This is a genomic window from Ruegeria sp. HKCCA5929, from assembly GCF_013034525.1.
Taxonomy (GTDB): Bacteria; Pseudomonadota; Alphaproteobacteria; order Rhodobacterales; family Rhodobacteraceae; genus Ruegeria.
Genome location: NZ_WQGE01000003.1, coordinates 114624 through 229966, shown reverse-complemented (window position 1 = coordinate 229966; position 115343 = coordinate 114624). Strand labels below are relative to the sequence as shown.

Sequence of the window (115343 nt, the reverse complement as noted above, 5' to 3'; positions counted from 1 at the left end):
CAACACCACGAATTTCTGCGATTTCCTCGTCGACTTTGACCGCAGGTAGAACCCCGCCATGGGCAGGTTTCGCACCTTGGCTCAGCTTGATCTCAATGGCTTTGACCACGTCCTTTTGGGCTTTCTCTGCAAACTTGTCCTTGTCAAACCCACCTTCGGGGGTGCGGCAGCCGAAATAGCCCGTGCCAATCTGCCAAATGAGATCACCGCCTTCCGCCAAATGATGCGGGCTAATACCACCCTCTCCTGTGTTATGGGCAAACCCACCGTCTTTGGCGCCACCATTCAACGCCCGGATCGCGGTATGGCTCAGCGCTCCGAAGCTCATCGCTGAAACGTTCAGGCGCGACGCATCGTAAGGCTTGGAACATTGCGGGCCGCCCAGCGTCGCCCGCTCTTCGCTTTTTTCCACTTCTTTCGGCGACAGAGAATGGTTGGTGCGGTGATAGCCTACCTGCGTGATGTCGTACTGGGTGCCAAACGCCTGTGTATCCTGTTGGCCTTTGGCACGAGCATAGACCAGACTGCGCGTGATCCGGTTGAAGGGCCGTCCGCTTTCGTTGGTTTCAACAAAGTACTGGCGTATTTCTGGGCTGACGAATTCCAGCATGTAACGAAAATGGCCCAGAACCGGATAGTTATTAAGCACATTGTGCTTGGTCGTCATCAGGTCATAAGCCCCGATTGCGATATAGGGCAGCACGATCACCAACAGCCACAGCGCTGGGGTCCAAAACCAGCCAAGCAGCAAAGTCAGGGGCAGGCCGAAAAAGGCCACCGCGTAGTATATGTTGCGTACAATCATGCGTCCGATCTCCGGTTTCTAAATTGGATTGGCACCCGCGTTACAGCTGCGCCTTGAGCTCTTTGACCCAATTGTCCCACTGGGCGTGGTCGCCCTTCGCCAGCAGGATTCCTTCTTTCAGTTTGGACATACCAAAGCCCCAGGCCATCTTGGTGTCCACATGTGGGGGCATCACCAGCTCACCCGGCGTGACCATGGCGTCGATGATGAACGGCTTGGTGCTGGCTTTGGCCTGCGCTATGGCATCTTTGATGTCAGCGGCGTGTTCCACACGCACGCCATCCCCACCGCAGACCTTTGCGTATTCGGCAAAATCCGGGTTTACCAGATCCGTGGCCATCGGGTTCACGGCATAGCCCGCAACCTCCATCTCCATCTTCACGAAACCCAGTGTCTGGTTGTTGAACACAATCACCTTGATCGGCCAGTCGTAGCGCACCGCGGTCACGAAATCCTGCATGGACATACCAAAGCCGCCGTCGCCGCAGAACGTCCAGACCTCACGCGAGGGATCGAGCGCCGCTGCTCCAAGCGCCGAAGGCAAGCCAGAACCCAGAGAGGAATGGTTGAATGAACCCACCATACGCCGCCCACCCTTCATTCGGGTCTGCCGCGCCACCCAGACAGTGCATTCACCAATATCCATGGCAAAAACCGCATCCTCTGCGGCCTGATTGGATATCTCGCGGGCGAATAACTGCGGGTGCAGCGGTTCGCTGGCACGTTCGAGGCTGGCCTCTTTGTCCTGTTGCGCCAGCCACTTGTTGCAGAGTTTAACCTGGTGATCGGCGAAGTTTCGGTCTTCTTTCTCCGCTATTTGAGGCAGCAGCCGGTCCAGCGTCGCTCCGACATCCCCCAACAGGCCCGATGCGACAGGCGCACGGCGACCCAGATTTTCGACGCTGCGGTCGATCTGCACGATCTTGGCCGTCTCTGGCAGGAACCATTCATAGGGAAAGTCGGTGCCCAGCATCACAAGCACATCGCAATCGCGTACCGCGTGATAGCCGCCGGGGTTGCCGATGAGACCAGTCATGCCAACCACATTCGGGTCGTCGTAGTCGAAGATATCCTTGCCCTTCAACGTATGCGCAAGCGGAGCGTTGAGCTTTTGCGACAGGGCCAAAACCTGATCTTTGGCCTCGCGGCAACCTACACCGGCAAAAAGCGCCACCTTCTTGCCTGCGTTTATGATCTGCGCAGCACGGGCAATCTCATCTTCGGGTGGGATCAGGGTAGAAGGCTGTTTCAAAAGCGGGTGGAACTGGTGCAGGCTGGGCACCTTTTGTTCGGATACATCGATGGGCAGTTCAATCCGCACCACCTCGCGGTTGATGAGCGCACGTTGCACGGCGATCTGGGCAAGACGCGGCATCTGATCCGGCGTGTGGATCACTGCCTGATAGTCGCACACATCATCAAACGCCTTTTCCAGGTTCACTTCCTGATGATAACCTGTGCCGCGTTCCCGGTGGGCGACCTGGCCAGTGATTGCCACCACGCCCGCGCCTTCGCGTTTGGCGTTGTAGAGCCCATTGATAAGATGCAGAGCACCGGGTCCAACCGTGCCGGCACAAATCCCGATACCGCCTGTCAGATGTGACTGGGCATAAGCCGCATAAGCTGCGTTTTCTTCGTGCCGCAGCCCTTTCCACTCAAACCTGTCATCCCCGCGCATGGCTTCGAGGAAAGGGTTCAGCGCGTCGCCAACCACGCCAAAGATCTGACGACCACCTGCATCTGCCAATATGTCCAGCAGGACTTCACACACGTTTTTCGCCATGTCTCTCTTCTCTCGTTTCGAGCAAATTCAACAAGATGTAGCCAACATCGTGTCTGCCTTTAATTCAATAGCCATCCTAAAAATCAAAGTCGCTTCACCGACTTTTCAAATCACACAAGGGTCAATTGGAAGTGACGTACACAAACACAGCATGGTCCTGTAGGCCCATAAAGTGCCACAAGTTCAAAGTGTTTTTGACAGTTAGCTAGGCGATGCAGGCGAAAGCTGGCACAAAGCCGCACATATATTCAAAAAAGAACGCGTTGCGGTTCTGGAATCGACACCGCAACGCGTGCTTGAAAAACTATTGGCAGTGTATCGGACTATTCCCGACCCACAGCTTGACCATCTCCATCGAAAAAATGCAACTTGCTGGTCGGGAAGTGCAAACCAATTTGTGCGCCCGGTTTGAGGTCCGTGTCTCCATTCAAACGCACAGTGACGTTTTCTTCAGCACCGACATCGACAATTAGGAACGTATCAGCACCCAGGTATTCGATCACCTCGATCACGCCGTCGGTCTGGCCTTCGCCCGCCGTAACCACTTCGATGTGTTCAGGGCGCACACCCAATCGGTTGGCTTCGCCGGAAAACGCAAATTGGCCCCCTCTGCCGTGTGCCAGCGTATAGCTGCCGCCTTGAGCGGAACAGGGCAACACGTTCATTTTAGGGCTTCCAATGAACTGCGCCACAAACAGATTGGCCGGACGTTCATAGAGCTCGCGGGGCGTACCGACCTGCGCGATCTTGCCGTATTCCAGAACCACGATCCGGTCGGCCAGCGTCATGGCTTCGACCTGATCATGGGTCACATAGATCATCGTCCGCTTGAGGCTTTGGTGCAGCTTGGCGATCTCGTACCGCATCTCGACCCGCAAGGCCGCATCGAGGTTCGAAAGCGGCTCGTCGAACAAAAAGGCGGTGGGATCACGCACAATGGATCGGCCGATGGCAACGCGCTGGCGCTGTCCACCTGACAAGTCTTTTGGTCGGCGTTCCAAAAACGGTCCTAGCTTCAAAACCTCTGCCGCTGTGTTGACCTGCTCTGCGATCTCAGCTTTTGGTACTCCGGCTACTTTCAGCGAGAACCCCATGTTTTCGGCAACCGTCAGATGCGGGTAAAGCGCATAAGATTGGAACACCATTGTCAGCCCGCGTTTCGAGGGCGGATGATCGGTGACGTCATTGTCATTGATCAGAAGTGACCCGCGCGAAATATCCTCGAGCCCACCAATCATGCGCAACAATGTGGATTTGCCACAGCCTGAGGGGCCGACAAAAACAATGAATTCACCCTCTTTTATCTTGAGGTCCACGCCCTTGATGACCTGGGCCGACCCAAACCATTTTTCGACGGATTTTAGTTCAATGCTGCCCATTAGCTTCTCCCTGCCCAGTGAAGCCAGACGGCGGCTGTCCATGTGAACGCAGTGCCACCGGCTGGGCTTCCGGTCTTTGGATCAAAATATTCAGCAAATCCGTAGTTCGAGATCAGCTTTGCAGTTTTCTGACGCAGGTCTTCTGCCTGCTGCATGTGGCCCATGTCTCCCAGCCCAAATCCGATCATCATATTCATGATGGCCCAGGTCGGACCGCGCCAATAACGGCGCGCATCAAAGTTCGGCATCGATGTATCGTAGCTTGGAACTGGATAAGGAACGGTCTCCAAAACCGAATTCAAACGCCCCAACATCTTTTCTGAATCGATACCTGCATACCAGCACATGTAAGACGCGTTCGAGATGCTGCCCGCCCACTCGCCTGTATGCGCGTCACGGGAATCAAAGCTGCCCAGGTCTTCATTCCATAAAGACCGCGCACCGTTTTCGAGCCGATCGACATCCGCACGCAATCCTTCGGCTTCAAGACCAAGTTCTTCGCTTATGGCCAACAGATCTCTTGCCGCGCGCAACGCCGTGAATGTCATCGTTGGGTCGGCAACCCGAAATGGGTTCTTTTCCAGCAGGATCTGCTGATCCCATTCGGCCTCACGACCAATCTGAACCAGCTTGATGTACCGATCATAGTCGAACTTTGTGGGCCGGTCGTCGCTGTTTACATGAGTAGTGTCTCGGCGCTGATACTCACCGACATCTGAAGCGTCCATACGCGCCATCGATTTGTCCCAGTCGGGAGCGTTGTCGCGCCCGGCTTCCCATGGATGCGTCGTGCAGACCGCATCCCTATCGTCCAAACGCCACTTCATGATCCATCGATGCCAGGCCAGTAACTTTGGAAACAGATCGCGCAAGCGTTGCTCGCCAGCGACGCGGTCCTGCTCCCAAATCTTGCGGACCATTGTCGCCGCAATGGGGGGTTGAATTATCCCCGACGACAAAATCGGGCCGTTGCACCCCCAAACGTCCGGGCCAGGGAAATATCCGTCATCCTGCTGGTGGAACAGGATGTGCGGCACCATGCCGTCCGTCCATTGGCCTGAGAACAGCGTTTCGACCTCGGTCCAGGCGCGGTCAATGTCGAATTCCGCAAATCCCAGGGCAGCAATCGCGCTGTCCCAGTTCCATTGATAAGGGTACAGCCCCTCGGTCGGGATCGTGTAACCACCGCGATCATTGGCAATCAGAATATTGCGCGCTTCGCGGTCCGGGTTTGTATGTTGGTTCATCTCAGTCATCCTTTGACGGACCCCGCAGTCAGGCCCTTGGTCATGAAACGTTCAAGTCCCAGAAACAACGCCATGATCGGCAAGGTGGCGATCACCGCACCAGCCATCAGATGTTGTCGGGGAATTTCCGAGGAATTCAGCATTGTAACGCCTCGGGTCAGAGTGAATTTCGACGGATCGTCCAGCAGCATGAAAGCAAGCAGGAACTCGTTCCAGGCAATCATGAAAACATAGAGCGATACCGAGGCCAGCGCAGGCAGGCTGAGCGGCAGGGTGATCTTCCAAATCACAGCCAAACGCGACAGACCATCCATCAGACCAGCCTCTTCCACTTCGGTGGGCAAGCCACGGAAATAGCCTTGCAGCATATAGAGTGCGACGGGGATCGTCGTGACCGGGTAGATCATGACAATGCCAAGGATCGAGTTTCGCAGGCCCGTCAGCGAAAACGCGATATAAATCGGCAGCGCCAGAACGATCATCGGAACCATGTAGATCAGCAGGATCGACCGCGAAAACGCTTTTTGTCCTTTGAACCGGAACCGCGCCACCGCATAGGCACCGGGGACGCTGAACAGCAACGTGATGAACACAGTCAGGACCGAGACATAAAAGGACGTCCAGAGATAAGTGCCGAAATTGAAGTCGCGGAACAGTTCGGTATAGCTGCGGAACAACGCGGTGCCCTGGCTCAGGTCAACTGAGAAATCCAGGGGGTTTTGCAACAGCGCCTGCTGCGATTTCAGGCTGGTCATCACCATCACATAAAATGGGATGACGACGATGGCCGTGAAAAAGATGTACCCGAAACCGGTGCAAAAGCGGATCACCGCCTCTTCGAATTCATGGCGTGTCAGTTCGGCGAAGGGCAGTTCTTTGAGGATCTCGGCCAATGACAGGTGCATGACAACCGCAACCGCGATGACAGTGATTAGGCTTGCCTGCAGCGTCGTATCTGGACCAATCAGAACGGGGCCCAAACCGCTTAGACAAGACAAACCCAATAGCACAGAGATCGCCAAACGCGCCGGAGCATGGCGCGCCGGAAACGCAACATAGGTAAGACCTGCCACCGCGCCCCAGATCAGGCTCAAACCCACCTGCGGGCGAAACGCTGCGCCCGTGGCGAAGGACATGGTGACGGCGACAGTGCTGGCAATGATGACCAACCAGAGTGCGCCCAGAACCGGGCCAGTGATGAAACCTTTGCGCATCACAGACCCTCCTCACGGCTGATGAAGCGGAAGAAGACAAAGCTGAAGGCGATCAGGCACAGCAGGATGACCACGGCCACCGCCGCTCCTGCCCCGATATTCGAGATTGCAAACGCCTGCTCATAGACATTCACAGTCAGTGTGCGGGTACCCGCGTTACCGCCGGTCAGCAGGAAAATGTCGTCGAACTTGTTGAACGTCCAGATAAAGCGCAGAAGGAACAGCACCGACAGGATGCCCAGCAATTGCGGGATGCTCAGCAACCAGAACTTCTGGAAGGGCGACGCGCCATCCATATCCGCCGCCTCATACATGCTGCTATCAATGGATTGCATCCGCGCCAGGATGAACAGGAAGGACAGCGGGAAATAGCGCCAGATTTCGAACACCGTGACCATGATCAGCGCCAGAGGGCGTTCGCCGAAGAAATTGATCGGTGCACTGGTCAGACCCATCTGGATCAAAAGCGCATTGGCAGAACCCGAAAACGGATCAAACAGCGTGACCCAGGTAAACGCCACCGCAATGACAGGAGCGACATAGGGAAACAGGTAAAGGCCCCGGATGACCCCCTGCCCTTTGAAGCTTTTATTCAGCAAAAGCGCTGCAAACAGGCCCATGACCAAGGCACCAATGGTTCCGAACACCGTATAAAACAGCGTGACCCAAAGCACGCCCCAGAACTCAGACCCGTCAAAGACGCGAGCATAGTTTTCGAGGCTGAATTCAAAGTTGGTCAGAACGTTCGGCCCACTTCCAGTTACACGCGGTTCTGACGCTTCGATTACGTCTTCAAAGGCATCGGGGTCGCCGTCCACGTCAACGGGAATGCGGATACGCTCACGCTGGCCCCCTTCCAGAGTGCCGAAGTCGCAAAACAGGTCTTGCCCGTCCAAAACGCAGGGGGCGGCAACGCCCCCCGCAACGACACCGTCGGGCAGAACGTCGCTAAGGGTGACGCCGTCGATTGCGATCTCCTGACTGGAGTTGCGCAGACGGTATTCAATCCGCAGATCGTCGCCCGATCCGCGCAGGCTTTCACGCACAACCGGTGCAGGCGGGCGTAGATCGGACAGGGTAAACGGCTTGAAGCTGATCCAGAAGATTGCCAGCAAAGGCAAGATCACCACAAGCGATACACTGATCACGGTCGGAGCCAGCAGCGTCCAGGCCAGACGCGCCTCGCGTTTGGCTAACGCCCCGGTTCCGGTCGGTGGGGTGGCCGAAGTCATGGGGTACCTCGAAGGGTTAGGTGCAGCGGCGCGCACGCCGCTGCAGATGCCACTTGATTACTGAACCTTCGCCAGTTCTTCGTTCATGGCTGCAACCGCTGCGGCTGCGTCGATCTCGTCATCAATGTACTGACGTACAACACGATTGATGGCCTGAGAGTTGATCATTTTCGACGCCAGCGCCAATTGACCTTCGGCTACGCCCCAGCGCTGCGCCACGTCCAGACCACCAACAATCTCGTCGATCATGGCCTGTTCATACAGCTCGCCCAGAGGGGCCTTGCGATCGACCCCGACGGGCAGTTCCGCCCAGGCTTCAGAGAACGCGGTCGGATTGTCTGCATTACCACGGCGCACGGGGAACTTACCCTCAGGCGCAATAGCCAGCGTCTGGGTATAGCCGTCATCCATGGCAAACTTTACGAATTCCATCGCCGCGTCGGTGTCCGCATCGTTGGTGATACCGAAATACCGCACATCACCCCAGGCGGCGCCATCGGGGTTCGACGGGCCGGACAGTTTGGTAACGATACCAGTCTTGCTGGCCAGATCGCGCGATGTCGGGTCGTCGTTGATGGTCGGCGGGGCGCTGTCACGCAGACCAGCCAATTCGTCCAGAATGAAGGGCGACCAGATGATCATCGCGGCTTTACCGTCAAAATACAGCTCGCGCGATTGCTTCCAGAAAAGTTCACCCGGAGGTGAGGCTTTGGAAATGGCTTTGTAGAAATCCAGAACTTCGGTGGTCTTGGCCTCATCAAGCGGCTGGAACCCATCGGGGCCAACAGGGCTGACACCGTTTGCCAGGAAAACATGCTCCAGCACCTGGCTCATGAAGTTCTCATCAACTTTGGTGGCCGAAACAAAACCATACATTTCTGGCGGGTTATGCAACGCCTCAAGTGCGGCCTGAATATCTGCAAAACTGTCAGGCGCCTCCAAGCCGGCCTCTTCGAACAGGTCCTTGCGATAGACAACCATTTGCGTCCAGCCATCCACCGGAACCGAGGCGGTTTCACCATTGAACGCTGCCATGCCCAAGGCACCCGGAGCGAAAGTATCAGCGCCCAGTTCTTCGATCACTTCGGTCGCAGCTTCGGTGTCCAGAATGCCCGCTTCGGCCCACGGCAGGGCGTACTGCAACGGGTGGTAGACCACATCTGGCAAGTCACCTGCGGCAAAGGCTGCGGTTGCGCGGGTGCCCAAATCCGTTTCTGTGACAGGTATCACCTCAACGGTTGTACCGGTCTCAGCTTTGAACTGGTCAGCCATTTCCTGCTGTTTCGCCAGACGCTCCGGCTGTTCCTCGGTCGTCCAGAAACGGATCGTGTCCGCCTGTACCGACATGGCCATCAGCGCCAGTGCCAACGAAGAGCCGAGCATCAGCTTGGCTGCTTTTGGTGTAAGTTTCATGGTCGGTTTCCTCCCCGATTGTCTTCCATGGATTGTTTGATTTTTTTCGCCAACTCGTTCGACGTCAGCAGTGGCGGCCCGTCAGAGTCGCGTTCGATCAGCACCGCCTGGCTGAGCTCGCGCAAAGTTGCGGGCTCTTCCCCTCGGGTCTGAAGTATCAACATCGTAGCAAGGCGTTCACCCGCCCGTTTGGAGTCGACGCTGAACGTCGTCAGCCCGGGGCTGGCGTATTGGCATTCCGGGACCCCGTCATATCCAAGAACCGAGACATCGCGTCCGATCTCAAGGCCAAATTCTGCACAGACAGAGTAGCTTCCCAATGCGGCCTGATCCGTCGCAAATACAATCGCGGTCGGCGGGACAGGAAGACGCAATAAAGCGCGCGCTTCAGCGGCCCCTTCTTCGCGGGTGCGCGCGCCTTCTCGGATCAATTCGGGATCGACTGGCAATCCTGCAGCCCTAAGCCCATCGACATAACCATCGCGACGCAGGTGGCTGTAGTTGAACTTTGGATCACTGCCGACAAACCCGATACGGCTGTGACCAAAACGGACCAGACGTTCGACCGCGCCGCTCATGGCTTTTTCACCGGAAATATCAAACCACGATGTGTCGTCCTGATAGCCGGTTCGACCATATCCTGTCCGACCATAAAGGATGAAAGGCACCTGCAGGTCGCTGAGGTACCCAACTCGCGCGTCATCTACTTCGGTGCGTGGCAGGATAAATCCATCGGCCTTTCGTTCTTCGACCAAACGGCCCAAAACATTTAACATGTCCTGCTTCGACTTCGCGGTCGAAATTGTCATCGTCCAGTCAGACGCACTTGCAGCTTCACAAGCCCCTGCCAGAAAGTCCTGAAAAAACGGATTGTGCCGGTCCGGTTCTTCACTGTTGATGACCATGGCAATGGCACGCACGCGCCCCGTTCGAATAGCCTGAGCATGGCTGAGCGGGCGATACCCCATCTTGCGCGCCGTCACCTCAACACGCTTTCGCGTTGATTCTGAGATGTCGGAATACCCGTTCAATGCACGCGACACGGTGCTTTTCGAAAGACCAAGGTGATGTGCCAATTCGTCAAGCTTCACCCGCCCACCGGACGCGGCGCGCTGGGACCGGATTTGTCGCTGTTGCAATTCGGGATTCGCCATCATTCTTTCATTTAACTGTTCCGAAACCGGTTTCGGCAATCAAAAAATTAATTCCAGCACCCCGCGACGGACAATCACTCCCAATCAACGAACAGGTCACAACACCAACACTTAGACATCACCGCAGCCGATGAGATTAAAGCGGAACACCTCCGGAATTCGCAGATGACCCTTCCAATGCCGCAATCGGGAGTTGACCGTGCTCAAGTTTTTCTGTCATCAACGCGCCATGTTCGGTTCCGGGGAGTCACCCGGAGGCAATAGGGAATGCAGTGCGGCACGTTCTTGGCCAAATCTGCAACTGCCCCCGCAACTGTAAGCGGCGAGCGAGACTGATTACGCCACTGGGTTACACCCGGGAAGGCCAGTTGAGCGTTAAGACCCGCAAGTCAGGAGACCTGCCGAACATGCGCCCTCGGAAAGGGTGCTCATCATCGGCGACGGGGTGTGCGCCGGATCTGTTTGCCCGATGGGGCAAATAGTTTCGCATTCCCCAATGTCAAAAACCTATGCGTGCCGGGGAAGGCGCGACGTGAGAAGGACGTATTTGTGAAACACTTTTTGTTGGCCGCGGCCGCTAGTGCGGCGCTGCCCGCGCTGGCGCAGGCTCATTTCCTGCTGGAATACACCGAGGATACCATGATCGAGCGTCCCGGGGAGGTTCCTGTCAAGTTGGTCTTCTGGCATCCGTTTGAAGCCGGGCACGTGATGACCCTGGAAAAGCCAGAAGAATTCTATGTGATCCACAACGGCGAAAAGACCGATCTGTTGGGTACATTGGAAGAAACCACATTCGAAGGCCCCGAGAACAGCGCCAAAGCCTTTCTCGGTTCGGTCCCGGTGAAACGTTCCGGCGACTATGTGCTGGTGACGGTACCTGCGCCTTACTACGAAGAATCCGAGGATATCTATATCCAGCAGATCACTAAGGCTTACCTGAACCGCAATGAACTGCCCACCGACTGGGATCAACCGCAAGGTCTGGCGACCGAAATTCTGCCGTTGAACAAGCCCTATAACGTCATTGCAGGTTCCACCTTCACCGGCCGTGTACTGAGCGAAGGCGAACCGGTTGCCGGTGCTGAGATCGAAATCGAATACATGGCAGCCGAGCCCGATCTGGCGGGAAACGGTGCCAAAGACGCCACAGCATCCCCACTGCCGGGCGGCGCATTGGTCGCGATTTCAGATGAGAACGGCTATTTCACCTTTGGTGTACCGAAAGCGGGTTACTGGGGTTTTGCTGCTTTGGGTTCGGGCCCAAAAACCGAATATGAAGGCAAAGAACTGAGCCAGGATGCTGTGATCTGGATCCGCGCCTGGGATCTGGAGTAACCCCTATGCACATCGTGGACGGAGCCCTCTCGAACCCAGTTGTGATCGGCGGCGCAATCGCAGCGGCTGGCGGCATTGCCATAGGGCTGAAATCGCTGGACCTCGACCGCATTCCCACCGCGGGCGTCCTGTCGGCCAGCTTTTTTGTAGCCTCGCTGATCCATGTGCCGATCGGCCCGTCCTCTGTGCATTTGATACTGAACGGTCTGGCCGGGCTTTTGCTCGGCTGGGCCGCTTTTCCTGCGCTGTTTGTTGGCTTGCTGCTTCAAGCCGTGTTTTTTGGTTTTGGCGGTTTGACTGTGCTTGGGATTAACACGGTCAACATCGCACTTCCGGCAGTGCTGACATGGATGATCTTTGGCCGTCTGATCGCACGCGGCTCTCCTGTACAGGGCGCTATTTGGGGCGGGATCGGAGGCGCGTTTTCGATTGCAGCCACGACGGCCCTTGTCGCTGTCTCTCTGGCTCTGTCTGGTGACGCGTTTCTACCAGCCGCGAAACTGGTCTTTTTTGCACATATTCCCGTCATGGCAATCGAAGCGGTACTTACCGGTTTCGCTATTCTATTGACCCGCAAGGTCAAGCCTGAACTCTTTTTTAGGGGGGCCCCCGTATGAGGCATCTGATTTTTGCAGTTGCGATATGGCTTACCCCGCTTCCTGCGCTGGCCCATAAAGTTATCGCAGGGGTCTTTCCTGCAGGCGACGCGATTGAAGGGGAATTGGGCTTTTCCAACGGCGACATGGCTGAAAACCAAGAAGTTGTTGTTTACGGCCCCGATGGCGCTGAACTGGGGCGAACAGTCACAGATACCGATGGTTTCTTCCTCTACACCCCCACCGAACTTGTCGCGCACACTTTCAAAGCAGATCTGGGCGCCGGTCATCTTGCCGAGGTCACCATGCCCGCCGAGGAAGTGGCTGAGATTTTGGGCGTGGATGCCGAGCTTGTAAAACCTGTTACGCAGGTTGAAAACGCAAACGACACCGCGACGACTGTCGCGTCATTAACCGACGAGGAGCGCGCGGCCATTGCCCAAGCGGTGCGAGACGAAACCCGCCCTCTGCGTCGTGAGATTGCAGCCTATCGCGAACACAACGACTTGCAGACCGTTCTTGGTGGGATCGGCTACATCATCGGTCTGTTCGGCATCGGCTTTTATGTCGCTGCACGCCGGAAAATGGCCGCCTGATGGCTCACGCTCTAGAACCCCAGGCAAAGACGCTGGCCGAGGCTGATGCCAGCGCACCCTTCGGGGTGATCGGAGAGTTGGACCCTCGGATGCGGATCGTGATGACGTGCTTTTTTGCTGTTGTTACGGTTTCGCTATCCAGCATCCCCGCGTTGATTGTGGCTCTGGCGGTCTCTATCGGCTTGCTATTGATGTCTCGCCTACCCGTGCGCCGCACACTTAAACGCATGGCCATGATGGACAGCTTTATCATCTTCATGTTGATACTTTTGCCCTTTTCCATGCCCGGTGACGCGATGTTCACCCTGTTTGGGTATCCGGCCAGTTGGCAGGGACTGTGGAAAGCTATTGAGATTGCTCTGACAGCCAATGCCGTGGTCCTGACCCTGATGGTTCTGGTCGGCACGTTGGAACCCGTCACTCTGGGTCATGCTTTGCACAAACTACGCTGCCCAGATGCTCTTGTGCATTTGTTGATGTTCACCATCAGATATATCGAAGTCTTGCGCGAAGAATATCTGCGCCTTCGCGGGGCCATGAAAGTTCGTGGTTTCCGCCCCGGCACCAACTGGCACACTTATCGCAGCTTTGGCTATCTGGTTGGCATGATGCTGGTGCGTGCCATCGAACGGTCAGAACGCATACTGGGCGCCATGAAATGCCGGGGGTTTTCTGGGCGGCTACTTTTGCTGCAGGATTTTCACCTGACCCGACGGGATTGCATGTTTGCTGTGACCTTGTGTTCGATCTGCCTCGGTCTTCTTTGTCTGGATTTCCTATGACGATCCTTAAACTCGAAGATATCCATTTCGCCTATCCCGGGCAGGCATCCGTGCTGGACGGTGCATCGCTTTCGCTTGATCCGGGGCAACGCCTGTCAATAGCAGGGCCCAATGGCGCGGGAAAATCCACGTTGTTTCGCATTGCCCTTGGGTTGCAGAAACCGACCGCAGGACGCGTGATTGCCCTTGGCAAGGACCGACGGGCCGAAGCAGACTTCCACGAGGTACGCCGCGAGATCGGGCTGGTGTTTCAAGACCCCGACGACCAACTGTTCTGCCCCACCGTCGCAGAAGATATCGCGTTTGGACCGCTCAATCTGGGCCGCAGCAAGGCCGAAGCGCTTGCCATCGTTGACAAGGTTCTGTCCGATCTGGACTTGATGCACCTGCGGGACCGCATCACGCATAAATTGTCCGGGGGTGAAAAACGGCTTGTGACCCTTGCCACCGTGCTGGCGATGGAGCCGCAAGCGCTGTTATTGGACGAACCAACCAATGCGCTCGACACCAAGAACGAGGCCCGTCTGCTGGATATCCTAAAGGACCTGCCACAGGCCATTTTGCTGGTAAGCCATGCCCCATCCTTCCGCAGCGCTTTGGCTCCGGACACGCTTGAGCTGAGAAATGGAAAGCTGGTTTCGGCTGGATTTTGACCTGCAAGACACCAGTTTCAGCTGGCTAATACATTGCACCAAGATTCTGCCGATCTGCCCTATTTCCGGCCACGTTTCCTATCATTTGAAGTGGTTCGTTAGACCAGAGCTCAGGCCTGAACTGTAATATCGGCGGATGCCGTTTCAGCTTCAATGGCAGTGTCCAGCGCTTTACGGAACAGTTTGGCCCCCTTGTCCAAGCCAAGATCGATATGAGGTGTCTTGGCGTGCTTCATGCCAAGATGCACCTCCTCCAACACCTCTTTGTCCTCAAGAAAGGCCATACGCGCGCCGTCATTCATGAACTTTGAAACTTCAGCATTGTCTGGATCTGTATTGCGATGCTGGAACCAGAAATAGCGGGTGCGGTCTTCGTCAATCGGCGTCATGAAATTGTACGAGATATTGACATAGGTCTTGTCGACCGGGGGTTTGCCATAGCCGCCGGTGCCAACGGGCGTGTAAACGGATTTGTTCAGCGCGATGGCAGGCAGGCACATCTCGTAGTGCTGCAGCCGATCACAGTCGCCCTCGAACGCGACCAGATTTGCGTAATACGGTGAAGGCGGTTTGTTTTCGATCCAGCGTGACACGATCACACCACGATCGGTTTTCTCAACGTCCAGCGGTTCTTCATCCGTGCCCGCGCCCGCAAAAGACGTGACATGGACCCAAGCCACATGGCTGGGATCCAGTAGATTGTCGCAGACCCACAAGTAATGGCAGTCGATATCCATCACACCACCATCGGTTTTGCCCCAGCTGGGGTCATCAAAGTTCTCAATTGGAAAAATCTTGTCCAGATCCGCAAGGGCAGGATCACCCATCCAAATCCAAAGATACCTGTACCGATCCACCACCGGATAGGATTTCACGACCGCCCGGCGCGGGGTCATTCCGCGCTGAGTTGGGCTGTCGGTACATTTGCCTGAGCAATCGAATTTTAAGCCGTGATACCCGCATTCGACGACATCGCCGATCAGATTACCCTTTGAAAGCGGAAGTTTCCGATGGGGGCAGGCATCTTCTAGCGCGACCGGAGTACCGTCCTGTTGTCGATAGAGCACGATGTTTTCACCCAGAAACGTCTCGGCCTTCAGTTCGCGCCCGACGTCCTTGCTCCAGGCGGCGACATACCAACAGTTTCTCAGAAACATTCAGCTCTCCAATGTTCTAGGTGCCTTTTGCCAGTATGAGTGGCTGAACACTCACATACCATGCCAGAGTTTTAATGGCTTATATAAGCTAGGCTAATTTCAAAAGGATGCAGACTGCGGGATTTCGGGTTGTGTGGCAACTTCGGAGTGAATCCATGTCAGGAACTCGGACACTTTGGCGCTGTCTTTGGTTTCATGCGGTTGGACCAGCCAATAAGACAGAGGTGATTGGGTCATTTCTTTGAAGGGCCGAACCAAGCGGCCGTCGCTCATCATATCAATGACCAACGGTTCCCGCCCTAATGCCACGCCTAAACCTTCGATTGCCGCCTGAACAACCATATTGGACTGTCCCAATCGGCGTGTTCGAAGCGCGGTTGGCAGAGTCAGACCACAGCGCCGCGCCCAGAATTCCCATGTGGGGCTGGCTGCCCCGTGATGCAGGTTCTCATCCACCAGCATTGTGTGTCTGGCGAGGTCTTCAACGTTTCGCAGATCGGGCAACAGCGACGGCGCGCAAACAGGGAACAATTGCTCATTCATGAGCAAATCGACCTGATAGCCCGGGTAATCGCCCAACCCGTACCGAATTCCGATATCGGCATCCGCACCAGAAAATGGAAATTGCCCGGTGTCAGTTGCAATAGAAATCGACAGGTCCGGATGTGCCATATCAAAGCGTAAAAGGCGTGGAAACAACCAGTTGAAGGCAAAACCCGGCAGGCATGAAATCACAATTGTCCTGTCCGAACGGGTTTTGTCCCTGAGTTGCGCGCACACATCCGAAATGCGACCTAACCCTTCTGAGATCGCAAGCGCGAGTAACTCGCCCTCGCGGGTCGGGCGTGACTGGCGCGCGCCCCGAACCAGCAACTCGCGCCCCAACCATTCCTCAAGGCTGCGCACATGCTGGCTGACTGCACTTTGGCTGACGCCCAATTCCGTCGCCGCAGGCGAAAACCCCGAGTGGCGGACAACGGCCTCGAACGCTCTTAGTGCGGAATAGGGCAAGTTCAAGATCATATTAGTAACTCTAATGTCACTCATAATCACTTTCAAATAGATTGGTGACCTCGCCGGTTGGTAATCTCCACAAACCCAAACCCTCAGGAGACGCGAATGTCGGACATTACGCCCGAACGCGGCGCGCGAAACCTTTTGACCAACTGTGCGCAAGCAACCGCAGGTGACCGGCTGCTGATCGCGTACGAGCCGCCAGAATTTGGGTATTTCGACGCGGATAGCGTGAAAATTGTTTCCGGGGTGGCCCAGTCCATGGGCTTGTTCGTTGATACGGTTGATGTGGGGTTCAACCCTGACAAACCGCATTTGCCCCCAGAGTTGCTGGCCCGGTTCGAGACTGCTGACATCATCCTGTTTTTGGCGCGCCTTGGGGATCAGTTGCGCTTTTCGCAGATGCCAAAAGGCAAAAAGATCATTGTCAGTTTTGCCCTAAGCCGGGAACAATTCGGATCCGGTTTTTCAAATGGCCATCATGACGCCTTCATGGAGCTCAAGGCCGGGATCAATGAGGTTTTGAACACCGCGCAGGAGGTTCGGTTCACCTGTCCTCTGGGCACCGATGTGCGTGGAAAACCTGAAATGAACCTCGACCCGTCGGGCGATACTTCGGTCCTGCGGTTCCCTATGTCAGTTTTCACACCGGTACCGGCGCACAGCTTTTCTGGCCGTGTTGCACTGACGTTTCTGACGGGGACGGGCTCGAAATATTATGATGACTACACAATCGAATTCACTCACCCGGTTCTCGCCCGCCTCGATCAGGGTCGCCTGATGGGGTTCGAAGGGCATCCGACGGATGTGGCACGGGCCGAAGCGCATTATGATCGGGTGTCCGAACAGTTCGGCATTGAGCGAAACTTCGTTCATTCCTGGCACGCAGGCATCCATCCCGGATGCGGCTATCCTTGGGACATGCGCCAAAACTACGAACGTTGGGGCGGGGCTGCCTTCGGCAATCCACGTATCCTGCATTTTCACACATGCGGCACCTACGCGCCGGGTGAAATCAGCTGGAACGTTATCGATCCCAGCATCGTCATCGATGGCACTACCTATTGGGAAGACGGGCGTTTCTATGCCGATCGTCTTCCGGGTGGCACCGAAATTCTAAGCCGGTATCCATGCGCTGCGGGGCTGTTTGCCCATCCGGACATGGAGATCGGGCTTCGAAAAGCTAGCTAACCTGCCTGACTTAGTAGCACCATCTGAGATACGGGCACGGTGCAGCACTACACCAGGCTCAATCTGGTTGCTTAGCAGGCAGTGCTTGTTCATAGATCGGCGGAATAATGTTCTGTCCCGCCGCAAACACAGCTCTCATGACTAAGGAAAGGGAACCGTTTCATGTCTGCCTGGATACGGATGATTTCTGATGAAGATGCCGATGCACCTCTGCAGGCGGTGCTGGACCTTGCCCGGACCCCGCACGGTACCGTGGACAATGTCATGCGGGTGCATTCCCTGCGCCCCAACACCATGAAAGGGCACGTGGTGCTGTATCGCGCGTGCTTGCACGACGACAGCAACACGATCCCTATGTGGTTTCAGGAAGTTATCAGCTCTTATGTTTCGACATTGAACACGTGTCCTTACTCTTACGCCAATCATTGGGCCAATGCCCGACACCTGATCGGCGATGAGGCGCGTGCGGACAAGATCGAGGCCGCGCTGAAAGCCCACAAACCGCAGGACGCCTTCGACGGCGCGCATCTGGAGGCTTTGATCTACGCCGAGAAGTTGACAGTGGCCCCGGCCAAAATGGTCGAGTCCGACGTCGCTGCTCTTAGACAAGCAGGTTGGGACGACGGCGAGATCCTCGAAATCAACCAGATCGTCGGCTATTTCAACTACGCCAACCGATTGCTGAACGGTTTGGGCGTAACAACAGATGGCGATGTGGTTGGCTACTACGCCAGTGAGTGAACCCAAGAGCTTTCCTGCCAGACCAACCTTGCGTTCTTTTGAATCCAGCCCGTGCGGTGGCAGCACTAGATGCAACTGATGCGTGTCGCCTTTTTTTAATCCTGAAACGTTTTGCTGAAGTCTCGGTGTAATTCTCACTTTTACCCGTTCTGAGGCAACGGGTGTTTTGCTGCCGCAGCGGCACAACCTTTGGCGCGCATGTTGGTCTGGTCGACTGACGCTAACGTTCTAGCTCAGCGTTTATGAATGAAACGCGCCCAAAACTGATTGTTATCCTTGGCGATCAGCTTTCCACCCAGATGGCTGCGCTGCGACAAGGTATAGCCGCGCGCGACGTCGTCCTTATGGCAGAAGTCCGGGATGAGACACGCTACGCTCCGCACCACCCGAAGAAAATTGCCTTTGTTCTGTCAGCAATGCGTCACTTTGCACAAGAGCTTGAACAGGCCGGATGGCGCGTCCGGTATGTAAAGCTGGATGATCCAGAGAATACCGGCAGCCTTGTGGGTGAAATCGACCGCGCCCGAAAAGACTTAGGATTGAAAACGGCCGTTGTCACCGAACCCGGCGAATACCGCCTGTGCCACGCCTTTTCCGAATGCGTCGACCTGGAAATTCTGCCCGACGATCGTTTCATCGCGGATCATGCCGAGTTTCGCCAATGGGCCGAGGGCCGCAAACAACTGCGGATGGAGTATTTCTATCGTGAAATGCGCCGCAAAACCGGGCTTTTGATGAACGGCGATGCGCCCGAGGGCGGCAAATGGAACTTTGATACAGAGAACCGCAAACCCGCAAAGTCAGATTTCTTCATGCCGCAGCCTGTGCAGGTCGAACCGGATGAAATCACCACCGAAGTTCTGGACTTGGTCGACGCTCGATTCAGCACCTACTTCGGGACGCTGCGCCCGTTCTGGTTTGCTGTAACACGGGACAAAGCCCTGCAAGCGCTGGAACACTTTGTGGAAACCGCCTTACCGCATTTCGGTGACTATCAGGACGCGATGTTGACGGATGAGCCTTTCCTGTATCACTCGGTTCTCGCACAGTATTTGAACGCCGGCCTGCTATTGCCTCTGGAAATCTGCCACCGGGTCGAGCGCGCCTATTATGAAGGCCAAGCCCCCATAAACGCAGTCGAGGGCTATATTCGCCAGATCATCGGCTGGCGCGAGTTTGTGCGCGGCATCTATTGGATGCAAATGCCGGGCTATACGCAGCAGAATTTCCTGAATGCCACACGCCCCCTGCCCGCGTTTTACTGGACTGCGGATACGGACATGGCCTGTATGAGACAGGCAATCTTGCAGACACGGGATGAAGCTTATGCCCACCACATTCAACGTCTGATGGTCACGGGCAATTTCGCCATGTTGGCCGGAATTGACCCGGCACAAGTGCATGAGTGGTATCTGGCTGTTTATGCCGACGCATATGAATGGGTTGAAGCCCCTAATGTCATCGGCATGAGCCAATTTGCCGACGGGGGGTTACTAGGGTCGAAACCTTATGCAGCCAGCGGCAACTACATCAACAAGATGTCGGATCATTGCGGCACATGCCGCTATGATGTGAAGCAAAAAACCGGCCCGAACGCTTGCCCGTTCAACCCTCTCTATTGGGATTTTCTGGTGCGCAACGCGGAAAAACTACGCGACAATCCCCGGTTAGGCCATGCCTACAGAACGTGGGGCCGAATGACCCCTGACAAACAGCAAGACTATCTTGAAAGCGCGAAGATGGTGTTGGACCAGCTTTAGCTTACCCGCACCACCTTCTATTTTTGCATTGCGCCTCGACATGCGGGCTCAGTCATAACGCAGCTCAGTCGCCTTACCCCGGAAGATCGTGTAGGACAGCACCGTGTAACCCGCGATAACAGGAAGCACAAAGATCGATCCGAACAGGATTATGAACAGACTTTCCGGCGCACTCGCGGCCTCGTAAATCGTCATTTGCTCAGGGACGACATAGGGATAGAAACTGTAGGCCATCCCCAAAAGACAAGTGTGAACAAACGATAGATGCCGCAAAGGGAAACCAGGCCCAGTTGTCATTCCGCGTTGGAAGATGGCGTAAAGCATACCATAGCAAAGCGATCAGAATGCCTGACATGAGCGGTAGGGGTAAAAGCAGAAAAATTCTGGGAATGTGAACCATTTGTCAAAGACGCGCGGGCAGACCCAGGGGGCGGCCAGCGAAACGGCAATCAGACCCAAAACCAGCCCCAAAATACCACCTTTTGCCCAAGGCGCAGCCTTTTTCTGCAAAGCGCCGTCGGTCTTCAGGATGATCCAGCAAGCGCCAATAAAGGAATACCCCACAGCCAGAAAACGGCTGTGATCATGGCAAAGACCCAGGTTCCGAAACTGCGGTCCAACCCCATGATGTATTTACCCAGCATGAAGCCCCGCGATAACCCGTCCTGCGGCAGATTGACCTAGATCTGAATGGCCAGGAACGCGACTTTTAGTTGCCTGACTTTGGCTCTCAAGCCATCGCGCAAGAATCGTTTCTCAGATCTCAGCGCATTCTGGGCTTGCCGCTTAGAAACTGCGTGTTTGCCGCTTTGCCTCAATCAAGTGCGTGCCCAAGAAAGCGCCCGTTCCGTACCTGCTCTGGGCGCGACTTATAGCGCTTGAAAAAGGCCCGCGACATCGCCGTTCTCGAGGAAAAGCCCGTCGCAGACGCAATCTCGACAAGCGGCATATCAGTATATTTCAACAGGCTATTTGACCTCTCCAGTCTGAGCTCCTTGTACGTGTCCAAAAGGGTCGCACCGGTTTTGCACAGAAAGCGCCTTTGAAGCTGTCGGATGGATGTCCCAAGTAAATCTGACAGATCGGAAATTCTCAGCGGATCTTCAATGTTCTCAAGCATTGTCTCAACCGCCAGAGTTACAATGCGATCTCCATTGGATTTTCGAATAAGTCGGTTTGAAAGCTGGCTTTCAGTTGTTCGCCGGGGTTCGGTCAAACCGACATAGCGCCGTAGCGTATCCGCCAAATGCTCGCCATGATCCAAGGACACAAACTCGGTCAGAAGGCGAAGGGCACTGAAGCGCGTATTGGCGCTGTGTATACGCCCGTCAACGGAAAAGTGGGTCGACGTACCGCTGTTTCTGATCCCCAATTCCATCGCTGCCGCTTCAAAACCTGAATGTATTGCAGCTGTGCTGCGTTCCGCGCCGCAGAGTTGGGCCAGCAGCATGACCGCGCCTCCGACAAGGATGGATCTGGGAGAAAGGTTCAAGACCTGACTGACCCAGGATTTCTCTGCTGCGGTTGGACACCACGCGGTTTCGAAATCGCCCCAAAAAATGGCTGTCCGTCCCGCCCAATACAGCGGTCCTCCAGCAGGATCTTCAACGGGCACACGCAAGTTCACCACATAAGAATGTTTGTCCACCAATCTGTTCAATGCCCGGTAAAATTCCAAAACCATTTCTGCCGAGGCTTTGTCAGAGCTCCGGTACAAAATGACATCGATGCACTGCAACCGCTCAAAATCCGGGGCCGTGCCATTTACCGCATTCTCGTGATCATTCGAGACAACATAGTGTTTCATTTGATGTACCAACCTTGTTTCGGTCAGCGCCACATCGGAACGCTTGTTTCCGATTGGCGAAAACCCCGCCATTGATTTGGCGGGGTTTTGTTTTGGGTTTACTCGGCTGCGTCGAGATATTCTTCCATTGGGGGGCATGTGCAGACGAGGTTTCTGTCGCCATATGCGTTGTCGACGCGGTTGACGGGGGACCAGTATTTGTCGACGCCCATGGAGCCCGGAGGGAAGCAGGCCTGTTCACGGGTGTAGGGGCGGTCCCAGTCGCCGACCAGATCGCGCACCGTGTGGGGGGCGTTTTTCAGCGGGTTGTTCTCCGCGTCGATCTTGCCGTCGATGATGTCCTGCGCTTCCGCCCGGATGGACAGCATGGCATCGCAGAAACGATCCAGTTCGGCCATGGGTTCCGATTCCGTGGGTTCCACCATCAGGGTGCCCGCCACTGGCCAGCTCATGGTCGGCGCGTGGAAGCCTGAATCGACCAGACGCTTGGCCACATCGTCAACGGTGACATGCGCCGCCTCGTCCAGCGGACGGGTGTCGAGGATGCATTCATGCGCCACACGCCCCGTTTCCGAGGTGTAGAGGATCGGATAGGCATCCTTGAGCCGCGCCGCGATGTAGTTGGCGTTCAGGATCGCCACTTTGGTCGCCTGCGTCAGACCCGCGCCGCCCATCAGCAGCACATAAGCCCAGCTGACCGGCAGGATCGAGGGCGAGCCGAAGGGCGCTGCCGAGACCGGACCCACGGCGGTGCCGTATTCCGGGTGGCCCGGCAGGTGCTCTTCCAGATGCGCCTTGACGCCGATCGGTCCCATGCCGGGGCCGCCACCGCCATGCGGGATGCAGAAGGTCTTGTGCAGGTTCAGGTGGCTGACGTCACCGCCAATATCCCCCGGACGCGACAGACCGACCATGGCGTTCATGTTGGCGCCGTCGATATAGACCTGACCGCCGTGATCATGGGTGATCTGGCAGACCTCCTGCACGGTGGTCTCGAACACGCCATGGGTCGACGGGTAGGTGATCATGCAGGCGGCAAGGTTGTCCGAATGCTTTTCCGCCTTGGCGCGGAAGTCGGCCACATCGATATTGCCGTTCTCATCCGCCAGAACCGGCACAACCTGCCAGCCCACCATCTGGGCCGAAGCCGGGTTGGTGCCATGCGCCGAGGTTGGGATCAGGCAGACGTTCCGCTGACCTTCGCCGCGGGCGAAGTGGTAGTTGCGGATGGTCAGAAGGCCCGCGTACTCGCCCTGCGCGCCCGAGTTGGGCTGCTGGGAGATCGCGTCATAGCCGGTGATCTGGCACAGCTTGTCGTTCAGATCGGCGATCATCTCGTGATAGCCCTGCGCCTGATCTTCGGGGCAGAACGGGTGCAGATTGCCAAACTCGGGCCAGGTGACCGGGATCATCTCGATCGTGGCGTTCAGCTTCATGGTGCACGAGCCCAGCGGGATCATCGCCCGGTCCAGCGCCAGATCGCGGTCGGCCAGACGGCGCATATAACGCGTGATCTCGGCCTCGGCCCGGTTCTTGTGGAAGATCGGGTGGGTCAGGTATTCGCTTTCCCGCAGCGCATAGTCCGGCAGGCGGTACTGCTTGTTCGAGCTGTCATCGGTGCGGTCGATGCCAAAGGCACCCCAGACGGCCTCGATGGTCTCGGGGCGGGTCTGTTCGTCCAGGCTGATGCCGACCTTGGTCTCGCCAACCTTGCGCAGGTTGACACCGCGCGCCACGGCAGCCTCCATGACGGTCTTCTGCAGGTGGCCAACCTCAACCGTGATGGTGTCGAAGAACACCTCCGGCTCAACGGCAAAGCCCGCCTCTTCCAGACCAGCGGCCAGGCGCGAGGTCTTGCGGTGCACCGATTGCGCGATGGCCTTGATGCCGTCGGGGCCATGGTACACGGCATACATCGAGGCAATGACCGCCAGCAGCGCCTGCGCGGTGCAGACGTTCGAGTTCGCCTTCTCACGGCGGATATGCTGCTCGCGGGTTTGCAGCGACAGGCGGTAGGCCTTGTTGCCACGGCTGTCGATGCTGACACCGATGATCCGGCCCGGCATCGAGCGCTTCAGCTTGTCGGTGGTTGCCATATACGCAGCGTGCGGGCCGCCATAGCCCATCGGAACGCCAAAGCGCTGGGTCGAGCCGATGGCGATGTCCGCGCCCATCTCACCCGGGGACTTCAGCAGCGCCAGCGACAGGATGTCGGCGGCAACGATGGCAATGGCTTTATGTTCGTGCAGGGCTGCGATTTCCGATGTGAAGTCGCGCACATGGCCGTGGGTACCCGGGTATTGGAAGATCGCACCAAAGACCGCGCCGGCCTCAAGGCTGTCGGGATCACCCACCTGCACGTCGATGCCCAGAGGCTCGGCGCGCGTCTTAATGACCGCGATGGTCTGCGGGTGGCAGTTCTTGTCGACAAAGAAGGCCGCGTTGTTGGCTTTCGAACGCCCGCCACGCTTGGCCATGGCCATGGCTTCGGCGGCCGCTGTGGCTTCGTCCAGCAAGGATGCGTTGGCCACGTCCAGCCCGGTCAGGTCAGAGACCATGGTCTGGAAGTTCAGCAGCGCCTCAAGACGACCCTGGCTGATCTCGGGCTGGTACGGCGTGTAGGCGGTGTACCAGGCCGGGTTTTCCAGAATGTTGCGTAGGATCGGCGCGGGTGTGGTGGTGCCGTAATAGCCCTGACCGATCAGCGAGGTCAGAACCTTGTTCTTGCTCGCCACCTCTTTCATGTGGAACAGAGCATCACGTTCCGTCATCGCCGGACCCCAGTCCAGCGGCTCTTTCTGCCGGATCGCGGGCGGGACGGTGGCGTCGATCAGTTCGTCCAGCGTCTTGAAGCCGATCACCTTGAGCATGTCGCGCATCTCGGTTGGGCTTGGGCCAATGTGGCGGCGATTGGCGAAGTCATAGGCTTCGTAGTCGGTCAGTTTGAAGGCCATCTTTGCGCTCCTCACGGATAGGTCAGGGCCGGCGGAGACTGCGGGAGCCTCCGGCGGGAGTATTTGGAAAAAGATGAAGCGGGGGAGCCCCAAAGACGGGGCTCCGGGTTTGGGTCAGCCGATGAAGGCTTTGTATCCGGCCTCGTCCATCAGGTCTTCAAGCTGCGACGCGTCCGCAATCTTGACCTTGTAGATCCAGGCTTCGCCCTCGGGGTCGTCGTTCAGCGCGCCGGGGTTGTCGGCCAGCGCTTCGTTCACTTCGACGATCTCACCATCGACCGGGGCGTAAAGTTCCGAGGCGGCTTTGACGGATTCGATCACACCGATCTCGCCGTCTTTCTCGAACTCGTCGCCCACTTCCTGCTGCTCGACAAACACCACCTCACCCAGCTGTTCAGCCGCGTGTTTGGTGATGCCCAGCGTGGCGGTGTCGCCCTCAACGGTCAGCCATTCATGTTCTTCGGAATAATAGGTTGCCATCTTGTCTCTCTCCTGACTTCAACGCTTGTAATTCTGTGTGACGAAGGGCAGCGCCACGATCTCGGCCGGTTGCGCCTTGCCCCGGATGATCAGGTTCACCTTCTCACCGGGCGCGCCATGGCCTTTGCTCACATAACCCATCGCAACCGGGCCACCCACCGTGGGGCCAAAGCTGCCCGAGGTGATCTGACCAATCGTGTTGCCCTCAAGGCATTGCACCTCGACGCCCTGACGCGCCGGTGCCCGGCCTTCGGGCTTGATGCCCACCAGCTTGCGGGCTGCGCCCTCGGCCAGTTCCTTTTGCACGCGATCCGCGCCCGGAAAGCCGCCTTCTTCCTTGCGGCGTTTCTGAATGGCCCAGCCAAGGCTGGCCTCGATCGGCGAGGTGCTCTGGTCGATGTCATTGCCATAAAGGCACAGCCCCGCCTCGAGCCGCAGGCTGTCGCGCGTGCCCAGACCCGCCGGTTCGCAATCTTCATGGGCCAGGAACGCCTTGCTGATCTCGATCGCCTTGTCCTCGGGGATCGAGATCTCGTAGCCATCCTCGCCGGTATAGCCCAGACGCGAGATGCGGCATTCAACGCCGTTGATATCGGCCACGGTGGTTTCCATAAACTTCAGATCACGCGCGGCAGGGCACAGCTCGCCGACTACATCTTCGGCCTTGGGACCTTGCACGGCCACCAGCGCGCGGTCGAAGATCTCGGTCACTTCGACGCCGTCCAGATTGGCCTGCATATGCGGAATGTCCTGATGCCGCAGCGCCGCGTTCACCACCACAAAGTAATGATCGCCCGCATTCGACACGATCAGGTCATCCATGATCCCGCCATCTGCATTGGTAAAGAACCCGTACCGCGCCTTGCCTTCCTTCAGCGTCGCATACGCCTGAGGGCACAAAGCTTCCAGCTTCTCACCCACATTCTCACCGCGCAAAATCACCTGACCCATGTGAGATACATCAAACAACGCCGCCTTCTCACGACACTGCTTATGCTCTCCCATAATCCCCATCGGATACTGGACAGGCATCTCCCAACCCGCAAAATCAACCATCTTACCACCCAACTCAACATGCAAATCGTACAAGGGCGTGCGTCTAATATCGGTCATCATACCAACCTTTCAATCAACGGGATTGGTCGCGAACGACTGTGACTGTGCAATGCGCATTGCGCACCACACGGGCCAGGTTCGGGCCAATCTCGTAGTTCGGGAAATCGCCTTTGGTCGAGGCCATGATGATCAGGTCAAAGCCATCCTTGTAGGCGAGTTTCAGAATTTCGCGGTAAACACTGCCTTCTTCGACATGCACGTGCACGTCGGAGGCATTGCCGTGATCCAAGATGGCCTGAACCGCGTTGCGAACGTGATCTTTCGCGCCAGCGCCATAGTTAGCAGGCAGGTTCGGCAGCTGGATGATCTCGGGGATGACGGCTACGGCGTGCAGCTCGGCACCGTAGAACTTGGCCTGTTCCAGCGCGAGCGGCAGGGCGTTCTTCCACGAGCGTTCGTCGTTGTGATCAATGGGCAGCAGGATTTTAGTGGCCATCACGTCTCTCCTCGAGGTATGGAATTCTGTTTCAAAACCGGGGGGCCGGTGTGGCCCCCCGCATTCGTCAGGGCCGAGCTTATTCGGCAGCTTTGCCGCCGGGCTCTTCCGATTGACCGTTCGAGGCGAAGAACTCTTTCGTCAGCTTGAAGACGATTGGGCTCAGCAAGGCCAGAGCGATCAGGTTCGGGATAGCCATCATAGCGTTCAGCGTATCTGCCAGCAGCCAGACAAAGCCCAGATCTGCTGTTGCGCCGAAGTAGATCGCGACGATCCACAGGATGCGGTAAGGCAGCAGGGATTTAACACCAAGCAGAAACTCAACGCATTTCTCGCCATAGAAGGACCAGCCCAGGATGGTGGTGAATGCAAAGATCGACAGAGCGATTGCAATCAGATACCCACCGATACCCGGCAGAGTGGTTTCAAAGGCCAGCGACGTCAGAGCTGCGCCGGAAATCGCTTTGTATCCTTCGGTTTCACCATTGGCCACGAAATCCGCAACCGATGCATCCAATGCGCCCGAAGCGATGATCGCCAGACCCGTGATCGAGCACACGATGATCGTGTCGATGAATGTCCCCAGCATCGCGATCAGGCCCTGATTTACAGGTCCCTTGGTCTCGGCTGCGGCATGGGCGATCGGGGCAGAACCCAGACCAGCTTCGTTCGAGAAGACACCGCGCGCCACACCAAAGCGGATGGCAAGCCACACCGCTGCGCCAGCTGCGCCGCCTTTGGCAGCCCAAGGCGTGAACGCATAAGTGAACACATCGCTCAGCGCTGCGCCGATTGAACCGATGTTGATCAGCAGAACCAGCAGGCCCGCGACGATGTAGGCAATGGCCATAAACGGAACCAGTTTACCTGCAACAGCACCGATGCGAGTAATACCACCCAGAATAACGGCGGCGGTCAGGATCATCAGCACGATGCCTGTGATCGATTCATTGATGCCGAAGTTTGTTTCCAGAACCTGTGCAACACCGTTGGCTTGAACGCCATTGCCGATGCCGAAGGCCGCAATGCCGCCGAACAGAGCGAAGGCAACGCCCAGCCAGGCCCATTTCGCGCCCAGACCATTTTTGATGTAGTACATCGGGCCGCCGACATAGTTGCCCAGCTCGTCTTTTTCACGGTATTTCACCGCGCAGACAGCTTCGGCATATTTGGTGGCCATGCCCACCAGGGCGGTCATCCACATCCAGAACAAGGCGCCCGGACCGCCCAGGAAGACAGCAGTGGCCACACCGGCAATGTTACCTGTACCGATGGTCGCCGACAGCGAGGTCATCAGCGCGTTGAACGGGCTAATCTGCCCTTCGCCCTGACCTTCCCGCCCTTTGAACAGCAGGCTGAAGCCCGTGCCAATGCGCAGGATCGGCATGAATTTCAGGCCCACCTGTAGGAAGAAGCCGACGCCAAGGATGAGCGCCAGCATCCACGGCCCCCATACGACGCCATTAATGGCCCCTGTGATTGAAGTTAACGCTTCCATGGTTTCCCTCCCATTTGCGTTTGGTTATGCCCTGTTTGCGATGGCCCGCTGGCGGGCTTGCTTAAGAGCAGCGAAGTCTTCGTCCGCGTGGAACGATGAACGGGTCAGCGGGGTTGCCGACACGTGCAGGAAGCCCTTGGAACGTGCGATCTGTTCCAGTTGGGCGAACTCCTCCGGTGACCAGAACCGGTCAATTGGATGATGTTTCGGGGTCGGTTGCAGGTATTGGCCGACCGTCAGAAAATCGACTTGAGCGGCGCGCAGGTCATCCATGACCTGCCGCACGTCATTCAGGCTTTCACCCAAGCCCACCATCAGGCCGGATTTGGTGAAAATCTCGGGATTGGCGCGTTTCGCATCATCCAGAAGACGCAGCGAAGTATAATACCGCGCACCGGGACGTACCGTTGGATAAAGATGCGGCACAGTTTCCAGATTGTGGTTGAAAACATCCGGTGCCGCGTCAAATACGATATCTGAGGCGGTACCTTTTCCCAGAAAATCAGGGGTCAAAACCTCGACCGTGGTGCCCGGGTTCTGATGACGCACGGCGCGAATGGTCTGCGCGATATGTTCGGCCCCGCCATCGTCCAGATCATCGCGGTCGACAGAGGTGATGACCACGTGGCGCAGGCCCAATTTTTTCACCGCCGCGGCAACCCTACCCGGTTCAAACGCATCCAGCGCATCGGGACGACCCGTGGAGACGTTGCAGAAGGAACACCCGCGTGTGCAGACCTCTCCCATGATCATCATGGTGGCGTGACGCTTGGACCAGCACTCGCCGATATTCGGGCAGGCAGCCTCTTCGCAAACGGTCGCCAGATTATGTTCGCGCATCAGGCGGCGGGTTTCGTAATACTCGGCGCTATCGCCCTTTTTCTTGCGAATCCACTTGGGTTTGCGCTGGATGACACTGTCAGCCTTTTTGGCCTTTTCAGGGTGGCGAGGGCGAAGCTGGATAGTCATCTGGCTGTTCTTTCTTACGCGTGGATTGCGCGGCCCAGGGCGTCCAGGCAGGCTTCTTTGACCGCCTCTCCCATCGCTGGATGCGCGTGACAGGTTGCTGCGACCTCTGTCACGGTGGCACCCTTGGTCATGGCCAGAACCAATTCAGCGATCAGATCGCCGCCATGTGCCCCGCAGATATGCGCGCCCAAGATTTTGCCGTTCGGGTCTGCCAAAACCTTGACCGCACCGTCTGTCTCACCGGTCGAGCGGGCACGTGAGTTGGCCATGAAGGCAAACTTGCCAACGGCGTATTCGGTGTCTGCCTCTTTCAAAGCTTCTTCGGTCAAACCGACCGAAGCAACTTCGGGGTCTGTGTAAACCACACCCGGAACCGCGTTATAATCGACATGTCCGGCTTCACCCGCGAGCATTTCGACACAAGCAACGCCATCTTCTTCAGCCTTATGCGCCAACATCGGTCCGGGGACACAGTCGCCGATGGCATAGATGCCCGTAACAGATGTCTGGAACGTGCCGTCCACTTCGATGAAGCCGCGCGGGTTGACTGCGACGCCAAGCTCTTCCAAGCCCAGTCCACGAGTTACGGGACGACGACCAACGGCGATCAGAACCTTGTCGGCCTCGATCACCTCTTCTTTGTCTTTACCCACACGATCCACGGTCAACGTCAGACCAGTCTCGGTTTCTTCAACAGATTTGAGCGCACGCCCCAACTGGAACTTCAAACCGCGCTTGCTGAGCGCCCTCTGCGCCAATTTGGCAATTTCACCGTCAATGCCAGGAAGGATGCGATCCAGATACTCAACAACCGTGACCTTCGCGCCCAATCGCGCCCAGACCTGCCCCAGTTCCAGACCAATCACGCCAGCCCCGATCACCACCAGATGATCCGGCACGCTGTCCAACGCAATCGCGCCAGTCGAACTCAGGACGTTCTGTTCGTCAATCTCGATCCCGGGCAATGGCGTAGGCTCGGACCCCGTAGCAATCAGGATGTTCTTGGTCTCATGAACCTCGTCACCCACTTTGACCTGTCCTGCCGCCGGAATGCTTGCCCAGCCTTCGATCAGGTCCACCCCGTTTTTCTTGAACAGAAACGCGATGCCCTTGGTCAAATCGCCAACGATCTTGTCCTTGCGTCCCATCATTGCAGGGACGTCTATGCTGGCCTCCCCGACCTCAATGCCATGGGAGGAGAGATGGGAGAGTTCGGCAAATTTGGCCGAGGAGGTCAGCAACGCTTTGGAGGGTATGCACCCCACATTCAGACAAGTGCCACCAAGTGCCCCGCGCCCTTCGACACACGCCACTTTCAAGCCCAGCTGGGCTGCGCGGATGGCAGCAACATAACCGCCTGGTCCACCGCCGATGACAATCAGGTCATAAGTCATTTCGTCGTCTTTCAGTAAATCGGATAGCTGGTGCAGAGCGCGCGGACTTGTTCGCGGGTTTCCCGTTCAACGGCGGCATCGCCTTCCGGTGATTTGGCCAGTGCATCCAGAACATCACCGATCAGGTTGCCGATCTGTTTGAACTCTTCCGGTCCAAAGCCCCGGCTGCAACCGGCTGCGGTACCCAGACGGATGCCGCTGGTAATTGTCGGCTTTTGCGGATCGCCGGGCACGCTGTTCTTGTTGCAAGTGAAACCCGCACGTTCCAGCGCGGCTTCGGCGTCTTTACCGGTTACGCCGATTGGGCGCAGATCGACCAGCATCAGGTGGTTCTCGGTGCCGCCGGAAACGATGTCGCACCCGCGCGCGATCATTACATCTGCCAGAGCCGAAGCACTGTCGACCACACGCTGCATGTAGTCCTTGAATTCAGGCTTCAATGCTTCACCGAAAGCCACAGCCTTGCCTGCGATTACATGCATCAGCGGACCACCTTGCAGGCCGGGGAATACCGCCGAGTTGATCTTCTTTGCCAGCGCCTCATCATTGGTCAAAATGATGCCGCCACGCGGGCCGCGCAGGGTTTTGTGTGTGGTCGATGTCACCACATGCGCGTGACCGATAGGCGAAGGGTGCAGGCCGGTTGCGACCAGACCCGCAATATGTGCCATGTCAGCCAGCAACCAGGCACCGACCTCATCAGCGATAGCGCGGAAGCGGGCGAAATCGATCTTTTGCGAATAGGCCGACGCGCCCGCGATGATCAGTTTGGGCTTTTCTGCTTTGGCCAGTGCCTCAACCTGATCATAGTCGATCAGGCCAGCTTCGGTCAGACCATATTGGATTGGACGGAACCATTTGCCGGATTGGGCGGGTTTCGCACCATGGGTCAGGTGACCGCCGGCATCCAGCGACATGCCCAGAATAGTGTCACCGGGTTGCAGCAGCGCCAGTTTGACCGCGCCATTCGCCTGCGCACCCGAATGGGGCTGAACGTTCGCATATTCACAGCCAAACAGCTTTTTCAGCCGTTCAATGGCTTCGGATTCAACCTCGTCGACATATTCGCATCCGCCATAATACCGGCGGCCCGAATATCCTTCGGCGTATTTGTTGGTCAGGACAGAGCCCTGCGCCTCGATTACGGCCAGAGAAACGATGTTCTCGGATGCGATGAGCTCAATCTGCTCGGCCTGGCGCGCGCCCTCACGGTCAATCGACGCAGCGATGACGGGATCAGCCTCTTTCAGCGACGTTTTGAACATGGTTTCCTCCTCCGCATTCGAATCCTGAACTCGAAACATTGTTTCCTATAGTGGAATTTCGCTCTTCTTGGCAACATAATTCTCATATTCGTGATATTGCGTGTGTACGGGGGAATCTGTAACCTGCGATAAATCGGGAGGAAATTGATGGGCGACGACCATTGGAATGAAGGTTCTGTCCAAGACGAAGAGGACGAAGGCGCGGCGTTGGGCCGGTCCATTCGCGATGCACGGCGGGAAAAAGGCTGGACTTTGGAAGAGGCCGGGCGCGCAGCGGGAATCGGCCGTTCCACCTTGTCAAAGATTGAAAACAACCAAACCAAGCCCAGCTTCGAGATCGTGCGCCGCCTGACCCAGGCGTTGGATATGAACCCACCACAGTTGTTCTTGGAAACAGGCCAATCCGGCATATCGGGCCGGCGCGATTTCACGGCCAAAGGTCAAGGCGAGACCCGGGAAACCGCGACCTATCTGCACGAACTGCTGTGTTCAGACCTGACCAGCAAACGCATGTTGCCCTATATTGCGACGATCCGGGCACGAGATATGTCCGAGTTCGATCCGCTTGTGCGCCATTCCGGCGAGGAGTTCATGTATGTCCTAAGCGGTGAGCTGATCTTTCTGTCGGAACACTATCGGCCGCTGCCGATGAAGGCCGGGGATTCACTGTATTATGACAGTGGGATGGGACATGGATGTATTTCAACCAGCAAGGAAGACGCAAAGGTTCTTTGGGTATCTCTGGATTGAACTCGCCGTGGCCCAAGAATCTGAGTTATCCAATCGAGCTCAGTAACCGCCAAATCAGATTCGGAACGTCTTGTTTTTCGACCCGCTCGGGATAATGGTCGCTTCACCGGGGGCTGAATTTGCGAGGACATTATTCCATGAGCCAGAGATTTGACGCGTTCGCGGCTGGCCTGCACTACGATGATTTGCCCGAAGAAGCACTGTGGACACTGCGCAGATCATTTCTTGATACGATGGGGGTCGCAGCCGTCGGGTCCACTACAGAACTGTCAGGTATCGCGCGTCGCGTTGCGCCGCTGATTTTTGGCACAGGCGGGGCCGGAGAGTCGCAAATGCTTATGGATGGTCGGACGGTCAGCCCTGTTGGCGCAGGTATGGCCGGGGCGTTCACTGTAGACAGCATTGACGCACATGACGGCACAACACCCTGCAAGGGTCATGCGGGATCAGCAATCTTTCCTGCCCTGATCGCTATGGCTCAAGCCAGCGCCCCACAAATAAGCGGTCGCCGCTTTGCCGAGGTGCTGGCCACCGCGTACGAACTCTCCTACCGCGCAGGGTTGGCGCAGCACGCGACCTGCGCTGACTACCACACATCCGGGGCATGGACTGCCGTCGGCGTTGCGGCAGCAGGTGTCAAGTTACTTGGAGGAACAGCCGAGCAAATCCGCCAAGCAGCTGGCATTGGGGAATACCACGGCCCGCGCAGCCAGATGATGCGCTGCATTGATCATCCGACCATGGTGCGGGATGGGGTTGGATGGGGCGCGCCGTCTGGTGTAACGGCGGCTTATCTTGCGATGGAAGGCTTTACTGGTGCCCCTGCCCTGACCTGTGAAGGCGAGGACGCAGCCGCGTTCTGGACCGATCTGGGATCTGGCTGGCGGTTGGTCGATCACACGCATTACAAAGCGTATCCCTGTTGTCGCTGGGCACATCCGTCACTCGATTCCGTCAAAGAGATGATGCGACACCACAACCTGTCTCATACCCAGATTGAACGCGTCGAAATCCGCACCTTCCACTATGCCACCCGTCTGGCTGGGCATGAGCCCGCAAATCAGGACGAATTCGCCTATGCGATCGCGTTTCCGGTGGCTGCAATGATTGTGCGGGGCAAGGTCGGGATCGAAGAGCTCAGCGCGGCAGCTCTGCGCGACCCGGACATCCTGCGCGTCAGCCGCACCATTGAGCTGATTGACGACCCCGAGATGACCCGCATCAGCACTGACAAACGATGGGCTCAAGTCACTTTGGTGTTGAACGACGGCCGCCGCATCCAGGATGCCCCCAGAACGCCGCGCGGAGACGCGGATATGCCCCTCAGCGACGCTGAGATTCGAGCCAAATTCCACGATCTTGCCGACCCTGTGCTTGGCGCGGAACGTGCGCAAGAAATCGCAGAACTTGCGCTGCAATTCGACTGGCTTGACAGTGCTGGCTTCAAACGACTGTTGGATCTTTGTTGTCTTCCGGTCTGAGCATTCCTGAACGACTGGCAAAGTGCCGGATTTAAACTGAAAGATTTGTCTTTGGCTCGTCGCGACATCCGCATGTCGCGGGATTGGTATATTCCAAATCTGGTTCGCACTAGCCATGGGGCATGATACGCGCACTAAATGAAAACTGGGCCCTGTTCTTAGGGATGCTCATGCTGATGGTAGCCAATGGCCTGCTGGCAACCTTGCTTACAATTCGCGGGGCAAGCCTTGGATTTAGCGACTTTACCATCTCTGTCATGCAGGCCAGTTACCCGCTGGGCGCGCTTGCGGGAACGGCCATGGCCCCGCGTCTGGTGGAAAACGTCGGGCATATTCGGGCCTTTTCAGCGCTTGCATCTTTGGTGTCCATCGCAGCAATCGTACACTTGCTGACCAGCGACGCCATCAGTTGGAGCGTCATGCGCTTTTTGGGAGGGTTCTGTTACCCAGGGCTCTACGTGATCACCGAAAGCTGGCTGAACGCCAAATCCGAAAACAACACGCGTGCGCAAGTGCTGTCGCTTTACTTCATTATCCAGCTTGCAGGGCCTGCGTTAGGTACCGCGCTTGTTGGCTTTCCCGATCCGACGGGCAATCTGCTGTTCGGCACCGTCTCGATCCTTATTTCTTTGTCTATCGTACCGCTGCTACTTTCCGGCAACAAAGCGCCAGACTATACGGTTCCGGAACGCATGCCTGTGACCCGGTTGTACAAGGTCTCGCCCATCGCTGTAATTGGCATCGTTCTGGTCAGCATCGGCGTCTCGGCACATTACATCACCTTGCCTTTGTACGCCTTGCAACAAGGGTTTTCGGCTGCACAGGCCTCAGGTGCCTTGGTGGCGGCACTGATTGCCGGTGCTGTTGTTCAATACCCTGTGGGCTGGATATCCGATCACACTGACAGGCGCTACGTTGTCATCGGCTTGGGTGTTATCGTTGCTGTGTCTGGCGCATGGATGGCGGTCAACACGTCTCCCTCATATATTGTTTACGGCTTTGTAGCGATCGCCATCGGATTGTACCCGACCTATTCGATCCTGACCGCTCATGCGAATGATCAACTCCGATTGTCCCAAATCGTACCCGCCAGCGGCACCATGGTTCTGCTGCTGAACATTGGGCTATTGGTCGGAACCATGTTGGGCCCAAACGCCATATCATTGTTCGGAGGTCGCGGATTACAGGTGCTCTTGGCCAGTATCGGGCTTTCTGTTGCGCTGATTGCGTTAATCCGACGCTTTCAAGTCGCCGCACCATCTGAAACTGGTGAAGTGCAAGTTGTGGGCATTATCGGCGCGGCACAACCCGGTGTCCTGCAAGCTGAAACCTTGGTTCAGGAAGAAGAGGCAGGTTTTGACGGAGATGCATGCATAGATGACCCTGTTGAAAAAACCTAGTAATCCACACCTTAATTTCTTTTCACAGCCGGACGTTGCGCCACAGACGTACGGATTTCGTCGACAAACAGGTTGATTAGTCGCTTTCTGGGACTGTCGGCACGCAGCAAGACACCAAGCGCACGGGAAACGGGTTTGCCGTCCAAAGGTATCTTTCGCAACCGCCCGAATTCCGGATCGGGCATACACAGGTTCGGCACGATAGAAACGCCCAAGTTATGCGCCACCATGCTTGTGAGATCCTCCAAAGATTTCATTTCCATGGCGTATCTCACCCGGATTCCGTTTCGGGCCAGCCAAGTATCGGCCAGAACACCCACCATCCCATCCCGGGCGTGACGCACAAAAGGCTGCTCTGCAAGGATTCGCGTCGGATCGGTATCGGTCACCTCGGGAGAGGTCACCAGCACCAGTTCCTCATCCGCAAAGGGGTGCCATTCCAGTTCTGAAGTCAGGGCTTCCGGCGAACTCAATACTGCCGCGTCGATCACGCCGCGTTCAACCTGAGTCTGCAAATCTCCGGACAAGGCCGAAGTTACGTGAACCCGAAGCTCTGGGTAGGTTTCCAACAAGCGGCGGACAGTGGTTGGAATCAATCTGCGGATGGTCGAAGACACAGCTCCAAGATTGAACTCACCGCCAAAAGCAGCGTCACCAGCCACGCCGTCCAGGATAGTGTCATAGGCACGCACCAGCTCTTTTGCCTTGGGCACCAGCGCCCAACCGGTTTGATTGAGCCTGGGGGTGCGTTCGCTTCGGTCAAACAAAGTAATTTGCAAATGATCTTCAAGCCGCTTCATCTGCTGCCCAACCGCCGCCTGAGACACATAGACCTTGTCGGCGGCGGCCGCAAAACTGCCAGTCTCAGCGATTGCAATCAGGGTTTTGTACAGCGTGATGCTCATGAAACCACTCGCTCATGGTTAGAAATCGCACTAAACTATCTCTTTATTCAGGGTAAAGTAAATTTAAATTGAATAAAGCATATGTTTTACGCGATATGAATGTCAGTGAACAGAGGAACCGACAATGTCCATCCACAGCAAAATCGTTGATGATCTGGTGGCCAATGACATCAGTTTCGTGACCACCGTACCCTGCAAGCAGTTGGCCGGTGTCATCGACGAGGTCGAAGCGCGCCCTGAGATCTTTCACATCCCCTCAAACAAAGAAGACGAAGGCATGGGCCTGTGCGCCGGGGCCTGGATGGGGGGCAAGCGACCCGCCATTATCATGCAGAACACCGCGATCGGCGTGACGATCAACACGCTTGCTACGTTGATCCAGTATTACCGGATGCCGCTGCCGATGCTCATTTCATACCGGGGCGAGCTGCGCGAGCCAGTGGCTTGCCAGGTTGAAATGGCGGTGCACACCAAGGCGCTGCTGGCCCAGCTCAACATCCCGACCTATCACTTCCATAAGGAAAGCGACGCGGACGAACTGGATACGATCCTGAAATACACCTTCATGTGCAACAAGCCGGTCGCCATTCTGACCGACGCATCCTTCTGGGGAGGCTACGGAGACCAATGATCCGATCCGAGATTCTGAAAGAAATTGCTCCTGTCATCCGCGACCAGCTGGTGGTCTGTAATATCGGTATCCCCAGCCAGGAACTGCACGCCATCGACGATCAGCCCACCAATTTCTACATGCTTGGCACAATGGGTTTGGCATCCAGCATCGGCTTGGGATTGGCGCTTGCGCAGGACAAAAAGGTGATTGCCATCGATGGAGACGGCTCGGTTCTGACCAATTTCGGGACTTTGCCCACGATCGCGAACAATGTGGCAGACAATTTCATCCTGCTAATCGTTGATAACGGATCATATGGCTCCACCGGCGATCAGCCGACCTATGCGGGGCAGAAAACCTCATTGGCGGCGGTCGCTTCGGCCTGCGGCTGCGAGAATGTGGTCGAATGCCTGGCCGAGGATACAAAACAGGCTGTCGAAGACGCGCTGGCCGGAGACAAGATGACCATCATCGTGGCCAAATGCGAAAGCGGCAATGCCAAGATGCCCGTCATTACCATGGACCCGGTGGTGATCCGTGACCGCTTCATGAAAGCTGTTCAGGCCTGAGGTCTCGACCATGCTGCCGTCCGGCCAGATCCATTCCAGCGCGGATGCCAGGCGGATCGCCCGCCGGCGTCTGCCTTGGATGGTGTTTGATTATATGGATGGCAACGCGGGTGAAGAGCACGGCGCGGAGTTGAACCGGCGCGCCTTGCAGGACATTCGCCTGCGTACACGGGTGCTGGTGGATGTCAGCGACCGAAGCCTGGACCTTCCCGTCTTTGACCATGCCGCTGCTAGGCCGTTTGGCATCTCTCCCATGGGTATGTGCAATCTGGCCGCGCCCGGGGCGGACCTAATGCTGGCACGTCTGGCGGCCGACTACAAAATCCCGCATGGGGTTTCGACCGTGGCATCGACTCCGTTAGAAAAGATCATCGAAGTGGCTGAAGGCCACGCGTGGTTCCAACTGTATTTCAGCGGCGATGGCAGCAGCGCCATGAACCTTGTGGAGCGTGCCAAGACGGCCGGCTATCGCACATTGGTTCTGACGTTGGACGTGCCCGAGGTCGGCCGTCGCCCGCGCGAGTTGCGTCACGGCTTCAAGATGCCGTTTCGGATCGGAGCACGGCAATTTGTCGATTTCGCCATGCATCCACGCTGGTCGCTAAGCACTCTTTTCCGTGGCAAACCACAAATGGCGAATTTCCCCGAAGGCGCTTTTGACCGTACTGAATCTCGCGCCCGCGCAGATTGGGATTATCTCGCTCGCCTGCGTGACCGATGGGCAGGCAAGCTGGTTGTAAAAGGTGTCCTGGATGCCGAAGACGCGCTGCGGCTTAAACAGGCTGGGGTAGATGCCATTCAAGTTTCCAGCCATGGCGGACGGCAACTGGACGCAGCCATTCCACCGGTTCTGGCGCTGCCTGAAATTCGTCAGGCCGTTGGTCCGGACTTTCCCCTTTTCTATGACAGCGGTTTGCGCAGTGGCGAGGACGTCGTGAAAGTACTGGCTTCGGGCGCTGATTTCACCTTTTTGGGTCGTATCCTGTTGTACGCAATTGCCGCGAAGGGCGAGGCAGGGCTGCGGGAATTGTGGGATGTGATATCACAGGAAACCAGCCTGACACTGGCCCAGATAGGTGCCACATCACCCTTGCCCGCACACCTAGGACAAAGCCTCGGCTTTTCGAACAAGCCTCAAAATGGGTCGGCGGCATAGTTACCTTTTCTGAGTTGTGCTGGTCAGCACCGGGGCCTTCCTCGATACTAGTGAAAGATGTGATACGAACAGCCGATCAGGTCCCGTCTTAGAAGTTTCCGCGTCGGCAATCTTGACCAGCTTTAACCCGCGCCAAAGCAACAATCCAAAAGATTGTCAGACAAGAGCCTAGATATCTCAACCGATTAGCGGTACTAAAGCACAATTCAAAGAAGACCAATTTACTGAAACATTAACTGCCACTAGCCAAATTAGGCTAAGCTGCTGACGTATAAACGTCTGAAGAACTGGATTTGAATCAAAGCACAGGATTTGTCTGAAGATGTCACCAATCGTTCCCTCCCTGTCCAGTTGGCTGGAACAAGCCGGGCTGGGGAAATACGCCGACATCATGAAAAAGGCCGCGATTGAACCGGATATGATCGGTGAGCTCACGGACGCCGACTTTATTGAGCTTGGAATTCCAATTGGAGACCGGTTGCGGTTCCGGCGGCATTATCGGGCGTCATTTGAAACCAAATCTGACAACGCACCTGTTCGCGGATTGGACACCAGCACTGAAACAATGACGGAACATCGGCAGATAACGGTCCTTTTCAGCGATTTGGTGGGGTGGACGGCACTTTCAAATACGTTCGACTCGGAAGATCTGAGCGAGGCGATCTCGGAATGCCGGGCGCTGTGGACCGCTGCCGTCGAACGCTATGATGGGTTTGTAGCCTTTAGACTTGGCGATGGGATGATGGCTTTTTTTGGCCACCCGCATGCCTACGAAGATGGCGCTGAACGCGCAATTCACGCCGGGCTGGATATTGTCAAAGCAATTGAAAAATACAGTGAAGACTCAAATCTTGAAATCTCCAGAAGGTTGGCTGTACGTGTTGGCATCGCAACTGGCAAGGTTCTGCTGAACAAGAAAACAACGGGAAAATCCGAAGATATTGATATCCTGGGCTTCACGCCGAACTTTGCAGCACGACTTCAGGGTGCGGCGCAGCCGAATTCAGTTTTTGTAAGTTCCACCACAGCCTCCTTGGCGTGGCAGAGGTTCAATTTTCAGTTGCACGAAGGAATAACACTGCGCGGAATTGAAGAGCCCCATAAAATCTACGAAGTGTTGGGAACTGTTGGCAGCAGCGAACGCCCCTCTCATCACAGCAGAGAGTTCCCTCGTGAGATTATTGGCCGCGCCCACGAAATTGGAATCCTGAATGACTTGTGGGCGACAACCGTAGAAGGCGACGGGCAAATCGCAATAGTTTCCGGCGAAGCCGGGATCGGAAAGTCAGCCATCACAACCGCTCTTCTGACGCAGAGCGCCTCAGTGAACGCTGAAACCGTGCAGATGGAGTGTCGGTCATACTACACCAACAGCTACCTTCATCCTGTGATGGACTACATAGCCACGAAAGCGCACATAACCGACGCCGATACAGACGAAAAGAAACTGGGTAAGCTCTACGCATTCTTAAGCGAAAAAGGCATCCAGGATCACCAGGATCGTGAAACGATCGCAAATATGCTTTTTTTCGACACCCACAAGGACGCGCCTGCGGCTATGTCGACCGAAAGGCAGAAAGCCGAGAGCATCAGGTGCCTCGTCAAGATTCTTCTGCACTCAAATGATGGCCGACCAAAGATCATCCTTTTTGAAGATGCGCATTGGGCAGACCCCACGTCTTTGGAGCTTCTGCATGCGCTTGCTGCTGAAATTCCCAACCACAGGGCATTTCTGGTCATTACATCGCGGCAGGATGAAATCGGTGAAATCAATCGCCAGAAATCCGTTTCCAGTCTGAGGCTCAATCGGCTCTCGCGCGCACAGGGCATCCAGATCATTCGAAACTGGTCTCCGGGCATGCCCATCTCAGAGCAACTGGAACAGCAGATTCTGCATAAGTCGGACGGTATTCCATTCTTTCTCGAGGAACTGACCAAGACCGTCTGTGCCAACATGGCTTCAGACACAGGTGTAAAGCAGGGCACTTTCGGTCAGCGTGACTACGTGACGATCCCTGCAACACTGTACGACTCATTGCTTTCACGTTTGGACAGGTCACCCGAGGCACGCAAACTCGTAGGCTGCGCCGCCGTCATTGGCCGGGAGTTCTCTGAGCTTCTTTTGTCCAGGATCTCCAGAGTAAAACGCGACGAAGCGCGCCGCATTCTAGCAGTTTTGATCGACGCTGGCCTGTTGGTTGCTGCTTCGGACACGGTGGACGGTGTTTTCAAGTTCAAACACGCATTGGTTCAAGACGCCATTTACGATGGCCTCACACGCAAGGCCCGGCGCGAATTGCATGCGCGCATTGGATTTGTTCTTGAGAACTCCAGCACTGAGTCAATCAAGAATTCTCCGGAAATTCTGGCCCAACACTTTGGCAGGGCAAACAACACAGAAAAAGCGCTGAGGTATTGGGAAGCGGCCGGGCGCCGCGCGATGGAACACTCGGCCACGACAGAAGCGATAAGTCACTTTGAGCAAGCGCTTGCTTTGATCGATAACAAGCCGTCAAATCAAGAAAAGAGACGTCAAAAAATCGAATTGCTTACGAACTATGGCGCAGCACTGACAAGCGTAAAAGGCTATACTGCACCTGAAACTGTTCAGGCATATGAAGACGCCTGGCAGCTTACCAATTCCGGTGAAGACAAGACCTGTTTGCATGAAATTCTTTATGGAATGTGGAACTCAGCGCAGGTTGGGTCGGACTATGCACGCGCGCAGGAACTTGCGGATCTTTGTTTGGATTTTGCCAAGCAGCGAGATGACGAAGTCTCAAAACTGGTGGCCCGGAACCTGTGTGGAGTAACCTCTACACTACGGGGTGATCACCGACAGGCTGAAACACATCTGTCCAAATCTGTCGAAATTTATGATCCCACACGTTTTCAATCGCTGTCCATCCAGACCGGCGAGGACCCCGGCGTCGAAAGCTTGTGCTTTTTGTCGTTCAACCGTTGGTATATGGGTCGCACGAAAGAGGCCGTTGAGTTTGCGGATCGGTCGCTGGAACTGGCAAAGAAAATCGCTTATAAACAATCCATTGTGTACTCACTGGCGATGCGTGGAGTCCTGCTGCATTTCAGTTCTGAATATGATGCCCTGATTGAGGTATCAGACGAAATAATCGAACAATCAAAACGCCACAACTATCCTTTCTTTGTCGAGTGGAGCCTTAATCTGAAAGGCTGGGCACTTGCGAAAAAAGGGCATCATGATGACGGGCTGGCCCTTATGTCAAATACTTGGCAGCAAGGGTTTTGTACGTTGCTTGAAGCTAAGGTTCATCTTGAAACGGGTGAGAAAAACGCCGGGCTGGACTTGGTGGACGACATTATCACCAAACAACCCTGGCTATCGCCCGAAGCGCAGCGCGTCAAAGGAGAGCTTTTGTTGCTGGGTTCAAACCAAGACCGTGATGGCGCGCGCTCGTGCTTTCTTGACGCCTTCACACTTGCGGAAGAACAGGGGGCTTCAAGCCTCATGCTCAAAACCGCGCTCAGCATGGCAGATCACGCGTCGACCCAGGATCCGGGATGGCCCGATCTGGTGTTCCTCAAGCGGGCACTGGCCGCAGTCGACACAAGCAACCCTACAGTGGACCTGAAAAGAGCACAGAAGCATCTTGAGCGGTTAGGCGGGAGATCTCCGAATGTTGCGTGAAAGGCAGAGCGCAGACACCGCTCAATCGAAAGAGGACGTTCTGGCGTTTTTCCGCAAGCTCAGGAAGATCGATAACGCGCTTCGGTTCCCCGAGGGATCTGGGCAAAGGCTGTTGGACCTGGAATTAAAGCCCGCTCCATTTCAAAAACGGCACCTGTTCGACCACATGGCCAGACAAGCCCCAGCGCTTTACCGGGATTTCCCTCAGCCCATGGCGCGTAAAAGCGACGGTGCCATATTCTGCACACCAGAGCAGTTGGCGACCCAGTTGAGTAAATGCACTTCCTCAGAGCCCTATCCGGTTCGATTGGGAACAAGTGACGAAAAGCGGGACCTGAGTATCGCGGAAATCCTGCAACGCTGGCGGCAGTCTGGCGTTATTATGGGCGTCACAGACCTCCCGGTTCGAGACAGCGCGCTCTCCGAGTTCTTTGACGTGGATTTCCTGCAACCGTGGAATCTCATGTCCGGTGCTTCCGAAAACATTCGCGAATTGGAAATGCTGACTGCTGTGTTCAGCACAGCTGGTAAGCTGACCGACTCTCATTCAGATGATATGGCGGTTTGCAATCATTGCTGCATCGGAAGCAAATTGTGGCTGGCATGGGACACTTATGAAGGGCTTGCAGCTGGTCTGGACGATGTTGAGCGGATCGGTGTGACAACCCGCGCCCGGTTCAATGCCGAGACTTTTTTGTCTCTGAAAAGTGCCTGCTGGTTCGTCATCCGCCCTGGTGAAACCCTGTTCTTGCCCGGAAAGTTCACACATCGCGTTTATACGCTAGAGAACTATATCGGCGTTGGAAGCTTTTATGTGGGCTTTAGCAACCTATTGCACACAGCCCGCCGCTGGATGTCTCATGGCTCGCTATGGGACCCGGAGCCCGACGGGCCAAAAGGGCAACGCGCGGACGACTTGCTTACGTTTGGAATGTCTTCCCTAAAGACCGTTTTGCATTCAGGTGGCGCAAATCAGCAGGACTATGGCATCGCAGAAATTGCCGCGGCCCTTGACCATATTGATTGGTCAGATCCTGTTGTAGCCACCCTGCTACGTGATCGACCAAATTTTGCACGAGCGGCGGACTTGCTGCGCAAAGCTACCGCTCAGACATCTTGACCGGGATCAGCCTTTGTTGTTCGGGTTTTTCTTAACACCACCACCGCCATCGCGTCTTTGGCGGTTGTCATTGATCAGCTTGATCGCTGTTGTGATGTTTTCCAGTTGCTGCACAGCGCTATCCTGCGAACGCAAAAGAATTTCTTCAATCTTGTTGAGATGGGCAATGGGCAGTTCATTCAAATCAGCTTCTTGTACAAATACAGTTAAATCACTCATGGTATCTCCCTTTCTGATCAGGAGAATGAGCTTGCGCATCCAATCGGTCAAGGTTTTAGTTTCTATCCCAGATGCCCAGTCAACGTTCTGAACGCATGCCGATATTCAATATTTCTCTGCCAGAGGCAGAGACCAAACAGCAAACTTTAAGGGGTAAAAATGGCAGCCAACTACGATTGCAGCAAATGCCCCGGGTTTTGTTGCACCTACGATGAAATCGACCTGCTCGCCCCCGACGTCACCAGGCTGTGTTCGCATTTGGACATCTCGGAAGAGAAACTGATCTCAAAATACACCAAGTTTGGAATGTTCAGTGGGCGCAGCCAATATCCGTTGAAGCTTAAGCACAAAGTTGATCGCGTTTACAAAAAAATTTGCGTGTTCTTCGACCAGGACCTGCGCGTCTGCACAGTATACGACGCGCGGCCCAAGGCTTGCCGCGCATACCCACATGGCGATCAGTGCGGGTACTATGACTTTCTGTCATTTGAAAGAAATCTGCACAGTGACGAAGATCATATCCCGTCTACCTGAAAGGCGACTGACAAAGAGCAAAGTATCTCTGAACCCAGCCCGAGCAGATCGGGCTTGGCCACGATAGGTCAGAATTGCTTCGTAAAGACACTCAATTGAAGAAGTACTTTAATCCAAAGTAAGGCCCGTGTTGGGTCACATCATAGGCAAACGCACCCGTGCTCAGTGTGTCACTGTAGTCAACGCTGAAATAGCGATACCCAAATATGATCGATGTTCTGTCCCAGGGTTGATAATCGAAACCGACATTTGCACCGATCTGAAGATCGTTTCCCCCAGCCCCGAAACCACCAAGGTCGATTGACGTAACTGCCGTCCATCGTTCGTTCAATCGCCACATGCCGCGCGCACCGATGACCGGTTCGACCCAGCCTTGATCCCCTCCCAATACAGGTGGAGTGGTTGGCCCTGGTGTTGTGATGTCGATCTCTTGCCGGATCGAGTTGTATCGAATGCCACCCTGAAGATCGACAGTATAGCGTTGATTGGCGGTGCCATAGGTGCCGTCTGCAATTCGATAAGCGCCTAAGACCGCAAACCATTTTTGCCGTACATCCACATTCACCGACGACCCGAGCGGCCCTGGCAGCGTCGCGTCCTCTTCTATTCCCACATAGTTGGCATCAACGATAATCCCCAGGTCACCATTCCAGGCTTCGTAACGCCCGGCGGCCGCGAAATCGAGAACTTCCAAGACGTCGCCCAGATCAAGATCAAGATCAGCCGAAAGACCTGCAACCGTGGACGTTCCTGTGGTTCTGAGTGGTGTGAATAAGTAAAATCCAAGGGTATGCCGCCAGCCTTCGTCATCTTGCCCCGGCGCGGGAAGCGATTGAGCAGACGCGCCAAAAGCAAGCAGATAGGACAGAGTTATCGCGCCGACGGCGCAAGCAGGTGTATTTAAGTTCATTTACCGATCTCCTAGCTTTTCACTTCCACAGGAACAGGCTGCGCTGGCGATGCTTGGGCAAAACGCACCTCATTTGCTTACCGAGGATTGCTTGATTTTGAATGCCTCAACTGCCGCGGCGGTTTCAGGGCGAATGTTTTCAATCCCCTCGTAAGGGATGCCGAACGCGGGCTTCTCGTCAGGGAATTTTTCCTTCCGGGCTTGGTGACGAGCGAGAATTCGAACGAATTCCTGACCTCCCCAAGCACCGACTTCAGTCGAGACAGGGTACTTTTCGTGAGTGTCGCGATAAATGTCTATGAAGTCTGCCAAAATACCGTTTGTTAGGTCCTTCGGCAGGTTCATTCGGAATTTATCCTTAATGATCGCTCCGGGTTTATCAATGTTATACACGATCAACGAGTCTCGGCGACCTTTGGATTCATCAGCGAACAAAATCGATGCTGACTGATCGACGCCATCTACCAGCCGATCGCGCGGGATGAACCCATCTGCGCCAGCGATACGTGACAGTGTCGTATAGAGATCGGAGACGTGAAAGATGTTGTTAACCATTGAATCTGGGCCGATAACACCAGGCCAGCGAATAAAGGCGTCAACTCGAACCCCGCCTTCGGTGGTGTCGCCTTTGCCACCTTTGTAGATCATCGGTGTGAAGCCGGATTGAGGTGAGTATTTGGTGAAATGTCCGTTGTCACCCATGACAACAACCACAGTGTTATTCGCGACGTCCAGATTTTCCATTTCGGCGAAGATTTCCCCGAGGTATTCATCGAGCAACTGGAGCTTATCGGCGTAGAGGCCCCCATTGGGTGACTCTGGCCCAGTTCGTCCAGTACGCGTGTTATGTAGTGGGATCATCGGCCAGTATTGAAGGAAGAATGGTTGCTCACCGGTAGCAAGACGTCTTAGCTCTTCTATCGTTTTGTCTTGATACGCTTGGTTCATCTCATCGTATTTCAATGCGCCCCAACGCTCGCCTGGTTGCATTCGAATCTCCATGATTGGTCCACCTGCCTCGCCTTCGATGACGGTCATCATTGCTGAAGCGTCTGGGCGGAACCACTCGTCGAGCACGTAATCAGGTACAAAATCTCCGATACCGACTGAGACTTGCTCGCGAATGGCATCGTCGTTGAAAATCGTAAGCTGACCTTGTTGGTGGATCGCATGTTGTGCGTAATCGAAACCCTGGTTCATCGCCCAGCTCTCAGCGATGTCACCCATGTGCCATTTACCTACATGGCTGGTGGCATAGCCAGCTTCTTTAAGAACCTCAGCAAGAGTGACTTCCTTTCCTGGAAGACCGAAGCCGGCTATATCCACAGTCGTGTTGCCCATTCCCATGCGTACTGGAAGACGCCCAGTCATTTGAGCAACCCGTGTCGGAGTACAGGATGGTTCGGTGTACATTCGCACCATCCGCATACCTTCGTCCGAGAATTGATTGATGTTCGGAGTTTCAATGCCTCGTACTGCGTTGAGTTCCGGTATACCCATATCCCCGAAACCAAGATCATCAATCAGGATGGAAAGGATGTTTGGCGGATTGCCATTATTGCGCTCCCGAAACTCGGAAAGCAGCGCGTCAACCGCAGCATCATCCTCGGCCCATTTTTCGGCGTGTTGGGCTTGCAGTATGTAATACTCGGCGTCGTGAATGATCGGCGCCTCCTGCGCCGTTAACATTTGAGCTGCGATACATATGCTCGCTGATAGACAAACCACTTGTCTCATGTCGCCTCCACTCATTGGCTTTGTTTCGGTTCTGTTTCGGGTTCGGATACTGGAGGCTTCTGAATTTGGGCTGCGTCCAATGCTTCAGTCCCTACGCGGTTGATGTCTGTAGCCGGAAAGAACTCGACCCAGACATGCCAGAACATCCCCGATCTCAGGGTTTCGACACGGCTGAGCTTTCCGTGATTTGAATTGCCGAAGAAATCAATTTTCGTTATCGGAGCGCCGCCGTCATTGTACCAGACACCCACGCTTTCATAGACCGGGTCATAGGCAACCACGACATCTCGGCCGCCCACGTTTGCATTGATCAACCCTTGATGCTCAGCAATGAAGTCATCGGTCCAGCAGACAGCATCGTCAGCTATTGTAACGCCCCAAACATAGGTTTTGTTGGGCAACCGGTCATCACTATGGCTCATGTTATCCATGACCGGCGCTGACTCTTGATGTTGCTTCGCAATCCCCGAGGCGAAAACAGTCTCGGTGAACAGATCGAACAGCCGCAAGAAAGGGTTTGAAGAGGGTTTGTTCAAAAACACTTCGCCATCTGGATATGCCTTTTGGAAGCCTCGAAAACTCATCCGAAAGGTAGGCCAGGGCTGCATAGCAGATTGATCGGACGGATCATTGTCAAAACGGCCGTAAATCTGCTGAATGGGCTCGCCTGTCGTGTTGTCCCGCAGGATCAGGTTGTTGCCATGTTGGGCCATGACTTCAAGATCAAGCCGTTTGCCATTGATCTGCGGTTTGTAAGCCAGACCCAGATTGGCCATGGCGCAGTATGTCATCACAATATCGTCGCCACCCAGCCCCTCAGAATTTCCTGCCAAATGCGGGCGCATCAACTGCGCATCGGAATGGGCGCGGGCATGTCCGTTGTTCTCGATCACAAGAACGCTTGCTGAAGGGTTTATGAATTGCTTTGCTTCCGAGATAGGGAAGTAACGTGCGCTGTCTTGCTGGTTTCGCAGACCAACGTGTACCCATATCCAGGGGAAAACGAACAGGAAGACTATAAGAAGCGTTACGGCAGGCGCGCCGAGGAAAAACAACCAACCCGGGCCGCCGCCCATCAGATGACCCAACAGCATCAAAGCCAACCCGCCAACACCAACTGCGATATAAGTGTTTTCGTTTCGAATGAACCGGATCATATTGTTCCGCTTCACCTTCAACACCATCTGGCTGATATCCCCCAGGTCGCGGAAATACATGAAGCCGATAGACAACGATACGACCAGACCCAAATAAAACAACAAGTTAGCCAACACTTGGACCACCTTTCCTGCGGTTTGTTAGCCTTCGGAGGAATTTGATTTGGACGCGAGGTAAAGCCGAATTTCGTCCTCAAGCCCCCGAAGGCTATCAGTTAAATCTGTGTAGGTCGGATCGCTGGCATCGCAGGGCAGCAGCGCTGTCAAGCTTTCATAGTCAGCACAGATCTGTGCAAACACTGTATCCGAACTGCGTAGCCGGCCGATTTCGTTCGTTTGTTCCGGAAACACTAATGTCAATGAAACCATGTCGATCCCCAAGGTACCTGAACTCGCTTAGGCCTCAGCGAAAAGGCTATTCCCCCTCCTTTCCGGTTAAGTATCGTCGAAATTCATTTACATATTCAGGTATCTTAACGTATGTTACGTCGTAACATGTTTATTTTCAGATGCTTACGAAAAGCGTGAAAGCGGCTGATGTGGTGACATCTAGGGGGTTACACTCAGAATCGGGCCGTGATCGGATTCCGAAAAACCTGACGGATCCTGAGATCCGGCAGGCACTGGACGCCATATTGAACAGCCCGGAATTTGAAGGGGCTGAGCGGTTACAGTCTTTTCTACGATATGTCGTTGAAACTCTTTTGGCTGGGCACGGGGACAACATCCGGGCCAAGTCGATTGCCGAGGATGTCTACGGCAGATCATTGGGTGGGCGCGGCGATCCAATGGCCGTGGTGCGCGTAGATGCCGGTCGCATGCGGCGGCGACTGGCAAACTATTACTCGAATTCCGGCAAGGATGAGTGTTTGCGCATTCACGTGGATCCCGGAGGATATGTACCCCGGTTTGAGGTGATTTCGGCCAAACATGAAAACAGCACGCCTTGGACACGTCGCAATTGGTTGCGCAGTGCTGCACTGATGGGCGTTCTGCTGTTATGCGCGACCGGATTGTACCTTCAATTCAATCCTCAGCAATCCACGAGCGTCTCAGACCCATCCGAAGCCGCGAGAAAACAACAAGCTGTCCGGGAAGCGCTTTTTTCCACCAATCCCACCAAGCTGCAGGCGATGAATCTGGCGGACGAAGCGCGTCCTTTGATGTTTCCAGTTCTGGATCGTGCCCGATTGCAAGCTGTGAGCGGTATGTTTGAGCGTGCCATTGCGTTGGACAACTCGTATTTTGGTGGCTACGCGGGCTCGGCACAATCGTTAGGAATCCTGGCAATTACCACTCCGACCGGAGCAGAGAAGCGCGATTTTCTGCTTCAAGCAGAGGCGCATGCCGATAAAGCTGTACAGCTCGCACCCGGTGAAGGCTGGAGCCACTCGGCGCTGGCTCTTGTCTCTTTTGCCAAGCGCGACTTCGAAGCGACGATGGCCCATTCGAACCGTGCGATCCGCCTCGCGCCTGATGACATCCATGTTATTAACTTTGACGCTTTGTTTGCGTTGTTTGGTGGAGATTTTGAACGTGCTACCAGGTCCGCCAAACGCGCGCAAAACTACGACACCACCAATCGCAGATTCCCATATCGAAGCGTGCTGGCATCATCGAATTTTCATTTGGGAGATTATCAGGGCTGCGTCGACCAATTCAACAGATCGATCAGGTTGGGCGACCCGGTCAGTGCCATCTCGATCGGTTACCTTGCTGCAGCCTATCAAAGGTTGGGAGAGCACGACCGGGCAAAGGCAACAATTCTTCTCTTGGATGAGGCTTGGCCCAACTACCCCCTGAGCGCTTTGCTTCGGGCCCTGTTCGCCGATCCGTCACATGCCGAAGACATAATCAGCGCTCTGAACGAGATTTAGGCATTGCGTGGCCACTCATGCACGTTTTGTGCTGTGTCGCATGAACAAACCACTCTTATAGTGCCCATGTAGGTCAAACTGGCGTGCACGCTGTCTTTGACCATGCGAGCGCCTCAGATGACAAACCGGACCCCAGCGTCTCAACCACGCGCTGGTTATACGCGTTTATCCATTCACGCTCGGCATCGGTCAGCATCTCGACCAGCAACATGTCCGTTTGAATAGGACACCATGTAAGGTTCGAGAACGTCAGAAAGCCATCATCTTCCTCGACAATTTCAACGAGGTTTTCGATCCGAATTCCAAAACTGTCTTGCTCGTAATACCCAGGTTCCAACGAGAGGATCATGCCCGGCGCCAGATCAACCGGGTTATAGGGCTTGCCAATTCGCTGTGGGTGTTCATGCACGGACAGTCGGTGGCCCACTCCATGACCTGTCCCATGATCGTAGTCCAGCCCGAGGTCCCACAGCGGTCGACGACAGATTGCATCGATGTGATGACCTTGCGTACCCGGCGGAAAGCGCAGGGTCGCTATCGAATGAAACGCCTGGAACACAGCCGTATAAGCCCGATCATATCCTTCTGGGCGGTTGGGTCCAAAAGCGAAGCTGCGGGTGGCATCGGTGGTGCCAGTCTCGTACTGACCACCGGAATCCAGCAGATATGTGTCACCAGGACGGATCGCCACCTGATTGTCCCCTCGTGTCGAGTAGTGGCACATAGCAGCGTTGCCGCCTGCGGCAGATATGGAATTGAAGCTTTGTTCAAGAAAACCGGGTTGGCGTTGACGAAAGCGCAAGATCGCCTCTTCTGCTTCGCGCTCTGTAACAGGCTGGCCCGCTTCACTGCGGCGCGGGACTTCGGCAGCAAGCCAGGCGCAGAACTCGACCCAAGCTATGCCGTCTTGGATATGGCAGGACCGCATCCCCTGCAGCTCTACAGGGTTTTTTACGGCCTTACGGGCAGTTAGGAAACTTGAATGAGGCTGCGCAATACCACCGGCTTGGTCTATGACCGCGCGCACGGCAACCGGCGAAAACGCGGGATCGAACAAGACACTCTGCCCCGGCTCAACTTGCTCTTTTACAGCAGGCAGAAATTCGTCAGGAGCGCGGACTAGAACCGTCTCGGGCAAGAACTGGAGGACATCCGGGTGTAGCTTCGACGCCGCAACAAACCAAAGAACACTGCCGTTTGCGTTTACCAACACAAAGGACTGCGGGATTGGGTTAAAGGCAACATCCGCCCCCCGAATGTTCAGCAACCAGGCGATGTTGTCGGGCTGCGTCTCAACCAACAGTTCCGCACCTCTGGTCCGCATCCAGCTTAACAGTTCATCGACTTTCTCGCGTGTCGGCTGGCCTGAAATCTGAACCGGAAAGGGTTCTATTTCTCCAACCGGGGGCAATGGTTGGTTCACCCAAATTCTGTCAACCGGGTTATCTTCGACAGTGACCAGCTTGCCTTGCTGGACCGCCTTAGCAAACCGATCGAATAAGGTTGGAGGAATATGCATCGGGTCAAATCCGACCTGCCAGCCAGGCTGCGCCACACCCGCCAGCCAATGCTCGGGTGGTTCCTCGAACAAATGGTGGTGCGAGAACAATGGCTTGGGACATTGGTTCGCGGCCTGAACCACATAGCGCCCATCCACAAACAGCGCGACCGTATCCATGGTGACGATAGCAAAACCTGCCGATCCGGTAAACCCGGTCACGTAAGCAAGCCTTTCATCATGCGGCGCAACATATTCCGCCTGATGCGCATCATATCGCGGCAGAATAAATGCATCCAAGTGTCTGGCTTTCATTTCCGCGCGCAAAGCGGCGACGACAGGGGCCTTGTTCGCGTCAGGGGCGTCAAGCATGGGTATTGATCTCTTCAACATGGTGGCAGGCAACTTCGCCCTGCTCCTTGAATGGTTGCAGGGTGGGTCGAGTTGCCTTGCAGATTTCGGTGGCGTGGCGGCAGCGCACATGGAACGGGCAACCGGACGGCATATTCAGGGGCGACGGCAGTTCGCCTTCCAGCTTGACCGCCCTGCCCCGATCATCGGGGTTCAGCGATGGGGCCGCTTGCAGTAACGCCTGACTGTAAGGGTGCGCCGGGGCGGAAAACAGCGTCTCGCTGTCTCCGATCTCGACAATCCGGCCCAGATAAATCACCGCAACACGGTTTGAAACGTGACGCACCAAGCGCAGGTCATGAGCGACGAACAGGATTGTCAGCCCCAAAGTCTCCTGCAATTCAAGCAACAGATTGACCACTTGTGCTTGCACCGAAACATCCAGTGCCGAGACCAGTTCATCCGCGATCAGAACCTCGGGCTCGACCGCCAATGCGCGGGCAATGGCAATACGCTGGCGCTGTCCGCCCGAAAACTCATGCGGCAGCTTGTGCTGTGCATCTTGCGGCAATCGCACCAGTTCCAGCAACTCGGCAACGCGCCCGGGGATGTCCGCTTCTGGGCGCATCTCATGCACGCGCAGCGCTTCGGTCAGGATTTGCCCCGTTGTCATCCTCGGATTCAGAGACGAGTACGGATCCTGAAACATCATCTGAACGCGACGATTATACACCCTGTCAGTACGCTGATCGGCCGCAAAGATTTCATGCCCATCAAAACGAATTTCACCATCGCTGGGTTTGTAAAGCCGCACGATACAGCGGGCGAGTGTAGACTTGCCGCAACCGGACTCTCCTACGACACCCAGTGTTTCGCCCCGGATCAGATCCAGGCTGACACCGTTCAGTGCGTTCACGACACGACCGGGGCGACCGGTCAGAAAATCGCCTGGGCTGCGCCCTAAAGGAAAGCACAGATGCAGGTCGCGGATTTCCATCACCGTGGCGCTCATGCGGCATTCCCCTGAGACGTGGCAATCGGATTGAAACAGGCCACCTGCCGCCCTTCGGTGATCAAAGACAAGGCCGGGCGATCCTGACTGCATGGTGAAATACATGACGCGCAGCGCGGGGCAAAAGCACATCCCACAGGCAAAGCGTCCAACCCCGGTGGTACGCCGGGTATGGAGTAAAGAGGTGTGCGTGGCGGCAAATTCTCGGGCACCGAACGCATCAGACCAACGGTATAGGGATGATGCGGTTCGCGCAGAACATCCCTGACCGGCCCTTGCTCGACGATCCGGCCCGCATACATCACCGCAACTTTGTCGCAGGTCTGCGCCACGACGCCCAGATCATGCGTGACCATCACCACCCCCATATCCAAGTCCTGCGCCAGTTGAAGAATCAGATCGAGGATCTGGGCCTGAATGGTGACGTCCAGCGCCGTGGTTGGCTCATCCGCAAGCAACAATTTAGGGTTCGCTGCCAGCGCAATGGCGATCATCACCCGTTGCCTCATGCCGCCGGAAAACTGGTGCGGGTAGTCCTTCAACCGTTGTGAAGCCGACGGGATACCGACCAGATCCAGCATCTCTATAGCACGATCCCGGCGCGCTGCTCGCGACAGGTCGGTATGGGCGCGCAACGTCTCTTCAAGTTGTAGACCAACCGTCAGCAGCGGGTTGAGAGAGGTCATCGGCTCTTGAAAGATCATCGCGATCTCACGCCCCTGAATTTGACGCAGGGCGCGATCTGCCATCCCGACCAGATCGCGCCCTTGCCAACGCACTGTTCCGGTTACATCCCCGTAACGGCGCGCAAGTCCAATGATCGAACGCAACGTGACGCTTTTGCCTGATCCGCTTTCCCCGACCAGCCCTAGGACCTCACCCTGCGCGACAGAAAAGCTCACGTCACGCAAGGCAGGCAAGGCGCTGCCGTTGCGGTAGAAGGTGGTGTTCAGGCCCTCGACCTGCAGGATCGGTGTGTTGTCTTCCATCCCTTACCCCCTCGGCCTCAACAGATCGGCCAACCCGTCGCCCAACAGGGAAAAACCAAGACCGGTCAAAACAATTGCGAGCCCCGGCATCAGGCTCAGCCACCACGCGGTTGAGATAAAATTGCGCCCTTCGGCAATCAGAACGCCCCATTCGGCCTGCGGCGGTTGTGCACCCAACCCAAGATAGCCCAGCGAAGACCCCAGAAGGATCACCAGTGCCATGTCGGTCATCCAATAAACGATCACAGGCGAGATCGCGTTGGGAAGCAAGTGGCGGAAGATGATGCGACGGTCGGAATAGCCCATGACGACCCCGGCGGCCGCATAGTCATTGCCCATCTGAGCAATGACTTCGGCTCGCATCAGGCGTGCGTAATACACCCAATAGACCACCGAGATGGCGATATACATATTGACCAATCCCGGCCCCAGCACAGCGACCACCGCGATCACCAGCACCAGAAACGGGAAGGTGATGACTGCATCAACAATCCGGCCAAAGATCATATCGGCGATGCCTCGGTAATAGCCGACCAGTGCGCCGATGATCACACCTGTTACCAGCGCAAACACGGTGCCGAACACAGCCATTTGCATATTGACCTGATAGGCCCAGATCACGCGAGACAGGCTGTCACGGCCCAACAGATCGGTCCCAAACGGGTGCGCCCATGACGGGGGCTGACGGATTGCGTTGTAATCAATCGCATTTGGATCATATGGCGCGAAGACCCCTGGAAAAATCGCCAGCAGGATCGAAAATCCGATGATCAGCATCCCGGCGACAAAACCTGGCTTTCGCAAGGCCATACGCAGGAAAGAAGGGCGATCAGCGGCGAAGGTCACATCACTCATTGCAGGCGCATCCTTGGATCAAGGCGGCTCTGGAACAGGTCCGTCATCAGAAACACCAGCGAAACCAACACCGCAAAGGTCAGGGTCAGGCCCTGAATCAGCGGGTAGTCGCGGGCAAAGATCGCCTCGAGCATCAATCGCCCCATGCCCGGCACGGCAAACACGGTCTCGGTGACCAGCGTTCCGCTCATCAGATTGCCGATGGAAAGACCCAGCAGCGTCACGGTTGAGATCAGCGCATTGCGCAACACATGCCGTCCAAGGATCAGGCGCGACGGCAGGCCCTTCGCGCGGGCGAACTGGACATACTCGGCGTCAAGCACCTCGATAATCGCGCTGCGCAGGTTCCGCATGATGATGGCCGAGGTGTAAAGCGCCACCGTGACCGAAGGCAAAAACAGGTGATAGAGCTTCTCTCCAAACGTATCCCCATAGCCACCAACCGGAAACAGGCGCAGTTGCGCCGCCAAGAACGTCAGCAGAACCAGACCGATATAGAAAACGGGCATCGAAAGACCGATCTGGAACACCGTGCGGATCACCGCATCCGGCCAGCGCCCACGATTCAGCGCAGCGACAAAGGCTAGCGGCCCGGCAATCAGCAGCGACAGGACCACGGAATATACTGTCAGAAACACTGTTATCGGCAGACGGTCGGCGATCACATCTATCACATCCGTCCGCATCAGGATCGAACGTCCAAGATCGCCCTGCACTGTATTGCTGAGAAACAACCAGAACTGAACCAGCATGGGCTCCGTCAGACCCAGCCGTTCGCGGATCGCCTGAATATCGGCATCCGAGGCGCGGTCACCTGCCATCGCAATGGCCGGATCACCCGGCAGCATACGCACCAACATGAAGATGATGACCATGACCAGAAAGAAGGTCGGCACCATCATCAACAGGCGTTTGAAGATATAGTTCAGGCTGGACACATCCGCGCTCCGACAAAAGGCCCCGCCGCCAGGGTGCGGCGAGGCAAGGGCTTCAGCTCTTACCGGCTGACTGTTGCTTCATCGAAGATGTTATTACCCAAGGGCGTCTGAACATAGCCCTCGACCGAAGTTCCAAGCGCCACTGCAAAGGGGGTCTCGTACATAAACAGCAGCGGGGCGGCTTCGGCATAAAGGTCCTGCATCTTGGCGAATTTGGCTTTGCGAGCCTCGGGGTCCATCTCTTTCGCGGCTTCTTCGAACAGAGTGTTGAACTCGGCATTCTCCCAACCCGTGCCAACAGCTTTGGCGGTCGGAGTATATCCCAGCCAACCTACGACTTGACTTGGGTCGTTTACATCGTTGACCCAGCCATAGGTGTGGATGTCAAACTCACCGGAACGGTTCTTTGCCCCTCGCGTGGCGCCATCGACCTGTTCAACCACCAATTCGATGCCCAAAGGCGCCCACATCTGTTGCAAGGCCGCAAAGATGGTCGCGTCATCCGCAGAGCCTGCCAGCGTTGTCAGCGTAACTTCAGTGCCCGGTTCCAGACCCGCTTCGGCAACCAGCGCCTTGGCCTTTTCCATGTCATAGGAATACAGCGGGCTGAGGTCAGAGGCGTACTGAGTAGCTTTCGCCATCAGTGGCGAGCTCATTGGCTGACCCGCGCCATGCAGAACCACACCGATCAAGGCATCCTTGTTGGTGCCATAGTTCAGCGCCTGCCGCACGCGGGCATCCGCCAGCGGGTTCGGTGAGCCGTCAGCGCGCGTTTCGCGCGTGTTGATCGGAGAATAGATGATCCGTGTCGATGGGTAGAGCTGCATACTGATATTCGGATCAGCCTCCAACTCGGCCACACGGCTGAACGGGATAAATTCGGCTGCGTCCACTTCACCAGCCTGCAGGCTCAGAATGCGGGTCGCGTCATCCGGGATGATCTCGAAATGTACACCTTCCAAGTAAGGCAGCGGTTTGCCGTCCGCGCCCATGCGCCAGTAATTCTCATTGGCGCAGAAATCCATCGAGGCCCCTTGTTCAAAACCGCACAGGTAAAATGGGCCGGATCCGACGCCAGCAGATGTCGAGGCAAAGATTGCTGCGGATTTATCCTGATCCGTATCACCTGGTGCTGCGTCAAAGGCCGCTTTGGAGACAATCGCCGTGTTGAACGTTGCCAGCATAGACAGAATGGTTGGGTCTGCATCCGTCAAAGAAATCGTGACCGCATTGCCATCGGCTGACACAGTATCAATTGAACCCAACAGGCCCGCCCAAGGGCTAAGATCCGGGTTCCGCGCCCGGTCCAGAGAGAATACGACATCGCCCCCTGACATGGGTGATCCGTCGGCAAACAGAATGCCCTCTCGCAGGGTCAAAGATACCGTCTTGCCGTCGTCTGAGACAGAAAACGTTTCAGCCAATCCGGGTTCAACAGAGTTTCCATCGGCGCTGCCGCGCAGCAGCGTATCGAACAAGCTGCCAACCATCCAAATGTCAGGATTTCGATCCGCATAGATCGGGTCAATCAATCTTGATCCGTCATATCTGGCGAAATTCAGCGTGCCGCCTCGTTCCTGCGCCAACGCTGGCACCGCCAAAGATGAGGCAACAACCAGCCCAAGTACCGATTTCAAATGCATTCTCTTGTCCTCCCGCAACAGCATCTGCTTCATGCGAGGGGAGAATAACCAATTTTTAACATTACTAAAGTTTTTTTTAGCTATGAAGAAAATTTTTTAAGCGTGCGAATCTTGATCAGAAGTATTGTTGATCGGCGAAGTCGTAACCCAAAGCTCAACCGCTTCGGTCTCACCCAGCACGACTGAATAGTGCAACGTTGAGGTGTCGTGATGAATCACATCGCCCGGCGACAGCGTGAAAACCTGATCACCCAAATGATATTCCAACTGCCCCGACAACAGATAACAGAAGGCCTCACCAGTATGGCACATGCGTTCAGAAACATGCCCAGCAGGGCGATGAACGATCTGCGGGTGGAACAACGCGCCAGCGAATCCCGGACCCAGTTTTTCATAATAACGCCCACGTGTTCCAAGCGAATATGACTGGCGGTTATCCCGAGCAACATACTGAGAATACACCTCGGGCACACTGAGCAATTGTTCGATACTGGTCTGTAAGGCCGCTGCGATCGACATCAGGGATGTCAACGACGGAGAACTTAGCCCGCGTTCCACCTGAGACAGAAATCCGGTTGTCAGCTCGGCAGATTGCGCCACCTGATCCAAGGTCTTTCCCATCGCCTTGCGCCGCCTGCGAATGGCCTGCCCCAGCTCGGTCGGCTTACCTTTCTGCTTGGACTTGGCATGCTTGGTCGGGGCTTGCATTCACGATCTCCTGGGCTTCGGAAAGTGCAAGCCATTCAATAGAATTATTCGGCGAAGATCAAAATTTATTTTTATCTGCCTAAAATGCTCAAACTGAAAAAGGATTCCGCGCAGTGTCTCAGGGTGGAGTGGCGCGATCCAAATCATGCCCATGGTTTTGGGTGACAGTTTTGTATTTTTTCTTGCGACCCCGGCAACCTAAGCAGGACATCATCGGTGCGTAGTGCGGGTCTTTGGCTCTTTTCAGAACTGGAATGATACCTGCACATCGCCGCCGTATTACAGGTCATCCTGAGCTAAGAGTGCTCCAAGCAAAATTCGAAATTTAAGTGCTGCGCCAGCCTGTGCGGGCGCAGTCCAGGTGTAACCCTGAGGTGGAACTTATGGCAGCAGATCAGAGACCTTGCTGAAACCCGCCAGATCGTAGGTAAAGGTAATCGGTTCACCGATCCGGTTTACCCCTGCGATCGTCAATTGGTCTCCGGCACGCATGGCGGACATCCAGTCCGAGGAAACCGTTGAGCGGGCAAAACACCCCTGCGCCTCGCAGGTCAGAAACGCGGGCTGCGCGACTTCGGTGCCATCTACACTGGCCACCAGCCCTTCGGAAAACAACAGTCCAAAAGGAAGGGTTAGCACGGCCTCAACCTCGTCATTTCCAGCCGGTTTCACAAATGCGATCGAGGTCAGACGTTGATTATTTTCGGCCAGAACAATGCTTTGTGTCATCTCGCAAACCAACTCGCCCCCACTGACCAAATTGCTGCAATTGACAGACCAAAGCGGTGCCTCGGTTTCCTGAGCGGCCAGCGGCAGCGCCAACCCCATCGAGACGCCCAAGACACAAATCCAAGTTTTCATTCTGCTGTTCCTCATGAATTAGAATTGTACTCCAAGGCCAAGCCCAACCTGCAAAGCCTCGGTTGAGTCTCCGAACATATGATCCACGCTCAGATTGATAAAGCGGCTGTCATCCAGTGCGAACAAGCCAAGCCGTGCCGAAATGACCCCATGGCTGTCGCCGACATAACTGGTATTGGCAAAGCCGCCATCTGCAGCGCTGGCCCCCGCGAACCCGGCAGTGACCGATACTGTATCATCGGACGAGAATATAGCGCCCGCCCGCAAACTGGCGCGCAGCTTCTGCTTGCCGCTCAGGACCTGTTCGGTCCCCATTTCCAACGAAGGTGTCAGCGAGTAGATCATGTTGCTGTCGTCTTGCAGGGTGACCCCGGACAACGTGGCTTGACCGTTACTCGAAGTGGCCAGACGTGTTGCGTCAAATGACAACTCGGGGCGCAGGTAAGACGCGCCTCCAGCGAACCTGTGGTCATAGGCAAAGCTCAACCGCAGGTTCTGATGGTTGGTCTTGTGGGTGATCTCACTGACCCCTGACGTGTTCACAACAGTCCCGCCTGGCAGCACACCAACGATCCCACCGGCGCTGAGCGTATCGTAATCCGACCAACCGGCGGACAGCTGGGCTGCGAATTCCCACGCGCCAGAATATTTGGTGATCGACGCGCCAAGATTGAACCGGTCGCCATTTGCAGTATAGGACGACCCGTTGCTCAGGCTCATCCGGTCGTGACCCACGGCAAATCCTGCGTAAAGCTCATCTCCGACCGGAATACGCACACCTGCCGAAAGGTTGGTCGCGTTTATGTCGAGCGAATCGTAGATTCCGGTCTGGTCGCGGTCAAAGAAGGATCTGCCACCCGAGAACCACATGCAGTTCCGCGGATCATCACCAACCTGATAATCCGTGAAGCGCTCACAATTGTGCAGTGTGTCGGCAAACACCCGTGTGCCGTAGTAAGCATCCACCAGATCAGACGCATAGTCTGACGTCGACAGCGTGTTGATTGCAGCGATGACCTCAGCCTCGGACTGCATATTGCCGATGAGGGCAAACAACTCGCCCTGTGCCGCCGATCCCTGACCGTAAAGCACTTGGTTGATATAGTTACCGATGGCCGTTTGGTTGGCATTCATCCCTTGCGTCGAATAGTCGGGCGCAACCACCAGATCGATGGAACTGCCGTCAGACGTCGAACCATTCAAACCTATCGAATAGTCCAGAACCACCGTGTCCTGAATCGTTGTCCCGGCATCCGCTGCGGTGCCATTCGGATTGATGATCACCAAAGGCAAAGCGCGTTCCAGCGTGTTCAGCTGTGGCGTCAACGTACCGCCGATTGTTGCGTTTCCGGTCACATTGACCAGATCGCTTCTACCACCAGATGCACCTGAGGTGAGGAAATACACATCAAACGTCGACGTTGCGCTATTGCCGAAGGCAAGGCTTCCGGTCAGATCCAGCGTTTGGCTGACATTGCCGTAGAAAGCAAAGTTACTGGCCTGCACAGATGACGTGAACGTTGTGTTCAGCCCCCAGTTGGCCCCCAGAACAAACTCGCCGTTCACCTGCATCAGCCCCGCCGAACCCAGATCAACGGTATCCAGCGCATAGAACGCAGCCCCGTTTGCAACGGTCAGGCCGTTGGAACCTGCGCCAAGGTTCAGGTTTCCAAGCGCCGCACCCGAAAGTGTCACCTGATCGTTCCCATCCCCGCCATTCAGCAGTTGATTGTTCCCGGCCAACAAAACGCTGTTCGCCGACAGCGACAGCGCGTTGTTCGTGCCCCCGTCAACAACGATCGAAGCAACCGAGCCCGTCTGCCCGGTGCCACCCATGATAACACCATCGAGGCCAAGATTAATGGCACCTGCGCCATCACGCCCCTCGGACTGCGCCAGAACACCGATGCCGCCTGCGCCAACCGACATGATATTGCCGCTCAGCGCCATGTCGATGGCCCCACCGGAACCCGCGCCGCCAGCGGAACCACGGAAGACTGAATCCACCATGCCGCCGCCGCCGCCCAGAGACTGCGCCAGCACACCAATCGCGTCTTGGCCGGTGGTTACGATGGTCCCGGTCTGCGTGAAATCGATATCGCCGCCATTGCCGCCATTGTTGGTCGACAGACCCACGGTGATCCGGCTTTGCGCCATGTCGGTCGAGACAATACCGCCGCCACCGCCGATGCTCTGAATGACGAAGCCATGAGAGCCTTGGCCGCTTGTGGTCATATCACCGATATTGGTGAAGTTGACATTGCCGCCATCCCCGGTCGATCCATCCTGCGCCCCCAGGGTCACATCGGTGGCACCAAGCCCCGAGATCACAACCTCGCCACCGCCCGCACCGATGCTTTGTACCGTTTGACCAAACGCGCGGTCTCCGCTGGTAAAGACATCACCGTCCAGCGACAGGCTGATCATGCCGCCATCGTTGTTGAAGCTGGGATCAGCACCCAGGATAACCGATGCAGCCTTTTCTGTACCGGCCACGCCACTGCCGTTGCTGTTCAGCACCAGCTTACCGCCGCCGCCACCAATCGACTGCACTGTACCCGCCGACGAGAATGCGCCATCTGTGCCAACATCACCCGTACGGTTGCCGGTTACATCTCCACCATTTGCATCGTTGGTGTTGATTGCACCCAGTCGTGCCGTGACGTCGATGGCGTCACCATCCTCGACGTCCACGTTGGTGGACGCGGTTCCACCGCCGCCGCCGACGCTCTGCACCATCAGGGCGGTCGATCTGTCACGCGTCGTGGCGATGTTGCCGTCATGCGTCTGCGTAATCTGATTGCCCGCCGTGCCTGATACATCGTCGCCGCCAAGGGCAATGTCGCTGCGCACGACCGAACCTGTCGCGCCAGACGTCCGCGTTGTGAAATTGACCGATGTGTTGGCATTGCCGCCACCGCCATTCACCGATTGAGCAAACACAGCCTGCGCACCTTCACCATTCACCAGAATGTCGCCAGTCGAATTCACGGTAACGGTGCCGACCGAACCGGTTGTTCCTGTACGGGCACCCAAGGCCTGTGAAATGGTGTAATCCAGCGCCGAAACCAGCGGGGACGAGACCGAGTAGCCTGCGTTGCCGCCACCGCCGCCTACGGATTGCGCATAGATGCCAAACCCGTTTTGGGCGTTTACCACAATGGTGCCGGTATGATTGACCGTGACGTCTCCGCCATCGGCACCCGAACCGCCCGAACCACCAATGGCGATCTTGGAGAAAGACTTGCCGGTCATCGTGTTCTTGAGGTCATTCACATCCATGGACACGGCCAGCCCACCATTGCCGCCACCGCCGCCGACCGATTGCGCCATAACACCGTAAGCTCCAGCCCCATCGACCTGAATATCGCCGCTGTTGGAGACGATTACATTGCCCGCTACGTTACCGCTGCCGCCCGAGCCGCCGATATTCAACTGCGCTGTGGGCGAGCTGTTGTCGCCGGTTTTCAGCCGCAGTGTCCCAGTGATGGAGCTGCCTCCATTTCCGCCACCGCCACCGATGGACTGGGCGAAAATTCCATGCGCACCGGCACCCGTGGTCACGATGGTACCCGCATTGGTCACTGAAACGGTGCTGCCAATACCGCCTGTGCCACCCGAGCCGCCCAGACCAAATTGCAGCGCCCGCCGCGTGCTGGCCTCAGCCCCGCCATAACGGCCGTCGACCGAAATAGTCGAACCGCCAGTGCCGCCGCCGCCGCCAACAGACTGCGCGAAGATACCGTGACTTTCAGCACCGCTGGTCAGGATTGTACCGTCGACCGTATTTGCAACCGTCACTGTGCTGCCAGCCCCGCCTGTGCCGCCGGTGCCACCAATCAGAATGGCGTTTGTCGTTGCACCGTCCGAGGACCGACCCAGGATGATGTTGCGCACCTGTTGAGCGTCTCCGCCACCGCCGCCAACGGATTGCGCGTAGATACCAACGGATTTGTCGCCAACAGTCTGGATCAGGTCTCGGTTCGTGACCGACACCGCCGCCGAGGTCGCACCCGTGCCGCCATTGCCCCCGATTGACAACGTAGCCGTGTTGCCGATGTCTTTGCGCAGGCTGATGATGCGGTTCTCGACCACACCCCCCATGCCGCCACCGCCGCCGACGGATTGCGCAAAGATGCCATGAGACATTGTGCCTTGGGTTGTGATGATCCCGTCGCTGTCTACGGTTACGGTGTCCGAGGTCATGCCGTCCCCGCCTGTACCGCCGACATTGATTGATGCAGTGGTCCCAACGGTCGACGGGTTTACTACGGCTTTGATGGTATCGAGGTTCGACTGACCCGCCTGAACCATACCGCCGGTGCCGCCCGCGCCGCCAATGGATTGTGCCAGCAACCCGTTTGACCGGTCGCCAAAGGTCGCGACCCGCGCGGTATTGGTGAGGTCAACCTTGCCCCCCAAGCCACCGCTGCCGCCGCTGCCGCCGATAGACAGGGCAATCGATGTGCCCTTGCCGGCCGAGTTGCTGGCCTTGCCGCCGGTGCCGCCGCCGCCACCTACCGCTTGGGCAAACACCGCATGGGCATCCGTACCCTGGGTTGAGACCGTACCAGCCACAACAGCTGTGACATCGCCGGCTTCACCGCCGGTGCCACCTTCAAGCCCAACGGACAGGCTGGCCTTGTTGCCTTTGCTGTCGCCGGTCTTAGGGGTTCCGATGCTGACCGAGGTCGAGGTCGAGTTTCCGCCTCCGTTACCGATCGATTGTGCAAAGAAGCCATAAGAGCTGTTGCCCTGCGTAGAGATGATTCCGTTCGAGCTTGCATAGACGTTGCCGCCCATTCCACCCGTGCCGCCAACGCGACCGATCTGGATGTTGACGTTGCCGCCATCCACCGAGGTAGAGGCAGAGTTGTAACCGGCGTTGCCGCCCCCGCCGCCAACAGATTGCGCGAACAGACCGTGGGAATTTGCCCCTTGCGTGGTGATGTCACCGGTATGGCGCAAATCGACAGCACCACCGTCGCCGCCGTTTCCAACACCACCGCCAATCGCCAGACCAAAGCCCTTGTTTGTCGCGTCCGAGGCCAACTCGTAGGTCATCCCCAGGTTCAAGGCTGCGTTGCCGCCACCGCCACCGATGGATTGCCCAAAAATCCCGTGGCTACCGTCCTGCTTGGTCAGGACATTGCCGTAATGGTCCACATCAATCGTACCACCATCGCCCGCAGTTCCGGCAGAGCCACCAATGGCCACCACAGCCGAAACACCCGTCTTATTACCCGAGGAATCCGCCGGGTTCACCTTTCCCTCAAGCTCATCAAGTACCGCATTGTAGTTTGCGATGACTGAGTCATCGACGCCTGTGTTCGTGGGCGTTTTGCGGCCACTTGAATCGCCTGTGCCGCCATTGCTCTGACTGCCGGTAGTTTTGCTGATACCCACAACCGCGTTGATCCCGGCGTCACCGCCGCCGCCACCGATGCTGGACGCCTCGATCCCGTGCGATCCGGCCCCATCGGTTGTGATGGTACCCGCTGCCGCTGTCGACGTTCCGCGCGCTACGGTGACATTGCCCGCGTCACCTCCGCCGCCACCAAAGCCACCAATGCCCATCGCGATCGGTGAGCTGTCTTTGGTACCCACGAACGTCGCGTTGATCCCACCGGTACCGCCACCGCCGCCAATGCTCTGCGCAAAGAGGCCACGTGCGTGATAACCATTTGTCGAGATATTGCCGGTTTGCGTGACAGTTACGTCGCCCGCATCCGCGCCAGTGCCTCCGTGGCCGCCAAGGCCGCCAACGATGCTGAGATCGGTCTTGCCGCTGGAATTGTTGGAATCGCCGTAGTTCAGTTGACCAGTCACGTTCAGCGCGCCGTTACCGCCGCCGCCCGCAATGGATTGCGCCAGAACACCGTGCTTCCAGTTGCCCGCAACCGAAACCGCGCCCGCATGATCCACCGCCACATTGCCCGAGATATTGCCGTTGCCGCCAAAGCCGCCAACACCAAATGTGACCGAGGGGATCTTGCCGTCTTTGCTCAGCGCGATACCGCCCGAGACGTTCAACCCGCCATTGCCGCCGCCGCCGCCGATGGACTGCGCCAGCAGACCAGCCGAGCCGTCTGTATCCTGCTTTTCTTCATTGAAGACACCCATGTCGATAAACAGACGCTCAAGTCCGAAAGTTGAGGTCAGTTCCTGAGTTTGATCGACAATCGTGTTGCCCAGGAAATCGCGCAGCTTGTCCTCGAACGTTGTAGTGTTGGGGATCGAGATGTCATCAGGGTTTGTTGTGACCGTGATGTTTGCCTGGGACGTGACAGTGACGTCACCCGCTTTGCCGCCATTGCCCGCGAACCCGCCAACACCCACGATCAGGGAACTGTCTGACACGATCCCACCCGAGACGTTCATGCCACCATTGCCGCCACCGCCGCCAACGGATTGTGCCAGCAGACCGGACTGCCCTGTACCATGCGCCCGGATCGTGCTTCCTGCACCGATATCAACCGAGACGTCACCGGCGTCGCCGCCGCCACCGCCAAAACCGCCAACCCCAACAACAACTGCGTAGGACTTGCTTTGATCGGTCAGACCCGCGCCGGGTTTGCCGCTAATCGCCAAACCGCCGGATACATTTATCCCGCCATTGCCGCCGCTGCCGCCAAGCGATTGCGCAATGATGCCACTGGCTCCTTTGCTTTGATCAACAGTCGAAGTGCCGTTGGATATGACCATTGGCACCGCCTGAACATTGCCGGTGTAATCCAGATCGACAGATTGCGCGTTGCCGCCCGCGCCACCAAAACCACCGACACCCGCCGCGACTGAAAAGATCGTGCTGGAACCCGAAGGTTTGGTCAGCGACAGCGTCCCAGAGATATTTGTGCCACCGGTTCCGCCACCACCGCCAACGCTTTGGGCAAACAAACCGTGCGAGCCGTCCCCTGCTGTAACAACGTCGCTTTGTACATTTAGTTTCACGGTGCCTGCGTCTCCGCCGCCGCCGCCGAAACCGCCGAGGCCCAGACCCACAGCCGCACCGGATTTGCCAGACAAGCTTACCGCGCCGGATACATTCAGACCGCCGTTGCCGCCGCCTCCACCAACGGATTGCGCCATAACTCCGATACTTTCCGCACCAGTTGTGACAATCGAACTGGTTCCGCCAGCGTTTGTGCTGGAGCGCAGGGTGCTGATCACATCTCCGGCATTCCCAGCACCACCGCCAAAGCCGCCAACGCCAAGGCTGATCCCGCCCCCGTTCTGCTGGCTGATGCTCACAGATGCCGAGATATTGGTGCCACCATTGCCACCGCCGCCGCCAAGGCTTTGGGTCAGAACACCGGTGCTGCGGTCGCCATCAGTGCGCACGCCGCCCGTGACAGTCGATTGAGTCAGTGCCCCTGCGTCTGCTCCGCCGCCGCCGAAGCCGCCCACGCCGATACCCACAGCGGCATTGGTCGACCGGGACAGGGAGAGCGCGGATGAAATGTTCACACCGCCATTGCCGCCGCCGCCGCCAAGGCTCTGCGTCAGGATACCAACTGAATCATCCCCAATAGTTGTCACATTGCCTGTGACCTGCTGCGTGACATTTTCTGACGCACCGCCGCTGCCGCCAAATCCGCCAACGCCAACACCGAGGCCGCCCGAATAGTTGCTGGCCACTGAAATCGCACCAGAAACGTTGGTTGCGCCGTTGCCGCCGCCGCCACCAAGGCTCTGGGCGATGATACCCGCAGACCGTGTGCCAGAGGTGATGATGTTTCCCGTAACTGTGCTGTTAACGGTGCCACTTGTTCCGCCGCTGCCCCCAAAGCCGCCAACGCCGATGCCTGCAGCACCGGAACCTGTACGCGCAATGCTAAGCGCGCCCGAGATATTGACGCCACCGTTACCGCCTCCACCGCCAACGGATTGCACCAAAACGCCGGTCGACGTGTCGCCCGTCGTTGTCACATCGCCCGTGACCGTACCGGTTGCAGCATTGGCACTTCCGCCACTGCCACCGGACCCGCCAATGCCGACACCGACAGCGCCGCCGCCTGTGCCCGAGAGGTTGACAGCCGCAGAGACGTTCAGCCCGCCGTTGCCGCCTCCACCAGCAGCAGATTGCACCAGAACACCGCCCGAGTTGTTGCCCGCAGTATTCACGTTGCCCACAACGGTGCCCGTAGCAGTGTTGGCATCACCACCGCTTCCACCGCTGCCGCCAAGCCCTACGGATGCGCCCCCGCTTCCTTTTCCGGCGACAGTCACTGTCGCTGAGACGTTCATGCCGCCATTGCCACCGCCGCCGCCAAGGCTTTGTGCGATGAACGCTCCGGATTCATTGCCTTGGGTCGAGACGTCGCCTGTCAGCGTTGCCTGTACCGTTCCGCCATCGCCGCCAGTGCCGGACGCGCCGCCCAGACCAACAGATGCACCCCCCGAACCCGTTCCAGCCGCAGCCACCGCGACCGAGATATTCATGCCGCCATTGCCGCCACCGCCGCCAACCGATTGAGCCAATAACCCGGAAGAGGTTTCGCCTAACGTAACAAGGTCACCAGTGACGTCAGCCGTGACCGACGAAGCGTTGCCGCCACCGGTTCCGCGACCACCTAAACCCACTGCAGCCGCGCCAGAACCGGTACCTGCTCCACCTACAGAAGCCGAGACATTGAACCCGCCGTTGCCACCGCCGCCACCAATGGATTGCGCGACGACCGCACTGGATTGGTTGCCTTCGGTGCGAACACTGTTGGCAACTGTCAGCCCGACAACGCCACCGGTGCCACCGCTGCCGCCGGACCCGCCCAAGCCAACGCTGATTGCGCCCGCGCCTGTGCCAGCCCCGGCCAGCGCTGGTGAGACGTTGAAGCCGCCATTGCCACCGCCGCCACCAACGGATTGTGCAAGGATACCCACCGAAGCAGAACCCATGGTCACCACGTTTTTAGTGGTACTGGCCGTGACAGTACTGCCGTCACCACCACCCGCGCCAGAGCCCCCAAGACCAACCGAGACCGACCCCGCGCCGGTGCCAGCGCCTGAGACGGTTGGAGAAACGTTAAAACCGCCGTTGCCGCCGCCGCCACCAATGGATTGCGCAACAAACCCGCCGGACGCGAAACCTTTGGTCAAAATGGTGCCGTTGGACGTCAAAGTGACTGCACCACCATTGCCGCCGGTATCACCCGATCCACCCAGACCGACGCTGACCGCACCACTGGCTGTTCCCGCGCCTGACAGAACAGGGGCCACGTTGAACCCGCCGTTGCCGCCACCACCACCGATGGATTGTGCGACGACACCCGAAGATTGATCTCCGCGCGTTTCAACAGCGTTGTTTGACGTGGCTTTGACGGTGCTGCCGTCGCCGCCGCCACCGCCATTTCCACCCAAGCCGACAGACACACCACCGCCAGCGGTGCCCGATCCCTGGACTGACGCACTGACGTTGAAGCCGCCATTGCCGCCGCCGCCGCCGATAGACTGCGCCAGAATGGCCGTTGATCCGTTGCCCCGCGTCAATACAGTGCCGCCGGACGTCAAAGTAACTGAGCCACCGTTGCCACCGCCACTGCCGGTACCACCCAAGCCAACGCTCACCGCGCCTGACCCGACGCCCGCACCAGCCCCGGTACCCGAAACGTTGAAACCGCCGTTGCCACCACCGCCGCCGATCGATTGCGCGACTACGCCCGAGGAACGATCCCCAATCGTTTCTATTGAATTGGTTGTGGTCAGGGTGACAGTCCCACCGATCGCACCAGTGCCACCATCACCGCCCAAACCTACGCTAACAGCACCGCTGCCCACACCTGCACCTGCCAGCGACGCACTGACGTTGAACCCACCGTTGCCACCGCCGCCACCGACCGACTGTGCCAGGACCGCAGTAGAATCCGTGCCGCTTGTGCGGACTGTACCCGTGACTTGCCCGGTGACTGTCTTCCCGACACCACCACCAGCGCCGCCGCCGCCCAAGCCAACGGAAACGGCACCGCCGCCGGCACCAGCCCCCGCTATTCCGGCTGTGACGTTGAAACCGCCATTGCCGCCACCGCCACCAATGGACTGAAACACCACACCACTTGACGCATCAGCCAGTGTTGTAACGTTTCCTGCAACCTGACCTTCAACGATGCCGCCATCGCCGCCCGAAGCACCATTGCCCCCCAACCCGACTCCAATCGTACCAGCTCCGGCGCCCGCTGCGGCGACACCTGCGGTGACGTTGAAACCACCGTTACCACCACCGCCGCCAATGGATTGAACCACCACACCCGTCGAACGCAGTCCCTCGGTTCGGACGTCTCCGTTGACGCGGACACCTGAAACAGTGCCTCCGTTGCCCCCGTTGCCACCCGAGCCTCCCAATCCGACGTTGACTGTTCCCGCGCCTGCGCCGCCTGCAGCCAAACCTGCCGCGACGCTGAATCCACCGTTGCCGCCACCGCCACCGATGGACTGAACGACAACCGCCCCGGAATCGTTTCCACGCGTTGTAACATTTGCACCAACCTGCGCGGTCACAGTGCCACCGATACCGCCACCGCCGGATTTACCACCCAGGCCGACATTCACGGACCCGGCAGCCGCGCCGCCGATATTAGCGCTGGCCCCGATGCTGTAGCCGCCATTACCACCGCCGCCACCGACGGATTGCGCAACAACGCCGCTGGAAAACGCGCCGCTGGTCTCGATGGATGAGCCGCCCGCGACCAAAGTGACCTTGCCTCCAGTTCCTGCCCCGCCGCCATTGCCACCGACGCTGACATTAACCCCAGCAGATGCCCCACCGCTGGCGCTGATCCCGGCCGCGATACTGCCCCCGCCGTTGCCACCGCCGCCACCGACGGATTGCGCAATAATCGCGCTTGAGTTTGTGCCGGTCGTCGTCACATCAGCATTGGTCGAGACCTGTACGATCCCACCATTCCCAGCGCTGCCCGCCTGGCCACCAATTCCGACCGAGACGTTGCCGGAAAACAGCGCCGAGGCACCGCCGGTTGCGGCAACAGCCAATCCGCCATTGCCGCCACCACCGCCGACAGACTGAAACAGCATACCGGTTGACCGGTTCCCTGTTGTGACAACCGTGCCTTCGAAACCGGCGGCAACGGCTGCGCCACTGCTGTCAAACTGACCAACCGTGACGTTACCGCCTTTGCCACCTGTACTGCCGTCACCTCCAACACCAACTGCCAGAGAGCCAGAAACCGGACCGCCGGAGACCGCAACCGAAACGGCATACCCGCCATTGCCGCCGCCACCGCCAACGGACTGCAACATGATGCCGGTTGAATCGTCTCCCCCGGTTTGCACCGAAGCCGAACCGCCGCCAGCAAGCGTTACATTGCCCCCGTCTCCTCCACTGCCTGCCGATCCGCCGACGGAAACAGAAGCAGCGCCAAAAGCGCCGACAGCAACCGAAACAGCCCCGCCGCCGTTGCCGCCACCGCCACCAACAGATTGCGCAAAAACACCCGTGGATCGCGCGCCCGACGTCTGGATCGCCGAAGGCTGACTGCTGTCTGTATTGGATAAAGTAACGTTGACGTCACCACCTTTGCCACCAGCTCCGCCATCGCCGCCGATTGCGACGCCTACAAAGGCCCCAACAGACCCGGACGAACCGCCATTACCGCCGCCGCCGCCGATAGACTGGGCTAAAATGCCCATCGCATCGTCGCCGCCAGTGGTGATGATGCCATCGTTAACAATGGTTACGGACGAACCGCTGCCGCCGCCGCTGCCGTTGCCGCCAACAGACACCATGCCGCCGGACGATCCCCCGTCACCGCCACCGCCGCCAATGGATTGAGCGATGATGCCACGCGCGCCATCCCCCTGGGTCACGATGCGCCCATAGTTGCTGACGCTAACCGCCGCACCTGTACCGCCACGAGACCCGCCGCCGCCGATTGCAACCAAACCGTAGGAATTCGCACCGGTACCACCACTGCCACCGATTGACTGCGCCATCACCCCGTCCGCTCCGTCCCCAAGGGTCAGTATGCTTCCTGATCCCTGCACAGACACGCTGACGGCGCTACCGCTGCCACCATTTGATCCCACACCACCCAACGACAGAGAAACGAGGCCCCCGGCAGTTCCACCGGAACCGCCCCCGCCGCCGATGGATTGGGCAACGATCCCTCGAGAGAAACTGCCCCGCGTTTCAATGGCTCCACCATGCGAGACCGACACCTGCCCGCCGTTGCCGCCGTTATCTGCGCTACCTATCAGTGAAACAAGAAGGTTGCCGCTGGTTCCGGCAGAGCCACCGGACCCACCGACGGACTGAGCAAGAATCCCGTTGGCAAAATTGCCGGTGGTCAGGATAGTGCCGGTGGACGCCGTGTTGACCACCACGTTGCCACCGCTGCCGCCGTAGCCGCCGCTGCCGGAGGATCCGACCAATCCCCATTGCGAACCGCCATTGCCGCCGTTGTTTGACACACTCAGCGCATAGATACCGTCAGCATAGTCACCGCTGGTCGAAATCGATCCAGCCTGGGTCACCGTCACGTTACCACCATCGGCCGAGTGGCCTCCGGTGCCGCCGCCCGGTGCCGCAAAACCACTGCCGCCGTTCCCAGCCTGGCCGCTGCGGCTGAACGCAAAGATCCCCTCGTTGTTAGCGCCCGATGTCTGGATCGTGCTGCTGGCCGTTTGCGTTGCGTTTACCGTGCCGCCCTTACCGCCGTCACCGCCATCGCGCCCGTCCCAAAAGCTTAGATAGGAATCCCCGCCGTCGCCGCCGTCGCCGCCAACACTGCCAATCTCCCATCCGACATTGCTGGTGGCATTCACATCGCTGCTAAGCGACTGGGTCTGAGTCGGGCCCGTACTGCCGTTTCCACCTGAACTCGGTGGAACCACCAATGCACCGTCCCGCCCATTGCTGCCATCCTGTCCATAGACAACCTGACTCACCCCATTAGGGCCTGAGACGTTGACAGGTGGTGTCACCGTCCCCGGCGTACCCGAGCTGTTGAAGTCGCTGTTGTACTGAGACAGCGTCAACTGGGTCGACAAACTTGCCGTACCGGTCGCTCCACCGCCGCTGATTTGAGCAGTCGTTCCAGAAATAGAGACAATACTGAAGGCAAGCGGGGGATTGTCTGAATTGTAGATTGTGTCGCCTGCGCTCTTGACCAGAAAAACGTAGCCGTCTGCGGTTTCAACGAAGGCTGTTGTACCCGCCGTTGGCGTGGATGCGGGGTCTACGATCAGTGCGCTAACTGTTGTATCCTGACCCGTCACCGGGTTTTTGACGGTATCACCAACCTTCGAGGCCGCCGTCGGCGCAGCGAGCAAAGGATTTGAAATCAGAGCTAAAAACGAAACAGTAACCAGCAAATTTGATTTCTTGATCACTCTGGAACCTCACAACCAACGCATTCAAACGACACGGCGACCGAACAGGTTCCCGAAAAGCAGTCACCTGCAATTCGAGCTTTCCCCATCACCATCTTGTGAAGAGTATCTGCAATTTTAAGACGATTGATGTGAATTTGTTCACTCATTAACGGTTTGGTAAGACTAATTGCTGATTTACAACACAAAAGTATCACTTCGATACAATGCAATGTTTCCAAAGCGATAACGAATGCCACCCGCAATGGTTGTTCGTTTCAATCTGAGCAGAGGTCACAACCTAAGATTGCAGATCTCTGTTAGGCTGGATGACCTTCACTTCCGCTCTAAGTGTCTGCGCAATGTTCGGAAGTTTTGGAATACGGGCTTAACGCAATGCAGATCGTCTGGTTCAAACGCGATCTTCGCGTGCAGGACAACTCCGCCCTTGCACGCGCTGCGGAATGCGGAGAGGTGCTTCCACTTTATGTCGTAGAACCGGACCTTTGGCAGCAACCTGATATGTCTGCCCGCCACTGGGGCTTTATCGCCGAAACGCTCGAACAATTGCGCGATGATCTGGGCCAGATGGGTCAGCCTCTGGTTATACGAACCGGGGAAATCACTCAGATCCTGTCAGATCTACATGCTGCGGGGCACCTCTCTGCGCTTTGGTCGCACGAAGAAACCGGCAACAACTGGACCTATCGCCGTGACCTGAAAGTGGCTGAGTGGTGCACTGAACACGGGGTGCGATGGCGTGAAGTTAAAAACCACGGTGTACAACGCCGAATGACCTCGCGCGAAGGGTGGGCCAGACGCTGGGACGCCCTTATGGCGCAACCCAAAGCTCTGCCGCCGGTTCTGTCGGCGCTTGAAATGGATCTAGGCCGTGTGCCGTCCTCGAAGGATCTAAAGCTTGTGTCAGATTCCTGCCCGGATCGCCAGCCCGGTGGGCGAAGCGACGGTTTACAGCTTTTGGACAGCTTTTTACACAGTCGAGGAGAAACCTATCAACGCGCGATGTCTTCGCCATTACAAGGCGCCCACGCCTGCTCGCGACTGTCACCCTATCTGGCTTGGGGGGCCGTATCGATGCGCGAGGTGGCACAGGCGACGGGGCAGAGGCAACAAAATTTGAGTTCGGGTGCGCAAGCCTGGCGCAAGTCGCTGCGTTCTTTTTCGGGTCGTCTGCATTGGCACTGCCACTTCATCCAGAAACTGGAAGACGAACCCAGGATCGAATTCAAGAACCTGCACAAGCTTTACGACGACTTACGCCCTGTGCAGCCAGATCCCGCGAACCTGTATGCCTGGGCCAATGGTCAAACAGGTTATCCCTTTCTGGATGCCTGCATGCGTTCACTTCGAGCAACGGGTTGGCTGAACTTCCGGATGCGGGCGATGGTAATGGCAACCGCAAGCTATCACCTTTGGCTTGACTGGCGCGCGCCGGGTTTGGAATTGGCGCGGCTATTTACCGACTATGAACCGGGCATTCACTGGAACCAGGTCCAAATGCAATCCGGCACAACCGGTATCAATGCTGTGCGGATCTACAATCCTGTGAAACAGGGAAAAGATCAGGATCCGTCCGGTGCATTTACCCGGCTATGGGTGCCAGAGTTGGCAGCGATAGCCGATCCTTATCTACAAGAGCCGTGGTCCGCACCGAATGCTGCGGCGGTGGTTGGCACGTTCTATCCCGAACGAATCTTTGACCACTTTGCCGCCGCAAAGCTGGCACGCGAGAGGATTTGGGCTGTCCGTCGCACTCCGGCCTTTCGCATCGAAGCCGCCGCCATCCAGTCCAAACACGGAAGTCGCAAACGCCGCTCATCGTCTAAAGCACGATCAAAACCTTCGGCCCAACTGAGTTTACCACTGGACGGCTAACCGATGCGCATGCGCAAGAAATCTGACCTGCCCTCTAAAACTTGCGTCAGATGTGGGCGACCTTTCACATGGCGTCGGAAATGGGCAAAGGTCTGGGATCAGGTTCGCTATTGCTCGGACCGATGCAGGCGCGCCAGATGATCAGCCTGTTAAAGCATTTAGCCGTGACATGCGCCTCATGTTTTCAAAAAAGTGAACTCTTGCACCCCTCAAAGAACGCGCCCTTGACTAAAACTGGTCACCGACGGTTACACGCCCTCTCGCGCTGCCATGATCGCGAGACCTTCGGCCACTGCGGTAAAACAGATGCAAAGGAATGTTCGGCATCCGGGAAAACACGTCGCATCGTTTCGGGGACAATGGCCATCAGGCTTGAGCCGCCAACATAGACAACCCGGTCGATCTGTTCTGCAGTTAAATCCGCCAGACGCAACGCTTCTTGCACCCCAGTCTCCAACCGTGAAGTATGATCGTTAAGACTGTCGGCCACCAGCGCGTCACTTAACTGCACAGCCAACCCAGCCTCAAGCACGTCAAGTTTGATCGCTGGATCTTTTGACCCTGAGTTCACAGCAATCTTTCCACGTTCAACAGCAAAGGCCAGTTCATGCCCCAATTCGTGCTCAAGCACCGAAGCAAGGCGGGCCAACCGTTCAGGTGACTGGGCCAGTTGTACCATGTCGCCCACCGTGCGCCGGTTCTGCGCGGTGTACAGAAACGGGATCACCTCCCAGGTCGCCAAGTCGTTAAATATGGCGTTGGGGGCCTTCGATGCCCCGCTGCCAAAGACATCCCGAACCATCGAACCTTTGCCCATAAGCGGCATCACATGATCAATACTGATCGCGCGATCAAAATCCGTTCCCCCAATGCGCACGCCGTGATTGGCCAGAATCTCTAATTCGGCTGCATGGGACCGAAAGACCGAAAAGTCAGACGTTCCACCCCCAATGTCGACAACCAGCCCAGTACCCGAGCCGCATTCAGTGGCACCTGTCGCGATGGCCGCTGCGGCGGGCTCTGGGCAAAACTGAACATCCGTAAATCCGGCGGCTATGTAACATGCGCGCATGGGCTTCACCATTCGGCGACTTAATCAGCCAGCCGGTCCGGCAGCGGAGCCAGATCATACTGCGACCAGAAAAACGTATTTGCTGCATCCTGATCGGCAGAAAGGTTCGTCGCTTCGACGATCTTGCCCTCTTCGATGCGATAGACCAGCGCCCAGGTCGTATCTACATTCGGTTTTCCGTCTGCATTCGACCAACCGCGATGAATGTCCACGACATGTGTTTCATCCGCGCCGAAATAGATCGGCTGGGCTTGAAACCCGGCTGTGCCCAATTGTGCGAAGAAGGCGAGCACTTCCTCACGCCCGTTCTTCGTTCCAGACAATGGGTGACGACCCGGAATGTGCCATTTGACGTCCTCGTCCATCACGGCAGCAATTCCGTCCAGATCGTTCGTGCCGTAGGCGGCAAAAAAGTCTTGGACCACTTTGATGTTCTCTTCCGGTGAGGCCGCCATGGCGGTGTCTCCTGCGATGATTGCGGTGGCGAGTGCTGCGGCTTTGGTCAGGGTTTTCATCTCTTGTCCTCTCAGGCGCTTAGGCGTCGGGCAACTGCAACGCTTTCTGCCGGTCTGTGCTGTGATGACGAGAACTTAGTTATTTAGCTCTTTCGTGATAATTCCCCTGAAATTCACTACTTTCATGTATAGAATCGAACAAAGCCAAGATCGGGGATCCTATGCGCTTACCGCTTGCAACGCTTGAAATCTTCGCCGCCATAGCAAGGCACGGGTCGTTGCGGGCCGCCGCAGACGCACTTGGCATCAAACCATCGACCGTGAGTCATCAGTTAAAGTCGCTGGAAGATCAGCTGGATACGGCACTTTTCATAAGAACAACGCGCTCAATCAGCCTGACCGAAGCCGGGCGTGCGCTCATCCGTGGAGCGGGCCCAGCCTTTGACCAACTGTCCGAGGCGGTAGAAAGTGCACGCAGCACAGGCCATGCCGCCCGTGGTACGCTGAAGTTGGCCATGCCTGAATTTGCCTACCATTTGTACGTGAGCCCGATCCTGAACAGCTTTTGCGCCAAATTTCCCGAGATTGAGCTGGAGCTGTCATTGACGGATGCGCTCTCGGACATTTTGGGCGAAGAATTGCATGCTGGGTTCCGGTTGGGGGACCGAGTTGCGCAAGATATGGTCGCGGTTCGACTTACTCAGCCATTGCAACTGGCTGTATCAGCAAGTCCGCACTATCTGACTGCCCGCGGCACGCCCATGGACCCACGCGATCTTCTTGAGCATAACTGTATTCGATACAGGTTTCAGTCTTCTGGCCAGATTGCTCCGTGGCGTTTTGAAGCCAAAGAGGGACCGTATTCCGTTCAAGTGCAAGGCAATCTGATCACAAACACTTTGCCGGCTTCGGTTGATCTTGCAAAACAGGGGTTGGGGCTGGTTTATACATTCCGGGCCTTTGTGGCCGCTGAAATCAGGGCAGGCCACCTTAAGCCTGTTCTTGAAAACCATCTGGGCCAGACGCCCGGTATTTTCCTTTATTACCCGCGGGAATACAGGGGCATGATGCCACTAAAGCTGTTCATTGAGCACATAAAACAGCAAAGAGGTTCTAAGTAGAAAAATAAGAATACTCTTTACGCTCAAGCAGCATCAGTTAAGCACTGAACTGGTGCCACTTCCGACAAATCGGGCGAGATTCGCACCATGTCAGACAGTTGGGGGACTGGCTTGGACGCCCCCTTGAGGATCAATTCAGCCGGAACGCTGGTTGCTGCTGCTAAAGCTTGCGACAGCGGCATTCCGACTTTAGTCACCAGATTCCGTATGGCGGTTGTCAGGTCCAAATCGGCCCCTGCCAATGTACCGTCTTGCAGTGTCAGTCTGCCCTCCTCGCGCCGGATAAGCCGCCCTTCCAGATGAAACTCTGTTTGATCAGTGCCAGCCACGGCCATCGCATCGCTGACCAAGAATATTTTTCCCGGCCCGCGTTTGGCTACAAATGCAGCGCGCATCGTTTCGGAGTGAACATGCACAGTGTCTGCGATCAAACCTGCAGACAGGTTCCCGCTTGCAAGCACTGCTCCCACCAAACCGGGCTCGCGACTGCCGAGTTGGCTCATTGCGTTGAACAGATGCGTCGCGCAGCGGGCACCAGCCTTTGCGTAAGTGATGCAAGTGTCAAATGAGGCGTCGGTGTGGCCCAGCGAGACGATAATCCCCGCCTGGGTCAAAGCCTTGACCTGGTCAACCGAAACATTCTCTGGTGCCAACGTGACCATCAGCGCAGGTAATTCGCGGGCGGCAGTCAAAAGCTGATCAAGATCAGCTTCCTCCATCGGGCGGATCAGCGCGCCGTCATGGGCACCCTTGCGACGCACCGACAAATGCGGCCCTTCAAGGTGCAGACCTGCAATGCCAGGAACCCTCTGGCGCACCGCCTGTATCGCAGCCTGTATGGCAGCAGTTGTTTTCTCTGGCGTGTCCGTAATCAGCGTCGGCAGGATTGCAGTTGCCCCCAACCCGCGATGTGCCTGAGCGATCCGCTGCAAAGTTTCGACCGAAGGCGCGTCATTGAACATCACACCTCCCCCGCCATTCACCTGCAAATCAACGTAGCCGGGACTGAGGATGTCACCTGACAGATCCTCAATCCTTGTGTCGGTCGGCAGTTCATTTGTCGGCATTATCGCGTCGACTGTGCCGTCTACAAACCGAATGGCATGATCTTGAAACAGTGTCTCTCCGTCAAAAATCGGACCGCCGGCGAAGGTGATGATTGAGCCATTCATACTGTTTCGGTCACTTTCCGAAGATGGCGCGGTGTATCAGGGTTGATGCCGCGACGCGCAGCGACGGCTTCAACCATCCCATAGAAAGAAGCAATGGCAGCGACAGGATCGGTCATCCAATGCGCTGTCCGCACATGCGGCAGCGAAACAGCATCCTTTACGCGATCCGTCGTTGCAAAAACCTGTGCACCCTTGGCGGCAAGTGCATCTGCGACCTCTGCAATATTTGCCTCGGCAGCGTCGCCAGAGGAAAAGGCGAGGACCGGAAAACCTTGATCCACTATTGAAACCGGACCGTGCAACACTTCGGCAGAGGAGTAGCTTTCGGCGTGGATCTGGCAGGTTTCCTTGAACTTTAACGCCGCCTCATTCGAGATCGCCCAGGACGTTCCGCGGCCCAACGTGAACAGCGACTGGCCATCGATCGCATCGATTACTACACCCCAGTCGCAGGCAATGGCCTGCTCCAGATCTTTGGGCAGGTTGCGGATGGCCGCCAGCAAATCTGCGTCGCCTTTGATCTCGGCCAGCAACCAAAGCCCCGCAACCAAAGACGTCACAAATGTTTTGGTCGCCGCAACACTCAACTCTGGCCCGGCATGAATGGGCAGCGCGGCCGAGGCAACATTCGCCAGGGCCGAACCGGTATCATTGGTGATCGCCACAGAATAAGCGCCGCCTTGGGTCAATGATTGGGTCAGGCGAACAATGTCTGGGCTTTGCCCAGATTGCGACACCGATACGCACAGCGCGTTTGGACAGCGCATATCAACGCCATAGATCGATTTGACGCTTGGCCCTACCGACGCCATGGGCAGGCCCAGCAACAGCTCTGACGCGTATTTCAGATAGCTGCAAGCATGATCGGATGATCCCCGCGCAACAGAAATCAAAAAGCGCGGATCGCGCGCGCGCACTTCTTGCGCCGCTGATTTGATGGCCTCGGATCCTTCGGTCAGCAAGCGGTCAACGGCGACAGGTATTTCGTTGATTTCCTGCCGCATAAGCGTGAGTTGGTTGGACATCAGGTCCGCCCTTTCAGTTTGATAGGCGCAGTTCGGCCACGAAATCGTAGGCATCCCCGCGATAGATGGAACGGGTGAGTTCGGCCACACGTCCGCTTTCCAGGTATGACGTACGCTGAATACGCAATCCTGCCGTCCCCTCGGCGACGTCCAGCAGCCGCGCTTCGGTTGCTTCAAGATTGATGGCCGAGATCTTTTGGATCGCGCGGACCGGGCGATGACCTGACTGCTCAAGTACGGCGTAAAGCGACCCGGTCACCTCGGTCGGGTTGGGTAGGATGTCCAATGGCAGCGCGGCGCGTTCTAAGGCCATCGGGCGTCCTCCGGCTGCACGCAGGCGGTGGATTCGGGCCACTTGATCATTGGCCGACAGGCCCAACGCCAGCATTTCATCGGGTGCGGGCAGGAAAATTCCCCGCTCCAGCCACGTCGAGGTCGTTTCAAAACCACGCCGCTCCATATCCTCGGTGAAGGAGGTCAGATGTGACAGAGATTGCTCGACCCGCGCGACAGGTTCCCGCACAAAAGACCCTGAGCCTTGCCGTTGCTCGATTGTTCCTTTGCGCACCAACTCCTGAATGGCCTTGCGGACTGTTACACGCGACAGGTCGGTCAATTCTGCGATCTCACGTTCGGGCGGCAGAGAGCTGTTTGGCGGCAGGATACCTTCCTCGATCCCCTGTTCAAGCCGCTGGCGCAGCTGCACATAACGTGGTCCGGCAGACTGGCCCAGCCAGCCCTCGGGCTTTAGGAAATCAACAACGCTCATGTTCGACCTCCTCTTTGAACGCTTGCGCCAAAGCGATTGCCCCTGAAAGCGGATCGCCTGATGGCTGCGTTAAAACTTGCTGCATGTCTTTTGGCAAAAAGGCAGCGTAGTGCGGACCTATTCCACCCGTCAGGCAAATGGGAACACCGAGGATCCAGCCCATCTTTTTCAGCCTGTCCGCCAAATAGTCGGCACCCGCCTGAAGGATAGACATCGCAATTGTGTCCCCCTTCCCCGCAGACTGTGTGACGACAGGTGCAAGGGCACCAAATTCCGTAGGAGTCATTGTCGATGCGGCTTTGACGACACCAGTCGCACCCTCGAACCGGCGCAGCAAGTGCCCGGACAGTTCAGACGACGCAATCACCCCGTCGGCACATTCCAGCACCTCGGACAATGCCCGTTTTCCGACCCACTGAGCCGATGCCTGGTCCCCCAACACCGGCCCCCATCCTCCGGCAAATCTTGGCTTTCCACCCTGCTGCATAGCCAGAAACGACCCGGTGCCACAATGCGCAACAAACCCGTCACGTGGCCCTAACGCCCCGCGAAGGGCAGATGGGCGATCATCTTCTATGCGCACATGTTCAAAGGGCAAGGCCGCAGCCAGACGATCAGCTACGGCGGGCCCCGTGACACCTGCCAAGCCCAGATATGCCGGCACTTTGGCGAGGTCTGCGAAGTCAATACCAGCTTGTTGACCCAAGGCGGCCAATCCTTGCGAAAGCTCAGCACAGGACGCATCGAAATCGGTCGACACGTTCGCCGACCCAACCTCAACCCGCCAGCTTCGAGCACGATCCGACAAAGCGAGGCGGCACCGCGTACCTCCACCGTCTATTGCCAAAACCAGGTTATCCATGCAGCGAGTCATGAAGAGACCTTTATAATACCTTTGCCGAATTTAGAAGGCCAAAATACGACCTCATGCGAGTTAAATTGAATTATTGAGGGAATTAAACAAAATGGTAGACTAATGGTATCTAAAAGGTATGATGCCGAGAGACCGGGGGAGAATCACTTGAACACACCTGTGACAGAACAGTTGCACCCAAATGCAATCGGGCTCGACACGCGCCCGCTGTCAGATGTCGCCGCCCTTCTGGCGCAGTCGCAAGCCTTGGCCGCGTCTGCGCCACTGGATGCGGTGGGCCCTATCTGTGACGGGGCACAGGCCATGGCGGCCACGGTCCGGGCGAAAGGCGTTCTGCGCTATTTGGCGGCAGGTTCCTCTGGCCTCATGGCTGCAGCGGATGCTCTGGAACTTGGGGGCACTTTTTCCATCCCGGCAAACCAGATCCAAATTCACATGGCGGGCGGATTGCCTTCCAGCGCAGAGATGCCGGGAGATGTCGAAGACATCTCGACCACCCTAACAGATGAATTGGCCGAACTTTCCGCCCGTGACACTCTGATCGCAGTTTCGGCCAGTGGGACAACACCTTACACCATCGCGGCCGCTCGCATTGCTCGCGACAAAGGTGCCCAGGTCATTGGCATCGCCAACAACGCTGGCTCCGAACTCTTGCAGCTATCGGACCATGCGGTCTTGCTGGAGACCCCGCCGGAACTTGTATCCGGTTCGACCCGCATGGGCGCAGGGACCGCGCAGAAAATTGCATTGAATATGCTTTCCACACTGATGGCTGTCGAGCTGGGCCATATTCAAGACGGGATGATGATCAACCTTCGCGCCGACAACGACAAGTTACGTGCTCGCGCCAACGGGATCGTGTGTCAGCTGACGGGCGTTGATCCCAAACAAGCGGCGTCGGCGCTGAACATCACGGGCGGCGACCTCAAATGTGCGGTACTCGTCGCAGCAGGTGTCGGATCTGATGAAGCCGCGCAAGCACTTCTGGATGAAACAAACGGCCACCTCCGACCCGCAATGAACCGATTAAAGCGAAACAACGAAAACACAAACCTGGGAGAAGCAAAATGAAACGCAAAGTTCTAAGCCTGGCTCTGATGAGCACAGCGCTGGTCACAAGCGCCTATGCACAAGAGGCTACGCTGACAATCGAAAGCTGGCGCAATGACGACCTGGCACTCTGGCAGGAAAAGATCATTCCCGCCTTCGAAGCAGAGCACCCGGGTATCAAAGTCATCTTCTCACCCTCCGCGCCTGCCGAGTACAACGCAGTTCTGAACTCGAAACTTGAGGCCGGATCGGCCGGTGACCTGATCACCTGTCGCCCGTTTGACGCTTCGCTGGCGCTGTACGAAAGCGGGCACCTAACTGACCTGTCCGACCTCGAGGCCATGGGCAATTTCTCAGATGTTGCGAAATCCGCATGGCAGACCGATGACGCATCCGCCAGTTTCTGCGTGCCTATGGCGTCGGTGATCCACGGTTTTATCTACAACAAAGACACCTTCAACGAGCTGGGCCTTGAAGTCCCCACCACTGAGGCCGAGTTCTTTGCCGCTTTGGACAAGATCAAGGAAGACGGTACCTATATCCCAATGGCGATGGGCACAAACGACCAGTGGGAAGCTGCCACGATGGGCTATAACAATATCGGCCCGAACTACTGGAAAGGCGAAGAAGGCCGCCTGGCGCTGATAAAAGGCGAGCAGAAACTGACGGACCCGCAATGGGTTGCACCTTATGCGACACTGGCTAAATGGGCGGACTATCTGGGCGACGGATACGAAGCGCAAACCTATCCCGACAGTCAGAACCTGTTTACCCTCGGTCGCGCCGCAATCTACCCGGCGGGCAGCTGGGAAATCGCTGGCTTCAATACGCAGGCCGATTTCGAAATGGGCGCCTTCAAACCTCCGGTCCAGAATACAGGCGACACCTGCTATATCTCTGACCACACTGACATTGGTATCGGCCTGAACGCGGCCAGTGAAAACCAAGAGGCCGCAAAAACTTTCCTGTCCTGGGTCGCCAGCCCGGAATTCGCCAGTATCTTTGGCAACGCGGTTCCCGGGTTCTTCCCCCTGTCCAACACTCCGGTCGAGCTGGAAGACCCGCTGGCCAAGGAAATCGTCGGCTGGCGGGATGAGTGTGAAAGCACAATCCGTTCGACCTATCAGATCCTGTCGCGTGGCACGCCAAACCTGGAAAACGAAACCTGGGGTGCATCTGTCGCTGCTATTAAAGGCACGGAAAGCCCCGAGGCGTTGGGCCAGCAGTTGCAGGACGGTTTGGCCAGTTGGTACGCACCCCATCAGTAAAGCCTGAGCGCTAACCATCACCGGACGCGGGGTTTCGCGTCCGGACCTTTTCCCGGAGACCGTCATGCAGACCCGCCGCATCCGCTGGCACATCGCCGTTTTCCTTGCCCCTGCGGTTCTGGTCTACACGGCGGTGATGATCTTCCCTTTGTTCAACACCCTCCGTCTTGCACTGTTCAGCGAGGTTGATCAGGCGCGCGTCTATGTGGGTTTGGAAAATTTCCGCACCCTGTTTTTCGACCCGATCTGGTCCGAACAGTTCTGGAACGCGTTGGGAAACAACTTCTGGTTTTTCCTGATCCACATGCTGGTACAAAACCCCATCGGCATCGCCTTGGCGGCAATCTTGTCACATCCCCGCCTGAGGTTCGCTGCGCTTTACCGTTCGGCGATTTTCATCCCCACGATCCTAAGCTTTGTGATCGTTGGCTTCGCCTGGAAACTGATCCTGTCACCCCTTTGGGGTATCGCGCCTTCGATGCTGGACGCCATCGGTCTAAAGTCACTGTTTGCACCGTGGCTGGGTAAAGAAGAATACGCCCTGACAACGCTGGCGCTGGTGTCGGTCTGGCAGTTCGTCGGGATCCCGATGATGTTGATCTATGCTGCCCTTCTGTCGATCCCCGAAGAAATCCTTGAGGCCGGAGAGATCGATGGGATTACCGGGGCTTCCGCGTTCTGGAAAATCAAACTGCCGCTCATATTGCCGTCCATCGGCATCATCTCGATCCTGACATTTGTGGGCAACTTTAACGCGTTCGACCTGATATACGTGTCGCAAGGCGCGCTAGCTGGGCCGGATTTCTCAACTGATATCCTTGGTACATTCATGTACCGCACCTTCTTCGGCTTCCAATTGCAATTGGGAGATCCGCATATGGGGTCCGCTATCGCTGGGGCCATGTTCGCGATCATCCTCGTGGGGGTCTGCATCTACCTCTTCGGCATCCAGACCCGGATGCGCCGGTACCAGTTGTGAGGGCATGGCCATGAACAAAGCACGCCAAAACCCGCTGAACACCGCCGCCATGCACGGGGCGCTGATCCTTTACACGCTGATCGCCCTGTTCCCGGTCTTCGTCATCATCATCAACAGCTTTAAAACCCGCCGCGCCATCTTTCGCGAACCGCTTGCCCTGCCCGACGCTGAAAGCTTTTCGCTGATCGGTTACCAGACGGTGATGAAACAAGGGGATTTCTTCCTCTATTTCCAGAATTCGATGATCGTTACGGTTGTATCGCTGACATTCATCCTACTTTTTGGTGCCATGGCGGCCTTTGCCCTCAGTGAATACCGCTTCAAGGGCAACCTGCTGATGGGTCTCTATCTGGCGCTTGGGATCATGATCCCGATCCGTATCGGCACTGTCGCGATCCTCGAGATGATGGTGGCCACCGGGCTTGTGAACACGCTTTGGGCCTTGATCCTTGTCTACACAGCACAAGGGTTGCCGCTGGCCGTCTTTATCCTGTCCGAGTTCATGCGACAGGTCTCTGACGACCTGAAAGATGCGGGACGCGTCGATGGGTTGTCGGAATACACAATCTTTTTCCGTCTTGTCCTTCCGCTTGTGCGTCCGGCCATGGCGACAGTGGCCGTGTTCAACATGATCCCGATCTGGAACGATCTGTGGTTCCCGCTGATCCTCGCCCCGGCGGAGGAGACCAAAACACTGACGCTGGGCAGTCAGGTCTTCATCGGTCAATTCGTCACCGATTGGAATGCGGTTCTGTCGGCCCTGTCGATGGCAATCCTGCCGGTGCTGGTGCTCTATGTCATCTTCTCGCGCCAACTGATCCGCGGCATCACATCAGGAGCTGTCAAATGACCCGAGTTCTGATTGCAGGCCTTGGCAATATGGGCCTTAGCCACGCGCTGGCCCATCACCACCATCCGGACGCGCAAATCGTGGGATTGGTGAACAGGTCCGGTCATGTGGATCACCCCGAGCTGGGCCAGTATCCCGCCTATTCGGATTTCCACTCGGCGCTGGCCGAGACAAATCCGGATTTGGTCGTTGTCGCCACCTATTCCGATAGCCATGCCGATTATGCCTGCGCCGCGATGGAAGCTGGCGCGCATGTCTTCGTTGAAAAACCACTAGCCACCACAGTGGCCGATGCCAAACGCGTTGTCGAAAAGGCCACCCAAACCAACCGCAAACTGGTGATCGGCTACATTCTGCGCCATCATCCGTCGTGGATGCGCCTGATTTCCGAGGCGCGTGACCTTGGCGGGCCGTATGTCTTCCGCCTGAACCTCAACCAGCAAAGCAGCGGGGCCGAATGGGAGACGCATAAGGCGCTGATGCAAACCACCTCTCCTATCGTCGATTGCGGCGTGCACTACGTCGACGTGATGTGCCAGATAACGGACTCAGACCCGGTGCGGGTGCATGGCATGGGCCTGCGCCTGAGCGATGAGATCGCCAAAGATATGTACAATTACGGACAGTTTCAGGTGGTCTTCGAAGACGGCTCGGTCGGTTGGTACGAGGCTGGTTGGGGGCCGATGATGTCTGAGACCGCGTTTTTCGTAAAAGACATCGTCTCGCCCAACGGCTCGGTTTCGATCACCGATGGCAACAAGGGCGCATCCTCGGATATCGACGGCCACACCAAGGTCGGCGGCATTCTGGTCCACCGCCCCGAGGGGGACAGGCAGATCGACATGCCGGATGAACCCGGCCATCAGAAACTTTGCGACGCAGAGCAGAACTTTATGCTGCGCACCATTACTGAAGACATCGACCTGACCCGCCACATGAACGACGCCGTGCAATCGCTGGCCATCTGTCTGGCTGCAGACGAAAGCATCCGTACTGGCCAACCCATTTCGCTGAAAGAGGCACGCACATGACCGCCCTGACGCTTACGAACGTGAACAAGTCCTTTGGCACTGTTGAGGTGCTCAAAGACATCAACATCGAAGTGGAAGAGGGCGAGTTCGTCGTCTTCGTCGGCCCCTCGGGCTGCGGCAAGTCCACCTTATTGCGCGTGATCGCAGGTCTGGAAGATGTTACATCCGGCGAAGTGCGCATTGGCGGCGAGCTGATGAACCTCACACCGCCTTCAAAACGCGGTATCGCGATGGTGTTCCAGAGCTACGCGCTTTACCCCCATTTGAACGTGCGCAAGAACATGTCGCTGGCGCTGAAACAGGAAGGCCAAAGTAAGCAGGTCATCGAGGAACGTGTCGCCAAGGCCAGCAAGATGCTGAACCTTGAACCCTATATCGACCGCTACCCGTCTGAGCTGTCCGGCGGTCAGCGTCAGCGTGTTGCTATCGGTCGCGCGATTGTTCGCGAACCCAAATTGTTTTTGTTTGACGAACCTCTATCAAATCTGGACGCGGCTTTGCGTATGAACACGCGGTTGGAGATCGCGAATTTGCACCAGCAGCTCGATGCCTCGATGATCTATGTCACCCATGACCAGACCGAAGCGATGACGTTGGCGGACAAGATCGTCGTACTGCGCGACGGGCGTGTGGAACAGGTTGGCAGCCCGATGGAGTTGTACAACAATCCTGCCAATCAATTTGTCGCCGGTTTCCTTGGCGCACCATCGATGAATTTCTTCCCCGCCAGCTTAGTTGGAGAAAGCACAGACATCACAATGGGGGTCCGGCCCGAAGACCTCTATCTGACAGATGAAAGCCCTTTGAGCGCACAAGTAACCCATGTCGAGCATTTGGGAGGGGACACCAACGTGATCGCAATGATGCAAGGTCATCAGGTTACAGCCCGCCTGTTCGGTCAACACGAGGTCGCAACCGGCCAAGAGATACATATTGGTTTCACACCGGATCGCAGTTATCGCTTCGATACGCAGGGCGCTCGGCTCGCCTAAACCTCTGTTGAACTTCACCCGCCTCCGCCAGCCAAATGACCTGTGCTTTACGATCAGGTAAAGCGGTCCGGTGAAAAGGCCCCTATGTCGACATGAGGGTTCCGCCCGGCCATGTCAGCCGCGACTAATCGGGCAGTGGTGGCCGCCAAAGTCAACCCAAGCTGACCATGACCCGTGGCGAAATGAACGTTGTCCAGACGGTCACTGCGCCCAATGATCGGGCGCGTGTCAGGGGTGAAGGGGCGATACCCAATACGTCGTTCAGCTTCTTCTGTTTTTAAGCCGGGCAAGACACGATGCGCCCGCCGGACAAGCACATCCGCCCGGTTCCAGTTCGGCGCTGCATCCAAACTTGCGAACTCAATCGTTCCGGCGACAGCCAGGGCCCCGTCGTATGGCGTGACACCGAACCCTCCCTTTGGAAAAAAAATCGTGTGCTTCAGTTCCAGACCCGGATCAGACAGAGCCGTTGAGTATCCGGCCACGCCTTCCAACCGGATTGGAACGCCCAAATCTCGCGCCAGCATTTTGGATCGGGCGCCAGCAGCCAAAACAACGCGTCTTGTTGGCGCCACCGTGCCATCGGTCAGCCTGACCGAGCGCAACTGTCGACCTTCTCGGTCGAACCCTGCAGCCCCTGCACGTTTGACGATGCCGCCCCGCTTTCGGAACGTTTGATGCAGAACTTCAACCAAACGTTTGGGATCCGTCACATAGCTCCAGTCGCGCAACAGCGCGGCATATTTGAAATCAGGTGCTATGGCGGGGTCGAGTTCATTAGCTTCATGGCCCGAAATCTCGTCAATAGTGCATCCAAGTTCGCGCGCAAGATCAAAGGCAGCGCCCATAGTCGCCTTGTCAGCGTCATCGTCAAACAGCTTGATGATCGGGCGCTCTATCAGCAATTCCGGGTGGCCGATGTCATCCAACTGGGCTTTGAAATCCGCCGTGGCCGAGAATGTCAGCCGCGCCAGATCCGCCGCGATGGCGCGCATCTTTGACGGGCGAGCATTCGCTGTGAACCGAGTGAACCACGGCAACAACTTCAACGCTGAACTGGGACGCAACGACAAGGGCGCTTCGCTGTCCAGCAACCACCCGGGCACTTTCAGCATCATTCCGGGTTGCGACAAGGGAACAATTTCACCTACGGCGATACAACCGCATGACGCCCAACTTGCCCCCTCACCGACGGTGTTGGGCTCAAAAACCGTAACCTGATGTCCCTCAGCCTGCAGCGCCAGCGCACATGAAATGCCAACAATGCCACCGCCGACAACCGCGACCTCTTCCATCTGCAGCATTCCTATTGCAAATCATGCAGTTGCGACAACAACTCCATACTAACAACTACGCCCTGTTCCTGAGCGGTGGCGCGGTTTTTCAACCGTCCGTCACCCGGAACACGGGCCGAGCCGTTGCCTTCGATTTCCGCACAGATACGCTTGACGTAGTCATTGAAACCCGGGTTGCCAAAGCGCGTAGGATCAATTGCGATCAACGTGGCCCCGCCTTTGATGTTCAAAGCGCCATGCTCTACACGCTCGGTATTGTCGACCGATAGCGTGCCACCGGCCAACGCCGCGCCTAAGACTTCGATCAGAAAGGCAATCGCGGCCCCTTTGTGCTCGCCAAAGGGCAGCAGGCTTCGGGATTCCAGAATGGCATTTGGATCGGCAGTGGGCTGACCATCCAGGGCCAAACCCGCCGGGCGCGGAAGATCGTGCCCCTCTGCCGCGGCCATACGAATATCCATCAGCGCAACCATCGATGACGCCTGATCCCAGACAACCGGCTCGGCCCCCTCGCGCGGGCAGGCGAAAGACATCGGGTTCGTTCCGAATACCGGCCGCACACCGCCCTGCGGCACCACCATAGACAATGAGTTCACAACTCCCAGCGCCACCAACCCCGCCTCGGCCAGTGGTTCGGTGTCAAAACGCAACGCTGCAAGGTGGTGGCAATTGGCACAGGTGAAAGAGGCAATGCCGTTTTCACGCGCCATCGCAATCAGTTCATCCCGCGCCATGCCGGCTGCAAGTTGATAGTACCCGTTGTCACCATCCCCGCGTAAAACGCCGGGGGCAATACGCTCAACCCGGGGCGACGCCGTCGGATTGGCATATCCCGAAGTGAAGCTTTGCACGTAGACCGGCAACATGCGCAGCCCGTGGCTGCGGGGACCGTCCCGTTCGGACCGGGTGACAATTTCCGCCAAAACAGCACTGCTATGTGCATCCATGCCCGCAGCCACAAGGACCGATTTGGCCAGTTCCCTAACCTCTGCGAGTGAGAGCGTTTTCGTCGAGATTTCCGTCATCTGGGTGATCCTGTCCTTGTAGGGCGCAATGGGGCGCGCCAGCGCCCACGTCAGGGTTAACTGCTGTATTCCCGGCGCTTTTTGGCAACAAACTCGTCCAGCGCACCGCGTTGATCGTCAGGCATCGGAGGCTGCACATAGTTGTCCAGCATACGCCGCGCGGCTTCATTGCCAACAACCTCAGCCGTTTTCGATCCTTCTGCCTCCCACTGTTCAAAACTATCGTTGTTTTGCAAGTGGTTCATATGCATCGGGTTTTCGCGCGTGTGGTCTGTACCCAGGAAATGCCCTCCGGGGCCGATGCGGGCGATGTCATCCAGCAACGGGTCCAGATCTTCGTCCTGAAGTCCGCTGAAGAAGCGATGGAAATTCTCAAGCTGCAACGTGTCCTGCACCCATTTCGAGTAGCTGACCCCCAGCGCTCCTTCCAGAAAACCGGCCGAGTGCACAATGTAATTTGCCCCGCCAAGCAGCACGGGCCACATCGTGTTGGCCGTGTCAAAACCGGCCTGCATGTCGGGCGATTTTGACCCGGTCCACATTGTGCAGGTCCGCCACGGCACCTGATAGAACCGCGCCATCTGACCCACCAACAGGTTCATCAATCCCGGCTCAGGCGACCCCATCATCGGCGCGCCGGTTTTCATAGACACGCCCATGATTGCCACACCCAGAACCATCGGCGCGCCGCGTCGGATGATCTGGCTATAGGCCATTCCCGCCAAGGATTCCGCAATCAACAGCGCCACGCCGCCTTGCGGGCTGGCCGGGGTCGAAGCGCCTGCCAAAACAAAGGGCGACAACAGGCATGGCTGGTTGGCCGCTGCATAGACGCGCAGGCTTTCCAGCATGGTCTCATCCCAGACCAGCGGCGTGTTGCAGTTCAGCAGCGCAGCCATGACTACGTTATTATCTACAAACTCTTCTCCGAACACGATCCGGGTCATATCCACCGAGTCACGCGCCGCCTGTTCTGACAATACCGAACCCTTGATCGGCTTGTCGGTCAGCGTCAGCGCCGCGTGGACAAGCTCAAGATGGCGCTGCGGAACCGGAACATCCTGCGGTTCCACCGGCAATATGCCCGGAACCATCATCGACTGGCTCATCTGGCTCATCTTGAAGAAGTTCTGCGCATCCTCCAGCTGTGAGGGGCGACGCACGCCGTCAAGGTCATAGACAAAGGGTGCGCCATAGGCGTTCGCGAAGACCGAGTGCTCGTTACCCACACGCAAAGACCGCTCTGGGTTGCGTGCCGCATAAGCCCATTCCGACGGCACCGACGAAATCAGAGCCATCAGCATGTCGCGACCGATACGAACGCGTTCGCCCTGCACGTCCGCGCCGTATTTCTTCCAGTCAGCCAACGCCACCGGATCGCGGAATTCAATGCCGGTGGTTTCCAGAATGGTCATCGCAGCGTTGTGGATACGCTCGACCCCCTCAGGGCCCAACAGGTCAATCGGTCCGACCTTTCGGTTCAGAGTCGACAGGTAGACCGGGGGTGGGTTGGTGCGGGCCTGAACGCGTGCCGCGCGCCCACCGCCACGGCTGGACCGTCCTCGTGCTTGTGCCATTTCAGCTCTCCTTCTCAGGCCCGGGCGCGCGCGCTGGCTGGGTCAACAGCGCAAACGTCGATCACCTCGGCATCGCGCATTTCATTGTGAACCATCACCTGCATTTTCGTGCCCGGTGCGGTCATGTCCTGTGGCACCAGGGCCATCGCGATGTCGTGGTTGCAGTAGTAGGAAAATCCACCCGAGGTGACGCGCCCGATCAGCTTGCCATCGGCGTACACACCTTCGTCAAACATCACCGAGGTATCGCAGAACGGCAGTTTCAGAGTCACCAGCGTGTTGTAGCCACCCTCTGCCTTTTGCTTTTGCAGCGCAGCCTTGCCGATGAACTCCCGCTCGACCATCTCGCCATTGACCTTTTCGGTCATGGCCACAAAGCGACCCAGATCAGCTTCGTAAGGTGTCATGTCCTTGCAAATCTCGCGGTTGATCGCGCGATAGGATTTCTCAAGCCGCATGGATTCCAGTGCTTCCAGGCCAAAGGGCTTCACCCCAGCCTTGAGAAGCAGATCAACCAAATGGCGGTTATATCCAACCGGATGGTGCAACTCCCATCCCAGCTCGCCGGTATACGAGACGCGCAACAGATGAACGCCCTTGGCATAGCCCACCTCACCCATCTGCGCCGACAGCCACGGGAAAGCTTCGTTCGACAGGTCGTTGTCGGTCAGCGGTTGCAGGATCTCACGAGCTTTCGGACCGGCCAATGCAATCACGCCCAGCTGTTCCGAGATATCCTCCAACACGACCGAGCCATCCTTGGGCAGCAGGCGCTGCAATTGATCCCAGTTGTATGCGCGCCAGTTCGGGGTCGAAATCAGATAGAAATCATCCTCGGCATATCGAACGATGGTGTATTCCGCATCCATTCCGCCCTTGTCGTTCAACATCAGCGACAGGGTCATGCGGCCAATCTTCGGCAATTTGTTGGCCATCAGGCTGTCCAGCCATTTTGCGGCACCGGGGCCGCACACGGTGAACTTGGTCATCGGCGACATTTCGATGAACCCGGCCTCTTCGCGGGTCGTGCGGACCTCGGCCTGTACCAGTTCCATGTGGTCGGTGCGGCGGAAGCTGTGTTCGGGGATCGCCTCCGCGGGGGATTTGGCAAACCACCGGGGGAACTCGTATCCGTTGAAGCTGGTCCAGACTGCGCCATGTGCGGTTAGCAGATCATAAGACCCCATGGTTTTCATCGGGCGCGCGTCCGGGAAGTCCTCTCCCGGAATATGCGCGTCCATGTGGGTGCCCCAGGTTTCGCGCACCTTGTCCATCGTCCAGCGCTTCGAAGCGTAGTCGGAAAAACGACGTGGGTCGAGTTCGGACATGTCCAGACCCGGATCACCGTTCACGATCCATTTCGCCAGACGATTGCCGACTGTGCCGCCCCACAGAATACCACCCGGCATACCTTCGGCCAGCCACAGATTGTCATGCCCCGGCGCGGGGCCCGCCAACGGCAATTCGTCCGGGGTCATCTGGAACGGCCCGCGTGTGTTGGCCTTGATACCAACCTCGCCCAGGGTCGGCACACGCTCGATGGCGCGCTCCCATTGGGTTTCCACCGCATCGAAATCCTCAGGCAGCAGATCGGCCCCGAAATCAGGCGGCACGCGATCCTCGGCAAACAGTTTGAGGTCCTTGGTGAATTCATACGGACCGAACTGAATCCCGCCCACATCCTCGCGCAGATATGCGCCGTAATCCTCGTCGCGCAGGATCGGGAATTCCGGCAGCCCCTGTGCACGACGTTCCTTCAGCAGCGGCACGGTCTCGGTGGTCCAGTATTGATGTACGATTGGAATACAAGGCAGATCCAACCCCACCCGCCGTGCGTTTTCGCGCGCGTAGTTGCCGGTGGCGAAGATCAGATGCTTACAGGTGATCTCACCCTTGTCGGTGGTCACCTTCCAAAGCCCGTTCTCCAGCTTTTTGTAAGATTGCGCTTCGGTGTTCTGATAAACTTTCGCCCCTGCATCACGCGCCAGCTTTGCCATTGCCATGGTAATGTCAGCGGGGTTCACATAGCCGTCTTCAGTATGCAGGATACCGCCCCGGATATGTTCAGACTGGTTCAGCAACGGGTGAACCTCGGCCACCTGTTCCGGGGTCAGCAGTTTGCACGGCACGCCGGCGGCTTCGGCAATCGAGATATAAGACTGGAATTCGTCCCAGCGTTTTTCGGTGTTAGCAACGCGCAGCTGGCCGACTTTGCGCAACCCAACCGAGCTGCCCATCTTTTCCTCGACTTCGGTATAGATGCGGATGGTCTCCATCGTCATCTTCGACACGTTGTGAGAGCGTACAAAAGTCACCAAAAGGCCTGCCGCATGCCAGGTCGACCCCGAGGTCAACGTCGTCCGTTCCAACATAACGGCTTCGGTGCACCCATGCTCGGTCAAGCCGTACAGAATCGAGGCTCCGACACAGCCGCCCCCTACAACAACAACTTCGGCATGTGACTGCATTTGTTTTCTCCTCTCCCACTGCGCTGAAACCCCGGCCAACGCCGCTCCGCAAGGCGGAAACTTGGTGGGTCAGGGATTCAGCGCAGCGCATGCTGCTTTACCCAATTCTTTGCGCTCACGGGCCAAGACCGCAATCGCAAAAAAATTCACTCTGGGCAAATTCAGCTAATGCGAATACGCCTAGGATAACTTAAATACACCGAAACCTCATAATACAGGTCAAACCACCTTGCCCTATGGTCCCTACGATTTCCCACCGCTCAGCTCGCTGATCAGTTTCGAAGCCGCCGCCCGCCATGTCAGCTTCAAACAGGCCGCCAGTGAACTGAACGTTACTCCGGCCGCCATCAGCCATCAGGTCAAAGCACTCGAGGTCGAACTCAATTGCGCGTTGTTCCAGCGCCATCATCGCGGTGTGGAACTCACCGAAAGCGGTGCTTATTTGCTGGTTGCTTTGCAACGCGGGTTTGAGGGGATCAGCGAGGCACTCAAGCAGTTGCGCTCGCAATACGATCGTTCAGGTGTGACGATACGATCCAGCACGGCGGTCAGCTCATTGTGGCTGACACCGCGCTTGGCACAGTTTTGGAAGAATTTCGGGCATATCTCTGTCACGCAAGTCGTCACTGATTTGGGATACGACACGCAAAAATGTGACATAAGCATCAGGTATGGTGACGCATCACGCGAACGTGGCACATATCATGTTTTGTTCCGGGACCGGATCATGGCTTTGGCCAGCCCTGAATTTGTCCGGCAAAATAAAGTCGAACAACTGCAGGACCTGCCCAAAATCCCACTTATACATCTGGACGCGCCCGGCACCGATTGGACAGGTTGGCAGGAATGGGCGGCTGGTTTGGGTTACTCCGGCTCACTCAAATCGGGGCACAGGGTGAACAACTACACCATTGCCCTGCAAGCAGCACAGGATGATATGGGCGCTGTACTGGGATGGGAAGGGCTGACCGCAGGTTTGGTTAGGTCAGGCAAACTGGCCAAGTTATTGCCACAGACACTGTCAGCCCCTTTGGACTTTTATGTCGTGCTACACAACACCTCTTCGGATCGGGCTGCATTGGTCTACAAATGGTTGGTCGAGGATTCCAACTGATCGCCAACACTTTGCTGAAATGTTCGCTCGTCAACAAAAGGGGGAACCGGAATCAGAGCCAAAGTGGTCGTTTCTTTTCCCCTTCTCAGCACCCATTTGCGGGCACCGATTCCGTTCAAATCCGGTTCAGGTACTATGAGCCAGAAGCACGCTTGTAGCGCGGGTCATGCCAGCGGCGTATTGTTCGCTGGTTGTGGTCTTTAGCAAAAGACCGGTTGATACAGTCGTGAGCAGAAAGGCCAAATCCGCCGCCGCTTCGGGTGTTGGCACCACGTTTGCTTTCACCAAATAACCCGACAGGGCTTTTTCGAACTCTGCGTTGTAATCCATTTCGGCATCTGACGCGGATTCGATGGCAAATTCCATAATCTCGGCACCATGAGGCGTGCCCCGCCATATGGCCACGTGATCTCCGATCCAAGTCTGATACGCCCGGGCCAGAACATCCCGGGGCGAACCTTCTGACTGGCTCAGAACATCAAGGGCCGCATTGGTCATCGATGTCAGCACTGTTCTGACAGCCCATTCCATAACGGCTTCTTTCGATCCGAACTGGTTGTAGATCGACTGACGCGACAAACCAGCAGCTTCGGCAATGTCATTCATGGACACTTTGCGAAAGCCATATTGCGCAAAGACAGACAGGACTTCGAAAGCGTTTGACGATTTTTTCATTTTTACCTTGTTGACATTTTGGGTCTTTTTTGTAAATAGAGTACACAAGAATATACCCGTCTGCAACCTATATCGATTGGACCCCCTCGGATGGAACAGAAAATCACTGACTCGGGCTTCAGTAGCTGGAAGCCCTCGCAACTCCCGGAACTGAATGGCAAGACCTATGTCATCACCGGCGCAAATTCGGGCATCGGTTATGAAGCCGCCCAGATGCTGGGTGAAAAAGGCGCGAACGTTGTAATGGTCTGCCGCTCACGCGCAAAAGGTGAAACCGCACAGCGCAAGCTGTCAGCGTCCTCGAAGGGCAAGGTCGACCTTATCCTGATGGACCTCAGCGATCTGTCGTCGGTTCGCAAGGCGGCCGAGGAACTGCGCGGTCGCTATACCAAGATCGACGGCCTGATCAATAACGCAGGCATCATGATGACCCCTCAGGAAAAGACCGTTGATGGGTTTGACCTGCAGATGGGGGCCAACCATTTGGGCCATTTCCTATGGACCGGCCTGCTGCTGGATCTGGTTGAAGCTGCCGAAGGCCGTGTTGTTGTGCTATCCAGCCTGGTTCACAAGTACGGACCTCTGGATCTGGATGATTTCATGACCGACACCAAATACACGCCGATGAAGGCCTATACCCAGTCCAAACTGTCGAACCTGATGTTCGCGTTTGAACTGGATCGTCGCCTAAAGGCGGCCGGCAGCAAGGCCATCTGCGTCGCCTGCCACCCCGGCTATACCGACACCAACCTGCAATCCACCGGCCCGACCGGCTTTATGAAAGCCATGCTGGCCGTGATGAACAAACTGGTCGCGCAACGCCCCGAAGCCGGAGCCTATCCGACGGTGCTTGCCGCCGCCGGGAAAGAAGCGAAACGTGGCGCATATTACGGCCCGCAAAAAATGGGTGAATCCCGCGGCCCGGTTTCTGACGCCAAGGTGAAAGATCACGCACTGGATCTCGAAAAGCAGCGTCAGTTGTGGGCAAAAAGCGAGCAGCTGATCGGTTTTGAATTCAACCTGCCTGCCGTCGCACACGCGGCATAACCACTTAAAGACAGACGCCCTCGATATCCCCCTCACTCACGAAACAGGTCCGGGCGGCGCAAAAGCTTCGCCCGGACCATTTGTAAATTCTCCCATCACACGGAGCGGCTCGTGATCATAACGCTGTTTGTCTGGCTCTTTGCCCTGTTCCTGATGGCAGGCGGGATAACCCATTTTGTTTATCCGGCTGTATTTGATGGGTTCATGCCATCATTCATTCCCAAGACTCCTGCGCATATTCTGGCCGGTGTCGCCGAGATCACAATTGCTCTTGCCCTGGTCTTACCTAAATTCCGAACCTTTGGCGGGCTGTTCGCAGCAATGCTGTGCACCGCCTATTTGCCGTTCCACATCTGGGACCTGTTCCGGCCCGATCCGATTGTCGCACCTCTTTGGGCCGCGATAACGCGCCTGTTTGTGCAATTTGCTATGATCGGATTTGGTATCCGTCTTTGGCGTACGGAACCAAATGTCAGGTCAAACTGAATTCCCTCCAGCTGCAGGTAACACAAACTCTTGGAACGCAGCACCAATCAGACTTTAGTGGCGATGGTCGCGGCCGGGGCCGGATGGACCATCAAGACGCCTTTGCTGTTTGATCACGCCCAACGGTTTTGAAACAGACTTCGGCTGCTCCGCCTTCCGGTCAATAGCTTTTCCCGCACCTAGTCCATCGTGGCGACGCTGGATTGATCCCGATCCTTGCTGGAGCTGATGGATCGAAAGATACGAAGCCTGATCATCTGTCCCGGCCATCTGGCAATGGCCAAGACGGGCTGAGTATATTGAACCTCGCGCGAATTTCGCGCTCTTGCTCGGGCGTCAGATATTGGGGCTTGTGTTCGGCCAGGATGTCCTGTGCCCGGGCTCGGGCGCGGGCCCAGGCATCCTGCGCCCCGTTTTCCGCCCATGTGCGCGGCTCATCACGGTCGGCAAGCGTGGGATAGAAATAATCCCGCTCCATCGCCGCATAGGTGTGTTGACCACCCAGAAAATGCCCCTCACCCAGGACCGCATCGCAGATCGCATCAAAGCCCAGGTTTTCATCACTCACCTCGATCCCCCGCAGCGCACGGTAAGTGTTCGAGTGCATTTCGTCGTCCAGCACAAACGCCTCAAAACTAGCCCCCAGCAGGGATGCGGTCATGCCCGAGCTTTCATAGATCAGGTTTCCTCCGGCCAGGGCCGCCGCCATCGAGGTAATACCTTTCTCCATGCCATATTGCGCATCGATCGCCTTGGCATCGGTCATCGAACAGGCCACACCTGACGGCAGACCCAGCCAATTCGACAGCTGCGCCGAGGCCGCATTGAGCACGGCTGTCTCACCGCTGCCCCCCGAGAACGCACCGGTGCGCAGATCAATCACCAGCGGCCAGTTGGAAAAGACCATCGGAAAACCGGGCTGGATCGCATGGACCATAAGCAAGCTGGCCAGTGTTTCCGCCAGTGATTGCGCCAGAAACCCGGCCAGCGTGGCGGGCGCGGTCGCCCCCGCCTGCGCGGCGGTGATGCACGAAATCGGGATATTGTGCCGAATGCACTCATAGACCACATCCACCGCATCCTCGCCATAGCGCATGGGTGAGATCATCGGGCTGATATGCGCCTTCATGAACGGACGCTTGGCAAATTCGCCCGGTCCACCTGCTGCAATGTCCAGCATCTCGACAATCGGAGCGACATATTCAGCCAGCGTGAACGAGGTTGCCGTGGGTTTGGTCGTGTTCTTGATCAGCGCGAAGGCTGTATTGACGTCCAGATCGAAATTGTCCGGCACATCCGTCGCAACACAACAGCGGGTGTACCAGCTGACATTGGCCAGCGTGTCCTGCAGCCGTGTGAAGTTGTGCAGGTCTTGCAATGTCGAGGGCCGGTACAGACCGCTGTCCAAATCCAGTGTCTGCACCGCCGCGCCACCGGTGCCAAAATAGACCTTGTTGCCACCCACCTCGATGGATCGGGCCGGATCCCGGCCATGCAGTATGAACGTCTTTGCGGCCTGATCGATGGCCTCCTCCACCAGCTTTGGCGGAAACAGGACACGCCCTTTTCCATTGTCGATAGCGCCAATCGCCAGAAGATCTTTTTGCAGGCGTTTCGGCACCTCACCAACGCCCAGCTGTTCCAGCAGGTCCAGAGAGGTGTCGTTAATGCGCCGCAGATCCGCATCGCTGAGCGGTTTGTAGGCTCCGCCAAACTGACCCGGAGGGCAAGGATCAACAGCCGGTTTCGCTGCGCGCGCAGCTAGCCGTTCGCGACGGCCCCCTCTCTTTCCACGCTGCCCTGCCATGTTTGCTCCTTCGGCCGCATTTTGACCGCGATAGAAGAAGCTTAACCGAAGCAATTACAACGACCTCGCCAAAAACTCGAAAAAATCGAACTTAGAGTTCGATTTACTTTGAATTATTATCCGACATATTGCGAAGCCTTCTAATCTGCGGGCCTATCTCGGCAAACTGTTTTTCGGAGGTTCGTGTCACATGAAATCCCGCACCAAGGTTGTCGTCATTGGCGGTGGTATTGCCGGATGTTCAACGCTCTATCACCTGACCCAAGAGGGGTGGAGCGATGTTGTTCTGGTTGAACGCAACGAATTGACAAGTGGCACGACCTGGCATTCCGCCGCGCAAGTGACCAATTTTGGCATGAACCAGACGATGGTCGGGCTGAAGACGCATTCGATCAACCTGTATAAAGAGCTGTCCGAAAACCCAGAATACCCGATCAACTACCACCACGCAGATGGCGGTATCCGGCTGGCAAATACCGAAGCGCAGATGCAGGGCTACCGCCACTTTGCCTCGATGGCGCGCGGCATGGGGGTCGACTTCGAGGTGATCGATGCCGAGGAATGCGCCCGCCGCCATCCGCTGATCTCGACTACAAATCTGCTGGGCGGGCTCTGGGATCCGCTGGATGGCGATATTGACCCGGCGCAGCTGTGCCAAGCACTGGCCTATCACGCCCGTAAGGCCGGGGCCGAGGTCTATCGCAACACGCCGGTCACCGCGCTGACGCAACACAAGGACGACACCTGGACCGTGCATACAGAACAAGGCGATATTGATTGCGACATCGTGGTCAACGCCTGCGGTTACCGCGTCAACGAAGTCGGCGCGATGATGGGTGTACATCACCCGGTTGCGTCTATGGAGCATCAATATTTCCTGACCGAGGACATCCCCGGCATCGCCGCGGCAGGCCACCGGATGCCACTGTTGCGCTGCCCGATCAGCGACTATTACAGCCGTCAGGAAAAGGGCGGTCTGCTGGTTGGCTTCTACGAGCAGGATTGCAAACCGTGGGGCATGGACGGGATTGACCCGAACTTTGTCAACGCGCTGTGCCCCGATGATCTGGACCGGGTCATGGATGTGCTGGAAGGCGCGTTTGAACGCATGCCCGCCTTGCGCGAAACCGGCATCCGATCCGTGGTGAATGGCCCGATCACCTACACAATCGACGGCGCACCGTTGGTCGGGCCGATTCCGGGTAAGCGCAACGCTTTCTGTATCATCGGTCTGCGCGCCGGGTTGGGCGAAGGCGGTGGCCACGGCTGGTTGCTGGCGCAACAGATCGTGCATGGCGAGGCGTGTTATGACACCTGGTGCCTCGACCCCCGCCGCTTTACCGGACACGCGAATGTCGAACTGACCTCACTGAAAGCCATCGAGGACTACCAGAACGAATTCCGCTTCCACTTTCCCCATGAACACCGCCCCGCAGGTCGTCCGGCGAAGACCACGCCGCTAACACCAGTCATGGCCGCTGAAGGGGCTGAGTTCACCGTGGTGAACGGGTGGGAGCGGGTCGACTACATCAAACCTGCGGCCGACTTTCACCCCAGCCTCACCTTTAACTTTGACGAAGCCTTTGACGTAGTCGCGGCTGAGATCAAGAACGTGCAGGAGAATGTTGGCCTGTGCGAGGTCAACGGCTTTAACCGGTTTGAAATAACCGGTACGGACCGCCACGCTTTCCTAGACCGCATGTTCTGCGGCGCGGTCACCAAACATGCGGGCCGGGTCGGTTTGGGCTATCTGCTGAACCATCACGGCATGATCAAGGGCGAGGCCACCGTGGCCAACATCCCAGCCAGCGACCGGGGCCCCGCGCGGGTCTGGTACGGCTCGGCAGCAGCCAGTGAGTACCACGACATGGATTGGCTGACCCGGCACCTGCGCGATGGAGAGGACGTTCAAATACGCTCTCTGACCAACGACCAGACGATCCTTGTTCTGGCCGGTCCCAAGGCGCGCGATGTCCTGTCCGCTTGTTCCCGCGGTGATTGGTCGAAACAGGCTTTCCCCTGGCTATCAGTCAGAGAGTGCTTCATTGGGTTTGCCCCGGCCACTGTCATGGGCGTCAGCTTCTCAGGCGAGCTCGCCTATGAAATCCACGTACCAAACGCTTCGCTCTATGCCGCCTATCTGGCACTGCGTGCGGCGGGCGAGGCGCACGACCTGAAGCTGTTCGGGGCCCGCGCGGTGGAGTCCATGCGGTTGGAGAAAGGTTTCTTGCATTGGAAAGCCGACTTGCTAACAGAGTTTGACCCGTTCGAGACAGCACTGGACCGCTTCGTCAAGTTGAGTAAAGGCGATTTTATCGGCAAAACGGCGCTGGAAAAACGTCACGCCAGCGGCCCCAACAAAAAGCTGGTGACCCTGAAAGTCGACGCGACCCACGCCCCGGCCCACGGCGGCGCCTCACTGATGCAAGGTGAAACCGTTGTCGGCACCATCACCTCGGGCGATTGGGGGCATCGGGTTGGCTTGAACCTGGCCTATGCCTTCGTGAACCCCGATCAGGCTGCTGTTGGCAGCACAATGCAATTGGATTTGTACGGGGATCTGGTCACAGCAGAGGTCATCTCGTCTTCCCCCTACGATCCAGACCACACCCTCATGCGCAGTTGAGGTCGCCATGACCACCGTGCCAGTTTTAACTCTTGCAGGCACGGGCATTACTCGAAAAGACTGTCTGGCTACTTAATTTCGTTGGGATCGTAAGAACAAATATGCGCGTTCAGAGCTTTGCAGTAGAGCCCTGTCAGATGCCAACAGTATCCAGCGTGTGCATGACCCCGCGCAGTTCGGCCAATCCGCGAAGCCTCCCGATTGCGGGATAACCTGGAACTGAGTCTCGTTCTTGATCGTGAAGGATGCGATGCCCGTGATCCGGGCGCATTGGGATTTCAACGCCCGTCACACGCTCAATACGCAAGAGCTCGCGCGCAACCCCGATCATGTCGAGATCGCCGGCCAAGTGTGCATCCTCGTGGAAACTCCGTGGATCGGCTTCCCGTTTCACTGCGCGCAGATGGGCAAAATGGATGCGGGGCCCGAGCTGACGAGCAATGGCCACCAAATCGTTTTTGGAATGTGCACCCAGCGATCCGGTGCACAAGGTAAATCCCGACGCCGGAGATGAAGAGATTGCGGCAATGGCTTCGAGATCGGCCTGGGTCGAGACAATCCGCGGCAGGCCGAAAAGGTCCATCGGCGGATCATCGGGGTGGATCGACAGCTTTGCCCCTTCGGCTTCCGCCACTGGCAGAACGATTTCCAGAAACGCGGCGAGCTGCCGCCTGAGTGTCGCGTGATCGCAATCGTCATAGGCGGCAAGTCGGGTTCGGAACGTATCCAGCGTATAGCTTTCCTCTGACCCCGGTAGTCCGGCAATCACCGTGCGTGACAACCGATCGATCATCGGCTGATCTGCCCCCGCAAACCAGTCTTCCGCCGCCGCCAGATCCTGTGCTGTATAACTGTCCTGTGCTCTGTCGCGCCGCAAAACAAATAGGTCAAAGGCAGCGTAGGCAGCGAAATCGAACCGTAGCGCAAGAGACCCATCCGGCAAAGCATAATTCAGATCGGTGCGCGTCCAGTCCAGCACTGGCATGAAGTTGTAGCAGATGTTGCGGATGCCCTGACGGGCCAGACGCCGCAGGTTTTCCGCCCAGATATCCGCGTAACGCTCCCAATCTGGCGCGCCAGTCTTGATGTCCTCGTGAACCGGAATGCTTTCGGTCACGACCCAGCGCAGCCCGGCCGCCTCAATCAATTCGCGCCGGGCCGCGATCTCTGCGTCCGGCCATTCTTGCCCGTTGGGAACCTCATGCAAATCAGTGACGATCCCCAGCGCGCCGGTCTGACGGATATAAGCCAGCGGAATAGGGTCTTTCGGCCCGAACCAACGCCAACTTTCCAGCATGACTGCCCCCTGTTCCCTGCGCTTAACCTGACACCGATTTGGAGTACAGAAACCCATCAAACTCGGGGTCTTCAACATCCGATAGTTCCAAAAGTGTCAAGCGAACGTTTTCAAGATGCTGCCACATCGCTTGCCGCGCGCCTTCCGCATCGCGACGACGCAGGGATTCAAGAACAGCTGCGTGATCGTCCAGCCACTGACTGCGATACCCGATGTCAAAAATGCGAGAATGCAGCCTGTCCCAAATCGGACTGGATGCCCTTAGATGCCAAAGCGTATCGATCTGATTGACCAGAACCGAATTTTGCGTGGCCTCGGCAATCTGCAAATGAAACTGACGATCCGCCCGATAGTCGTCTTCACCGGCTTGGATCGAGCGTTTCTCCAACTCAAGCGTTTCACGCAGCGACAGGATATCGGCTTTGGTCACCGTGGTGGCCGCGAACCCGGCTATGCTGCTTTCCAACAATTGCCGTGCCTGCAACAGCTCGAACAGGTTTTCCCCACCGATCTGGCGGCCGAACCCAAGTTTCGCGCCCTGCTTCAGAACGCCTATCGGGCAGTTTCAAAACAAGGCGCAAGAGCAGCTCTGTCCCAAGCCATGCAGCCGAAGAACGACAGTCCATAACCGGTTTCCCGGACCATAGTTTTCTGTGGCATTCCATTTGGGCTGAATGCGGTTTGCAAAGAACACATTAACTGCGCGCTCATCACGGCGCAGGCGCGCCACGCCGATTGGCCCAACGCGTTCTAATCAATGGTTCCGCGCCCGGGCAGCTCGGTCTTTCGCCGTATGGTCCCGCCCCCTCACATGACGGTTCTTTGTTCGACATGTGCTGGAACGAGGGCGCGGACGAGGTCTTTCATGTTGAGAATGCCGACCTGTGTTTCGCCGCTCATAACGCGGTAGGTTTTGTAGGTGTCGCCACCCGAGATCGAGATCAGGTGCTCGAGGTTGTCGTTGACATCCACGTCGCCGTCAAACTCACCTTCGTGGGTTCCGTCCTTGTCCATCACCGAGCGCACGCGCAGCACGCGGGCGCGGTTGATGTCGCTCACGAAGTCCTCAATGTAAGGATCGTTCGGGTTCAACAGGATGTGCTGCGGCTCGCCCTGTTGCACCACGTAGCCATCCTTCAGGATCACCAGGTGATCGGCTAGTTTCAACGCCTCGTCCAGATCGTGGGTGATGAAGATGATCGTCTTGTGCAGGTCCTTCTGCAACTCCAGCAACAGGTCCTGCATGTCGGTGCGGATCAGTGGATCAAGCGCCGAGAACGCCTCGTCCATCAGCATGATCTCGGAATCCGAGGCCAGCGCCCGGGCGATCCCCACGCGCTGCTGCATCCCGCCTGACAGCTGGTGCGGATAGTGGTCCTCGTATCCCGCAAGGCCAACGCGCGCGAGCCACTTCTTGCCCGCCGCCACGATCTCGTCCTTGGTATCGCCGCGTACGGCCAGCGCCATGCCCGCATTTTCCGCCACCGTCTTGTGCGGCAGCAGCGCGAACTTCTGAAACACCATCGACATTGTGTTCAGCCGCATGTCGCGCAGCTTCAACGGGTCATAGTCCAATACGTTCTGCCCATTGACCCAAACCTCTCCGGCCGTGGGTTCGATCAGCCGGTTCAGGTGTCGAATAAGGGTCGATTTGCCCGACCCTGACAGACCCATGATCACTGTGATCTCACCGGCCTGCATGTCGACATTTATATCTTGCAGGCCCAGCACGTGGGCTTCCTTCTCCAGCAGGTCGGTCTTGCCCATACCCTGGCGCACCTGTTCCATCGCGCGATCAGGATGCGCGCCGAAGATCTTGTAAAGGTTGCGGATCGAGATTTTAGGTTCAACACTCATGTCCCGCCCTCCTTAATGCTTCTGTGCCGCTGCAACACGGGCCAGCGCCGCCTTGGACACCCGGTCCAGCACGATTGCCAGCAACACGATGCCGAGACCAGCGATCAGGCCGACGCCCAGTTCAAGATTACGGATGCCGCGCAACACCAAAACGCCCAGACCAGGCGCCGAGACCAGCGAGGCGATCACCACCATCGCAAGGCTCATCATGATGGTTTGGTTCACACCCGCCATAATGTTTGGTAAGGCCAGTGGTAGCTCGACCCCCCACAGTTTCTGACGCGGCGACATGCCGAAGGCATTCGCCGCCTCAACCACATCCTTGTCGACCAGACGAATGCCCAAGTCGGTCAGGCGGATCACAGGCACGATGGCGTACACAATGATCGCAATGCCGTAGAGTTTCGGTTCGGTAACGCTGAACAGGAAGATCAGTGGGATGAGATACACAAAGGTCGGTAGCGTTTGCAGCAGGTCCAGAACCGGCAGGATCATACGCTGGAAGCTATCGGATTTGGCCATGGCGATGCCTATGGGCACCCCCAGCAGAATACAAAGCCCGGTACAGACCAGCACAATCGACAGTGTCTGCATCGCCGGCTCAAGATGATCGATGAAGCCCAAAAAGCAAAATACGAAGATCACGAATCCGGTTACGATGGCCGAGCGTGAAACATACCAGGTCAGCACAAACAGCGCCGGCAGCATGATCCACCACGGCACCGCATCCACCGCCAGCAGCGCCCATTCCAGCATCCATGACAGCGGTTGCGTCAACGGGTCCAGCACCAGCTTCAACCCGTCCTTGATGGCAAGAAAGCCATCCTCAACCGCAGACACAAAATCCCGCGATTGTGGGATCGCAGGACAGGCTTCGTTCAAGGCATCAAGAGAGGGAAAGGGAAAAGTTGGGCCATTGTCGACATTCTCAGCATTGGCCTGCGCCAGCAAATCGGCCATCGAAAGATTTGCCCCGCCGCCAGAAGACTCGCACCAGTCACGGAGTCCCAACGCATCGAACATGCGGTCATAAAAAGCCATATCGTCCCCTTCCAACAACACCCGGGCGCCCCCTTGTATGAGGCGCCCAGATCCTTACCGTGTTTTATTGTTATTTCAGCAGCGCTGACAGTTTCGCGCGCGCGTCGTCATTCAGCCACTCACTCCAGGTGTCCTGGAAGTTGGTCAGAAAATAAACCGCAGCCTCTTCTCCGGACGCGTTGTTCTCTTCCTGCCAGGCAAGCAGACCGTTCATCACGTCATTGGTGAATTGAACATTCTCCATCAGCGCCGTCTCTTCGGGGTGCGAATCCGCGAAAGTGTTGGTCACAACCGTGGTCACGTCACTGGCGGGGAACGCACCAAGCACCGGTTCTGCACATTCTTCCTGACTGTTGCACTCATGCGCTTCTGCCACATGTGGGCCTACATCGACCTGCACCATCGGGTAGCGGCCTAGAATCGAGGTTGGAGCCCAATAGTAGCCAAACCAAGGTTCTTTCGAGTCATAGGCCGAGGCAATGGACGCTGCCAGAGTCTCTCCCGATCCGTGGATAAAGTCCTCAATCCCTGCATCAGCAAAACCGGCTGCCTTTGCCATGTTGGTGCTGACCCGTTGACAGGTCCAGCCCACCGGGCAGTTGTGGAACCGGCCACCGACCAGTTCAGGATTAGCTAGGATGCCTTCCATCGTGGTCAGTTCCGGATGTTCTTCGGCCAGATAGGTCGGAATCCACCACGCTTCGACACCGCCATCGGACAGCACCTTGGCGCGTTCGATGATCGCACCGCTTTCGATCAGACCCGGATAAGCTGGGGCACCATTGGTCCACAGCTCGGTCAGAATGTCCGGCTCGCCGGTTTCCGCAACCGAGGCCAGCGCAGGCGTCGTCGCCGACGGCACAACAGTCACCGTGCAACCATAGCCTTGCTCTAGCAGGAACTTGCTGACCTGCGTCACAATAATCGCCGAACCCCAGTCCATCTCGGTAATCGAGATTTCACCGCAATCAGCCTGCGCCGCTCCGGCAGTTCCCATAGCAATTGCAGCACTGGCCGCCAGCAGTTTCATTTTCATATTTTCCTCCACTGTTTTGAAGAACGCCTTTGGGCGTTTCTTGTTGACCTCTGAACGTTTCACAGAATCAAAAGATGGCCAAAAAATTACTGCATTGGTTTGATAATTTAGTATTATTACTTCGAATTTGTGACATATGCGCGAAGCAAAGCCCAAGTAAAACAGAAAGATAGGAATGCCACGATCCGCCGCTTCGAAAGATCTGAGCCTCAGATGGCTCGAACTGTTTCAAATCTGCGCGCGAAAAGGTTCGCTACAGGCTGCATCCAAGGAAACGGGCCTGACAATCAGCACCGTTTCGCACCACCTGCGCAACCTCGAAGATCACCTTGGTGTTGAACTGTTCAACCATTCCCGCCGACCCATGGTTCTGACACCTAAAGGGCAGGTATTTCTGCGCAATATTGACGAGGCACTTTACGCCATTCGCAAAGCCAAAGCCGAGGCTTCTGCCGGAAGTGTCGCCGAGGCTAGTCTGCTTCGGGTCGGGTCAATCGAGGATTTCGACAGCGACATCATGCCAGAGTTGGCGGTGTTCCTTTCACAGCATATGCCCAATTGCGATTTTGTGTACCAAACGGATTCAAGTCACACGATCATCGATATGCTGCGTGGTCGGCATCTTGATCTGGGGATCACAACCTCTCCGAATGAACGTATGCGCGACCTGCAGGAACGACCGTTGCTGCGCGATCCGTTTGTTGTCGTTCTGCCGCGTGGGTGCGACGACCCCCTCACTGATGTCGTCGAAGGCCGCACCACCCTGCCGTTTCTCAGATTCTCAGGCAATCTGATTATTGCCCGGCAAATCGAGTCGCAGATGCGCCGTCTGGGCCTAACCCCGGCCTCAAACTTCGAATGCAGCAACAATCAGAGTTTGATGGCGATGGTTGCGGCGGGGGCTGGATGGACCATCACGACGCCTTTGCTGTTTGCCCGCGCCCAACGGTTTCAGAACAGACTTCGGCTGCATCGCTTTCCGGGCAAAAGCTTTTCCCGCACCTTGGCCATCGTCGCGACACCGGATTGTTCCCGATCCTTGCTGGAACTGGTGGATCGAAAGATGCGAAGCCTGATCACCGAACATGCGATTTCTCACCAGACCCAAAGCAAGAAGTGGCTGGCCGAAAGCTTCCGGCTCATTACCTGATTAGGCCATCTGACAACGGCAATTGGCAGGAACGGGCGTTTCTTTAACGCCGTTGCTGCGGCGCTCTTTTTGCGTCGGTTCATTTTTAGGCCGGGCAACCATCTATGTGCCGGTCCAACCTGATTGTCACTCACGGTGCGCCGTGGCAAGAGATCGATAAAAGTCCTCATGCACAACTGAAACGGTTGGTTGCTCAACACATAATTTAACCCACTGAACTATGGCGTTTTTTCGCGCATCACGCGTCAATCTGGGCTCATATCCGCGCAAAACCAGCCGTTAACTTTCTGTTAACGTTTTCCGAACATCTGAGTTGTTACGCAAGTTAGGCCCGACACCACCGGGCGAACTGAGCCGCAGCACTTTGGCCAAAAAGACAAGATGGGAGTCTTTGAAAATGAGCAATGGAACATACGGAGGGTTTCGCGATGATTTACGTGCGTTTGAATCCGGTTGGGACCGCCAACGCTATGACTCCGGGAACATTCAGGACTGGCAATTGAACCAATGGGCCGGGGGCGAAGTCACCGACTTTTATCCAAGCTACTCCAGTTGGTCGGACCTGACCGCCGAAGAATGGGATGCCATGTCCTACCGATCCATGAACTCACTGGGTTTTGTGGGGTATCAGTTCGGTGAGGCGCTGTTAATCGACCTCGGGTATTACACAGACGACGTCTATTACGGGAACGGCGCAGCTTCGAATACATGGGATGGAAACTGGACCGGCAAGAACGGCGTGAACTCGCTTGAGGACTTTATGACAGAGGCCGCACAGGAGCGCGCGATCCAAGAGGCGTTCGGGTATAACCTTCAGGTGATCGAAACCGGTTTGGGCTATCAGGGCGAGAGCCTAGACGACTACATCGGGACCACGCGGACTTACATCGACAACGGCCAGGAAGTGACCGTCACACTGACCATGACGGGTATAATGGCAGCTGCGCACTTACGCGGCGCGTGGGGAACCCTTTCTCTGCTACAAGGCGGGGATGTCTCTGTCGATGAATATGGCACATCCATTCTGCGCTATATCGACCAGTTCGGCGGCTATGACGCCCCTTCGCTTGAAGAGGCCATCCAGGCCTATACCGATGGCATTTTGCCCACAGAAACCGGAGGTGGAACGGACGGCGGAGATGTCTCTCCTCCCTCCGAACCACCAGCGCCGACCGACCCCGCCGGGAACGGCACTGCAAATACCGACGAAAGCGCGGCGGATGTGGTCATAACATGGGCGTGGGGCACGGATGTCACAATTCCGGACTTCGACCCGGCGACGGATACGATATTCATCTCGTGGGTGGGTGCCGATGCATTGGACGTAAGCGAGGTTAACGGATCGGTCGTGTTTGCCATCCCGTCCAACAACCAATCCACCACGTTGAGCGGCGTAACTCTTGCAGATTTGAGCCCTGCAAACTTCACCATTCTGGACAGCACCGCAGCAACCGAAGTGCTGGGTCTGGTGGGGTCGGATGACATAAACCCCGGCCATGACGGGCATGGAAGTGAAGGTGGCCATGAACATCAACACATGCATGTTACGCTCGATTTGGCATCCGACACGCAGGTGATTGAAGGTTTTATGCCGGGGATGGGCGATGTTATCGAGCTGGGCCAGGACGTAACGGCCGAAAGCTTTGCCATATTTGAAGAAAGCGGAGATGCTCTGGGTCAGACCGTCCGCATCGAATTGACCGTTGGCCAAACGACCAAACAGATCATTTTCACCGGATTTGGTTTGTCGGATCTGGACATCAGCAACTTTTCGATCCCGGATCAGGCGGTTCTGAACGAGGTCTCCTCGGCGTTGGGTCAAATCGTCGTCACCCCGGGTGCGGGAGAAGGCTATGATCTGAGTTACGATTCTGATGGGTCGAACCCCCCTGCCTCGACAGGAGCAACAGACACGGGTGGCATCAAGTACAGGGCCGATAGCAACGCCGATGACATTACCGGGTTCCGCCCCGGCACGGATCAGTTGGATTTTGGCGGAACCTCGGTGCATGGGATGATCGTCACCAAGTCACCGTCGGGCGAGATTGTGATCGACAGCCCGTGGTCGGACGCAGCGCAAATTGTACAGGGCGTCACCTATCAGGATGTCACCATCGACGATTTCGGCGTGGTTGTAAACGAACACTTCCGTCAAGACATGGGGGGTGTTGTCAGTTGGGAACAAGGTGTTGGTCCACGTGACGCTAACACGGTCTATGTGCGTAGCCACGAATATGGCGTCCACGAAGTGATTGACGGTTTCGATCCGACCACCATGAAGATCAGTTTTCTGTATTTCGGCACGCGCGAACGACTGAGTGTCGAGGACACGAGCGAAGGTCTGGTCATATCCTCTTTGCCAAGCGGGCAGAGCGTCACGCTGACAGGGGTCACCAAGGCGGACCTGATCCCCGGAATGGTGGAGTTTCACCACGATCAGGTGATGGAGGACAACCTGGAGGTGCCATTTGGCTTCGACCAAGACGATGTAACTCTGGTTGATCGCACCATGTTGCTGACACCCGAAGCGCCCGCCGGTGCCACGACAGATGGCCATCAGACCAGAACCGGCGATCTCACCGGAGGCTCCTCTGGCACAGACAATGGTGGTGGTACAGATGACGGAACCACGGACACCGACAATGGCGAGACAGCAGGCGCTGTCACATTCGGTGCAGGTGCCGATGTGGCCGAGCTAACCTGGAATTGGGGTGTTCAGACAGAGATCAACGGTTTCGATCCCAGTGAGGATGTTCTGGACTTCAACTCTCTGGGTGCAGCAGATGTCACGGTAAGCGAAATTGGCGATGATCTGGTGTTCGAGGTTGTTGGAAACGGAGGCCATACCGTGACGCTCCGGGATGTTCAGGCGGAGGACCTGAACCTCGGCAACCTCACCGCAGATGACTGGAACTCTATCGACGAGGCGAACAGCGCGCTGGTGAACCAGCTGGAAGCATTGGGAATGTCCATAGCCTGAAGAAGAACTCAAAACGCACTCGGCCGGTTTGCCGGTCGAGTGTTAATTTGTGAAACGGCATCCTTCATTTTCCTTCAGTCAGCGGATGCCCAATGTGCAGGGGTCGTTTCTAAAGAGAGGACCCCGACCCGACTGGCCCAAATTTCTGATTGCTGAGCTGGCGGCAACGCGGCGTCTGGCAGGTCCGAAGCAGACGAGCGCTCAACGTCAAGTAAACAAGTTGGCATATTCCACTCAACCGACTGGAAACAAGCCAGGGCACCCACTAAGCTCAAATCGACCCTTCAGAAAAGCCGATTGAACCGTCTGCTATTTTGGGTCGTTGTGGAGCTGGAATGCGTGTCAGTGTAGGGATCGCCGTATCTATACTTGTTGCCCTGTCGATCGGCGTGTCGACCTTTGTCGTGCATTCTTTGTGGTGGACAACGGCGCGAGAAAACAGCCGCATGCTGGCGGCTGAAATCAACGGACAGATCGCCAATACCGTACGCATCGAAGTTGGGCTGACCCTCAGGTCGGCCGAGGCAGCCTGGGCGGCCGTCCGCACGATTTTCATCCAAGACGTTATCCAGACGCGCCAGGCAGACAAGCGCGAGTTTGTGTTCCTGTCGCAAATACAGGCGCAGCCCAACATCTCGTGGATCACCTTCGGCTGGCCCGACGGAAATTTCTTCGCCGCACATCGCCTGGGTGACAGCGGTCTGGAGATGATGGAAATCGATGAGAACATTCGCAACCGGATGCTTCGCAACGACCGTTATATCTTTATCCCTGGCGACATTCAGTTCGAGGAGCGGACCTTCACCGACACAGATTTCGACCCACGCGAACACGCCTGGTATCGCAACTTCATCGACCGCGATACACCGGATTGGATCGAGGTCAGGGATCTGCCGGGAAGCGACAAGACCCTATATGCCTTTGCAGGTCCCATCGACGTACGCCGCCATCGGCAAGGCGTGTTGACGGTAGCAATTGATACCGACCGCCTTTCCCGCTTTCTGGGATCGCTGCGCCCCGGAGAGTTCGGCGCGGCCTTTATCATCAACGCAGACGGCAAAGTGATTGCCATCCCGGACCCCGAGGCGGACGAAATCACACCAGCACGGATGGGCGAAGGGGAGCTCTATGAGGTTGCCAAAATCTCGGGTGAGAGGCTGATGGCCGATGCAGAAAACAAAACGCCCGGGCCGGTGACGAAACGGATCGTTTTTGAGGATGTGCCCTATGCGGTGGCGTTGACGCCGCTTGGGTTCTATGGCTGGCGGGTCGCCACCGTGATCCCGGAATCAGCCTTTCTGTCGGGCATCGACAAGACCCTGCTAAACCTGGTTTACATCCTGCTTGGCGTCGTCGTCGTGGCAATAGGTTTGGCCATCTGGTTTGTCCGCCGGGTCGTTGCAAACCCACTGTCCCGCGTGGCCGAAGACCTCAGTCGAATCGAGCGTTTTGATGTCGAACAGGTTTCGCGCAGACCCTCGCGGCTGAAAGAGCTTGAAAACCTGTCCGCCGCGACAGCCAGTATGGCCGCGGGTCTGTCGGCATTCCGCAAATACGTACCAACCGATCTGGTCCGCATGCTGGTGGCGGAAGGTATCAAAACCCAACCCGGCGGCGAGACCAAACAAATATCGGTTCTGTTTTGCGATGTATCGGGGTTCACAGGTCTTACCGAAAAGCATGGCCCCAAGATCGTCGAACTTATGGAGCCATTCTTCAGTGCCGCGACATCAACCATCGAGCGTCACGACGGAACCATCGACAAATTCATCGGTGATGCGGTTATGGCATTCTGGGGTGCGCCGCGACAAAATCCAGACCATGCCGAACATGCCTGCCGCGCAGCACTCGAACTGGTGGATGTGGTCGAATCCTCGAGTTTGCAGAGCCAATCCGACAGCGCGCTGCATGTCAGGATCGGGTTAAACAGCGGAGAAGCGCTGGTTGGAAATATCGGTTCCGAACAGCGGCTGAACTACACCGCAATCGGCGACGTGGTGAACGTCGCCAGCCGTCTTGAAGGGACAAACAAAACCTACGGCAGTGCGATCATCATAGGCCCCGAAACACGGCAAGAAGCAGGTAGTGCCATTGTCGTACGCGAGCTGGATACAGTTGAGATACAAGGCCGTTCTGAAGCGCTGGTGGTGTATGAGTTGATCGCTATGGCGGACAGTTTCAAAGGATCGCGCGACTGGATTGATGCCTATGAGACCGGGCTGTCGCATTTTAGGGCCAGTCGTTTCCCAGAGGCCATCACCGCATTTCAGACTGCTGACACATTGCGCGGCGGCGACATGGCATCACAAGTGATGATCAAGCGCGCAGCTGCCTATGAGGCTCGCGCTTCATAACCGCGAGCACTGCTCAAAAAACGTTTGGTCGGACAAGCAAGGTCCATTGCCATCGATGCAACGCAACCGACAAATGCAGTCGAACCGGCTCAACGGTCCCTCATGGAAAGCCTGCCTTTGTATGCGCATGTTTGACACGCATACTTCATAGAAGTATTTTCGCGTATACGGAGGCCCAAAGATGAACGCGCGGACGCGAAAGCCAACAAATCTGTCGCTTGATAGTGCGTTACTTGCAGAGGCAAAAGCGCTGAAAGTAAACCTGTCCCGTGCAGCCGAGGAAGGCGTGCGCGCTGCTGTTGCCACGGCAAAGTCTGAACTATGGAAATCAGAAAACGCGGCTGCGCTGAGAAGCTCAAATTCTTATGTTGAGCAGAACGGCCTTCCTCTGGAAAGCTTCAGGCAATTCTGATGCCGAAATACGATGTTTTCCCGAACCCTTCAGGGGATGGGTTTCTTTTGGATATTCAAGCAGATCTACTCAGCGACTTGAATTCTCGCATTGTGGTGCCACTCTTGCCCAAATCGATCGCGCCCAAACCAGCGACGCGGTTAAATCCGGTTTTTGAAATCGAAGGTATGCCTGTCGTGATGGTAACCCAATTCATGGCGGCTGTTCCCGTTGGGCTACTAAAGTCGCAGGTGTGCAATCTGAACGACGATTTTGAGCAAATCACCGTCGCGGTCGACATGCTGATGCAAGGGTTTTAGTCCGATTTTGCTCCGATCGCGGTATGATTTTTAGGGCCGTAGGAAATGAGAAAGCACTTAATCTGGGGATAGACCCCCGCAGCCCCCAGAAACTGTAATTTACACCACGATACCGCCCGGTGCAGGGCGCGGCAAAGCAAGTGGGCTTCAGGACCGAAACTCTGGCCAAGACCTTGCATCGGACCAAATCGGTCATGCTTCAAATCGCGAACGAAAAAACCCCCAGCCGATGTGAACCAGCTGGGGTTGTTCGTCAAGTTGGTTGCCTCGGATCAGGGTAATGCTGGAGCGTAGAGGAACGATCATATGTGGTCGGTGGGCTTCCTGTCTGACAAGTTCGGGGTATCGCACCAGTTCCGTATCCTCAGGGCTGGCTATGACTGTTGTCAGAACGCCTGATCGTATTCATGGCTGCTCGCAGGAACGCTATTGACCCGAGGGGTCAAAGACGACCGTTTGCGCATGGCGATCAATCGACAACGCTGAAAGCTTTGTACAACCGGCGAAATCGCTGCAATCGTTCAGACAAAGCGGCCATCTCGTCAGGTTCAAACCTGTCAGTTGTGGACGGCTGAACTGCAAGGTCCGCCTCTTGCAAAGCACCAACACCGCAGGCCGCAAGACGGGCAGCACCAAAGGCTGGACCTGAATCGGACCCTTGTGAGCGCACGATGGGTTTCCCCGTGACCGTGGCGATCAGGCGCAATAACAGATCTGACTGGCTGCCCCCTCCGATAGCGGCCAATTCAGGTAAATTGTCAATTGTATCGCCGAAACTCTGTGCCGCGTCAGCAAAGCAAAATGCAATTGCTTCTACCACAGAACGACAGATTTCAGCGCGTGTTGTCGAATCCTCAAGACCAAAGAAGCTCGCGCGGATATGGGGATCTCCTAAGGGACTTCGCTCGCCAGTCAGGTAAGGCAGGAAGATCGGCAAACGCTCTCCGCTGGCCGTTTCGGCAAGGGCAACAACCTCGGCAGCGGAAAGCCCCAGCTGCCCACCTATCCACGAAATTGGCCGCGCACCGTTCAGCATTGCGGCCATTTGATACCAACGGCCCGGCAACGTGTGCGCAAATGCGTGTACATAACGTTCAGGGTTGGGTTTGTATTCGCGATCTGCCACGAACAGTTGGCCGGATGTTCCCAGTGAGATAAACCCACGTCCCGGTTCGGTAGCACCCAGAGATACAGCACCTGTTGCCGCGTCACCTCCTCCGGCCACCACAGGAACACCTGCCTTCAACCCGGTTATCGCGGCAGCTTGTGCTGTTACACTTCCTATAACGTCGGTGCCGTCAAAAATCGGTGGCAACCAACTGGGTAAGACGCCAGTGGCCTCAGCAACACCGACATGCCAGTTGCGCGCGGCCTGATCCAGCCAAAGTGTTCCCGCAGCATCTGAGGTATCGGTTGCCAATTCTCCATGCAGGCATAAGCCGATATAATCCTTGGGCAGCAGCATATGAGCGAGACGCGAATAGTGTTCGGGTTCATTTTGTTTCAGCCAAGCAATCTTGGGCGCTGTAAATCCTGGCAGCGGAAGAACGCCTGCGATCTGCCCGATTTGCGGCTGGGCCATGCGCAGTTCGTCGCATTCTCGCGCTGATCTGCTGTCATTCCAAAGGATTGCCGGGCGGATCGGACGCAGATCGTGGTCCAGCAACACAGCCCCATGCATCTGACCAGACAAACCGATGGCTTTCACGCCCGACAGCATGACTTGTCCGGAAAGTTGGTTCAATGCGTCGCGTGTTGCATCCCACCACATGTCAGGGTGCTGCTCGGACCATCCGGGCCGCGGCGAGGACGTGTCGATCCCTACCGAGGACGTGGCGAGAATCCGGTCGGTATCCGTGCAGACAAGTTTGACTGCTGATGTTCCGATATCAATCCCGAGATACATTCAGACCTCTTGCACTGCTCATGTCCGGCTATTGATTTTTTGTCGCGCGCAAAGAATATGTAAAAATATGATAAGATCAAGGCGGCTGGAATCCGC

At 56.8% G+C, this 115343-nt stretch carries 88 protein-coding genes and 1 riboswitch (1 of these 89 only partly in view); of the genes, 36 read left to right on the top strand and 52 right to left on the bottom strand.

Going from position 1 to position 115343, the window contains the following annotated elements:
• The 8 genes from GOV90_RS09905 to GOV90_RS09870 all read right to left on the bottom strand — a co-directional run.
• Window positions 1-805, bottom strand: the 5' portion of a protein-coding gene (locus tag GOV90_RS09905) for an FMN-binding glutamate synthase family protein (protein ID WP_171094527.1). 776 nt of this gene lie to the left of the window's left edge; 805 of the gene's 1581 nt are visible here — the first part of the coding sequence; its start codon is at window positions 803-805; its stop codon lies beyond the left edge, outside the window.
• Window positions 806-845: 40 nt separating this feature from the next.
• Window positions 846-2588, bottom strand: a complete 1743-nt coding sequence (locus tag GOV90_RS09900) for a thiamine pyrophosphate-dependent enzyme (protein ID WP_171094525.1) — start codon at window positions 2586-2588, stop codon at window positions 846-848.
• 323 nt (window positions 2589-2911) lie between these two features.
• Window positions 2912-3967, bottom strand: a complete 1056-nt coding sequence (locus GOV90_RS09895) for an ABC transporter ATP-binding protein (RefSeq protein WP_171094524.1) — start codon at window positions 3965-3967, stop codon at window positions 2912-2914.
• Window positions 3967-5214, bottom strand: a complete 1248-nt coding sequence (locus GOV90_RS09890; protein ID WP_371732508.1) for a hypothetical protein — start codon at window positions 5212-5214, stop codon at window positions 3967-3969. The genes GOV90_RS09895 and GOV90_RS09890 overlap by 1 nt, the downstream gene beginning before the upstream one ends.
• 5 nt (window positions 5215-5219) lie before the next feature.
• Complete coding sequence (locus GOV90_RS09885; RefSeq protein WP_171094520.1) at window positions 5220-6428, bottom strand: carbohydrate ABC transporter permease; 1209 nt, start codon at window positions 6426-6428, stop codon at window positions 5220-5222.
• On the bottom strand, window positions 6428-7660 hold the full coding sequence (locus tag GOV90_RS09880; protein ID WP_171094518.1) for a carbohydrate ABC transporter permease: 1233 nt from the start codon (window positions 7658-7660) through the stop codon (window positions 6428-6430). The genes GOV90_RS09885 and GOV90_RS09880 overlap by 1 nt, the downstream gene beginning before the upstream one ends.
• Before the next feature lie 57 nt (window positions 7661-7717).
• Window positions 7718-9073 carry an ABC transporter substrate-binding protein gene (locus tag GOV90_RS09875; RefSeq protein WP_171094516.1) on the bottom strand — a complete coding sequence of 452 codons (1356 nt, stop codon included), beginning with the start codon at window positions 9071-9073 and terminating at the stop codon, window positions 7718-7720.
• Window positions 9070-10227, bottom strand: a complete 1158-nt coding sequence (locus GOV90_RS09870; RefSeq protein WP_171094514.1) for a LacI family DNA-binding transcriptional regulator — start codon at window positions 10225-10227, stop codon at window positions 9070-9072. The genes GOV90_RS09875 and GOV90_RS09870 overlap by 4 nt, the downstream gene beginning before the upstream one ends.
• 217 nt (window positions 10228-10444) lie before the next feature.
• Window positions 10445-10648: riboswitch (cobalamin riboswitch) on the top strand.
• Window positions 10649-10776: 128 nt separating this feature from the next.
• On the opposite strand from GOV90_RS09870, the gene GOV90_RS09865 reads away from it, so the two are divergent.
• The 5 genes from GOV90_RS09865 to GOV90_RS09845 are packed head-to-tail and all read left to right on the top strand — an operon-like array spanning window position 10777 to window position 14189.
• On the top strand, window positions 10777-11562 hold the full coding sequence (locus GOV90_RS09865) for a DUF4198 domain-containing protein (protein ID WP_171094512.1): 786 nt from the start codon (window positions 10777-10779) through the stop codon (window positions 11560-11562).
• 5 nt (window positions 11563-11567) lie between these two features.
• Window positions 11568-12179, top strand: coding sequence for a cobalt transporter CbiM (cbiM, locus tag GOV90_RS09860; RefSeq protein WP_171094511.1), 612 nt, complete (start codon window positions 11568-11570; stop codon window positions 12177-12179).
• Window positions 12176-12754: a cobalt ABC transporter permease gene (locus tag GOV90_RS09855; protein WP_171094509.1), complete on the top strand. Its 579-nt coding sequence runs from the start codon at window positions 12176-12178 to the stop codon at window positions 12752-12754. Before cbiM ends, GOV90_RS09855 begins: the two co-directional genes overlap by 4 nt.
• Window positions 12754-13536, top strand: coding sequence for a cobalt ECF transporter T component CbiQ (cbiQ, locus tag GOV90_RS09850; RefSeq protein WP_171094507.1), 783 nt, complete (start codon window positions 12754-12756; stop codon window positions 13534-13536). The genes GOV90_RS09855 and cbiQ overlap by 1 nt, the downstream gene beginning before the upstream one ends.
• Complete coding sequence (locus GOV90_RS09845; protein WP_171094505.1) at window positions 13533-14189, top strand: energy-coupling factor ABC transporter ATP-binding protein; 657 nt, start codon at window positions 13533-13535, stop codon at window positions 14187-14189. Before cbiQ ends, GOV90_RS09845 begins: the two co-directional genes overlap by 4 nt.
• 110 nt (window positions 14190-14299) lie before the next feature.
• Here GOV90_RS09845 and GOV90_RS09840 read toward each other — a convergent pair whose 3' ends face one another.
• Together GOV90_RS09840 and GOV90_RS09835 are read right to left on the bottom strand one after the other, a co-directional pair.
• Window positions 14300-15346, bottom strand: coding sequence for an aromatic ring-hydroxylating dioxygenase subunit alpha (locus GOV90_RS09840; RefSeq protein WP_171094503.1), 1047 nt, complete (start codon window positions 15344-15346; stop codon window positions 14300-14302).
• A 99-nt stretch (window positions 15347-15445) separates the two neighbouring features.
• Window positions 15446-16369 (bottom strand): LysR substrate-binding domain-containing protein, encoded by a 924-nt coding sequence (locus tag GOV90_RS09835; RefSeq protein WP_171094953.1) that lies wholly within the window; start codon window positions 16367-16369, stop codon window positions 15446-15448.
• A 96-nt stretch (window positions 16370-16465) separates the two neighbouring features.
• Here GOV90_RS09835 and GOV90_RS09830 point away from each other — a divergent pair, with 96 nt between their 5' ends.
• The 3 genes from GOV90_RS09830 to GOV90_RS09820 all read left to right on the top strand — a co-directional run bounded on the left by GOV90_RS09830 (window position 16466) and on the right by GOV90_RS09820 (window position 20052).
• Complete coding sequence (locus GOV90_RS09830) at window positions 16466-17551, top strand: hypothetical protein (protein WP_171094501.1); 1086 nt, start codon at window positions 16466-16468, stop codon at window positions 17549-17551.
• A 162-nt stretch (window positions 17552-17713) separates the two neighbouring features.
• Complete coding sequence (locus GOV90_RS09825) at window positions 17714-18292, top strand: carboxymuconolactone decarboxylase family protein (RefSeq protein WP_171094499.1); 579 nt, start codon at window positions 17714-17716, stop codon at window positions 18290-18292.
• Window positions 18293-18534: 242 nt separating this feature from the next.
• On the top strand, window positions 18535-20052 hold the full coding sequence (locus GOV90_RS09820; RefSeq protein ID WP_171094497.1) for a cryptochrome/photolyase family protein: 1518 nt from the start codon (window positions 18535-18537) through the stop codon (window positions 20050-20052).
• Between the two features lie 48 nt (window positions 20053-20100).
• Here the strand turns inward: GOV90_RS09820 and GOV90_RS21160 are convergent, their stop codons facing one another.
• The 10 genes from GOV90_RS21160 to glyA all read right to left on the bottom strand — a co-directional run bounded on the left by GOV90_RS21160 (window position 20101) and on the right by glyA (window position 31971).
• A complete protein-coding gene (locus GOV90_RS21160; protein ID WP_371732507.1) occupies window positions 20101-20286 on the bottom strand; it encodes a cytochrome d ubiquinol oxidase subunit II in 186 nt (61 codons plus the stop codon).
• A gap of 580 nt (window positions 20287-20866) precedes the next feature.
• Window positions 20867-21859, bottom strand: coding sequence for a helix-turn-helix domain-containing protein (locus tag GOV90_RS09810; protein ID WP_171094495.1), 993 nt, complete (start codon window positions 21857-21859; stop codon window positions 20867-20869).
• A 98-nt stretch (window positions 21860-21957) separates the two neighbouring features.
• Window positions 21958-24813 (bottom strand): aminomethyl-transferring glycine dehydrogenase, encoded by a 2856-nt coding sequence (gene gcvP, locus GOV90_RS09805; protein WP_171096792.1) that lies wholly within the window; start codon window positions 24811-24813, stop codon window positions 21958-21960.
• 114 nt (window positions 24814-24927) lie between these two features.
• On the bottom strand, window positions 24928-25293 hold the full coding sequence (gcvH, locus tag GOV90_RS09800; protein WP_171096793.1) for a glycine cleavage system protein GcvH: 366 nt from the start codon (window positions 25291-25293) through the stop codon (window positions 24928-24930).
• Between the two features lie 18 nt (window positions 25294-25311).
• The gene (gene gcvT / locus GOV90_RS09795; RefSeq protein ID WP_171172835.1) at window positions 25312-26406 is read right to left on the bottom strand and encodes a glycine cleavage system aminomethyltransferase GcvT; all 1095 of its coding nucleotides are present in this window, start codon (window positions 26404-26406) and stop codon (window positions 25312-25314) included.
• A gap of 16 nt (window positions 26407-26422) precedes the next feature.
• Window positions 26423-26845 (bottom strand): universal stress protein, encoded by a 423-nt coding sequence (locus tag GOV90_RS09790; RefSeq protein ID WP_171095667.1) that lies wholly within the window; start codon window positions 26843-26845, stop codon window positions 26423-26425.
• Between the two features lie 79 nt (window positions 26846-26924).
• Complete coding sequence (locus GOV90_RS09785) at window positions 26925-28343, bottom strand: sodium:alanine symporter family protein (RefSeq protein ID WP_171095665.1); 1419 nt, start codon at window positions 28341-28343, stop codon at window positions 26925-26927.
• A 24-nt stretch (window positions 28344-28367) separates the two neighbouring features.
• On the bottom strand, window positions 28368-29312 hold the full coding sequence (gene lipA / locus GOV90_RS09780) for a lipoyl synthase (protein WP_171095663.1): 945 nt from the start codon (window positions 29310-29312) through the stop codon (window positions 28368-28370).
• Between the two features lie 14 nt (window positions 29313-29326).
• Window positions 29327-30706, bottom strand: a complete 1380-nt coding sequence (lpdA, locus tag GOV90_RS09775) for a dihydrolipoyl dehydrogenase (RefSeq protein ID WP_171095661.1) — start codon at window positions 30704-30706, stop codon at window positions 29327-29329.
• Between the two features lie 11 nt (window positions 30707-30717).
• A complete protein-coding gene (glyA, locus tag GOV90_RS09770) occupies window positions 30718-31971 on the bottom strand; it encodes a serine hydroxymethyltransferase (protein WP_171095659.1) in 1254 nt (417 codons plus the stop codon).
• 147 nt (window positions 31972-32118) lie between these two features.
• Between glyA and GOV90_RS09765 the strand changes: the two genes are divergently transcribed.
• From GOV90_RS09765 to GOV90_RS09755, 3 genes are all read left to right on the top strand, one after another.
• A complete protein-coding gene (locus tag GOV90_RS09765; RefSeq protein ID WP_171095657.1) occupies window positions 32119-32721 on the top strand; it encodes a helix-turn-helix domain-containing protein in 603 nt (200 codons plus the stop codon).
• 137 nt (window positions 32722-32858) lie between these two features.
• On the top strand, window positions 32859-34202 hold the full coding sequence (locus GOV90_RS09760; RefSeq protein WP_171095655.1) for an MmgE/PrpD family protein: 1344 nt from the start codon (window positions 32859-32861) through the stop codon (window positions 34200-34202).
• A 122-nt stretch (window positions 34203-34324) separates the two neighbouring features.
• The gene (locus GOV90_RS09755) at window positions 34325-35602 is read left to right on the top strand and encodes an MFS transporter (protein WP_171095653.1); all 1278 of its coding nucleotides are present in this window, start codon (window positions 34325-34327) and stop codon (window positions 35600-35602) included.
• A gap of 11 nt (window positions 35603-35613) precedes the next feature.
• On the opposite strand, the gene GOV90_RS09750 is transcribed toward GOV90_RS09755, so the two are convergent.
• The gene (locus GOV90_RS09750) at window positions 35614-36507 is read right to left on the bottom strand and encodes a LysR family transcriptional regulator (RefSeq protein ID WP_171095651.1); all 894 of its coding nucleotides are present in this window, start codon (window positions 36505-36507) and stop codon (window positions 35614-35616) included.
• Between the two features lie 124 nt (window positions 36508-36631).
• Between GOV90_RS09750 and comD the strand changes: the two genes are divergently transcribed.
• From comD to GOV90_RS09725, 5 genes are all read left to right on the top strand, one after another.
• The gene (gene comD, locus GOV90_RS09745) at window positions 36632-37138 is read left to right on the top strand and encodes a sulfopyruvate decarboxylase subunit alpha (protein WP_171095649.1); all 507 of its coding nucleotides are present in this window, start codon (window positions 36632-36634) and stop codon (window positions 37136-37138) included.
• Complete coding sequence (gene comE, locus GOV90_RS09740; protein WP_171095648.1) at window positions 37135-37689, top strand: sulfopyruvate decarboxylase subunit beta; 555 nt, start codon at window positions 37135-37137, stop codon at window positions 37687-37689. The genes comD and comE overlap by 4 nt, the downstream gene beginning before the upstream one ends.
• A gap of 10 nt (window positions 37690-37699) precedes the next feature.
• Window positions 37700-38845, top strand: a complete 1146-nt coding sequence (locus GOV90_RS09735) for an alpha-hydroxy acid oxidase (protein WP_371732517.1) — start codon at window positions 37700-37702, stop codon at window positions 38843-38845.
• A 322-nt stretch (window positions 38846-39167) separates the two neighbouring features.
• Window positions 39168-42512 carry an adenylate/guanylate cyclase domain-containing protein gene (locus GOV90_RS09730; protein WP_171105852.1) on the top strand — a complete coding sequence of 1115 codons (3345 nt, stop codon included), beginning with the start codon at window positions 39168-39170 and terminating at the stop codon, window positions 42510-42512.
• Window positions 42502-43632, top strand: coding sequence for a hypothetical protein (locus tag GOV90_RS09725; RefSeq protein WP_171095644.1), 1131 nt, complete (start codon window positions 42502-42504; stop codon window positions 43630-43632). Before GOV90_RS09730 ends, GOV90_RS09725 begins: the two co-directional genes overlap by 11 nt.
• A gap of 6 nt (window positions 43633-43638) precedes the next feature.
• Here the strand turns inward: GOV90_RS09725 and GOV90_RS09720 are convergent, their stop codons facing one another.
• Window positions 43639-43851: a hypothetical protein gene (locus GOV90_RS09720; protein ID WP_171105850.1), complete on the bottom strand. Its 213-nt coding sequence runs from the start codon at window positions 43849-43851 to the stop codon at window positions 43639-43641.
• Window positions 43852-44010: 159 nt separating this feature from the next.
• Between GOV90_RS09720 and GOV90_RS09715 the strand changes: the two genes are divergently transcribed.
• Entirely contained in the window at window positions 44011-44385 is a 375-nt protein-coding gene (locus GOV90_RS09715) for a YkgJ family cysteine cluster protein (RefSeq protein WP_171095640.1), read from the top strand.
• 91 nt (window positions 44386-44476) lie between these two features.
• Here the strand turns inward: GOV90_RS09715 and GOV90_RS09710 are convergent, their stop codons facing one another.
• From GOV90_RS09710 to GOV90_RS09700, 3 genes are all read right to left on the bottom strand, one after another.
• Window positions 44477-45295: a hypothetical protein gene (locus GOV90_RS09710; RefSeq protein ID WP_171095638.1), complete on the bottom strand. Its 819-nt coding sequence runs from the start codon at window positions 45293-45295 to the stop codon at window positions 44477-44479.
• A gap of 69 nt (window positions 45296-45364) precedes the next feature.
• Window positions 45365-47032 (bottom strand): sulfatase-like hydrolase/transferase, encoded by a 1668-nt coding sequence (locus GOV90_RS09705; protein ID WP_171095693.1) that lies wholly within the window; start codon window positions 47030-47032, stop codon window positions 45365-45367.
• Window positions 47033-47043: 11 nt separating this feature from the next.
• Complete coding sequence (locus GOV90_RS09700) at window positions 47044-48306, bottom strand: DUF3179 domain-containing (seleno)protein (RefSeq protein WP_171095636.1); 1263 nt, start codon at window positions 48304-48306, stop codon at window positions 47044-47046.
• A gap of 392 nt (window positions 48307-48698) precedes the next feature.
• Here GOV90_RS09700 and GOV90_RS09695 point away from each other — a divergent pair, with 392 nt between their 5' ends.
• The gene (locus GOV90_RS09695) at window positions 48699-50066 is read left to right on the top strand and encodes a hypothetical protein (RefSeq protein WP_171105848.1); all 1368 of its coding nucleotides are present in this window, start codon (window positions 48699-48701) and stop codon (window positions 50064-50066) included.
• A gap of 73 nt (window positions 50067-50139) precedes the next feature.
• Here the strand turns inward: GOV90_RS09695 and GOV90_RS09690 are convergent, their stop codons facing one another.
• From GOV90_RS09690 to GOV90_RS09650, 9 genes are all read right to left on the bottom strand, one after another.
• Window positions 50140-51936, bottom strand: coding sequence for an aminopeptidase P family protein (locus tag GOV90_RS09690; RefSeq protein ID WP_171095631.1), 1797 nt, complete (start codon window positions 51934-51936; stop codon window positions 50140-50142).
• Window positions 51929-52927, bottom strand: coding sequence for an ABC transporter ATP-binding protein (locus GOV90_RS09685; protein ID WP_171095629.1), 999 nt, complete (start codon window positions 52925-52927; stop codon window positions 51929-51931). Before GOV90_RS09685 ends, GOV90_RS09690 begins: the two co-directional genes overlap by 8 nt.
• The gene (locus GOV90_RS09680) at window positions 52924-53916 is read right to left on the bottom strand and encodes an ABC transporter ATP-binding protein (RefSeq protein ID WP_171095627.1); all 993 of its coding nucleotides are present in this window, start codon (window positions 53914-53916) and stop codon (window positions 52924-52926) included. Before GOV90_RS09680 ends, GOV90_RS09685 begins: the two co-directional genes overlap by 4 nt.
• 3 nt (window positions 53917-53919) lie before the next feature.
• Window positions 53920-54771, bottom strand: coding sequence for an ABC transporter permease (locus GOV90_RS09675; protein WP_171095625.1), 852 nt, complete (start codon window positions 54769-54771; stop codon window positions 53920-53922).
• Entirely contained in the window at window positions 54768-55709 is a 942-nt protein-coding gene (locus GOV90_RS09670) for an ABC transporter permease (protein ID WP_171095623.1), read from the bottom strand. The genes GOV90_RS09675 and GOV90_RS09670 overlap by 4 nt, the downstream gene beginning before the upstream one ends.
• Before the next feature lie 59 nt (window positions 55710-55768).
• Window positions 55769-57352 carry an ABC transporter substrate-binding protein gene (locus GOV90_RS09665; protein ID WP_171095620.1) on the bottom strand — a complete coding sequence of 528 codons (1584 nt, stop codon included), beginning with the start codon at window positions 57350-57352 and terminating at the stop codon, window positions 55769-55771.
• A gap of 96 nt (window positions 57353-57448) precedes the next feature.
• Window positions 57449-58060 (bottom strand): helix-turn-helix domain-containing protein, encoded by a 612-nt coding sequence (locus GOV90_RS09660; protein ID WP_171095619.1) that lies wholly within the window; start codon window positions 58058-58060, stop codon window positions 57449-57451.
• A gap of 381 nt (window positions 58061-58441) precedes the next feature.
• Window positions 58442-58921, bottom strand: a complete 480-nt coding sequence (locus GOV90_RS09655; RefSeq protein WP_171095616.1) for an invasion associated locus B family protein — start codon at window positions 58919-58921, stop codon at window positions 58442-58444.
• Between the two features lie 18 nt (window positions 58922-58939).
• Entirely contained in the window at window positions 58940-72262 is a 13323-nt protein-coding gene (locus GOV90_RS09650; RefSeq protein WP_171105846.1) for an autotransporter outer membrane beta-barrel domain-containing protein, read from the bottom strand.
• Window positions 72263-72637: 375 nt separating this feature from the next.
• Between GOV90_RS09650 and GOV90_RS09645 the strand changes: the two genes are divergently transcribed.
• Both GOV90_RS09645 and GOV90_RS09640 read left to right on the top strand, forming a co-directional pair.
• Entirely contained in the window at window positions 72638-74137 is a 1500-nt protein-coding gene (locus GOV90_RS09645; protein WP_171095612.1) for an FAD-binding domain-containing protein, read from the top strand.
• A gap of 3 nt (window positions 74138-74140) precedes the next feature.
• On the top strand, window positions 74141-74278 hold the full coding sequence (locus GOV90_RS09640) for a DUF2256 domain-containing protein (protein ID WP_171095609.1): 138 nt from the start codon (window positions 74141-74143) through the stop codon (window positions 74276-74278).
• A gap of 97 nt (window positions 74279-74375) precedes the next feature.
• Here the strand turns inward: GOV90_RS09640 and GOV90_RS09635 are convergent, their stop codons facing one another.
• Both GOV90_RS09635 and GOV90_RS09630 read right to left on the bottom strand, forming a co-directional pair.
• Window positions 74376-75209 (bottom strand): Hsp70 family protein, encoded by an 834-nt coding sequence (locus tag GOV90_RS09635; RefSeq protein WP_253284787.1) that lies wholly within the window; start codon window positions 75207-75209, stop codon window positions 74376-74378.
• 20 nt (window positions 75210-75229) lie between these two features.
• Window positions 75230-75724 (bottom strand): nuclear transport factor 2 family protein, encoded by a 495-nt coding sequence (locus GOV90_RS09630; RefSeq protein WP_216602353.1) that lies wholly within the window; start codon window positions 75722-75724, stop codon window positions 75230-75232.
• A 161-nt stretch (window positions 75725-75885) separates the two neighbouring features.
• On the opposite strand from GOV90_RS09630, the gene GOV90_RS09625 reads away from it, so the two are divergent.
• A complete protein-coding gene (locus GOV90_RS09625) occupies window positions 75886-76785 on the top strand; it encodes a LysR family transcriptional regulator (RefSeq protein ID WP_171095607.1) in 900 nt (299 codons plus the stop codon).
• 23 nt (window positions 76786-76808) lie between these two features.
• On the opposite strand, the gene nagA is transcribed toward GOV90_RS09625, so the two are convergent.
• The 4 genes from nagA to GOV90_RS09605 are packed head-to-tail and all read right to left on the bottom strand — an operon-like array spanning window position 76809 to window position 80613.
• Window positions 76809-77957 carry an N-acetylglucosamine-6-phosphate deacetylase gene (nagA, locus tag GOV90_RS09620; RefSeq protein WP_171095605.1) on the bottom strand — a complete coding sequence of 383 codons (1149 nt, stop codon included), beginning with the start codon at window positions 77955-77957 and terminating at the stop codon, window positions 76809-76811.
• On the bottom strand, window positions 77954-78982 hold the full coding sequence (locus GOV90_RS09615; protein WP_171095603.1) for an SIS domain-containing protein: 1029 nt from the start codon (window positions 78980-78982) through the stop codon (window positions 77954-77956). The genes nagA and GOV90_RS09615 overlap by 4 nt, the downstream gene beginning before the upstream one ends.
• A gap of 13 nt (window positions 78983-78995) precedes the next feature.
• Window positions 78996-79751 (bottom strand): GntR family transcriptional regulator, encoded by a 756-nt coding sequence (locus GOV90_RS09610; RefSeq protein ID WP_171095601.1) that lies wholly within the window; start codon window positions 79749-79751, stop codon window positions 78996-78998.
• Window positions 79738-80613: a BadF/BadG/BcrA/BcrD ATPase family protein gene (locus GOV90_RS09605; RefSeq protein ID WP_253284788.1), complete on the bottom strand. Its 876-nt coding sequence runs from the start codon at window positions 80611-80613 to the stop codon at window positions 79738-79740. Before GOV90_RS09605 ends, GOV90_RS09610 begins: the two co-directional genes overlap by 14 nt.
• Before the next feature lie 159 nt (window positions 80614-80772).
• Between GOV90_RS09605 and GOV90_RS09600 the strand changes: the two genes are divergently transcribed.
• The 6 genes from GOV90_RS09600 to GOV90_RS09575 all read left to right on the top strand — a co-directional run bounded on the left by GOV90_RS09600 (window position 80773) and on the right by GOV90_RS09575 (window position 86795).
• On the top strand, window positions 80773-81696 hold the full coding sequence (locus GOV90_RS09600) for an N-acetylmuramic acid 6-phosphate etherase (RefSeq protein ID WP_216602354.1): 924 nt from the start codon (window positions 80773-80775) through the stop codon (window positions 81694-81696).
• On the top strand, window positions 81693-82943 hold the full coding sequence (locus tag GOV90_RS09595) for an ABC transporter substrate-binding protein (RefSeq protein WP_171095595.1): 1251 nt from the start codon (window positions 81693-81695) through the stop codon (window positions 82941-82943). The genes GOV90_RS09600 and GOV90_RS09595 overlap by 4 nt, the downstream gene beginning before the upstream one ends.
• 64 nt (window positions 82944-83007) lie before the next feature.
• The gene (locus GOV90_RS09590) at window positions 83008-83922 is read left to right on the top strand and encodes a carbohydrate ABC transporter permease (protein WP_171095593.1); all 915 of its coding nucleotides are present in this window, start codon (window positions 83008-83010) and stop codon (window positions 83920-83922) included.
• 10 nt (window positions 83923-83932) lie between these two features.
• Entirely contained in the window at window positions 83933-84772 is an 840-nt protein-coding gene (locus tag GOV90_RS09585) for a carbohydrate ABC transporter permease (RefSeq protein WP_171095591.1), read from the top strand.
• Window positions 84769-85803 carry a Gfo/Idh/MocA family protein gene (locus tag GOV90_RS09580; protein WP_171095589.1) on the top strand — a complete coding sequence of 345 codons (1035 nt, stop codon included), beginning with the start codon at window positions 84769-84771 and terminating at the stop codon, window positions 85801-85803. Before GOV90_RS09585 ends, GOV90_RS09580 begins: the two co-directional genes overlap by 4 nt.
• Window positions 85800-86795 carry an ABC transporter ATP-binding protein gene (locus GOV90_RS09575; protein WP_171095587.1) on the top strand — a complete coding sequence of 332 codons (996 nt, stop codon included), beginning with the start codon at window positions 85800-85802 and terminating at the stop codon, window positions 86793-86795. Before GOV90_RS09580 ends, GOV90_RS09575 begins: the two co-directional genes overlap by 4 nt.
• 53 nt (window positions 86796-86848) lie before the next feature.
• Here GOV90_RS09575 and GOV90_RS09570 read toward each other — a convergent pair whose 3' ends face one another.
• The 4 genes from GOV90_RS09570 to GOV90_RS09555 are packed head-to-tail and all read right to left on the bottom strand — an operon-like array spanning window position 86849 to window position 93160.
• Window positions 86849-88090 (bottom strand): FAD-binding oxidoreductase, encoded by a 1242-nt coding sequence (locus tag GOV90_RS09570; RefSeq protein WP_171095689.1) that lies wholly within the window; start codon window positions 88088-88090, stop codon window positions 86849-86851.
• Window positions 88091-88101: 11 nt separating this feature from the next.
• Entirely contained in the window at window positions 88102-89115 is a 1014-nt protein-coding gene (locus tag GOV90_RS09565) for an Ldh family oxidoreductase (protein WP_171095585.1), read from the bottom strand.
• A gap of 56 nt (window positions 89116-89171) precedes the next feature.
• On the bottom strand, window positions 89172-90692 hold the full coding sequence (locus tag GOV90_RS09560) for a trimethylamine methyltransferase family protein (RefSeq protein ID WP_171095583.1): 1521 nt from the start codon (window positions 90690-90692) through the stop codon (window positions 89172-89174).
• 14 nt (window positions 90693-90706) lie between these two features.
• Window positions 90707-93160: an FAD-dependent oxidoreductase gene (locus tag GOV90_RS09555; protein ID WP_171095582.1), complete on the bottom strand. Its 2454-nt coding sequence runs from the start codon at window positions 93158-93160 to the stop codon at window positions 90707-90709.
• A 229-nt stretch (window positions 93161-93389) separates the two neighbouring features.
• On the opposite strand from GOV90_RS09555, the gene GOV90_RS09550 reads away from it, so the two are divergent.
• Entirely contained in the window at window positions 93390-94274 is an 885-nt protein-coding gene (locus GOV90_RS09550) for a LysR family transcriptional regulator (protein ID WP_171095580.1), read from the top strand.
• Window positions 94275-94400: 126 nt separating this feature from the next.
• On the opposite strand, the gene GOV90_RS09545 is transcribed toward GOV90_RS09550, so the two are convergent.
• On the bottom strand, window positions 94401-94949 hold the full coding sequence (locus GOV90_RS09545; RefSeq protein ID WP_171095578.1) for a TetR/AcrR family transcriptional regulator: 549 nt from the start codon (window positions 94947-94949) through the stop codon (window positions 94401-94403).
• Window positions 94950-95039: 90 nt separating this feature from the next.
• Here GOV90_RS09545 and GOV90_RS09540 point away from each other — a divergent pair, with 90 nt between their 5' ends.
• Entirely contained in the window at window positions 95040-95996 is a 957-nt protein-coding gene (locus tag GOV90_RS09540; protein ID WP_171095576.1) for an oxidoreductase, read from the top strand.
• A gap of 111 nt (window positions 95997-96107) precedes the next feature.
• The gene (locus GOV90_RS09535; RefSeq protein WP_171172840.1) at window positions 96108-96482 is read left to right on the top strand and encodes a hypothetical protein; all 375 of its coding nucleotides are present in this window, start codon (window positions 96108-96110) and stop codon (window positions 96480-96482) included.
• 253 nt (window positions 96483-96735) lie between these two features.
• Here the strand turns inward: GOV90_RS09535 and GOV90_RS09530 are convergent, their stop codons facing one another.
• Entirely contained in the window at window positions 96736-98289 is a 1554-nt protein-coding gene (locus GOV90_RS09530; protein ID WP_171095572.1) for a trimethylamine methyltransferase family protein, read from the bottom strand.
• A gap of 190 nt (window positions 98290-98479) precedes the next feature.
• Between GOV90_RS09530 and GOV90_RS09525 the strand changes: the two genes are divergently transcribed.
• On the top strand, window positions 98480-100915 hold the full coding sequence (locus tag GOV90_RS09525; RefSeq protein ID WP_171095570.1) for an FAD-dependent oxidoreductase: 2436 nt from the start codon (window positions 98480-98482) through the stop codon (window positions 100913-100915).
• A 133-nt stretch (window positions 100916-101048) separates the two neighbouring features.
• On the opposite strand, the gene uxuA is transcribed toward GOV90_RS09525, so the two are convergent.
• From uxuA to GOV90_RS09500, 5 genes are all read right to left on the bottom strand, one after another.
• Window positions 101049-102212, bottom strand: coding sequence for a mannonate dehydratase (gene uxuA, locus GOV90_RS09520; RefSeq protein ID WP_171095568.1), 1164 nt, complete (start codon window positions 102210-102212; stop codon window positions 101049-101051).
• 22 nt (window positions 102213-102234) lie between these two features.
• Window positions 102235-102696: an FCD domain-containing protein gene (locus GOV90_RS09515; RefSeq protein ID WP_256367975.1), complete on the bottom strand. Its 462-nt coding sequence runs from the start codon at window positions 102694-102696 to the stop codon at window positions 102235-102237.
• Window positions 102697-103019: 323 nt separating this feature from the next.
• Entirely contained in the window at window positions 103020-104069 is a 1050-nt protein-coding gene (locus GOV90_RS09510; RefSeq protein ID WP_171172839.1) for a glycine betaine/L-proline ABC transporter ATP-binding protein, read from the bottom strand.
• A gap of 12 nt (window positions 104070-104081) precedes the next feature.
• Window positions 104082-105110 (bottom strand): proline/glycine betaine ABC transporter permease, encoded by a 1029-nt coding sequence (locus GOV90_RS09505; protein WP_171095564.1) that lies wholly within the window; start codon window positions 105108-105110, stop codon window positions 104082-104084.
• A gap of 70 nt (window positions 105111-105180) precedes the next feature.
• A complete protein-coding gene (locus tag GOV90_RS09500; protein ID WP_171095562.1) occupies window positions 105181-106146 on the bottom strand; it encodes an ABC transporter substrate-binding protein in 966 nt (321 codons plus the stop codon).
• Between the two features lie 175 nt (window positions 106147-106321).
• Here GOV90_RS09500 and GOV90_RS09495 point away from each other — a divergent pair, with 175 nt between their 5' ends.
• The 5 genes from GOV90_RS09495 to GOV90_RS09475 all read left to right on the top strand — a co-directional run bounded on the left by GOV90_RS09495 (window position 106322) and on the right by GOV90_RS09475 (window position 113341).
• Window positions 106322-107296 carry a LysR family transcriptional regulator gene (locus tag GOV90_RS09495; protein ID WP_171095561.1) on the top strand — a complete coding sequence of 325 codons (975 nt, stop codon included), beginning with the start codon at window positions 106322-106324 and terminating at the stop codon, window positions 107294-107296.
• Window positions 107297-107693: 397 nt separating this feature from the next.
• Window positions 107694-110276 (top strand): hypothetical protein, encoded by a 2583-nt coding sequence (locus tag GOV90_RS09490; protein WP_171095559.1) that lies wholly within the window; start codon window positions 107694-107696, stop codon window positions 110274-110276.
• Between the two features lie 335 nt (window positions 110277-110611).
• A complete protein-coding gene (locus GOV90_RS09485; RefSeq protein WP_171095557.1) occupies window positions 110612-112630 on the top strand; it encodes an adenylate/guanylate cyclase domain-containing protein in 2019 nt (672 codons plus the stop codon).
• A 181-nt stretch (window positions 112631-112811) separates the two neighbouring features.
• On the top strand, window positions 112812-113042 hold the full coding sequence (locus GOV90_RS09480; protein WP_171095555.1) for a type II toxin-antitoxin system CcdA family antitoxin: 231 nt from the start codon (window positions 112812-112814) through the stop codon (window positions 113040-113042).
• On the top strand, window positions 113042-113341 hold the full coding sequence (locus GOV90_RS09475; RefSeq protein ID WP_171095553.1) for a CcdB family protein: 300 nt from the start codon (window positions 113042-113044) through the stop codon (window positions 113339-113341). Before GOV90_RS09480 ends, GOV90_RS09475 begins: the two co-directional genes overlap by 1 nt.
• Before the next feature lie 469 nt (window positions 113342-113810).
• On the opposite strand, the gene xylB is transcribed toward GOV90_RS09475, so the two are convergent.
• Window positions 113811-115247, bottom strand: a complete 1437-nt coding sequence (gene xylB / locus GOV90_RS09470) for a xylulokinase (protein WP_171095551.1) — start codon at window positions 115245-115247, stop codon at window positions 113811-113813.
• Window positions 115248-115343 lie beyond the last annotated feature (96 nt).

Bases quoted from the DNA above. Each gene is read 5' to 3' on its own strand.
- GOV90_RS09900 (WP_171094525.1), bottom strand. From the start codon at position 2,588: ATGGCGAAAAACGTGTGTGAAGTCCTGCTGGACATATTGGCAGATGCA.
- GOV90_RS09895 (WP_171094524.1), bottom strand. From the start codon at position 3,967: ATGGGCAGCATTGAACTAAAATCCGTCGAAAAATGGTTTGGGTCGGCC.
- GOV90_RS09890 (WP_371732508.1), bottom strand. From the start codon at position 5,214: ATGAACCAACATACAAACCCGGACCGCGAAGCGCGCAATATTCTGATT.
- GOV90_RS09885 (WP_171094520.1), bottom strand. From the start codon at position 6,428: ATGCGCAAAGGTTTCATCACTGGCCCGGTTCTGGGCGCACTCTGGTTG.
- GOV90_RS09880 (WP_171094518.1), bottom strand. From the start codon at position 7,660: ATGACTTCGGCCACCCCACCGACCGGAACCGGGGCGTTAGCCAAACGC.
- GOV90_RS09875 (WP_171094516.1), bottom strand. From the start codon at position 9,073: ATGAAACTTACACCAAAAGCAGCCAAGCTGATGCTCGGCTCTTCGTTG.
- GOV90_RS09870 (WP_171094514.1), bottom strand. From the start codon at position 10,227: ATGGCGAATCCCGAATTGCAACAGCGACAAATCCGGTCCCAGCGCGCC.
- cbiM (WP_171094511.1), top strand. From the start codon at position 11,568: ATGCACATCGTGGACGGAGCCCTCTCGAACCCAGTTGTGATCGGCGGC.
- GOV90_RS09855 (WP_171094509.1), top strand. From the start codon at position 12,176: ATGAGGCATCTGATTTTTGCAGTTGCGATATGGCTTACCCCGCTTCCT.
- cbiQ (WP_171094507.1), top strand. From the start codon at position 12,754: ATGGCTCACGCTCTAGAACCCCAGGCAAAGACGCTGGCCGAGGCTGAT.
- GOV90_RS09845 (WP_171094505.1), top strand. From the start codon at position 13,533: ATGACGATCCTTAAACTCGAAGATATCCATTTCGCCTATCCCGGGCAG.
- GOV90_RS09840 (WP_171094503.1), bottom strand. From the start codon at position 15,346: ATGTTTCTGAGAAACTGTTGGTATGTCGCCGCCTGGAGCAAGGACGTC.
- GOV90_RS09835 (WP_171094953.1), bottom strand. From the start codon at position 16,369: ATGATCTTGAACTTGCCCTATTCCGCACTAAGAGCGTTCGAGGCCGTT.
- GOV90_RS09830 (WP_171094501.1), top strand. From the start codon at position 16,466: ATGTCGGACATTACGCCCGAACGCGGCGCGCGAAACCTTTTGACCAAC.
- GOV90_RS09825 (WP_171094499.1), top strand. From the start codon at position 17,714: ATGTCTGCCTGGATACGGATGATTTCTGATGAAGATGCCGATGCACCT.
- GOV90_RS09820 (WP_171094497.1), top strand. From the start codon at position 18,535: ATGAATGAAACGCGCCCAAAACTGATTGTTATCCTTGGCGATCAGCTT.
- GOV90_RS21160 (WP_371732507.1), bottom strand. From the start codon at position 20,286: ATGGCCTACAGTTTCTATCCCTATGTCGTCCCTGAGCAAATGACGATT.
- GOV90_RS09810 (WP_171094495.1), bottom strand. From the start codon at position 21,859: ATGAAACACTATGTTGTCTCGAATGATCACGAGAATGCGGTAAATGGC.
- gcvP (WP_171096792.1), bottom strand. From the start codon at position 24,813: ATGGCCTTCAAACTGACCGACTACGAAGCCTATGACTTCGCCAATCGC.
- gcvH (WP_171096793.1), bottom strand. From the start codon at position 25,293: ATGGCAACCTATTATTCCGAAGAACATGAATGGCTGACCGTTGAGGGC.
- gcvT (WP_171172835.1), bottom strand. From the start codon at position 26,406: ATGACCGATATTAGACGCACGCCCTTGTACGATTTGCATGTTGAGTTG.
- GOV90_RS09790 (WP_171095667.1), bottom strand. From the start codon at position 26,845: ATGGCCACTAAAATCCTGCTGCCCATTGATCACAACGACGAACGCTCG.
- GOV90_RS09785 (WP_171095665.1), bottom strand. From the start codon at position 28,343: ATGGAAGCGTTAACTTCAATCACAGGGGCCATTAATGGCGTCGTATGG.
- lipA (WP_171095663.1), bottom strand. From the start codon at position 29,312: ATGACTATCCAGCTTCGCCCTCGCCACCCTGAAAAGGCCAAAAAGGCT.
- lpdA (WP_171095661.1), bottom strand. From the start codon at position 30,706: ATGACTTATGACCTGATTGTCATCGGCGGTGGACCAGGCGGTTATGTT.
- glyA (WP_171095659.1), bottom strand. From the start codon at position 31,971: ATGTTCAAAACGTCGCTGAAAGAGGCTGATCCCGTCATCGCTGCGTCG.
- GOV90_RS09765 (WP_171095657.1), top strand. From the start codon at position 32,119: ATGGGCGACGACCATTGGAATGAAGGTTCTGTCCAAGACGAAGAGGAC.
- GOV90_RS09760 (WP_171095655.1), top strand. From the start codon at position 32,859: ATGAGCCAGAGATTTGACGCGTTCGCGGCTGGCCTGCACTACGATGAT.
- GOV90_RS09755 (WP_171095653.1), top strand. From the start codon at position 34,325: ATGATACGCGCACTAAATGAAAACTGGGCCCTGTTCTTAGGGATGCTC.
- GOV90_RS09750 (WP_171095651.1), bottom strand. From the start codon at position 36,507: ATGAGCATCACGCTGTACAAAACCCTGATTGCAATCGCTGAGACTGGC.
- comD (WP_171095649.1), top strand. From the start codon at position 36,632: ATGTCCATCCACAGCAAAATCGTTGATGATCTGGTGGCCAATGACATC.
- comE (WP_171095648.1), top strand. From the start codon at position 37,135: ATGATCCGATCCGAGATTCTGAAAGAAATTGCTCCTGTCATCCGCGAC.
- GOV90_RS09735 (WP_371732517.1), top strand. From the start codon at position 37,700: ATGCTGCCGTCCGGCCAGATCCATTCCAGCGCGGATGCCAGGCGGATC.
- GOV90_RS09730 (WP_171105852.1), top strand. From the start codon at position 39,168: ATGTCACCAATCGTTCCCTCCCTGTCCAGTTGGCTGGAACAAGCCGGG.
- GOV90_RS09725 (WP_171095644.1), top strand. From the start codon at position 42,502: ATGTTGCGTGAAAGGCAGAGCGCAGACACCGCTCAATCGAAAGAGGAC.
- GOV90_RS09720 (WP_171105850.1), bottom strand. From the start codon at position 43,851: ATGAGTGATTTAACTGTATTTGTACAAGAAGCTGATTTGAATGAACTG.
- GOV90_RS09715 (WP_171095640.1), top strand. From the start codon at position 44,011: ATGGCAGCCAACTACGATTGCAGCAAATGCCCCGGGTTTTGTTGCACC.
- GOV90_RS09710 (WP_171095638.1), bottom strand. From the start codon at position 45,295: ATGAACTTAAATACACCTGCTTGCGCCGTCGGCGCGATAACTCTGTCC.
- GOV90_RS09705 (WP_171095693.1), bottom strand. From the start codon at position 47,032: ATGAGACAAGTGGTTTGTCTATCAGCGAGCATATGTATCGCAGCTCAA.
- GOV90_RS09695 (WP_171105848.1), top strand. From the start codon at position 48,699: ATGCTTACGAAAAGCGTGAAAGCGGCTGATGTGGTGACATCTAGGGGG.
- GOV90_RS09690 (WP_171095631.1), bottom strand. From the start codon at position 51,936: ATGCTTGACGCCCCTGACGCGAACAAGGCCCCTGTCGTCGCCGCTTTG.
- GOV90_RS09685 (WP_171095629.1), bottom strand. From the start codon at position 52,927: ATGAGCGCCACGGTGATGGAAATCCGCGACCTGCATCTGTGCTTTCCT.
- GOV90_RS09680 (WP_171095627.1), bottom strand. From the start codon at position 53,916: ATGGAAGACAACACACCGATCCTGCAGGTCGAGGGCCTGAACACCACC.
- GOV90_RS09675 (WP_171095625.1), bottom strand. From the start codon at position 54,771: ATGAGTGATGTGACCTTCGCCGCTGATCGCCCTTCTTTCCTGCGTATG.
- GOV90_RS09665 (WP_171095620.1), bottom strand. From the start codon at position 57,352: ATGCATTTGAAATCGGTACTTGGGCTGGTTGTTGCCTCATCTTTGGCG.
- GOV90_RS09660 (WP_171095619.1), bottom strand. From the start codon at position 58,060: ATGCAAGCCCCGACCAAGCATGCCAAGTCCAAGCAGAAAGGTAAGCCG.
- GOV90_RS09655 (WP_171095616.1), bottom strand. From the start codon at position 58,921: ATGAAAACTTGGATTTGTGTCTTGGGCGTCTCGATGGGGTTGGCGCTG.
- GOV90_RS09645 (WP_171095612.1), top strand. From the start codon at position 72,638: ATGCAGATCGTCTGGTTCAAACGCGATCTTCGCGTGCAGGACAACTCC.
- GOV90_RS09640 (WP_171095609.1), top strand. From the start codon at position 74,141: ATGCGCATGCGCAAGAAATCTGACCTGCCCTCTAAAACTTGCGTCAGA.
- GOV90_RS09635 (WP_253284787.1), bottom strand. From the start codon at position 75,209: ATGCGCGCATGTTACATAGCCGCCGGATTTACGGATGTTCAGTTTTGC.
- GOV90_RS09630 (WP_216602353.1), bottom strand. From the start codon at position 75,724: ATGAAAACCCTGACCAAAGCCGCAGCACTCGCCACCGCAATCATCGCA.
- GOV90_RS09625 (WP_171095607.1), top strand. From the start codon at position 75,886: ATGCGCTTACCGCTTGCAACGCTTGAAATCTTCGCCGCCATAGCAAGG.
- nagA (WP_171095605.1), bottom strand. From the start codon at position 77,957: ATGAATGGCTCAATCATCACCTTCGCCGGCGGTCCGATTTTTGACGGA.
- GOV90_RS09615 (WP_171095603.1), bottom strand. From the start codon at position 78,982: ATGTCCAACCAACTCACGCTTATGCGGCAGGAAATCAACGAAATACCT.
- GOV90_RS09610 (WP_171095601.1), bottom strand. From the start codon at position 79,751: ATGAGCGTTGTTGATTTCCTAAAGCCCGAGGGCTGGCTGGGCCAGTCT.
- GOV90_RS09605 (WP_253284788.1), bottom strand. From the start codon at position 80,613: ATGGATAACCTGGTTTTGGCAATAGACGGTGGAGGTACGCGGTGCCGC.
- GOV90_RS09595 (WP_171095595.1), top strand. From the start codon at position 81,693: ATGAAACGCAAAGTTCTAAGCCTGGCTCTGATGAGCACAGCGCTGGTC.
- GOV90_RS09590 (WP_171095593.1), top strand. From the start codon at position 83,008: ATGCAGACCCGCCGCATCCGCTGGCACATCGCCGTTTTCCTTGCCCCT.
- GOV90_RS09585 (WP_171095591.1), top strand. From the start codon at position 83,933: ATGAACAAAGCACGCCAAAACCCGCTGAACACCGCCGCCATGCACGGG.
- GOV90_RS09580 (WP_171095589.1), top strand. From the start codon at position 84,769: ATGACCCGAGTTCTGATTGCAGGCCTTGGCAATATGGGCCTTAGCCAC.
- GOV90_RS09575 (WP_171095587.1), top strand. From the start codon at position 85,800: ATGACCGCCCTGACGCTTACGAACGTGAACAAGTCCTTTGGCACTGTT.
- GOV90_RS09570 (WP_171095689.1), bottom strand. From the start codon at position 88,090: ATGGAAGAGGTCGCGGTTGTCGGCGGTGGCATTGTTGGCATTTCATGT.
- GOV90_RS09565 (WP_171095585.1), bottom strand. From the start codon at position 89,115: ATGACGGAAATCTCGACGAAAACGCTCTCACTCGCAGAGGTTAGGGAA.
- GOV90_RS09560 (WP_171095583.1), bottom strand. From the start codon at position 90,692: ATGGCACAAGCACGAGGACGGTCCAGCCGTGGCGGTGGGCGCGCGGCA.
- GOV90_RS09555 (WP_171095582.1), bottom strand. From the start codon at position 93,160: ATGCAGTCACATGCCGAAGTTGTTGTTGTAGGGGGCGGCTGTGTCGGA.
- GOV90_RS09545 (WP_171095578.1), bottom strand. From the start codon at position 94,949: ATGAAAAAATCGTCAAACGCTTTCGAAGTCCTGTCTGTCTTTGCGCAA.
- GOV90_RS09540 (WP_171095576.1), top strand. From the start codon at position 95,040: ATGGAACAGAAAATCACTGACTCGGGCTTCAGTAGCTGGAAGCCCTCG.
- GOV90_RS09530 (WP_171095572.1), bottom strand. From the start codon at position 98,289: ATGGCAGGGCAGCGTGGAAAGAGAGGGGGCCGTCGCGAACGGCTAGCT.
- GOV90_RS09525 (WP_171095570.1), top strand. From the start codon at position 98,480: ATGAAATCCCGCACCAAGGTTGTCGTCATTGGCGGTGGTATTGCCGGA.
- uxuA (WP_171095568.1), bottom strand. From the start codon at position 102,212: ATGCTGGAAAGTTGGCGTTGGTTCGGGCCGAAAGACCCTATTCCGCTG.
- GOV90_RS09510 (WP_171172839.1), bottom strand. From the start codon at position 104,069: ATGAGTGTTGAACCTAAAATCTCGATCCGCAACCTTTACAAGATCTTC.
- GOV90_RS09505 (WP_171095564.1), bottom strand. From the start codon at position 105,110: ATGGCTTTTTATGACCGCATGTTCGATGCGTTGGGACTCCGTGACTGG.
- GOV90_RS09500 (WP_171095562.1), bottom strand. From the start codon at position 106,146: ATGAAAATGAAACTGCTGGCGGCCAGTGCTGCAATTGCTATGGGAACT.
- GOV90_RS09495 (WP_171095561.1), top strand. From the start codon at position 106,322: ATGCCACGATCCGCCGCTTCGAAAGATCTGAGCCTCAGATGGCTCGAA.
- GOV90_RS09490 (WP_171095559.1), top strand. From the start codon at position 107,694: ATGAGCAATGGAACATACGGAGGGTTTCGCGATGATTTACGTGCGTTT.
- GOV90_RS09485 (WP_171095557.1), top strand. From the start codon at position 110,612: ATGCGTGTCAGTGTAGGGATCGCCGTATCTATACTTGTTGCCCTGTCG.
- GOV90_RS09480 (WP_171095555.1), top strand. From the start codon at position 112,812: ATGAACGCGCGGACGCGAAAGCCAACAAATCTGTCGCTTGATAGTGCG.
- GOV90_RS09475 (WP_171095553.1), top strand. From the start codon at position 113,042: ATGCCGAAATACGATGTTTTCCCGAACCCTTCAGGGGATGGGTTTCTT.
- xylB (WP_171095551.1), bottom strand. From the start codon at position 115,247: ATGTATCTCGGGATTGATATCGGAACATCAGCAGTCAAACTTGTCTGC.